This is a genomic window from Hydrogenophaga laconesensis (assembly GCF_031457235.1).
GTDB lineage: Bacteria > Pseudomonadota > Gammaproteobacteria > Burkholderiales > Burkholderiaceae_C > Hydrogenophaga > Hydrogenophaga laconesensis.
The window spans coordinates 165,902-279,963 of record NZ_JAVDWE010000006.1; the positions used below are offsets into that span (position 1 = coordinate 165,902).

At 65.0% G+C, this 114,062-nt stretch carries 108 protein-coding genes, 1 tRNA gene and 2 pseudogenes (2 of these 111 running past the window's edge); 55 read left to right on the top strand and 56 right to left on the bottom strand.

Annotated features, from left to right (window positions below):
* The 3 genes in view from acnB to J2X09_RS12610 are tightly spaced (at most 60 nt apart) and all read right to left on the bottom strand, a layout consistent with a single transcriptional unit that may run on beyond the window.
* Positions 1-1,496, bottom strand: partial view of a bifunctional aconitate hydratase 2/2-methylisocitrate dehydratase gene (acnB, locus tag J2X09_RS12600; RefSeq protein WP_204733752.1) — the 5' portion only. The gene continues 1,105 nt to the left of window position 1, outside the view; 1,496 of the gene's 2,601 nt are visible here — the first part of the coding sequence; its start codon is at positions 1,494-1,496; its stop codon lies beyond the left edge, outside the window.
* A 60-nt stretch (positions 1,497-1,556) separates the two neighbouring features.
* On the bottom strand, positions 1,557-2,558 hold the full coding sequence (locus J2X09_RS12605) for an HpcH/HpaI aldolase/citrate lyase family protein (RefSeq protein ID WP_310308418.1): 1,002 nt from the start codon (positions 2,556-2,558) through the stop codon (positions 1,557-1,559).
* 18 nt (positions 2,559-2,576) lie between these two features.
* Positions 2,577-3,563, bottom strand: coding sequence for a malate dehydrogenase (locus J2X09_RS12610; RefSeq protein WP_204733751.1), 987 nt, complete (start codon positions 3,561-3,563; stop codon positions 2,577-2,579).
* Positions 3,564-3,779: 216 nt separating this feature from the next.
* Here J2X09_RS12610 and J2X09_RS12615 point away from each other — a divergent pair, with 216 nt between their 5' ends.
* The 20 genes from J2X09_RS12615 to J2X09_RS12710 all read left to right on the top strand — a co-directional run bounded on the left by J2X09_RS12615 (position 3,780) and on the right by J2X09_RS12710 (position 23,630).
* The gene (locus J2X09_RS12615) at positions 3,780-4,580 is read left to right on the top strand and encodes a GntR family transcriptional regulator (protein WP_204733750.1); all 801 of its coding nucleotides are present in this window, start codon (positions 3,780-3,782) and stop codon (positions 4,578-4,580) included.
* A gap of 153 nt (positions 4,581-4,733) precedes the next feature.
* Positions 4,734-5,165, top strand: a complete 432-nt coding sequence (gene sdhC / locus J2X09_RS12620; RefSeq protein WP_204733749.1) for a succinate dehydrogenase, cytochrome b556 subunit — start codon at positions 4,734-4,736, stop codon at positions 5,163-5,165.
* Between the two features lie 20 nt (positions 5,166-5,185).
* Positions 5,186-5,551 (top strand): succinate dehydrogenase, hydrophobic membrane anchor protein, encoded by a 366-nt coding sequence (gene sdhD, locus J2X09_RS12625; protein WP_204733748.1) that lies wholly within the window; start codon positions 5,186-5,188, stop codon positions 5,549-5,551.
* A 4-nt stretch (positions 5,552-5,555) separates the two neighbouring features.
* Positions 5,556-7,361: a succinate dehydrogenase flavoprotein subunit gene (sdhA, locus tag J2X09_RS12630; protein ID WP_204733747.1), complete on the top strand. Its 1,806-nt coding sequence runs from the start codon at positions 5,556-5,558 to the stop codon at positions 7,359-7,361.
* Between the two features lie 39 nt (positions 7,362-7,400).
* Positions 7,401-8,105 (top strand): succinate dehydrogenase iron-sulfur subunit, encoded by a 705-nt coding sequence (locus J2X09_RS12635; protein ID WP_204733746.1) that lies wholly within the window; start codon positions 7,401-7,403, stop codon positions 8,103-8,105.
* A gap of 18 nt (positions 8,106-8,123) precedes the next feature.
* Positions 8,124-8,435, top strand: a complete 312-nt coding sequence (locus tag J2X09_RS12640; RefSeq protein WP_204733745.1) for an FAD assembly factor SdhE — start codon at positions 8,124-8,126, stop codon at positions 8,433-8,435.
* Positions 8,432-9,742: a citrate synthase gene (locus J2X09_RS12645; RefSeq protein WP_204733744.1), complete on the top strand. Its 1,311-nt coding sequence runs from the start codon at positions 8,432-8,434 to the stop codon at positions 9,740-9,742. The genes J2X09_RS12640 and J2X09_RS12645 overlap by 4 nt, the downstream gene beginning before the upstream one ends.
* Positions 9,743-9,899: 157 nt before the next feature.
* A complete protein-coding gene (locus J2X09_RS12650) occupies positions 9,900-10,826 on the top strand; it encodes a LysR family transcriptional regulator (RefSeq protein WP_204733743.1) in 927 nt (308 codons plus the stop codon).
* Positions 10,827-10,854: 28 nt separating this feature from the next.
* Positions 10,855-12,276: a 3-isopropylmalate dehydratase large subunit gene (gene leuC / locus J2X09_RS12655; RefSeq protein ID WP_204733742.1), complete on the top strand. Its 1,422-nt coding sequence runs from the start codon at positions 10,855-10,857 to the stop codon at positions 12,274-12,276.
* Between the two features lie 31 nt (positions 12,277-12,307).
* Complete coding sequence (locus tag J2X09_RS12660) at positions 12,308-12,469, top strand: entericidin EcnAB (protein ID WP_204733741.1); 162 nt, start codon at positions 12,308-12,310, stop codon at positions 12,467-12,469.
* 15 nt (positions 12,470-12,484) lie between these two features.
* A complete protein-coding gene (gene leuD / locus J2X09_RS12665) occupies positions 12,485-13,141 on the top strand; it encodes a 3-isopropylmalate dehydratase small subunit (RefSeq protein WP_204733740.1) in 657 nt (218 codons plus the stop codon).
* Positions 13,142-13,207: 66 nt separating this feature from the next.
* Positions 13,208-14,296 carry a 3-isopropylmalate dehydrogenase gene (leuB, locus tag J2X09_RS12670; protein WP_204733739.1) on the top strand — a complete coding sequence of 363 codons (1,089 nt, stop codon included), beginning with the start codon at positions 13,208-13,210 and terminating at the stop codon, positions 14,294-14,296.
* Positions 14,297-14,373: 77 nt separating this feature from the next.
* Positions 14,374-15,501 (top strand): aspartate-semialdehyde dehydrogenase, encoded by a 1,128-nt coding sequence (asd, locus tag J2X09_RS12675; RefSeq protein ID WP_204733738.1) that lies wholly within the window; start codon positions 14,374-14,376, stop codon positions 15,499-15,501.
* Positions 15,502-15,728: 227 nt separating this feature from the next.
* A complete protein-coding gene (locus J2X09_RS12680; RefSeq protein WP_204733737.1) occupies positions 15,729-18,398 on the top strand; it encodes a FimV/HubP family polar landmark protein in 2,670 nt (889 codons plus the stop codon).
* 23 nt (positions 18,399-18,421) lie between these two features.
* Positions 18,422-19,234 (top strand): tRNA pseudouridine(38-40) synthase TruA, encoded by an 813-nt coding sequence (truA, locus tag J2X09_RS12685; protein WP_204733736.1) that lies wholly within the window; start codon positions 18,422-18,424, stop codon positions 19,232-19,234.
* Entirely contained in the window at positions 19,231-19,911 is a 681-nt protein-coding gene (locus J2X09_RS12690; protein WP_204733735.1) for a phosphoribosylanthranilate isomerase, read from the top strand. The genes truA and J2X09_RS12690 overlap by 4 nt, the downstream gene beginning before the upstream one ends.
* Positions 19,912-19,955: 44 nt before the next feature.
* The gene (gene trpB / locus J2X09_RS12695; RefSeq protein ID WP_204733734.1) at positions 19,956-21,224 is read left to right on the top strand and encodes a tryptophan synthase subunit beta; all 1,269 of its coding nucleotides are present in this window, start codon (positions 19,956-19,958) and stop codon (positions 21,222-21,224) included.
* The gene (gene trpA / locus J2X09_RS12700) at positions 21,221-22,030 is read left to right on the top strand and encodes a tryptophan synthase subunit alpha (RefSeq protein WP_204733733.1); all 810 of its coding nucleotides are present in this window, start codon (positions 21,221-21,223) and stop codon (positions 22,028-22,030) included. The genes trpB and trpA overlap by 4 nt, the downstream gene beginning before the upstream one ends.
* A 44-nt stretch (positions 22,031-22,074) precedes the next feature.
* Positions 22,075-22,953, top strand: a complete 879-nt coding sequence (gene accD / locus J2X09_RS12705; protein ID WP_204733732.1) for an acetyl-CoA carboxylase, carboxyltransferase subunit beta — start codon at positions 22,075-22,077, stop codon at positions 22,951-22,953.
* Positions 22,950-23,630 (top strand): LON peptidase substrate-binding domain-containing protein, encoded by a 681-nt coding sequence (locus J2X09_RS12710; protein WP_204733731.1) that lies wholly within the window; start codon positions 22,950-22,952, stop codon positions 23,628-23,630. The genes accD and J2X09_RS12710 overlap by 4 nt, the downstream gene beginning before the upstream one ends.
* A 29-nt stretch (positions 23,631-23,659) precedes the next feature.
* On the opposite strand, the gene nagZ is transcribed toward J2X09_RS12710, so the two are convergent.
* The 22 genes from nagZ to J2X09_RS12820 all read right to left on the bottom strand — a co-directional run bounded on the left by nagZ (position 23,660) and on the right by J2X09_RS12820 (position 43,376).
* The gene (gene nagZ, locus J2X09_RS12715) at positions 23,660-24,754 is read right to left on the bottom strand and encodes a beta-N-acetylhexosaminidase (protein ID WP_204733730.1); all 1,095 of its coding nucleotides are present in this window, start codon (positions 24,752-24,754) and stop codon (positions 23,660-23,662) included.
* Between the two features lie 22 nt (positions 24,755-24,776).
* On the bottom strand, positions 24,777-25,169 hold the full coding sequence (gene acpS / locus J2X09_RS12720) for a holo-ACP synthase (RefSeq protein WP_204733729.1): 393 nt from the start codon (positions 25,167-25,169) through the stop codon (positions 24,777-24,779).
* Complete coding sequence (locus J2X09_RS12725; RefSeq protein WP_204733728.1) at positions 25,166-25,939, bottom strand: pyridoxine 5'-phosphate synthase; 774 nt, start codon at positions 25,937-25,939, stop codon at positions 25,166-25,168. Before J2X09_RS12725 ends, acpS begins: the two co-directional genes overlap by 4 nt.
* On the bottom strand, positions 25,936-26,751 hold the full coding sequence (gene recO, locus J2X09_RS12730; RefSeq protein WP_204733727.1) for a DNA repair protein RecO: 816 nt from the start codon (positions 26,749-26,751) through the stop codon (positions 25,936-25,938). The genes J2X09_RS12725 and recO overlap by 4 nt, the downstream gene beginning before the upstream one ends.
* A gap of 36 nt (positions 26,752-26,787) precedes the next feature.
* A complete protein-coding gene (era, locus tag J2X09_RS12735; RefSeq protein WP_310308427.1) occupies positions 26,788-27,810 on the bottom strand; it encodes a GTPase Era in 1,023 nt (340 codons plus the stop codon).
* 3 nt (positions 27,811-27,813) lie between these two features.
* Entirely contained in the window at positions 27,814-28,536 is a 723-nt protein-coding gene (gene rnc / locus J2X09_RS12740) for a ribonuclease III (protein ID WP_204733915.1), read from the bottom strand.
* 40 nt (positions 28,537-28,576) lie between these two features.
* Positions 28,577-28,924, bottom strand: a complete 348-nt coding sequence (locus J2X09_RS12745; RefSeq protein ID WP_204733726.1) for a DUF4845 domain-containing protein — start codon at positions 28,922-28,924, stop codon at positions 28,577-28,579.
* Between the two features lie 31 nt (positions 28,925-28,955).
* Positions 28,956-29,921: a signal peptidase I gene (gene lepB, locus J2X09_RS12750; RefSeq protein WP_310308430.1), complete on the bottom strand. Its 966-nt coding sequence runs from the start codon at positions 29,919-29,921 to the stop codon at positions 28,956-28,958.
* An 11-nt stretch (positions 29,922-29,932) separates the two neighbouring features.
* Positions 29,933-31,741 (bottom strand): translation elongation factor 4, encoded by a 1,809-nt coding sequence (gene lepA / locus J2X09_RS12755; RefSeq protein ID WP_204733724.1) that lies wholly within the window; start codon positions 31,739-31,741, stop codon positions 29,933-29,935.
* Between the two features lie 512 nt (positions 31,742-32,253).
* Positions 32,254-33,753, bottom strand: coding sequence for a Do family serine endopeptidase (locus J2X09_RS12760; RefSeq protein ID WP_310308432.1), 1,500 nt, complete (start codon positions 33,751-33,753; stop codon positions 32,254-32,256).
* 116 nt (positions 33,754-33,869) lie between these two features.
* Positions 33,870-34,811 (bottom strand): MucB/RseB family sigma factor regulatory protein, encoded by a 942-nt coding sequence (locus tag J2X09_RS12765; protein WP_310308433.1) that lies wholly within the window; start codon positions 34,809-34,811, stop codon positions 33,870-33,872.
* A gap of 129 nt (positions 34,812-34,940) precedes the next feature.
* Positions 34,941-35,645, bottom strand: coding sequence for a sigma-E factor negative regulatory protein (locus tag J2X09_RS12770; RefSeq protein WP_204733722.1), 705 nt, complete (start codon positions 35,643-35,645; stop codon positions 34,941-34,943).
* Between the two features lie 66 nt (positions 35,646-35,711).
* Positions 35,712-36,353: an RNA polymerase sigma factor RpoE gene (gene rpoE / locus J2X09_RS12775; protein WP_204733721.1), complete on the bottom strand. Its 642-nt coding sequence runs from the start codon at positions 36,351-36,353 to the stop codon at positions 35,712-35,714.
* Between the two features lie 34 nt (positions 36,354-36,387).
* Entirely contained in the window at positions 36,388-36,852 is a 465-nt protein-coding gene (locus tag J2X09_RS12780; protein ID WP_204733720.1) for a hypothetical protein, read from the bottom strand.
* Between the two features lie 33 nt (positions 36,853-36,885).
* On the bottom strand, positions 36,886-38,130 hold the full coding sequence (gene fabF / locus J2X09_RS12785) for a beta-ketoacyl-ACP synthase II (RefSeq protein ID WP_204733719.1): 1,245 nt from the start codon (positions 38,128-38,130) through the stop codon (positions 36,886-36,888).
* A gap of 7 nt (positions 38,131-38,137) precedes the next feature.
* Positions 38,138-38,377 (bottom strand): acyl carrier protein, encoded by a 240-nt coding sequence (gene acpP, locus J2X09_RS12790; protein ID WP_204733718.1) that lies wholly within the window; start codon positions 38,375-38,377, stop codon positions 38,138-38,140.
* Between the two features lie 119 nt (positions 38,378-38,496).
* Positions 38,497-39,258 carry a 3-oxoacyl-ACP reductase FabG gene (fabG, locus tag J2X09_RS12795; protein WP_204733717.1) on the bottom strand — a complete coding sequence of 254 codons (762 nt, stop codon included), beginning with the start codon at positions 39,256-39,258 and terminating at the stop codon, positions 38,497-38,499.
* 17 nt (positions 39,259-39,275) lie between these two features.
* A complete protein-coding gene (gene fabD / locus J2X09_RS12800; RefSeq protein ID WP_204733716.1) occupies positions 39,276-40,226 on the bottom strand; it encodes an ACP S-malonyltransferase in 951 nt (316 codons plus the stop codon).
* Between the two features lie 37 nt (positions 40,227-40,263).
* Positions 40,264-41,241: a beta-ketoacyl-ACP synthase III gene (locus J2X09_RS12805; protein WP_204733715.1), complete on the bottom strand. Its 978-nt coding sequence runs from the start codon at positions 41,239-41,241 to the stop codon at positions 40,264-40,266.
* A gap of 13 nt (positions 41,242-41,254) precedes the next feature.
* Positions 41,255-42,316: a phosphate acyltransferase PlsX gene (gene plsX / locus J2X09_RS12810; RefSeq protein ID WP_204733714.1), complete on the bottom strand. Its 1,062-nt coding sequence runs from the start codon at positions 42,314-42,316 to the stop codon at positions 41,255-41,257.
* 133 nt (positions 42,317-42,449) lie between these two features.
* Positions 42,450-42,632 (bottom strand): 50S ribosomal protein L32, encoded by a 183-nt coding sequence (gene rpmF, locus J2X09_RS12815; protein WP_005794249.1) that lies wholly within the window; start codon positions 42,630-42,632, stop codon positions 42,450-42,452.
* A 180-nt stretch (positions 42,633-42,812) separates the two neighbouring features.
* A complete protein-coding gene (locus J2X09_RS12820) occupies positions 42,813-43,376 on the bottom strand; it encodes a YceD family protein (RefSeq protein WP_204733713.1) in 564 nt (187 codons plus the stop codon).
* A gap of 36 nt (positions 43,377-43,412) precedes the next feature.
* On the opposite strand from J2X09_RS12820, the gene J2X09_RS12825 reads away from it, so the two are divergent.
* Both J2X09_RS12825 and J2X09_RS12830 read left to right on the top strand, forming a co-directional pair.
* Complete coding sequence (locus J2X09_RS12825; protein WP_204733712.1) at positions 43,413-44,024, top strand: Maf family nucleotide pyrophosphatase; 612 nt, start codon at positions 43,413-43,415, stop codon at positions 44,022-44,024.
* 35 nt (positions 44,025-44,059) lie between these two features.
* The gene (locus J2X09_RS12830) at positions 44,060-44,821 is read left to right on the top strand and encodes an SAM-dependent methyltransferase (RefSeq protein ID WP_310308441.1); all 762 of its coding nucleotides are present in this window, start codon (positions 44,060-44,062) and stop codon (positions 44,819-44,821) included.
* A gap of 6 nt (positions 44,822-44,827) precedes the next feature.
* Here J2X09_RS12830 and galU read toward each other — a convergent pair whose 3' ends face one another.
* Positions 44,828-45,712 carry a UTP--glucose-1-phosphate uridylyltransferase GalU gene (galU, locus tag J2X09_RS12835; protein ID WP_204733710.1) on the bottom strand — a complete coding sequence of 295 codons (885 nt, stop codon included), beginning with the start codon at positions 45,710-45,712 and terminating at the stop codon, positions 44,828-44,830.
* Positions 45,713-45,843: 131 nt separating this feature from the next.
* On the opposite strand from galU, the gene J2X09_RS12840 reads away from it, so the two are divergent.
* A complete protein-coding gene (locus tag J2X09_RS12840; protein ID WP_204733709.1) occupies positions 45,844-47,283 on the top strand; it encodes a mannose-1-phosphate guanylyltransferase/mannose-6-phosphate isomerase in 1,440 nt (479 codons plus the stop codon).
* A 4-nt stretch (positions 47,284-47,287) separates the two neighbouring features.
* On the top strand, positions 47,288-48,319 hold the full coding sequence (gene galE, locus J2X09_RS12845) for a UDP-glucose 4-epimerase GalE (RefSeq protein WP_204733708.1): 1,032 nt from the start codon (positions 47,288-47,290) through the stop codon (positions 48,317-48,319).
* Positions 48,320-48,343: 24 nt separating this feature from the next.
* On the opposite strand, the gene J2X09_RS12850 is transcribed toward galE, so the two are convergent.
* The 7 genes from J2X09_RS12850 to xdhC form a co-directional block, all read right to left on the bottom strand.
* The gene (locus J2X09_RS12850; protein WP_204733707.1) at positions 48,344-49,324 is read right to left on the bottom strand and encodes a S49 family peptidase; all 981 of its coding nucleotides are present in this window, start codon (positions 49,322-49,324) and stop codon (positions 48,344-48,346) included.
* A gap of 12 nt (positions 49,325-49,336) precedes the next feature.
* Entirely contained in the window at positions 49,337-49,717 is a 381-nt protein-coding gene (locus J2X09_RS12855) for a Rieske (2Fe-2S) protein (protein WP_204733706.1), read from the bottom strand.
* 7 nt (positions 49,718-49,724) lie between these two features.
* Positions 49,725-50,384, bottom strand: coding sequence for an HAD family hydrolase (locus J2X09_RS12860; protein ID WP_204733913.1), 660 nt, complete (start codon positions 50,382-50,384; stop codon positions 49,725-49,727).
* Positions 50,385-50,388: 4 nt separating this feature from the next.
* Positions 50,389-51,231 (bottom strand): S-formylglutathione hydrolase, encoded by an 843-nt coding sequence (fghA, locus tag J2X09_RS12865; protein WP_204733705.1) that lies wholly within the window; start codon positions 51,229-51,231, stop codon positions 50,389-50,391.
* Entirely contained in the window at positions 51,231-52,337 is a 1,107-nt protein-coding gene (locus J2X09_RS12870) for an S-(hydroxymethyl)glutathione dehydrogenase/class III alcohol dehydrogenase (RefSeq protein WP_204733704.1), read from the bottom strand. The genes fghA and J2X09_RS12870 overlap by 1 nt, the downstream gene beginning before the upstream one ends.
* Positions 52,338-52,435: 98 nt before the next feature.
* The gene (locus J2X09_RS12875; RefSeq protein ID WP_204733703.1) at positions 52,436-53,632 is read right to left on the bottom strand and encodes a urate hydroxylase PuuD; all 1,197 of its coding nucleotides are present in this window, start codon (positions 53,630-53,632) and stop codon (positions 52,436-52,438) included.
* A 141-nt stretch (positions 53,633-53,773) separates the two neighbouring features.
* Entirely contained in the window at positions 53,774-54,625 is an 852-nt protein-coding gene (xdhC, locus tag J2X09_RS12880; protein ID WP_204733702.1) for a xanthine dehydrogenase accessory protein XdhC, read from the bottom strand.
* A gap of 172 nt (positions 54,626-54,797) precedes the next feature.
* On the opposite strand from xdhC, the gene J2X09_RS12885 reads away from it, so the two are divergent.
* Positions 54,798-55,358: a hypothetical protein gene (locus tag J2X09_RS12885; RefSeq protein WP_310308446.1), complete on the top strand. Its 561-nt coding sequence runs from the start codon at positions 54,798-54,800 to the stop codon at positions 55,356-55,358.
* Between the two features lie 56 nt (positions 55,359-55,414).
* Here the strand turns inward: J2X09_RS12885 and uraH are convergent, their stop codons facing one another.
* A complete protein-coding gene (gene uraH, locus J2X09_RS12890; RefSeq protein ID WP_204733701.1) occupies positions 55,415-55,768 on the bottom strand; it encodes a hydroxyisourate hydrolase in 354 nt (117 codons plus the stop codon).
* A gap of 68 nt (positions 55,769-55,836) precedes the next feature.
* On the opposite strand from uraH, the gene J2X09_RS12895 reads away from it, so the two are divergent.
* The 10 genes from J2X09_RS12895 to J2X09_RS12940 all read left to right on the top strand — a co-directional run bounded on the left by J2X09_RS12895 (position 55,837) and on the right by J2X09_RS12940 (position 68,479).
* A complete protein-coding gene (locus J2X09_RS12895) occupies positions 55,837-56,511 on the top strand; it encodes a GntR family transcriptional regulator (protein WP_204733700.1) in 675 nt (224 codons plus the stop codon).
* Positions 56,512-56,534: 23 nt separating this feature from the next.
* Positions 56,535-57,488, top strand: coding sequence for an allantoinase PuuE (gene puuE / locus J2X09_RS12900; RefSeq protein WP_204733911.1), 954 nt, complete (start codon positions 56,535-56,537; stop codon positions 57,486-57,488).
* Between the two features lie 10 nt (positions 57,489-57,498).
* Positions 57,499-59,283: a 2-oxo-4-hydroxy-4-carboxy-5-ureidoimidazoline decarboxylase gene (gene uraD / locus J2X09_RS12905; RefSeq protein WP_204733699.1), complete on the top strand. Its 1,785-nt coding sequence runs from the start codon at positions 57,499-57,501 to the stop codon at positions 59,281-59,283.
* Positions 59,284-59,288: 5 nt separating this feature from the next.
* Complete coding sequence (locus tag J2X09_RS12910) at positions 59,289-60,536, top strand: ArgE/DapE family deacylase (protein WP_204733698.1); 1,248 nt, start codon at positions 59,289-59,291, stop codon at positions 60,534-60,536.
* Positions 60,537-60,626: 90 nt separating this feature from the next.
* Positions 60,627-62,915, top strand: coding sequence for an NADP-dependent malic enzyme (locus J2X09_RS12915; protein WP_204733697.1), 2,289 nt, complete (start codon positions 60,627-60,629; stop codon positions 62,913-62,915).
* Positions 62,916-63,385: 470 nt separating this feature from the next.
* A complete protein-coding gene (locus J2X09_RS12920; RefSeq protein ID WP_204733696.1) occupies positions 63,386-64,867 on the top strand; it encodes a nucleobase:cation symporter-2 family protein in 1,482 nt (493 codons plus the stop codon).
* Between the two features lie 285 nt (positions 64,868-65,152).
* A complete protein-coding gene (locus J2X09_RS12925) occupies positions 65,153-66,187 on the top strand; it encodes an ABC transporter substrate-binding protein (RefSeq protein WP_204733695.1) in 1,035 nt (344 codons plus the stop codon).
* A gap of 75 nt (positions 66,188-66,262) precedes the next feature.
* Positions 66,263-67,099: an ABC transporter ATP-binding protein gene (locus J2X09_RS12930; RefSeq protein WP_204733694.1), complete on the top strand. Its 837-nt coding sequence runs from the start codon at positions 66,263-66,265 to the stop codon at positions 67,097-67,099.
* A gap of 19 nt (positions 67,100-67,118) precedes the next feature.
* Complete coding sequence (locus J2X09_RS12935) at positions 67,119-67,883, top strand: ABC transporter permease (RefSeq protein WP_204733693.1); 765 nt, start codon at positions 67,119-67,121, stop codon at positions 67,881-67,883.
* Between the two features lie 119 nt (positions 67,884-68,002).
* Positions 68,003-68,479: a nucleoside deaminase gene (locus J2X09_RS12940; RefSeq protein WP_204733692.1), complete on the top strand. Its 477-nt coding sequence runs from the start codon at positions 68,003-68,005 to the stop codon at positions 68,477-68,479.
* Positions 68,480-68,848: 369 nt separating this feature from the next.
* Here J2X09_RS12940 and J2X09_RS12945 read toward each other — a convergent pair whose 3' ends face one another.
* Complete coding sequence (locus J2X09_RS12945) at positions 68,849-69,868, bottom strand: aromatic ring-hydroxylating dioxygenase subunit alpha (RefSeq protein WP_204733691.1); 1,020 nt, start codon at positions 69,866-69,868, stop codon at positions 68,849-68,851.
* 277 nt (positions 69,869-70,145) lie between these two features.
* Between J2X09_RS12945 and J2X09_RS12950 the strand changes: the two genes are divergently transcribed.
* Genes J2X09_RS12950 through J2X09_RS12960 form a run of 3 tightly spaced genes read left to right on the top strand, consistent with a single transcriptional unit; the run spans position 70,146 to position 72,525 of the window.
* Positions 70,146-71,177, top strand: a complete 1,032-nt coding sequence (locus J2X09_RS12950; RefSeq protein ID WP_204733690.1) for an ABC transporter substrate-binding protein — start codon at positions 70,146-70,148, stop codon at positions 71,175-71,177.
* Positions 71,174-71,662, top strand: a complete 489-nt coding sequence (locus J2X09_RS12955) for a nucleoside deaminase (RefSeq protein WP_204733689.1) — start codon at positions 71,174-71,176, stop codon at positions 71,660-71,662. Before J2X09_RS12950 ends, J2X09_RS12955 begins: the two co-directional genes overlap by 4 nt.
* 29 nt (positions 71,663-71,691) lie before the next feature.
* A complete protein-coding gene (locus tag J2X09_RS12960) occupies positions 71,692-72,525 on the top strand; it encodes an urease accessory protein UreD (protein WP_204733688.1) in 834 nt (277 codons plus the stop codon).
* A 15-nt stretch (positions 72,526-72,540) separates the two neighbouring features.
* Here the strand turns inward: J2X09_RS12960 and J2X09_RS12965 are convergent, their stop codons facing one another.
* Positions 72,541-73,776 carry an MFS transporter gene (locus tag J2X09_RS12965; protein WP_204733687.1) on the bottom strand — a complete coding sequence of 412 codons (1,236 nt, stop codon included), beginning with the start codon at positions 73,774-73,776 and terminating at the stop codon, positions 72,541-72,543.
* Between the two features lie 124 nt (positions 73,777-73,900).
* Here J2X09_RS12965 and J2X09_RS12970 point away from each other — a divergent pair, with 124 nt between their 5' ends.
* Both J2X09_RS12970 and J2X09_RS12975 read left to right on the top strand, forming a co-directional pair.
* Complete coding sequence (locus J2X09_RS12970; protein WP_204733686.1) at positions 73,901-74,866, top strand: LysR family transcriptional regulator; 966 nt, start codon at positions 73,901-73,903, stop codon at positions 74,864-74,866.
* A gap of 82 nt (positions 74,867-74,948) precedes the next feature.
* Complete coding sequence (locus J2X09_RS12975; RefSeq protein WP_204733685.1) at positions 74,949-76,637, top strand: response regulator; 1,689 nt, start codon at positions 74,949-74,951, stop codon at positions 76,635-76,637.
* A 3-nt stretch (positions 76,638-76,640) separates the two neighbouring features.
* Here J2X09_RS12975 and J2X09_RS12980 read toward each other — a convergent pair whose 3' ends face one another.
* Positions 76,641-77,549, bottom strand: coding sequence for a LysR family transcriptional regulator (locus J2X09_RS12980; RefSeq protein WP_204733684.1), 909 nt, complete (start codon positions 77,547-77,549; stop codon positions 76,641-76,643).
* A gap of 116 nt (positions 77,550-77,665) precedes the next feature.
* Here J2X09_RS12980 and J2X09_RS12985 point away from each other — a divergent pair, with 116 nt between their 5' ends.
* From J2X09_RS12985 to J2X09_RS12995, 3 genes are all read left to right on the top strand, one after another.
* A complete protein-coding gene (locus J2X09_RS12985) occupies positions 77,666-79,831 on the top strand; it encodes a thiamine pyrophosphate-dependent enzyme (protein ID WP_204733683.1) in 2,166 nt (721 codons plus the stop codon).
* An 88-nt stretch (positions 79,832-79,919) separates the two neighbouring features.
* The gene (locus J2X09_RS12990; protein WP_204733682.1) at positions 79,920-81,536 is read left to right on the top strand and encodes an indolepyruvate oxidoreductase subunit beta family protein; all 1,617 of its coding nucleotides are present in this window, start codon (positions 79,920-79,922) and stop codon (positions 81,534-81,536) included.
* Positions 81,537-81,570: 34 nt separating this feature from the next.
* The gene (locus tag J2X09_RS12995; protein WP_204733681.1) at positions 81,571-82,557 is read left to right on the top strand and encodes a Bug family tripartite tricarboxylate transporter substrate binding protein; all 987 of its coding nucleotides are present in this window, start codon (positions 81,571-81,573) and stop codon (positions 82,555-82,557) included.
* On the opposite strand, the gene J2X09_RS13000 is transcribed toward J2X09_RS12995, so the two are convergent.
* The 7 genes from J2X09_RS13000 to urtA all read right to left on the bottom strand — a co-directional run bounded on the left by J2X09_RS13000 (position 82,544) and on the right by urtA (position 89,000).
* Entirely contained in the window at positions 82,544-82,813 is a 270-nt protein-coding gene (locus J2X09_RS13000) for a metallothionein (RefSeq protein WP_204733680.1), read from the bottom strand. The genes J2X09_RS12995 and J2X09_RS13000 overlap by 14 nt on opposite strands.
* A gap of 16 nt (positions 82,814-82,829) precedes the next feature.
* Positions 82,830-83,030 (bottom strand): hypothetical protein, encoded by a 201-nt coding sequence (locus J2X09_RS13005; protein ID WP_204733933.1) that lies wholly within the window; start codon positions 83,028-83,030, stop codon positions 82,830-82,832.
* A gap of 124 nt (positions 83,031-83,154) precedes the next feature.
* Positions 83,155-83,847 (bottom strand): urea ABC transporter ATP-binding subunit UrtE, encoded by a 693-nt coding sequence (urtE, locus tag J2X09_RS13010; protein ID WP_204733910.1) that lies wholly within the window; start codon positions 83,845-83,847, stop codon positions 83,155-83,157.
* 10 nt (positions 83,848-83,857) lie between these two features.
* Positions 83,858-84,733, bottom strand: a complete 876-nt coding sequence (urtD, locus tag J2X09_RS13015) for an urea ABC transporter ATP-binding protein UrtD (RefSeq protein WP_204733679.1) — start codon at positions 84,731-84,733, stop codon at positions 83,858-83,860.
* A complete protein-coding gene (urtC, locus tag J2X09_RS13020; protein ID WP_204733678.1) occupies positions 84,730-85,851 on the bottom strand; it encodes an urea ABC transporter permease subunit UrtC in 1,122 nt (373 codons plus the stop codon). Before urtC ends, urtD begins: the two co-directional genes overlap by 4 nt.
* Before the next feature lie 109 nt (positions 85,852-85,960).
* A complete protein-coding gene (gene urtB / locus J2X09_RS13025; RefSeq protein ID WP_310308456.1) occupies positions 85,961-87,508 on the bottom strand; it encodes an urea ABC transporter permease subunit UrtB in 1,548 nt (515 codons plus the stop codon).
* A gap of 205 nt (positions 87,509-87,713) precedes the next feature.
* On the bottom strand, positions 87,714-89,000 hold the full coding sequence (urtA, locus tag J2X09_RS13030) for an urea ABC transporter substrate-binding protein (protein WP_204733676.1): 1,287 nt from the start codon (positions 88,998-89,000) through the stop codon (positions 87,714-87,716).
* A gap of 262 nt (positions 89,001-89,262) precedes the next feature.
* Here urtA and J2X09_RS27080 point away from each other — a divergent pair.
* Positions 89,263-89,925, top strand: a pseudogene (locus J2X09_RS27080) (calcium-binding protein); the annotation flags it as partial.
* Positions 89,926-90,132: 207 nt separating this feature from the next.
* On the opposite strand, the gene J2X09_RS27085 reads toward J2X09_RS27080, so the two are convergent.
* The 4 genes from J2X09_RS27085 to J2X09_RS13050 all read right to left on the bottom strand — a co-directional run bounded on the left by J2X09_RS27085 (position 90,133) and on the right by J2X09_RS13050 (position 95,488).
* Complete coding sequence (locus J2X09_RS27085; RefSeq protein ID WP_204733909.1) at positions 90,133-90,552, bottom strand: calcium-binding protein; 420 nt, start codon at positions 90,550-90,552, stop codon at positions 90,133-90,135.
* A gap of 68 nt (positions 90,553-90,620) precedes the next feature.
* Positions 90,621-90,947: a hypothetical protein gene (locus J2X09_RS13040; RefSeq protein WP_204733675.1), complete on the bottom strand. Its 327-nt coding sequence runs from the start codon at positions 90,945-90,947 to the stop codon at positions 90,621-90,623.
* A gap of 208 nt (positions 90,948-91,155) precedes the next feature.
* Positions 91,156-92,169: a response regulator transcription factor gene (locus J2X09_RS13045; RefSeq protein ID WP_204733674.1), complete on the bottom strand. Its 1,014-nt coding sequence runs from the start codon at positions 92,167-92,169 to the stop codon at positions 91,156-91,158.
* Complete coding sequence (locus J2X09_RS13050; protein WP_204733908.1) at positions 92,153-95,488, bottom strand: hybrid sensor histidine kinase/response regulator; 3,336 nt, start codon at positions 95,486-95,488, stop codon at positions 92,153-92,155. Before J2X09_RS13050 ends, J2X09_RS13045 begins: the two co-directional genes overlap by 17 nt.
* A gap of 360 nt (positions 95,489-95,848) precedes the next feature.
* Between J2X09_RS13050 and J2X09_RS13055 the strand changes: the two genes are divergently transcribed.
* The 3 genes from J2X09_RS13055 to J2X09_RS13065 are packed head-to-tail and all read left to right on the top strand — an operon-like array spanning position 95,849 to position 97,075.
* A complete protein-coding gene (locus tag J2X09_RS13055; protein WP_204733673.1) occupies positions 95,849-96,151 on the top strand; it encodes an urease subunit gamma in 303 nt (100 codons plus the stop codon).
* Positions 96,152-96,189: 38 nt separating this feature from the next.
* Positions 96,190-96,762 (top strand): HupE/UreJ family protein, encoded by a 573-nt coding sequence (locus J2X09_RS13060; RefSeq protein WP_204733672.1) that lies wholly within the window; start codon positions 96,190-96,192, stop codon positions 96,760-96,762.
* 4 nt (positions 96,763-96,766) lie between these two features.
* Positions 96,767-97,075, top strand: a complete 309-nt coding sequence (locus J2X09_RS13065) for an urease subunit beta (RefSeq protein ID WP_204733671.1) — start codon at positions 96,767-96,769, stop codon at positions 97,073-97,075.
* A gap of 18 nt (positions 97,076-97,093) precedes the next feature.
* On the opposite strand, the gene J2X09_RS13070 is transcribed toward J2X09_RS13065, so the two are convergent.
* Positions 97,094-98,215 carry a hypothetical protein gene (locus J2X09_RS13070; RefSeq protein WP_310308462.1) on the bottom strand — a complete coding sequence of 374 codons (1,122 nt, stop codon included), beginning with the start codon at positions 98,213-98,215 and terminating at the stop codon, positions 97,094-97,096.
* Between the two features lie 271 nt (positions 98,216-98,486).
* On the opposite strand from J2X09_RS13070, the gene ureC reads away from it, so the two are divergent.
* From ureC to J2X09_RS13100, 6 genes and pseudogenes are all read left to right on the top strand, one after another.
* On the top strand, positions 98,487-100,205 hold the full coding sequence (gene ureC, locus J2X09_RS13075; RefSeq protein ID WP_204733669.1) for an urease subunit alpha: 1,719 nt from the start codon (positions 98,487-98,489) through the stop codon (positions 100,203-100,205).
* An 11-nt stretch (positions 100,206-100,216) separates the two neighbouring features.
* Positions 100,217-100,765: pseudogene (ureE, locus tag J2X09_RS13080) on the top strand (urease accessory protein UreE); the annotation flags it as partial.
* On the top strand, positions 100,713-101,456 hold the full coding sequence (locus tag J2X09_RS13085) for an urease accessory protein UreF (protein WP_374726501.1): 744 nt from the start codon (positions 100,713-100,715) through the stop codon (positions 101,454-101,456). The pseudogene ureE and the gene J2X09_RS13085, both read left to right, overlap by 53 nt.
* A 16-nt stretch (positions 101,457-101,472) precedes the next feature.
* Positions 101,473-102,156: an urease accessory protein UreG gene (ureG, locus tag J2X09_RS13090; protein WP_204733667.1), complete on the top strand. Its 684-nt coding sequence runs from the start codon at positions 101,473-101,475 to the stop codon at positions 102,154-102,156.
* Between the two features lie 40 nt (positions 102,157-102,196).
* Positions 102,197-102,284 (top strand) — tRNA-Ser (locus J2X09_RS13095).
* 327 nt (positions 102,285-102,611) lie between these two features.
* Positions 102,612-102,914 (top strand): hypothetical protein, encoded by a 303-nt coding sequence (locus tag J2X09_RS13100; RefSeq protein WP_204733666.1) that lies wholly within the window; start codon positions 102,612-102,614, stop codon positions 102,912-102,914.
* A 50-nt stretch (positions 102,915-102,964) separates the two neighbouring features.
* Here J2X09_RS13100 and J2X09_RS13105 read toward each other — a convergent pair whose 3' ends face one another.
* From J2X09_RS13105 to J2X09_RS13130, 6 genes are all read right to left on the bottom strand, one after another.
* Positions 102,965-105,244, bottom strand: a complete 2,280-nt coding sequence (locus J2X09_RS13105) for a molybdopterin guanine dinucleotide-containing S/N-oxide reductase (RefSeq protein ID WP_204733906.1) — start codon at positions 105,242-105,244, stop codon at positions 102,965-102,967.
* Between the two features lie 94 nt (positions 105,245-105,338).
* Positions 105,339-106,313, bottom strand: coding sequence for a Bug family tripartite tricarboxylate transporter substrate binding protein (locus J2X09_RS13110; RefSeq protein ID WP_204733665.1), 975 nt, complete (start codon positions 106,311-106,313; stop codon positions 105,339-105,341).
* Between the two features lie 25 nt (positions 106,314-106,338).
* Positions 106,339-107,196 (bottom strand): sulfurtransferase, encoded by an 858-nt coding sequence (locus J2X09_RS13115; RefSeq protein ID WP_204733664.1) that lies wholly within the window; start codon positions 107,194-107,196, stop codon positions 106,339-106,341.
* A gap of 38 nt (positions 107,197-107,234) precedes the next feature.
* Positions 107,235-108,230 (bottom strand): tripartite tricarboxylate transporter substrate binding protein, encoded by a 996-nt coding sequence (locus tag J2X09_RS13120; protein ID WP_204733662.1) that lies wholly within the window; start codon positions 108,228-108,230, stop codon positions 107,235-107,237.
* 61 nt (positions 108,231-108,291) lie between these two features.
* The gene (purB, locus tag J2X09_RS13125; protein ID WP_204733661.1) at positions 108,292-109,653 is read right to left on the bottom strand and encodes an adenylosuccinate lyase; all 1,362 of its coding nucleotides are present in this window, start codon (positions 109,651-109,653) and stop codon (positions 108,292-108,294) included.
* A 31-nt stretch (positions 109,654-109,684) separates the two neighbouring features.
* Entirely contained in the window at positions 109,685-111,127 is a 1,443-nt protein-coding gene (locus J2X09_RS13130) for an FAD-binding oxidoreductase (protein WP_204733660.1), read from the bottom strand.
* 199 nt (positions 111,128-111,326) lie between these two features.
* Between J2X09_RS13130 and J2X09_RS13135 the strand changes: the two genes are divergently transcribed.
* Positions 111,327-112,100 carry an IclR family transcriptional regulator gene (locus tag J2X09_RS13135; RefSeq protein ID WP_310308468.1) on the top strand — a complete coding sequence of 258 codons (774 nt, stop codon included), beginning with the start codon at positions 111,327-111,329 and terminating at the stop codon, positions 112,098-112,100.
* A gap of 12 nt (positions 112,101-112,112) precedes the next feature.
* Here the strand turns inward: J2X09_RS13135 and J2X09_RS13140 are convergent, their stop codons facing one another.
* Positions 112,113-113,483, bottom strand: coding sequence for an MmgE/PrpD family protein (locus J2X09_RS13140; protein WP_204733658.1), 1,371 nt, complete (start codon positions 113,481-113,483; stop codon positions 112,113-112,115).
* Positions 113,484-113,732: 249 nt separating this feature from the next.
* Between J2X09_RS13140 and modA the strand changes: the two genes are divergently transcribed.
* A protein-coding gene (gene modA, locus J2X09_RS13145; protein ID WP_204733656.1) for a molybdate ABC transporter substrate-binding protein crosses the window boundary here: on the top strand, positions 113,733-114,062 show its 5' portion. The gene runs 426 nt beyond the window's last position; 330 of the gene's 756 nt are visible here — the first part of the coding sequence; its start codon is at positions 113,733-113,735; the stop codon falls past the right edge of the window.

Consider the following 114,062-nt stretch of genomic DNA (forward strand, 5'->3'; position numbering starts at 1 on the left):
CCCACGGTGTCGGGCAGCAGCAGGCGGTTGAGCCACGAGTGGATCACACCATCGCCCGGGCGCAGGGCGACGCCGCCACGGTTGCTGATGAAGGCCGGCAGTTCGCGGTGTGTCTTCACGTCCACGGGCTTCGGATAGGCCGCGGTATGGCAGAACGACTGCATCACCATGTCGGCGCTGAAGCCCAGGCAGGCCAGATCCTTCAGCTCGTCGCGGGTCATCGGGCCGGTGGTGTCCTGCGAACCCACGGTGGTCATCTTGGGTTCGCAGTAGGTGCCAGGACGCACGCCGAAGCCTTCGGGCAGGCCAACGGCGCGGCCCACCATCTTCTGCGCCAGCGTGAAGCCCGCCTTGGACTCGGCAGGCGCCTGCGGCAGGCGGAACGCCGTGCTGGCGGACAGCCCCAGGAATTCACGTGCCTTGGCGGTGAGCGAACGGCCGATGATCAGGTTGATGCGGCCGCCGGCGCGCACCTCGTCGAACAGCACGTCGCTGCGCAGCTGGAACTCCGCCACGGTGGCACCGTTCTTGGTGATCTTGCCTTCGTAGGGGTGGATGTCGATCACGTCGCCCATTTCGAGCTTGCTCACGTCCACTTCGATCGGCAATGCGCCAGAGTCTTCCTGCGTGTTGAAGAAGATGGGAGCGATCTTGCCGCCCAGCGTCACGCCGCCAAAACGCTTGTTGGGCACGAAGGGGATGTCTTCGCCGGTGGCCCAGATCACGCTGTTGGTGGCGCTCTTGCGGCTGGAACCGGTGCCGACCACGTCGCCCACGTAGGCGACCAGGTGGCCCTTCTTCTTCAGGTCCTCGATGAACTGCATCGGGCCACGCTTGCCGTCTTCCTCGGGCTTGAAGGCCGCGTCCGGGCGGGTGTTCTTCAGCATGGCCAGATAGTGCAGCGGAATGTCGGGGCGGCTCCAGGCATCGGGCGCGGGCGACAGGTCGTCGGTGTTGGTCTCGCCGGGCACCTTGAACACGGTCACGGTGATGGTCTTGTCGACTTCCGGGCGGCTGGTGAACCATTCGGCGTCTGCCCAGCTCTGCATCACCTGGCGGGCCTTGAGATTGCCGGCCTTGGCCTTCTCGGCCACGTCGTTGAAAAAGTCGAACATCAGCAGCGTCTTCTTCAGACCTTCGGCGGCCACGCTGGACACTTCTTCATCGTCCAGCAATTCGATCAGCGGGTGCACGTTGTAGCCGCCCACCATGGTGCCCAGCAACTCGGTGGCCTTGGTCTTGGAGACCAGGCCGACCTTCACGTCGCCGTGTGCCACAGCCGCCAGGAAACTCGCCTTGACCTTGGCGGCGTCGTCCACGCCGGGCGGCACACGGTGCGTCAGCAGGTCCAGCAGGAAGGCCTCCTCACCCGCCGGCGGCGACTTGATCAGCTCGATCAGTTCGGCGACCTGCTTCGCCTCGAGCGGCAGCGGCGGAATGCCCAGCGCGGCGCGTTCGGCGGCATGGGCGCGGTAGTCGGTGAGAAAGGTGGACATGGGATTCTCCAGAGGGATTTGCGTGGGGTCGGAAAACAGTTGGGGACGGCGCAAGCAAGCTCAATGCCGCACGGTGGCGTCGGTGAAGTGGGCTTGCACCGCATCGGGCAAGGACAGGCCGGTCTGGTGCGCGCGCTCCAGCACCTGCCAGAAATACCGGTAGCTCGCCCGGTCGTGCAGCCGGCCGTCGAACTGCACGGGCGCCCAGTCAGCGGCCATGGCGCGCTCGATGAGGGCGGCAGCGGTGTCGACCTCGCGCGCCTGCGGCGCGAACGCCGCCAGGATGGGGCGTATCTGGTCGGGATGGATGCTCCACATGCGCGTGTAGCCCAGTTCACGGGCGGCCTTGCGGGCAGCCTGCTCCAGGGCATCCAGGTGCTTGAACTCGGTCACCACGCAGTGCGAGGGTACCTTGCCGTGCGCATGGCAGGCCGATGCGATCTCCAGCTTGGCGCGGAGCACCAGCGGGTGCGAAAACTGGCCGGCGGCGCTCATGCCGTCGGCGGGGATGGCGCCACCGTGCGCTGACACAAAGTCCATGAGGCCGAAGCTGATGCTCTGCACACGGGCGTGGGCGGCGATGTCAAACGCGCGGTGCACCGCAGCGGGCGATTCGATGAGCACGTGCAGCGGCAGCGTGCCAGCACCAGCGGCATCCAGTGCGTCGGCCGCGCGCTGCACATCCGCCACCGACTCGACCTTGGGCACCATCAGGTGGGTCAGGCGGTGGCCGGCGCGGCCGGCGATGGTGGCCACATCGGCGTCGAACGCCGCATGGTCCACCGGGTGCACGCGCACCGCCACGCGCGCGCCAGGGGCGGCGGCCAGGGCCAGTTCGGTCACCAGCACGGCATGCTCGGCCTCGCCCCCCACGGGAGCACCATCCTCGCAATCCAGTGTGGCGTCGAACACGCAGGTACCGAACTCCTCGGCCATCTCGGCCTGGAGTGCCAGGCTTTTGCGCATCCGGACCTCGACACCGCTGTAGTGGTCGCAGACCGGCAGCGCAAACGCGCCGGCCTGGGCGCCGAGCAGGATGTGACGTGGATGGAGGGTGGCCAAGGCGCGGTTACCAGCCGATTACAGGAGGTGCTTGACGCCGTCCTGCTCGCCCTTGAGCTCGTCCAGGGTCTTGTTGATGCGTTCTTGCGAGAACGCGTCGATCTCCAGGCCTTCAACGATCTTGTACTTGCCACCTTCGGTCGTGACCGGGAAACCGAAGATCACGTCCTTCGGAATGCCGTATTCGCCGTTGGAGGGCACGCCCATGGTGACCCACTGGCCATTGGAACCCAGGGCCCAGTCGCGCATGTGGTCGATGGCGGCGTTGGCCGCAGAAGCGGCGGACGACAGACCACGCGCTTCGATGATGGCGGCGCCGCGCTTGCCCACCGTAGGCAGGAAGGTGTCGGCATTCCAGACCTGGTCATTGATCGTGTCCTTGACGCTCTTGCCGCCGATGGTGGCGAATCGGTAGTCGGCGTACATGGTGGGCGAGTGGTTGCCCCACACGGTCAGCTTCTCGATTTCACCGACCTTGCCACCGGTCTTGGCGGCGATCTGGCTGGCGGCGCGGTTGTGGTCCAGACGCAGCATGGCGGTGAAGTTCTCGCGCGGCAGGCTGGGCGCGCTCTTCATGGCGATGTAGGCATTGGTGTTGGCGGGGTTGCCGACCACCAGCACCTTGACATTGCGGCTGGCGACCTTGTCCAGCGCCTTGCCCTGGGCGGTGAAGATCTGGGCGTTGGCGGCGAGCAGATCGGCACGCTCCATGCCGGGGCCACGAGGACGGGCACCGACCAGCAGGGCGTAGTCGGCATCCTTGAAAGCGACTTCCGGATCGCCCGTGGGAATCACGCCAGCCAGCAGCGGGAAAGCGCAGTCTTCCAGCTCCATGATCACGCCCTTCAGCGCCTTCTGGGCCTTCTCGTCCGGGATTTCCAGCAGTTGCAGGATCACGGGCTGGTCCTTGCCGAGCATTTCGCCGGAGGCAATGCGAAACAACAGGGCGTAACCGATCTGGCCAGCGGCACCGGTGACGGCAACGCGAACGGGCTTCTTGTTCATGGTGAAAACTCCGGAAAAGGACGTTGGGAGAAGATGGGAATGACGAGGCGGGCGAACCCCAGGACGACGGCGGCAAACATGTCAGGAAAACCCGCAGCTCCGGGTCCAGGTCAGCTCGCGAGTGTACCCTCGCAAACCCTGAAGCGTCAATTTGTCTTATGTCTTATATAAGATATGATTCACGTCAGGAGCACCGCATCGCGGCGCCGCAAACGCATGCCCACTTCCACCCAGAACTCTCCTGAAGCGGTGCCGGCCGACGCCGGCGCTTCGGCTGCGTTCGAGAACACCGCACCGGCGTTCAGCCCGTTGTACCAGCAGATCAAGACGCTGATCCTGCGCAGCCTGCAGGCCGGCGAGTGGAAGCCGGGCGACATGATCCCCAGCGAATTCGACCTCGCGGCACGGTTCCGTGTCAGCCAGGGCACGGTGCGCAAGGCCATCGACGCCCTCGCCACCGACAATCTGCTGGTGCGCCGCCAGGGCAAGGGGACCTTCGTGGCCACCCATGCGGAACAGCACATCCAGTACCGCTTCCTGCGCCTGCTGCCCGACACCGGCTCCCTGGAAGAACAAGGCCCGGCCGAGCGGCGCATTGTCGAATGCCGCCGCCTGCGCGCTCCGGCCGAAGTGGCCCGGCAACTGGGTCTGCGCACCGGCGATGCCGTGCTGCAGGTCAAACGCGTGCTCGCGTTCTCAGGGGCGCCCGCCATCCTGGAAGAGCTCTGGCTGCCCGGCGGCCCGTTCAAGGGACTGACGATCGAAGCGCTGTCGGATGACAAGGGCCCGATGTACGCCCTGTTCGAAACCCAGTTCGGCGTGCGCATGGTGCGCGCCGTGGAAAAGATCAAGGCGGTGAGCGCCGACGAGGACACGGCAGCCCTGCTGGGTGTGGCGCCCGGATACCCCCTGCTGAGCGTGGAGCGGCTGGCCTTTACCTACAACGATGAACCGATGGAATTGCGGCGCGGCTTCTACCGCACCGACGCCCGCCACTACCGCAATGAACTGAGCTGATACCCCCTACCCGCGACCACCTGGGCCCCGGAGCATCCGACTGTCAGCCTGCGGCATGGTGCGTTGCAATAGAATTTGACGCGCCTTGGCATTAGTTACCAACCAGTTACCAAGCCGCCACGTTCCCCTCCCCCCCGGAAGAAAGCCCCCACCATGACCGAGTTGACCAAGAAGCGGCCCGAGTTCCGCAACATCAACGCCTTCAAGGATCTCACCACCTACCGCCTGCCACCGGCCGGCTGGGTGTCGATCCTGCACCGCGCCAGCGGTGGCCTGATGTTTGTTCTCCTGCCCCTGATCGTCTGGCTGTTCGACACCTCCGTGTCGTCCGAGCTGTCCTTCGAGCGTTTCAGCTCGGCGTTCTCCGCAGGCATCGGTTTCGTGCCCGGCTGGCTGTTCAAGCTTGTGGTACTGGCCATCATCTGGGCCTACCTGCACCACCTCATCGCCGGCGTCCGCCACCTTTATATGGACGCCTGCCACGCCGTGAGCAAGGAATTCGGCAAGACGTCCGCCATCGTGACGCTGGTCCTGAGCATCGGCCTGACGCTGGTGCTGGGCGCCAAGCTGTTCGGTTTGTACTGATTGCGACGAGGAAACTGACCATGTCCGTCAATTACGGTTCCAAGCGCGTCGTCACCGGCGCCCACTACGGCCTGCGCGACTGGCTCGCCCAGCGCATCACCGCGGCCCTCATGGCCCTCTTCACACTCATCGTGCTGCTGCAGGTGCTGTTCACCAGCGGCCCCATCGGCTACGAGAGCTGGGCCGGCATCTTCGCAAAACAATGGATGAAGGCGCTGACCTTCGCCGTCTTCCTGGCGCTGGCCTACCACGTCTGGGTCGGCATGCGCGACATCTGGATGGACTACGTCAAGCCCGCCGGCATCCGCCTCGTGCTGCACGTTTTCACCATCGTCTGGCTCCTCGCCTGCCTGGGCTGGGCCGTTCAAGTTCTCTGGAGGCTCTGAAGCCATGACCGCATCCGCATCCCTTCCCAAGCGTCAGTTCGACGTGGTCATCGTCGGCGCCGGTGGCTCCGGCATGCGCGCCTCGCTGCAGCTCGCGCGCGCCGGCCTCAAGGTGGCCGTGCTCTCCAAGGTGTTCCCCACCCGCTCGCACACCGTGGCTGCGCAAGGCGGCATCGGTGCCTCGCTCGGCAACATGAACGAGGACAACTGGCACTACCACTTCTACGACACCATCAAGGGTTCCGACTGGCTGGGTGACCAGGACGCCATCGAGTTCATGTGCCGTGAAGCGCCCAAGGTCGTCTACGAACTCGAGCACTTCGGCATGCCGTTCGACCGCAACCCCGACGGCACGATCTACCAGCGCCCCTTCGGCGGCCACACCGCCAACTACGGCGAAAAGCCGGTGCAGCGCGCCTGCGCCGCGGCCGACCGAACCGGTCACGCCATGCTGCACACGCTGTACCAGCAGAACGTGCAGGCCCGCACCACCTTCTTCGTCGAATGGATGGCACTGGACCTGATCCGCGACGCCAGCGGCGACGTTCTCGGCGTGACCGCGCTGGAAATGGAAACCGGCGAAACCTACATCCTCGAGGCCAAGACCACCCTGCTGGCCACCGGCGGTGCGGGCCGCATCTTCGCGGCATCCACCAACGCCTTCATCAACACCGGCGACGGCCTGGGCATGGCGGCACGTGCCGGCATTCCACTGCAGGACATGGAGTTCTGGCAGTTCCATCCCACTGGCGTGGCTGGCGCAGGCGTGCTGCTGACCGAAGGCTGCCGTGGTGAAGGCGCGATCCTGCTCAACAGCGAAGGCGAGCGTTTCATGGAGCGCTATGCGCCCACCCTGAAAGACCTGGCGCCACGCGACTTCGTGAGCCGCTGCATGGACCAGGAAATCAAGGAGGGCCGCGGCTGCGGCCCCAACAAGGACTACGTGCTGCTCAAGCTCGACCACCTCGGCGCGGAGACCATTCACAAGCGCCTGCCGTCGGTGTACGAGATCGGTGTGAACTTCGCCAACGTGGACATCACGCGCGAGCCGATTCCGGTCGTGCCCACCATCCACTACCAGATGGGCGGTATCCCGACCAACATCCACGGCCAGGTGGTCACCCCCGACGGTCAGGGCAACCAGAAGGTGGTCAACGGCCTGTACGCCGTGGGCGAATGTTCCTGTGTGAGCGTGCACGGTGCCAACCGCCTGGGCACCAACTCGCTGCTCGATCTGCTGGTGTTTGGCCGTGCCGCCGGCAACCACATCGTGCAGTACAACGAAAAGAACAGGAACCTCAAACCCCTGCCTGCCGACGCCGCCGACAAGACGCTCGCCCGTCTGGCGCGCCTGGACAACTCCACCGGCGGGGAATACGCGCAGGACGTCGCCAACGACCTGCGCGCCGCCATGCAGCAGCATGCCGGCGTGTTCCGCACCCAGGCCAGCATGGACGAAGGCGTCGCCAAGATCAACGCCATGCGCGAGCGCGTGAAGAACATCGCGCTCAAGGACAAGTCCAAGGTGTTCAATACGGCGCGCATCGAAGCGCTGGAAGTCGAGAACCTCATGGAATGCGCCCAGGCGACGATGACCTCGGCCGCTGCCCGCCGCGAGTGCCGTGGCGCGCACACGGTGAACGACTATGAGCGCCCGGCCGACGACGCGCAGTTCCCGTTGGGCCGCAACGACGCCGAATGGATGAAACACACGCTGTGGGACAGCGCGACCAACACGCTGTCATACAAGCCCGTCAACCTCAAACCCCTGACCGTGGAGTCGGTGCCGCCGAAGGTCCGTACCTTCTGAGCCCCCTCGCACGCACCCCACGACGCACGGAGAAGAACCATGGCAAAACGCACCTTCAAGATCTACCGCTACGACCCGGAAAAGGACGCCAAGCCCTACATGCAGACCATCGAGGTCGAGCTCGACGGGCATGAGCGCATGCTGCTCGACGCGCTGATGAAGCTCAAGGCGGTCGATCCCTCCATCTCGTTCCGCCGCTCCTGCCGCGAAGGCGTCTGCGGCTCGGACGCGATGAACATCAACGGCAAGAACGGTCTGGCCTGCCTGACCAACATGAACACGCTCAAGGGCGACATCGTGCTCAAGCCGCTGCCTGGCCTGCCGGTCGTGCGCGACCTGATCGTGGACATGACGCTGTTCTTCAAGCAGTACAACAGCATCAAGCCCTACCTGATCAACGAAACCATCGCGCCCGAAAAGGAACGCCTGCAGAGCCCGGAGGAGCGCGAAGAGCTCAACGGGCTGTACGAGTGCATTCTTTGCGCGAGCTGCTCCACCAGCTGCCCGAGCTTCTGGTGGAATCCGGACAAGTTCGTCGGCCCTGCCGGCCTGCTGCAGGCCTACCGCTTCATTGCCGACAGCCGCGATCAGGCCACCAGCGAGCGCCTGGACAATCTGGAAGACCCCTATCGCCTGTTCCGCTGCCACACCATCATGAACTGCGTGGATGTCTGCCCCAAGGGGCTGAACCCCACGAAGGCCATTGGCAAGATCAAGGAAATGATGGTGCTGCGCTCGGTCTGAGCAAACACCCCGAACACCATGACCGACACCGCCCTGCAGGACACTTTGCTGGACGAACGCGCGCTGAGCAAGCTGCGCTGGCGGTGCCGTCGTGGCTTGCTCGAGAACGATCTGTTCATCGAGCGATTCTTTGCCAGGCACGAATCTGGCTTGACCGTGCGCCATGCCGAGGCGCTTGGAGCGTTGATGGACCTGTCCGACAACGACCTGCTGGATCTGCTGCTCGGCCGAAAGCCCCTTCAGGGCGATCTTGAACGTGCGGACGTGACGCAAGTGCTTGCACTGCTGCGCGACCTGCGCCCTCTCCCATCATCCGAGGAACCTGCATGAAACTCGTAGACAACAAAGCCACCCTGTCGTTTTCCAACGGCGGCCCCAGTGTCGACCTACCGGTGTACGCCGGCAGCATCGGCCCGGACGTGATCGACATCCGCAAGCTCTACGCGCAGACCGGCATGTTCACCTACGACCCCGGCTTCCTGTCCACGGCCTCGTGCCAGTCGGCCATCACCTATATCGATGGCGACAAGGGCGAGCTGCTGTACCGCGGTTACCCCATCGAGCAACTCGCCACGCAGTGCGACTACCTCGACACCTGCTACCTGCTGCTCAACGGCGAACTGCCGAACGAGGCGCAGCGCGGCGACTTCCACAAGCTCGTGACCAACCACACCATGGTGAACGAGCAGATGCAGTTCTTCCTGCGCGGCTTCCGCCGTGATGCACACCCCATGGCCGTGCTGACCGGTCTGGTTGGCGGCCTGTCGGCCTTCTATCACGACAGCACGGACATCAACAATCCGAAGCACCGCGAGATCGCCGCCATCCGCCTGATCGCCAAGATGCCCACGCTGGTCGCCATGGCCTACAAGTACGGCATCGGCCAGCCCTACATGTACCCGAAGAACGACCTCAGCTACTCGGGCAACTTCCTGCGCATGATGTTCGGCACGCCCTGCGAGGAGTACCAGGTCAACCCGGTGCTCGAACGCGCGCTGGACCGCATCTTCATCCTGCACGCCGACCACGAGCAGAACGCCTCCACCTCGACCGTGCGTCTGTGCGGTTCGTCGGGCACCAACCCGTTCGCCGCGATTGCCGCTGGCGTGGCCTGCCTGTGGGGCCCGGCCCACGGCGGCGCCAACGAAGCCTGCCTGAACATGCTGGAAGACATCCAGCGCCAGGGCGGCGTGTCCAAGGTCGGTGAGTTCATGGAGAAGGTCAAGGACAAGAACTCCGGCGTCAAGCTGATGGGTTTCGGCCACCGCGTGTACAAGAACTACGACCCGCGCGCCAAGCTCATGCAGGAAACGTGCAACGAGGTGCTGCAGGAGCTGGGCCTGGAGAACGATCCCCTGTTCAAGCTCGCCAAGGAGCTGGAAAAGATCGCCCTGGAAGACGAGTACTTCGTTTCGCGCAAGCTGTACCCCAACGTGGACTTCTACTCCGGCATCGTGCAGCGCGCCATCGGCATCCCGGTGAACCTGTTCACCGGCATCTTCGCGCTGGCCCGTACCGTGGGCTGGATCGCCCAGCTCAACGAGATGATCAGCGATCCCGAGTACAAGATCGGCCGCCCGCGCCAGCTCTTCACCGGCTCGCCGCGCCGTGACGTCAAGCCGATCACCAGCCGCTGAGCCTTCTTCGGCCAGAAAGCCCGCCCCAGGCGGGCTTTTTTTTCGCCCACTGCCAGCGTATTGCGGCACCTAAGACATCGCATTTCAAGATGCCAAAAATCAAAAACAAGGAGGAAAATGCGCACATGGCTTCTTGAAATGAGAAGCCACACGCCACATGCTTTCCGAACGCAACTTCGCCCGTCAGATCGATCTCACCTCACTGCAGCTGTTTGTGGCGGTGTGTGAGTCGGGCAGCATCGGCCGAGCAGCAGAGCGCGAGTTCATTGCGGCCTCGGCCATCAGCAAGCGCCTGTCGGATCTCGAGAACACGCTGGGCACGCCCTTGCTGAACCGGCACGCGCGGGGCGTGCGACTCACGCCCGCTGGCGAAGGTCTTCTGCACCACGCCCGCGCGGTGCTGTTCGGGCTGGAGAAGATGCAGGTCGAACTGGCAGAGTACGCCGATGGCGTGCGGGGCCATGTGCGGGTGCATGCCAGCATTTCCGCGATCGTCCAGTTCCTCCCGGAAGACCTGGGCGCATTCGCCCGCAGCCATCCGCAAATCAAGATCGACCTGGAAGAACACCTGAGCCCGGAAGTTCTGCGGGCCGTGAAGGAGGGTGCAACCGACCTGGGACTGTGCAACGGCGCCACGGGAACCGGCGGCCTGCAGAGCCGGCCTTACCGGCGCGACCGCCTGGTGCTGGTGGTACCGCGCGGACATGCCTTGGCGGGTGGCGAGCCCATCGCATTCGAGGCTGCCCTGCCCTACGACCACGTGGGCCTGCACGCCAACAGCTCCATCCACCTGGCCACGCACCAGGCCGCCACCGAGGCAGGTACGGCAGTGCGCGTGCGCATCCGCGTCACCGGTCTGGACGCCATGTGCCGCATGATCGCCAACGGCCTGGGGGTCGGGGTGATGCCCGAACGGGCCTTCCACCTGCTGAGCACCGACGACTCGCTCCTTGCAGCACCCCTGACCGATGCATGGGCTCAGCGCCAGCTCGTGCTGGTGGCGCGCGACTTCTCCAGCCTGCCCACGGCGGCACGCCTTCTTGTCGAGCACCTGGCGGCCACAGATTCACCCCAGTCGACCTAAAATCCATCCTCCACGAAAAGCCAAAGCCATGCCACGCACGCTCTACGACAAGATCTGGGACGAACACGTTGTCCATACCGAGGAGGACGGCACGTCCGTGCTCTACATTGACCGCCACCTGGTCCACGAAGTCACCAGCCCGCAGGCCTTCGAAGGTCTGCGCCAGGCTGGGCGCAAGGTCTGGCGTGTGAGCTCGGTGGTGGCCACGGCCGACCACAACACCCCCACCAGCGGCTGGGAACTCGGGTACGACGGCATCACCGATCCGATCAGCAAGGAACAGATCACCACGCTGGACAGCAACATCGCGGAATTTGGTGCCGCCGCCTTTTTCCCGTTCATGTCCAAGCGCCAGGGCATCGTGCATGTGATCGGCCCGGAGAACGGCGCCACGCTGCCGGGCATGACCGTGGTGTGCGGCGACAGCCACACGTCCACCCATGGCGCGTTCGGCGCCCTGGCCCATGGCATCGGCACCAGCGAGGTGGAGCACGTGCTTGCCACCCAGACCTTGCTTGCGAAAAAGGCCAAGAACATGCTGGTGCGTGTGGAAGGCCAGCTCGCCAAGGGCTGCACGGCCAAGGACATCGTGCTGGCCATCATCGGCAAGATCGGCACCGCAGGTGGCACGGGTTACACCATCGAATTCGGCGGCTCCGCGATCCGTGCGCTGAGCATGGAAGGCCGCATGACGGTGTGCAACATGGCCATCGAAGGCGGCGCTCGCGCGGGCCTGGTGGCGGTGGACGACAAGACCATTGACTACGTGAAAGGCCGGCCCCTTTCGCCCACGGGAGTGGAGTGGGACCAGGCCGTGGCCTACTGGAAAACGCTGCACTCCGACGCCGACGCGAAATTCGACGCCGTGGTCGAACTCGATGCCACACAGATCGTGCCGCAGGTCACCTGGGGCACTTCGCCTGAAATGGTGCTGGGCATCGATGGCACGGTCCCCGACCCCGACCGGGAGAAGGATGCCAACAAGCGGGGTGCCATCGAACGCGCCCTCACCTACATGGACCTGTCGCCGGGCAAACCCCTCAATGACATCTTCATCGATAAGGTCTTCATCGGCTCCTGCACCAACAGCCGCATCGAAGACATGCGGGAAGCTGCGGCCGTGGTGAAGAAGCTGGGGCAGAAGGTGGCCAGAAACGTCAAGCTGGCGCTGGTGGTACCGGGCTCCGGCCTCGTCAAGGCCCAGGCCGAGCGCGAAGGCCTGCACGAAATCTTCAAGGCAGCGGGCTTCGAATGGCGCGAGCCCGGCTGCTCCATGTGCCTGGCCATGAACGCCGACCGGCTCGAACCTGGCGAGCGCTGCGCCTCGACCAGCAACCGCAACTTCGAAGGCCGCCAGGGCGCTGGTGGGCGCACACACCTCGTTTCCCCCGCCATGGCCGCTGCGGCGGCCGTGCACGGCCACTTCGTGGACGTGCGCACCTTCGCTTGACCCCCAACCGAAACCACCTCAGGAGACTCACATGAAACGCATTGCCGTCATTGCTGCCGCCTTCGCCCTCTCGCTGACGCTGGCTGCCTGCAACACCTGGTCCGGTGTCAAGCAGGACGCCAAGGAAGTGGGACAGGCCGCTGGCAAGGGCATCGAAAGAGCTGGCGAAAAAGTCCAGGAAGTCGCCAAGTAAAAGACGCCCACCAACATGCAGAAATTCACCCTCCACAAGGGCCTCGTGGCCCCGATGGACCGCGAGAACGTCGACACCGACGCGATCATTCCCAAGCAGTTCCTCAAGTCGATCCGCAAGACCGGCTTCGGGCCCAATCTGTTCGACGAGTGGCGCTACCTCGACAAGGGCGAGCCGGGGCAAGACCCGGCCAGCCGCAAGCCCAACCCCGACTTCGTGCTCAACCAGCCGCGCTACGCCGGCGCGTCGGTGCTGCTGGCGCGCAAGAACTTCGGCTGCGGCTCCAGCCGCGAACACGCGCCCTGGGCCATCGATCAGTACGGCTTCCGCGCGATCATTGCGCCGAGCTACGCCGACATCTTCTTCAACAACTGCTTCAAGAATGGCCTGCTGCCGATCCAGTTGTCCGAAGAACAGGTGGCACAGCTGTTCGACGAGGTCGCAGCCTTCCCTGGTTACCAGCTCACCATCGATCTGGAACGTCAGGTGGTCGTCAAGCCGCAGGGAGAGGAAATTCCCTTTGACGTGCAGGCGTTCCGCAAATACTGCCTGCTCAATGGTCTGGACGATATCGGCCTCACCTTGCGCTACAAGGACAAGATCGCCGCGTTCGAAGCCGAGCGCATGGCAACCAAGCCCTGGCTGGCGCACACGATGACGGCCAACGCCTGAACGCCCCCTCGCCTTTCCTGAGTCCCCCCGTATCGCATTGCGCCCGGGGTACCCACCGCACATCACATGAAAATCGCAGTTCTTCCAGGTGACGGTATCGGCACCGAAATCGTCGCCGAAGCCGTCCGCGTTCTCCAGGCGCTCGAGTTGCCCATCGAAATGGAATCCGCCCTCGTCGGTGGCGCAGCTTACGAGGCCCATGGCCATCCACTGCCAGAATCCACGTTGAAGCTGGCCATGGACGCGGATGCGGTGCTGTTCGGCGCCGTGGGCGACTGGAAGTACGACAAGCTGGATCGCCCCCTGCGGCCGGAACAGGCAATCCTCGGCCTGCGCAAGCACCTCGGACTGTTCGCCAACTTTCGCCCGGCCATCTGCTATCCCGAACTGGTGGGCGCCTCCAGCCTCAAACCCGAACTCATCGCCGGGCTGGATATCCTCATCATCCGCGAGCTGACCGGTGACATCTACTTCGGCCAGCCTCGCGGCCGGCGCACCGCCACCGACGGGCACTTCCCCGGCGCGGAAGAAGCCTTCGACACCATGCGTTACAGCAAGCCCGAGATCGAGCGCATTGCGCACGTGGCGTTCCAGGCCGCGCGCAAACGCAACAAGAAGGTGACCAGTGTCGACAAGGCCAACGTCCTGGAAACCTTCCAGTTCTGGAAAGACGTCGTCACCGAAGTGCACGCCCAGTACCCGGACGTGGAACTCGAGCACATGTATGTGGACAACGCGGCCATGCAACTGGTGCGCGCACCCAAGAAATTCGACGTGGTGGTCACCGGCAACATGTTCGGTGACATCCTCTCCGACGAGGCGTCCATGCTCACCGGTTCGATCGGTATGCTGCCCTCGGCATCCCTGAACACGAAGAACCAGGGCTTGTACGAACCCAGCCACGGCAGCGCGCCGGACATCGCGGGCAAGAACCTGGCCAATCCTCTGGCTACAATACTGTCCGCTGCCATGATGCTCAGATTCACTTTCAACCAGACCGAAGCCGCCGACCGCATTGAACGTGCGGTCAGCAGCGTGCTTGCGTCCGGTCTGCGCACCACGGACATCTGGTCTGAGGGCACGACCAAGGTGAGCACCCGCGGCATGGGCGATGCCGTCGTGGCCGCCATCACCAAAACCATTACCAAGGGCTGATACAGCTCCGGTTCGTCACGCCCCTTCCCGGCCAGACGAGCCGGGGCAAAACGGTTTTTTAACTGAAGGGCGTTGACATGAAACTCGTAGGACTTGTTGGCTGGCGCGGCATGGTTGGGTCCGTGCTGATGGACCGCATGGTCGCGGAAAGCGACTTCGACCTGATCGAACCCCTGTTTTTCTCCACCTCGAACGCGGGCGGCAAGGCCCCTGCCATGGCGAAAAACGAAACCGTGCTGCAGGATGCACACGACATCGAAGCGCTCAAGCGCTGCGACATCGTGATCACCGCACAGGGCGGCGACTACACCAGCGAGGTCTATCCCAAGCTGCGCGCGGCCGGATGGAACGGCCACTGGATCGACGCTGCGTCCACCTTGCGCATGGACAAGAAGGCGGTCATCGTCCTGGACCCGGTGAACCTGCCTGTCATCCAGAACGCGCTGGCCCATGGCGGCAAGGACTGGATCGGCGGCAACTGCACCGTGAGCTGCATGCTCATGGGTGTGGGCGCGTTGTACAAGGCCGGGCTCGTCGAATGGATGAGCACGCAGACCTACCAGGCCGCATCCGGCGGCGGTGCGCAACACATGCGCGAACTGCTCACGCAGTACGGCACGCTCAATGCGGAAGTGAAGTCCCTGCTGGACGACCCCAAGAGCGCCATCCTGGAAATCGACCGCAAGGTTATTGCCAGGCAACGCTCTCTCACCGGCGCCGAGACCGCCAACTTCGGCGTTCCCCTGGGCGGCTCGCTCATCCCCTGGATCGACAAGGATCTGGGCAACGGCATGTCCAAGGAAGAGTGGAAGGGCATGGCCGAGACCAACAAGATCCTGGGCATGGGCGAAGGCTTCAACAGCGCCGCCATTCCCGTGGACGGCTTCTGTGTGCGGGTGGGCGCCATGCGCTGCCACAGCCAGGCGCTCACCTTCAAGCTCAAGAAGGACGTGCCGCTGGCCGATATCGAAGGCATGATCGCGGCGGACAACGCCTGGGTGAAAGTGGTGCCCAACACGCGCGAGGCAACCATTCAGGATCTGACGCCAGTGGCGGTGACGGGCACCATGACAATCCCGGTGGGCCGCATTCGCAAGCTGGCCATGGGTCCCGAATACCTGGGTGCGTTCACCATTGGCGACCAGTTGCTCTGGGGCGCAGCCGAACCACTGCGTCGCATGCTTCGCATCCTGCTGGAAGCCTGAGCACCATCGGTGCGTGTATCAGGGACGTGTATGTGAAGGGTCGCTCACGTTGCGCCACTGCAACGCGGGCGTCCGCCCAGTAACGGGAGATGACCGGTGAAGAAACTCAAGCGGATTCTCAGCTTGTCACTGTAATGCGTTGATGTTAAGGTCAATTCTCGGTTTTTTACGTCGAGGTCAAAGTGCCATCCAACTCCCGCTACACGCCATCCCAACAGAGCCGCCAAGTGCAACAAAGTGCTGGTTTACGCGGCCTCGCCCGGCTGCATGCGGTCGCTGCGGCAGCGTTGCTGTGCGCGAGCCTGGCCCATCACCCGGATGCGCAGGCCCTGGCACTTGGTCGTGTGGTGGTGCAGTCTGCTCTCGGTGAGCCCCTGCGGGCGGAAATCGATGTGCCCGATATCAATGCCGAGGAAGCGGCCAGCCTGCGTGTGGGCCTGGCATCAGGTGATACCTTCCGTGCTGCCGGGGTGGATGTCAACCCTGTGCTGGCCAACCTGCAGATCAGCCTGCAGCGACGCCCTGATGGCCGTGCGTACCTGCGCCTGACGAGTTCGCGTCCCGTCACCGAACCCTTTGTCGACCTCATCGTCGAGGCCAACTGGTCATCCGGACGCGTGGTCCGCGACTACACCCTGCTCTTCGATCCACCCAATCTTCGCGCCGCCGCACCTCAACCGGCACCAGTTGCTCCCGGCGTCAGTGCCCCGGCCCCGTCCGCGCAGGCACCACGTCCGGCACCTGCACCCAGCGCCGTGCAGCCCCAAGTCCAACCGCCCCGTGCCGTGGCGCCCGCCCCGAGCCCGGTGGCGCCGCCGACACCAGCAGCCCCAGCTCCGGCCCCGAGCGCAGCAGGCGGTGGGCAGGTGCGTGTGCAGTCGGGCGATACAGCTGGCGCCATTGCCGCCGCCAACAAACCCGCCAACGTATCGTTGGACCAGATGCTCGTGGCCATGCTGCGGCAGAACCCGAACGCCTTCATTTCTGGCAATGTCAACCGCATGCGTTCCGGCGTGGTGCTCGACTTGCCCAGCGCCGCAGAAGCCAGCGCCATTCCGCAGAGTGAGGCCCGCCAGACCATCACGGCCCAGAGCCGGGATTTCAACGAATTCCGACGCCGTCTTGCAGGCAGCGCTCCCGAAGCCGGCGTTGCTGCAGCGGATCGGCAAGCCGCCGGTCAGGTGCAGACAGAAGTCAAGGACGCCAAGCCTGCAGCGCCCGCCGCCGACAAGCTGACCTTGTCGAAGGAGGGCGCACCGGGTCAGGCGGCCAACGAAGAGCGAATTGCCAAAGAGCGCCAGGCGCAGGAATCCTCCTCGCGCGTGGCCGAGCTCTCCAGAAACATCGAAGAACTGTCAAAACTGGGTTCTGGCAGCGCACCGGCACCCGCCGCGCCAGCACCTGCTCCCGCAGCCCCGGCCGCGCCCGCTGCAACCACGCCCGCACCCAGCGTGACCGTGCCCACGGCCCCGGCCCCGACGGAAGCGGCGCCCGCTCCTGCCGCGCCAGCAGCAGAAGCCCCCGCACCGGCACCGGCCCCGGCCGAACCGCCTGCAGCCGAGGCGCCGGCCTCGACGACGCCTGCACCGGTCAAGCCACCGCTGCCGGTGCCCACCCCGCTGCCGGATGAGCCCTCGTTCTTCGACCAATTGCGCGACAACCCGCTGCTGATGCCTTTGGCCGGCGGATTGCTGGCGCTCCTGGCAGGCTTTGGGCTCTACCGCATGCGCCAACGCAAGAACGGCTCGAACGTCGACAGCTCTTTCCTGGAAAGCCGCCTGCAGCCGGATTCGTTCTTCGGTTCCAGTGGTGGACAGCGGATCGACACCGCAGAATCCGTGGCCTCTGGCTCGTCCATGGTGTATTCACCCAGCCAGCTGGACGCTGCGGGCGACGTGGACCCTGTGGCAGAAGCCGACGTCTACCTGGCCTACGGTCGCGACTTGCAGGCCGAGGAAATCCTCAAGGAAGCCATGCGCAGCACCCCGACGCGCGTGGCCATCCACAACAAGCTGCTGGAAATCTACGCCAAGCGACGCGATGCGCGTGCGTTCGAAGTGGTCGCGACCGAAGCTTACGGCCTGACACAAGGCCAGGGCCCGGAGTGGGAGCATGCCTGCGAACTCGGGAAGGAACTGGATCCGTCCAACCCCTTGTACCAACCCGGTGGCGCCCCCGCCATCAAGGTGGCAGCCACCGCCGGCATCGCTGGCGCGGGCCTGAACACCATGCCTTTCGGTGCCAGCACCCTGACAGAAACGGGCAAATCGGGCGCAGCATCTGGCATGGGCGACCTAGACCTGGATCTTGACTTCTCGCTCGACGAACCCGCCAACGTGCCCTCTCCGGCTTCCGCACACGTTGCGCCCGAAGCCGAGATGTCCAGCCTGGACGACCTCAAGAGCACCGACGAACTGACCCGTGCGCCTGCCGATGAGAAGGAAGGCGCACCGTCCTCGATGTCAATGGACTTCGACCTCGACTTCCCCTCCGGCCCGGCGCCACTGCAGGAACACACGCCTGAGCCGATGCCGACCATGGATCTCACGCCGCCGCCGAGCGTCGACGCACTGGCTTTCGATGACGGCCCCATCATCGGCCTGGACACACCTGCCGACGAGAGCCGGCAGGACCCTGCCCCCGCCGCCCCCGAGATGATGTCGTTCGACCTGAACAACATCAACCTGGATCTGAACACGCCCCCCGTGGAAGACGAGTCCACGTCCGCAGGCCGCCTCACGGAAGAAAACCCGCTGGAGACCAAGCTGTCCCTGGCGGAAGAATTCCGCGCCATTGGCGACTTCGAAGGAGCGCGTTCGCTGGCGGAGGAGGTGCTTGCCGAAGCGTCCGGCACGCTCAAGGCCAAGGCCGGCACGTTCCTGGCCGATCTGGCCTGACGCGCCGCGCCCGGCCCGCCCCTTTGCCCCCTCTCACGGAGCCCAGCCGCACCCGCGTCGCGCTGGGCGTGAGCTACAACGGCCGCGCCTACGATGGCTGGCAGAGCCAGCCGGGAGGCCGCACGGTACAGGACCATCTGGAGCGCGCGCTGACGCAATTCAGCGCCCAGGACCCGGTGAAAACGCTGTGCGCCGGCCGCACCGACGCCGGCGTGCACGGCCTCATGCAGGTGGTTCATTTCGACACGCCACTCGAACGCGCGGAAAACGCCTGGGTGCGCGGCACCAACAGTTTTCTGCCCGACAACATTGCAGTTCAGTGGGCCCGGCACGTACCCGGCAGCTTTCATGCCCGCGCCAGCGCGCGCTCAAGGCGCTACGCCTATGTGCTGCTCGAGTCGCCCGTCCGGCCCAGCGTGGATGCCGGACAGGTGGGATGGGTCTTCAGGCCGCTGGCGCTCGAACCCATGGTCCAGGCGGCACAGGCTCTGGTCGGTGAACACGACTTCACCTCTTTCCGCGCTGCACAATGCCAGGCCCATTCGCCCGTCAAGCACCTGATGCGCGTGGACATCGCTCGTCGAGGAGACTACTGGCGTTTTGAGTTCGAGGCCTCGGCGTTCCTGCATCACATGATCCGCAACATCATGGGCTGTCTGATCGCGATCGGTGCAGGCAACCGCCCTGCGGCCTGGATGACCGAGGTGCTGCAGGCCCGCAGCCGTGACGCCGCAGCCCCCACCTTTTCCCCTGACGGTCTGTACTTTCTCGGGCCGGTCTACGATGCGACCTTTGGCCTGCCAGAGCGCACGCCCGCCTTCGACTGGTTGCCATGACCCCTCTTCACCGCACGCGCATCAAGATCTGCGGCCTCACCCGCGAGGTCGATGTGGACGCGGCCGTCCATACAGGGGCCGATGCCGTGGGCTTCGTCCTGTATGAAAAGAGTCCGCGCCATGTCACGGCACAACGGGCTGGCGAACTGGCGCGCCGACTGCCACCCTTTGTCACCCCGGTGCTCTTGTTCGTCAACGCAGGCCTCGACCAGATACGGACCGCCTGCGACGCAGTGCCCCAGGCACTTCTGCAGTTCCATGGCGATGAAACCGATGCCGAATGCCAGGCCGCGCGTCGGCCCTACCTGCGCGCGGCGCGCATTCCGACGGGCCCTGCCGCAGCGGGCTTCGATCTCCTAAAATACGCCACGGAACACGCTGCCGCCCAGGCCATCCTGCTCGACGCCCTGGTCGACGGTTACGGCGGCGGCGGTCAATCCTTCGACTGGACAGCATTCCCTTGGTCACATCCACTTCTAAACGCCAGCTCTCGCCTCGTTTTGTCTGGTGGACTCACGCCTGCAAACGTGACCGATGGCATCACGCGCGTGCGGCCCTGGGCCGTTGACGTGAGCTCGGGGGTCGAAGCCGCCAAAGGCATCAAGGACCCCGACAAGATGCTCGCCTTCGTGGCCGCTGTACGGGCGGCCGATGCGCAGAACTCCCGCTCGAGCTGACCCCGGTTTGCCTGGGTCAGGCGGGCCATCCCACCGGAAACACCATGCAGACCTATCAGCAACCCGACGCCCGAGGCCATTTCGGCATCTACGGCGGCAGCTTCGTGAGCGAGACGCTCACGCACGCGATCAACGAACTCAAGGCAGCGTACGCCAGGTACCAGCGCGACCCAGAATTCCTGGCCGAATTCAAGAGCGAACTGGCCCACTTCGTCGGCCGGCCCAGTCCGGTGTACCACGCCGCGCGCATGAGCCGCGAGGCGGGCGGCGCGCAGATCTTCCTGAAGCGGGAAGACCTCAACCACACCGGCGCACACAAGGTGAACAACACCATCGGCCAGGCCATGCTGGCCCGCCGCATGGGCAAGCCGCGCGTCATTGCAGAAACGGGTGCTGGCCAGCACGGCGTGGCCACGGCGACCATCTGCGCACGCTATGGCCTGGAATGCGTGGTGTACATGGGCAGCGAAGACGTGAAGCGTCAGAGCCCGAACGTCTACCGCATGAAGCTGCTCGGTGCCACGGTGGTGCCGGTGGAATCGGGCAGCAAGACGCTGAAGGACGCCCTGAATGAAGCCATGCGCGACTGGGTTGCCAATGTGGACAACACCTTCTACATCATCGGCACTGTGGCGGGCCCTCACCCGTACCCCATGATGGTGCGGGACTTCCAGAGCGTGATCGGCGAGGAATGCATCGTGCAGGTCCCTGAGATGCTGGCGACTGCCGGCTGCAAAGGCGAACAACCGGATGCGGTGATCGCCTGCGTGGGCGGCGGCAGCAATGCCATGGGCATCTTCCATCCCTACATCCCTTACGAGAACACACGGCTCATTGGCGTGGAGGCGGCCGGGGAAGGCCTGGAAAGCGGCAAACATTCCGCCTCCCTGCAGAAAGGCAGCCCGGGCGTGCTGCACGGCAACCGCACCTATGTGCTGCAGGACGACAACGGCCAGGTGACCGAAACCCACAGCATCAGCGCCGGGCTGGATTACCCCGGAGTGGGCCCCGAGCACGCCTTCCTGAAGGACATCGGCCGCGCCGAGTACGTGGGCATCACGGACACTGAGGCACTCCAGGCCTTCCATCTGCTGTGCCGCACCGAGGGCATCATTCCCGCGCTGGAGTCGAGCCACGCAGTGGCATACGCCCTCAAGCTCGCCCGCACCATGAAGCTGGAACAATCCATCCTGGTCAACCTGTCTGGCCGTGGCGACAAGGACATCGGTACCGTGGCCGACCTGTCTGGCGTGGACTTTTATGACAGACCTTCCATGCGCGGGCATACCGTGAAGGGGGGGGCTTCCCAATGAGCCGCATCGAAAAAACCCTGTCCCGGCTCAAGGCGGGGAATCGCAAAGCCTTGATCCCCTATGTCACGGCGGGCTTTCCGTTCGCCGACATCACGCCGGACCTGATGCACGGCATGGCCGAAGCCGGCGCCGACATCATCGAGCTCGGCGTGCCTTTCTCTGACCCCTCCGCCGACGGCCCGGTCATCCAGAAGGCAGGCGATCGCGCGCTCGCACTGGGTATCGGCATGACGCAGGTGTTGGCGATGGTGCGCAGCTTCCGCGAACGCAATGACACCACGCCGGTGGTGCTCATGGGCTATGCCAACCCGGTGGAGCGCTACGACCAGAAGCACGGGGCAGGTGCCTTCGTGCGCGACGCCAGTGCCGCAGGCGTGGACGGCGTGCTGATCGTCGACTACCCGCCCGAGGAATGCGAGGAGTTCGCCGCTTCACTCCGCGAACACGGGATGGACCTGATCTTCCTGCTCGCCCCCACCTCCACCGACGAGCGCATGGCGCAGGTGGCACGGGTGGCCAGCGGTTATGTGTACTACGTGTCGCTCAAGGGCGTCACCGGCGCGGGCACGCTGGACGTGGGCCAGGTCGAGGCCATGCTGCCGCGCATCCGCTCGCATGTGAGCGTGCCGGTGGGCGTGGGTTTCGGCATCCGCGATGCCGAAACCGCTCGCGCCATCGGCCAGTCCGCCGACGCGGTCGTGATCGGCAGCAAGATCATCCAGCTTCTGGAGAACGAGCCGCACGAGAAAGTGGTGGCGGTGGCCATCCAGTTCCTTCGCACCATCCGGAAAGCACTCGACGCATAATTCACGGTGGCGCCCGCCCTGGTGCCGCCGCACGGAGAAACACCATGTCCTGGCTAGAAAAACTGCTTCCCCCCAAGATCACTCCCACCGACCCAACGGAGCGCCGCAGCGTGCCCGAAGGCCTGTGGATCAAGTGCCCAAGCTGCGAAGCGGTGCTCTACAAGAACGATCTGGAAAAGAATCAGAACGTCTGCCCGCATTGCAGCCACCACCACCGCATCGGCGCGCGCGCGCGCCTCAATGCGTTCCTGGACGCCGAAGGCCGCTACGAGATCGCGCAGGAAGTGCTGCCAGTCGATGCGCTGAAATTCAAGGACAGCCGCAAGTACCCTGAACGCCTCAAGGACGCGCTGGAAACCACCGGCGAGACCGATGCACTCGTTGTCATGGGCGGGGCGGTGCACGGCCTCAGCGTGGTCGTCGCCTGTTTCGAATTCGACTTCATGGGCGGTTCCATGGGCTCGGTGGTCGGCGAGCGCTTCGTGCGCGGCGTCGAAGAAGCCATCGCACAGAAGGTGCCTTTCGTCTGCTTCACGGCGACCGGTGGCGCCCGCATGCAGGAAGGCCTGCTCTCGCTCATGCAGATGGCCAAGACCAATGCCGCACTGACCCGTCTGGCCAAGAAGGGCCTGCCCTACATCAGCGTGCTGACCGACCCGACCATGGGGGGTGTCAGTGCCGGCTTCGCTTTCGTGGGGGACGTGGTGATCGCCGAACCCAAGGCGCTGATCGGCTTTGCCGGTCCGCGGGTGATCGAGAACACCGTCCGTGTGAAGCTGCCCGAGGGCTTCCAGCGCGCCGAGTTCCTGCAAACCAAGGGTGCGGTGGACTTCATCTGCGACCGCCGTGAACTGCGTGCATCGGTGGCCAACACGCTGGCCATGCTGCAACGCCAGAGCGCCGATGCGGTGGTCGACGATTGAGTTCCACGCCTGGGGCTGAGGCGCTCACACTCTCACAGCTCCCGCTGTTCCCGCTTCAAACGGTTCTGTACCCAGGGGGTTGGCTCCCTTTGCGCATCTTCGAGGTGCGTTACCTTGACATGATTGGCCGCTGCCACAGGACCGGCGCGCCCTTCGGAGTGGTCTGCCTGAGCGAGGGCAGTGAGGTGCGGCGCGCTGACCCTAATGCCCCACCGGGCGGCGATGGCTTCGCGAAAGAGGTGTTTCATCCTGTGGGCACCCTGGCACAGATCGAAAGCCTGGGGAGACCCCAGCCCGGCCTGATGATGATTCAGTGCAAAGGCCTGCAGCGGTTCCATGTGCAGCGTCGCAACCAGTTGCCTCTTGGCCTGTGGGTGGCGGACGTGCAACTGGACGAACCCGAGGCGGTCGTACCGGTACCGGAGCACCTGGCCCACACCCGTGACCGTTTGCAGCGCCTGCTGCAGAACCTGCAGGAGCGCGACGCGCGCAGCCTGGAGCAGCTGCCGTTGCGACCACCGTACCAATGGGACGACAGCGGCTGGGTGGCGAACCGCTGGGCCGAATTGTTGCCAGCACCGGCCGAACTCAAACAGCGCCTCATGGTGCTCGACAGCCCGCTGCTGCGGCTGGAGCTGGTCTCGGACCTGCTCGAGAAACTCGGCCTCGACCGCTGAGGTGCTTTCTGGCAGGGCGTTCGCCGTGGTCAGCCTGGGAGCAGAGACAACGCGAGCATGTAGCGCTCATTGACCATCAATGCCGCCCATTCCGGCGCTGGCGCGCGCGGTAACAACGCTAGGCGTCGCTCTTCACTGGCAGCACTGGGTGTCCAGCGCCCTTCCAGTACGGCCCGGGACAGCGAGTCGATCGCCTCATCGATCGGCGCCCCTCCCGCCACCACCGACTGGTTGCAGAGCAAGACCATGTCACCGCCCGCGTCCAGCGAAGCCAGCGCGGCATCGGTAAAGCTGACCTCACGCCCCTCGATCTGGCGCGCCGCCGCCATGCTGAGATCGTCGCTGAAGATCGCACCCGTGAAACCGAGGCGGTGCCGAAGAATGTCTTGCAACCAATAGGCCGAGAAACCGGCCGGGCGCTTGTCCACCCTGGAATAGATGACATGAGCAGGCATCACTGCCTGGAGGCTGGCTGAAAGCCAGCCATAGGGGGCTGCATCATCGGCGAGAATGGTTTTCAGGCTTCGGTGGTCCACCGGAATCGCCAGATGCGAATCGGCCTTGACGAAGCCATGGCCCGGAAAATGTTTGCCGCAATGGGCCATGCCGCTCTGCGACAGGCCGTGCATCACCGCCTGCGCGAGCACGGTCACCATGCGCGGGTCGCGCCCGAAAGCGCGATCTCCGATCACGGAGCTCTCCCCATGATCGAGGTCCAGCACCGGTGCGAAAGTAAGGTCCACGCCGCAGGCACGCAGCTCAGCGCCCAGCACAAAACCCGCGGCGGTCGCCGCGTTCATGGCCCGCAATGCCGCCGCACCGTCTGCGTCGCCGGCTCTGGAACCGCGCAGCCACATCTCGCCCAACGCGGCCATGGGTGGCACGTGCGTGAAACCGTCCGTGCGGAAACGCTGCACACGGCCACCTTCGTGGTCCACCGCGACGAGCAAGTCCTGCCGGACTGCCTTGATCTGCCGGCACAGCGCAGTGAGTTGTCCACGGTCGTTCCAGTTGCGTCCGAACAGGATCACGCCACCCACCAACGGATGCGCCAGGCGTTGGCGATCCAGGGTAGTGAGGCTGTGTCCGGCCACGTCGATGATGAGAGGTGCGTGTGAATGCATGGGGTCGTTCTGAAGACGTCGCTCAGTCGCGCTCCACCACCACGAAACTGGCGGCGTAGTCGGATTCGTCGGTCACGGTGACATGGGCACGCAATCCTTGCGACTCGAACCAGGTTTTGAGTTCACCGTGCAACACGATGACGGGCTGACCGCTGGGCAGGTTGCCTATCTCGCAGCCTCGCCAGGTCATCGGCATGCGCATGCCCAGGCCGATCGCCTTGGAGAAAGCTTCCTTGGCCGAAAAACGGGTGGCAAGGAACCGCATGCCGCGCTGAGGCCAGCGCGCGCTGCGCTTTTGCCAGACGACAATCTCGGCATCGCTCAGCACCTTGCGCACGAAACGCTCGCCCTGGCGCTCCAGCACGGCTTCGATGCGCCGGATGTCGCAGATGTCGGTTCCGATGCCGTAGATCATGAAGCGAAGGCGTCGTTGATGCAGCGGTTGTAGTCGGCAATCGTCGCGCTGTAACCGAGCTCCAGCGCGTCTGCAATCAGGGCATGACCAATGGAAACCTCCGCCACGCCCGGCACGGTGCGCACGAAAGCCGTGAGATTCTCCCGATTGAGATCGTGCCCCGCGTTGACCCCCAGGCCGGCGTCCAGTGCGGCCTGTGCAGCCGCCTTGAATCGCTGCAGCTGCTCATCACGCCGGGAGGTGTGCCACGCGGCGGCGTAGGGCTCGGTATAGAGCTCGACCCGATCCGCCCCCACGGCCCTGGCGGCGGCCATCTGAGCCGGATCGGCATCCATGAACAGGCTCACACGCACGCCCAGCTCGCGGGCCTGCGCAATGACAGGACGCAGGCGGTCGGCATCGGCGGGAAAACTCCATCCGTGGTCGCTGGTGAATTGCCCCTCACTGTCGGGCACGAAGGTGACTTGCTGTGGCCGCAGTTCACGCACGAAACCCATGAGGTTGTGGAACGGGTTGCCTTCGATGTTGAACTCGCAGTCAGGCCATGCCTTGAGCAGCGCCGCGAGGTCGTGCACATCGTGCGCCCGAATGTGGCGTTCATCTGGTCGGGGGTGCACCGTGATGCCATGTGCACCGGCCTCGAGGCACAGCGTTGCAGCCCTCGTGACCGAAGGAATGCCCAGATGCCGCGTGTTGCGCACCAGAGCCACCTTGTTGAGATTCACCGACAGGGCGGTCCTGGAAAGCGGGGAGCGGGAGGCCTCGGTCATGATTCGGTCGCGGCAGGAAGATTGTCTGAAGGGACTGCATCACCACCCACAGGCCTTGGCGGCCGCGTCATGGCTTGCACGTCGAGCATCAACTGGCGGGTCTTGAACACGCGCACGCCGCAATGGTAGTGCAGCAGGTTGCGCAAAGGCACACGCACCGCTTGCAGGCAGGCCGCGCAGGCACGCAGGGTCGGAATAAAGGGTGCAGGCTCATCCATCGCGGCCTGGAGATCCAGCCACTGTTCGCCCGTGAGCGCATGCGGATCGTCCACCCCTGAAGGGGCCAGGCCGCTCTCCGGCACCAGCACATATCGGCGCTGTGGATGGAGTTCGGCCAGCGTGTTGCTCTCCTGGCCGAGGTCGGGCAGGAGGCCCACGTCGCGCAGCAGCAGCAGCTCGAACGCGCGCAGGATGAGCGGCTGCGCATCACCTCTTTCCGCGAGCAGTTGCACGGCCGCAGCGTAGTGGCCGAACAGCCGCTCGTGAGGGTCATCGCGGGCCAGCAGACGCATGAGCAGTTCGTTGAGGTAGCTGCCCGACATCAGCGCATCGCCAGTGGGCATGACGTGCCCTCCCTGCCAGTGTGCGGCCTTGAGCGTACGCACCTCCGCATCACCGCTCCAGGACACGAGCAGAGGCTGCAAAGGCAACAGCACAGGGCGAAACTGGGAAGTGGGTCGCTTCACCCCCTTGGCCACCATGGCAATGCGGCCATGGCGGCGTGTGAAGACCTCCAGCACCAGACTCGTCTCGCTCCAGTCGTAACGGTGCAGGACGAAGGCGGGTTCGTCAGAGAAACGTTTCAGGGCCATGCCATCCGGCCTTGCCGACGTGGGGGTGGGGCGGGCTTATTCGTAGCCGAACGATCGCACGCGTGCGTCGTCGTCCGCCCAGCCCGAGCGCACCTTCACCCAGAGCTCCAAGAACACCTTGCAGTCCCAGAGCTTCTCCAGCTCCTGGCGTGCCTCGGTGCCGATGCGCTTGAGCTTTTCACCCTTTTCACCGATCACCATGCCCTTGTGCCCCTCGCGTTCGACCACGATCGTGGCGGCAATGCGCCTGAGCGCGCCTTCCTCCTCGAACTTGTCGATGACCACAGTGGACGTGTACGGCAGCTCGTCGCCCGTCAGCCGGAACAGCTTTTCGCGCACCATTTCACTGGCCATGAAGCGCTCGCTGCGGTCCGTCAGATCATCCGGGTCGTGCATCCAGGGTTGCTGGGGCAGGTACTTCTCGCAGATCGCGAAGAGACGCTGGATGTCCCTGGGTGCCTTGGCCGACATCGGCACGAACTCGGCGAAGGGGTGGCGCTCCTGCATGGAGCGCAGCCACGGTGCGAGATCACCCCGGCGGTGCACCAGATCGAACTTGTTGGCGACCAGCATGACGGGCACCTTGGGCGGCAAGGCCGACAACGCTTTGGCATCGGCCAGATTGAAACGGCCTGCCTCGACCACGAAAAGAATGAGGTCGACATCGTTGACCGCTCCCAGCACGGTCTTGTTCAAGGCCCGGTTGAGCGCGTTGCCATGACGGGTCTGGAAACCTGGCGTGTCCACGAAGACGAACTGCGTCGGCCCAACGGTGCGGATGCCCGTGATGCGGTGGCGTGTCGTCTGCGCCTTGCGCGAGGTGATGCTCACCTTCTGTCCCACAAGCGCATTGAGCAAGGTGGACTTGCCGACATTGGGCTTGCCGATGATGGCAACAAACCCGCACCGCTGTGCCGAAGGGTCCACCTCGATGTCCGCCGATGGACGAGCAGGAGCGTCCGGAGCGCCGGGAGCAGGCGCCGTGTCCTTGCCCAGCACCTTGGCCAGCATGGCGTCCAGGTCGGGGTTGGCAGGAGACTGGGCAGAAGGGTCTGGCATGAATCAGGAGGACTGGGGGGTGCGGGGCACCACCGATGGAGAAGCCGGATTTCCGGGGGTCAGATGTTGCAGCATGGCGGCGGCGGCGGCTTGCTCACCGGCCCGCCGCGATGCACCGATACCCCGTTCGCTGTGCCCCGTCTCCATGACGGTGCATTCCACATCGAAGGTCTGCTTGTGTGCCTCACCCAGGGTGGCCACCACCCGGTAGGACGGCAGCTTCATTTTGCGCGCCTGCAGCCACTCCTGCAATTCGGTCTTCGGATCCTTGCCCATGGCACTCATCTGCGCGTTGAGTTCGATGCCACTGAACAGCCGCTGGACCAGAGCGGCAGCCACCTCGAAACCCGCGTCGAGATAGACGGCACCGATCACAGCCTCCAGCGCGTCGGCCAGGATGGAGGGCCGCTTGTGTCCTCCGGAACGCTTTTCACCGTCGCCCAGGCGCAAGCAATTGGAAAGACCCAGTTCGCCGGCAATGCGGAACAAGGTGTCCTGCTTGACCAGATTGGCCCGCACGCGCGACAGATCCCCCTCGGGCAGCTGATTGAGCTTCTCGAACAGCAGGCCGGAAATGGCGAGGCTGAGCACGGAATCACCCAGAAACTCCAGCCGCTCGTTGTGGTCGGACGTGAAGCTGCGATGCGTCAACGCACGCTCCAGCAGGCGCGGGTTGGCGAACGGATGCTGAAGGCGCTTCTGAAGCGCGAGCAATTCGGGGCTCAATGGCACCAGCGCCCGCCAGGGCGCCGCCCGTCTATGGCAGTCACTTGGAACGGCCTTCGTACTTCATGACCAGAAAGGCCGGTCCGACCAGATGAATTTCGCGCGGATAAGCAAACGACACCACCACGCGATCACCCGTCTTGCCCACCGTGAGGTCCTTGCCGGAGATGCTGGTGATGTCGTCAATCTGCGCGGCCTTGTCGAAGATGCTTCGGACTTCCGCAACCGTGCTGCCTGCGGCCGCCTTGTCGACGGCCTTCTGCACGGCAAGAAACTCAACATATGTTGGGGCCACCTGCGCCAGGATGACGCCTGTGTACGCCAGCAGGATGCCCACGATCAGCAAGCCCACGAAAGTCAGGCCCCGTTGTTGTCGCTTCAGCTTCATCTGTTCATCCCCTTGAAACCAAACTGCTGAATCACTCGAACGACCCGATGCGGCCGAGATCCCCGAAGTTCATCCAGACAAAAAAGGCCTTGCCCACGATATTCGCCTCGGGCACGAAGCCCCAATAGCGCGAATCCAGGGAGTTGTCGCGATTGTCACCCATCATGAAATAGTGACCTTCAGGCACCTTGCAGGTCACACCTTCGACGGTGTAGCGGCAAGCATTGCTGAAGGGGAACTCCGTGGTGCCCTGGATGAATGCAGGGCGGTCATCGTCGTTGAGGGTGTTATAGCTTCGCGCGTCCAGGGTTTCGCGGAACTGGCGCGCGTAACGCATGGTCTCGCTGTCGAAGAATTCGGGCTGTGCCACGCGTGGCACCGGCTTGCCGTTCACGGTGATCTGCTTGTTCAGGTAGGCGACCTCGTCGCCCGGCACCCCGATCACTCGCTTGATGTAATCCAGACTGGGTTGCGGCGGATAGCGGAACACCATCACATCGCCGCGCTGCGGCTTGTGATTCTCGAAGAGCATGGTGTTGAACACGGGCATCCGCACTCCATAGTGGAATTTGTTGACCAGTATGAGATCACCCACCCGCAATGTGGGGATCATGGAGCCAGACGGTATCTTGAAGGGCTCGAACAGAAAGGAGCGCAGCACAAAGACAGCAAGAATCACCGGAAACAGGCCGGCGGTCCAATCCAGCCACCAGGGCTGGGCCAGCAGTTTCTGGCGCGCGTTCTCCACATCGCCCTCGATGTGCGTGAACCCCTGCTTGAGCAAGGCTTCTTTGCGGACGTTGTGTTCATCCAGCAACTGCTGTGCAGCGCGGCGGCGGCGCGGCAGGAAAACGAGCTTTTCGATCACCCAGTAAATGCCCGTCACTACCGTGGCCAGCATCAGCAGGACAGCGAAATTGCCCTCCACCACACCGGTGTACCAGGCGCCCGCGTACGCAGCGAACGCCGCCAGGATCACCGCAGTGATCGTTCCCATGATCGCCTGCATCAGTCTTGCACCTGCAAAATGGCGAGAAAAGCCTCCTGGGGCACTTCAACGGAACCGATCTGTTTCATGCGCTTCTTGCCTGCTTTCTGTTTTTCGAGGAGTTTGCGTTTGCGCGTGATGTCACCGCCGTAGCATTTTGCCAGCACGTTCTTGCGCAGCGCTTTGATGGTTTCCCGGGCGATCACGTTACCGCCGATGGCCGCCTGAATGGCGACGTCGAACATCTGGCGGCTGATGATCTCACGCATCTTGGCTGCAACCGCCCGGCCCCGGTACTGTGCCTGGGTGCGGTGCACGATGATGGACAAGGCGTCCACCTTCTCGCCGTTGAGCAGGATGTCCACCTTCACCACATCGGACGCCCGGTACTCCTTGAATTCATAGTCCATGGATGCATAGCCACGGCTGACCGATTTCAGCTTGTCGAAAAAGTCCAGCACGATCTCGCCCAGCGGCATGTCATAGGTCAGCATGACCTGCTTGCCGTGGTACGCCATGTTGATCTGCAGGCCACGCTTCTGGTTGGCCAGCGTCATCACCGCCCCCACATATTCCTGGGGCATGTAAAGGTGCACCGTCACGATCGGCTCGCGAATCTCCTCGATACGCCCCTGGTCAGGCATCTTGGACGGGTTCTCGACCATGATGACCTCGCCATCGGGTTTGACCACCTGATAGACCACGCTCGGCGCGGTGGTGATGAGATCCTGGTCGAACTCGCGCTCCAGCCGCTCCTGCACGATCTCCATGTGCAGGAGCCCCAGAAAACCGCAACGGAAACCGAATCCGAGCGCCTGTGAGACTTCAGGCTCATAGTGCAACGATGCGTCGTTGAGCTTGAGCTTTTCCAGCGCGTCCCGCAAGGCATCGTACTGGTTGGCCTCGGTCGGGTACAGGCCCGCGAACACCTGGGGCTGCACCTCCTTGAAACCGGGCAACGCTTCTGCGGCCGGGCCGGCGTTGTTGGGCAGCTTCTTTTCCAGCGTGATGGTGTCACCCACCTTCGCCGCCTGCAGCTCCTTGATGCCGGCGATGATGTAGCCCACCTCGCCAGCTTCCAGCGACTCGCGCGCTTCGTTGGCGGGCGTGAAGACACCCAGGTTGTCGGCGTTGTAGACGGTGTTGGTCGCCATCATCTTGATGCGCTCGCCCTTGAGCAGACGTCCATCGACCACACGCACCAGCATCACGACCCCCACATAGGCGTCGTACCAGCTGTCGACAATCATGGCCCGCAAGGGCGCGTCGGGCTGCCCCTTGGGCGAGGGGATTCGCGCGACCACCGCTTCGAGAATGTCTTCGACCCCCATGCCTGTCTTCGCCGAGCAGGGGATGGCATCGGTGGCATCGATACCGATCACGTCCTCGATTTCGCGTTTGGCGTTGTCGGGATCAGCGTTGGGCAGATCCATCTTGTTCAGCACGGGCACCACTTCCACGCCCAGATCCAGCGCGGTGTAGCAATTGGCCACGGTCTGGGCCTCCACGCCCTGGCTGGCATCCACCACCAGCAACGCGCCTTCGCATGCGGACAGCGATCGGGAAACCTCGTAGGAGAAGTCGACATGCCCCGGGGTATCGATCAGATTGAGGTTGTAGACCTGCCCGTCGCGCGCCTTGTAGCGGAGCGCCGCCGTCTGCGCCTTGATGGTGATGCCGCGCTCTTTCTCGATGTCCATGGAGTCGAGCACCTGCTCGCTCATCTCACGGTCAGACAATCCCCCGCACAAGGAAATGATGCGATCAGCGAGGGTGGACTTGCCATGGTCGATGTGCGCGATGATCGAAAAATTGCGGATGTGTTTCATCAGGAAAAGCGGCTCGGCACGAGAGGAACACCGCAGGTTCGGACAGGAACGTGCGGCCATAAAAAAGGGCGCGTCAGCTGCTGACGCGCCCGTAACCAACAATCAATGGCAACTGCGATAGTTGGGGTTTCATTGTAGGCAAAAAGCCCGGAATGCACACCTCCGAACCTGCGTCGTCACCCTGTTGCAGCGCAGCAACGTCAAAGTTATTCACAGATAATCCACAGAAAAATGCGGGCAACATGTGCACCGTCTGTGGATGACATGGGGGCTTCTCGTGCCACTTCCACATCGTGGATCGAGGTGGCGCATGAACACGGGAATCTGTTCAGAATAGGTGCCATTTTAGCGAATTCCGTCATGAGACATCCAAAGATTGTGAGCATTCACTAACAATTCATCACTCAAGAAATATCCGCACTGTGGAAAACCCGGTGTGGTGAATCGGCCACCCCAAAAAATAACCCCCAATCCCAATCGGGACAGGGGGTTATTGACACACGGACCCGAAGTCAGCGCGAGGCGCGGATCACCGCATACTGGGCCCATTCACCACGCCGGAACAGGACATTGATGGGGCGGGCTTTCTCCACCTTGGCCAGCGCGGCCTCAACATCCTTCACGCTGGCAATCTCGCTGTTGGCGATCGCCACGATGACATCCCCTTCGCGCAACCCGGCCCGCGCAGCGGCGCCGTCGGCGGACGCGATACGCACACCCCCCTTGAGATTGAGTTCCTTCTTGTCCGCCGCCGTCAGCTCGGTCAGGCTCAGGCCAAGTGCCTGCAGGGCATTGCTGGACTGGGGCTTGGTGGGCTCGGGTGTCGCCGCCTTGGCCTCCGTGCGCTCGGGCTCCAGTTCGGCCACGATGACGGAAAGCTCCCGTTGACTGCCTCGTCGGAAGACCGTCATGCTGCTCTTGCTGCCGGGCTTGGTATTGCCAACCAGTCTCGGAAGGTCTACCGACTTGTCGATGTCCTTGCCATCGAATTTCAGGATGATGTCGCCCGGCTCGACGCCCGCCTTGGCCGCGGGAGAGTTGGGTTCGACGCCACGCACCAAGGCGCCCTTGGACTGGCCCAATCCGATGGATTCAGCGACGTCCTTGCTGACCTGATCGATCTGGACACCGATACGACCTCGCGTCACACGCCCACTGGTCCGCAATTGATCGGACACGCGCACCGCTTCATCGATCGGGATGGCAAACGAGATGCCCTGGAAACCGCCGGAGCGCGAGTAGATCTGGCTGTTGATACCCACCACCTCGCCACGCATGTTGATCAGTGGGCCACCTGAATTTCCGGGGTTGATCGCCACGTCCGTCTGGATGAAAGGCAGAAAGTCACCCGTGTCGCGCTGCTTGGCACTCACGATGCCCGCGGTCACCGAGTTTTCCAGTCCAAATGGAGAACCGATGGCCATCACCCACTCACCCACGCGCAGGCGGTTGATGTCACCGATCTTGACGGCCGTCAGGCCCGTGGCCTCGATTTTCACCACCGCCACATCGGTGCGTTTGTCAGCACCCACGATCTTGGCCTTGAACTCGCGCTTGTCCGGCAGGGTGACGATCACCTCATCAGCACCTTCGACGACGTGCGCGTTCGTCATGATGAGACCGTCTGCGCTCAGGATGAACCCTGATCCGACACCACGAGGCTGCGCCTCCTCGGAGGGCGCACGCTCCTGGCGTGGCCCGCGCGGGTTCATACCGGGAGGAATGGGAATACCGAAGCGGCGGAAAAACTCCAGCATCTGCTCATCCGGTGCCGAGCCACCCGAGCTGTCCCTGCTGGCGCGCTCCATCGTGCGGATGTTCACCACCGAAGGCCCGACCTGATCAACCAAGTCGGTGAAGTCGGGCAGACCACGAACGCTGGCGGCAGGAGGAACGGTCGGGACGCTGGTCTGGGCGCCCGCGGGCATCGAAAGGACAAAACCGGTCACCGCCAGTGCGGTCGCTGTCAAAAGGCCAGCCAGCGGCGCTTTCGCGTCAGGAATGTGCGTCATGAAAATCCTTTACAGGTACGCAAAACGAAATGACAACCGAAAAAGAAGCATGTGGTAGGAAACCCCCCCGAACTGTGCTACGCAGGGAACGACGCGCGGCCACAGCGGCCCCGCATTTAACGCGTTCTCTCCAACGCCATCGCGAATCTGCGCAGCGTGGCAGCAGGCACTTCACCCACCACGGTGAGCCAGTGTTCGCCCACGCGTCGATTGACTGAATTCGTGGCACCCAACGCGGCTGACGACTCCTGAACGTGGCGCTGCGCGTCGAACGGTTCGACGAAGAGTGACACCGAGGCCAAGCCATCAGAGAACACCCATTGCATGGACGTTTGTCCAGTACCACCAGAGGCCTCGCGGGTATGGCAGCTCATGGCCGCGAAGCCCGGCACAGGCTCCTTCAAACGCCAGCCCTCTGCTTCAGCGGTGGTCTTCTTGAGCGTGGGCTTGTAAACCTCATAGCCCCGTGTGTCCTTCATCAGCTTGTGCAACTTGTCCATGCTGACGGGGGCATCGAGCTGCAACTCGGAGAACGCCACCTGCTCCACCACTGCGCCCTGCTCGCCCAACGTCTGCAGCTTGACCACGAGGCCCGTCTGTCGCTCCGACCAGATACGGTAGCCAAAGCGCAATTCGTCCTTGGGAAGAATCTCAACCATGTCCGACAGGTGGCCCGCCACGCGCTGCACACCCACTTCCCGGGCGCTGTAGAACTGGGGAATCAGGTTGCTGGGCGTGCGCAACAACTCGGGGAACATACCCAGCGAATCGCGCTTCTCCACGAAAGCCGTTTTGGCCTCCGGCACGAAGGTGATGACTTCCTTGTTCCGCCGGATGGTCGTCCTGGGCGCACCGGTCAGGGTGTCGACCCGCTCCATCTGCTGCGAACCATCGCAGACATGCCAGATTTTCGAAGCCGACATGGCGCTTCCGGCAGAAACCACGAGAGTCCCGATGTAAGAGCGCTGGTTCGAGGCTTCGTGCATGCGGGTCAGCCATTCGTTGACGCTGCGCGTGGTCGACGAAGGCAACGCATTCTGACCATACACGGGCGCCATCAGACCAGACGCCAGCGCCACAAGCGCCGCAGCACTCCAGTGGCGGACACCATGGCGTCCACGCAGTCGCGAGCGAGGATTGCTCGCGGCACTTGGGGAAGGCGAAAGCGGGACGAGCGTCATGGTGCGTCAGCGTCCCGCGGCATCGTAAGTGGCATTCCGGATGAAGCCGGTGGGCATCTGCAAGGCAGACATGCTGCCGTTCTGCCGGTGTTCAGCCAGCAATTCTTCCAGGCGGGCATCGCGGATCAACGTCCCTTGCCCGGTATTCACCACCACGGCAGTTGAGGGTGTCGTGACCTGGGCCGCAACACGCTCTGCCGCCTCAGGCGCCGTCGGCACGGCCGCCAGCTGAGGACCCGACGTCCCGCCCGCAGCCGGGGGGACTCCACTCAACACCGTCCAACTCACCGCCATGACCGCGGCCAGGGAGGCAACGCCGGCCACCAGCTTCCAGCGGAAGGTGGCGTCATTGGCGGCAGTGCCTCGCACCAAGGCTACAGGTTGGACCGGCTCATGGGGATGGCGAACGCCAGGCATGGGTTGGACAATGGGTGCGGCCTCCAACCGAAGGCGTTCGCGCACATCCGCCAGAAAGTCGCAGGGCGCACGGGTTGAAATGACGCCACTGTGACCCCGCAGCACGTCGCCGATCACATGGTAGGCATGCCAGCTTCCCAGCAACTCCTCTCGACCCTCGTCTGAGGACAGCAGATCTGCCAACTGCGCGGTACCGATCTCACCATCCACCAAGGAAGACACACATTGCTCAGAAGCAATGATGGCGGCCGTTTCCTGAGATTTGGCGTTCAAACTGACTTGTGCGGCATTCATGATGAATTTCCTGACTTCCCAATTCGTGGGCCATAGGACCGCCGTCTCGGCGGCGCCCTGCCTCTCCTACCAGCGTTTGCCTGTCTGGCGCTCCAGCATCGGCTTGATGCGCCCCGAAATGGCCTCTCGCGCCCGAAAAATCCGGGAACGCACCGTGCCGATCGGGCATTCCAGCGCCGTGGCAATTTCTTCGTAGCTCATGCCCTCGATCTCTCGCAGGGTGATCGCCATGCGCAACTCTTCGGGCAACGCATCCATGGCGGCGTTGACCGCCTCGGCGATTTCCTTGCTGGCCAGCACCGCTTCGGGCGTTTCGGTGTCAGCCACTCCCGAATTTAGTTCACGTTCGGGGGCGGAAGTTTCATCGTCCTCGCCCGATTTCATCTGGGACTGGAAGACCAGCGGATCGCGCTTGAGTTCCATCAACTGCTTTTTGGCCGTGTTGACCGCAATCCGGTACAGCCAGGTGTAGAACTGGGCATCCCCGCGAAACTGGGCCAGAGCACGGTAGGCACGGATAAAGGTTTCCTGGGCGATGTCCTGAACCAGGTCGGCGTCTCGCACCATCCGCCCAATCAGGCGCTCCACACGCCGCTGGTATTTGACGACCAGCATCTCGAATGCCCGCTGCTCGCCCGCAAGCGTGCGCTGCACCAGCATGACGTCACTGTCAGGCGGCGGCGGAGCGGTGTGATCTTCGGGATTCATGCGCGCGGAAATATAACCCAGGGTACCAGACGCATCAGCGGCTTCCTGCCGTCAGCGCACGCCTCAGCATCATCCATTGCGCAGGATCTCTGGCCCGCTCGACCCAGACCCAGCGCGCGAGGGCGTCGGCATTGTGCAAACGCAGCAATGCCACGACTTGAAGATCCAGCACCCACTCCACCCTGCGCAGCACAGCGCCGTCGGGACAGGCCGCGCTGTACCAGTGCCAGCTTCCCATGGACACATCGTCCCCGCACATGCCTGGACCATTCCATTTCAGTTGGCCAACCGGAGCGCGGCGCCATGTCCAGGTGGCAAAGCATGCCCACGCCGTCCACAGCAGGGCGCCGGCAAAGCCGGGCCGCAAACCGTACTGCCATCCGTTGAACCACCACCAAGCGCCCAACGCGCAGCCCCCAAGCAACGCGAGCGCGGCAAATATCACCCCGTACCAAATGCAACGCCCCACCGGAAAAACGACCGATGGGGCGCTGTGCATGCGAAGTCTTGACAGAGGGCGTGATCAGAGCGTTCAGGCGCGCTTGAAAACCAACGTGCCGTTGGTCCCGCCGAAGCCGAAGTTGTTTTTCAGGGCCACGTTGATCTTTGCGTCCCGCGCCGTATTGGCGCAGTAGTCCAGATCGCACTCCGGATCCTGATTGAAGATGTTGATGGTCGGCGGCACCTTTTGATGGTGGAGAGCCAGAACGGTGAACACCGACTCGATACCGCCCGCGCCGCCGAGCAGGTGTCCCGTCATCGACTTGCTGGAACTCACCACCATGTTCCGCGCATGGTCCCCCAGTGCGGCTTTGATGGCGTTGCTTTCATTGATATCGCCGAGCGGAGTGGACGTGCCATGGGCATTCAGATAATCCACCTGATCGGGATTGACGCCCGCATTGCGCAACGCACTCAACATCGCACGGCGTGGTCCATCCATGTTGGGTGCCGTCATGTGCCCGGCGTCGGCACTCATCCCAAACCCCCCGAGCTCGGCATAGATCTTTGCACCGCGCGCTTTCGCGTGCTCATACTCTTCGAGCACCATCACGCCAGCGCCTTCACCCAGGACGAAACCGTCCCGGTCCTTGTCCCAGGGACGCGAGGCGGTCTTGGGATCGTCGTTGCGTGTGGACAGCGCTCGCATCGCGGCAAAGCCACCGATACCCAGCGGAGACACGGTGGCTTCAGCGCCCCCGGCGATCATCACATCTGCATCGCCGTACTCGATCATGCGGCCAGCCTCACCAATGCAATGCAGGCCGGTGGTACAGGCCGTGACGATGGCAATGTTCGGCCCCTTGAAGCCGTACTTCATCGACACGTGCCCCGAAATCATGTTGATGATCGAGGCAGGCACGAAGAATGGCGTGATCCGTCGCGGGCCGCGATTGAGCAATTCGGTGTGCGTTTCCTCGATCAGCGGCAGACCGCCGATGCCCGAGCCGATCACACAGCCAATGCGCGTCGCTTGTTCGTCGCCCAAATGCTCCCCGGTAGGCAAGCCGGAGTCTGCCACCGCTTGCATCGAGGCAGCCACGCCGTAATGAATGAAGGTATCCATCGTCCGCGCTTCCTTGGCGGTGATGTACTCCTCCAGATTGAACCCCTTGACCTCCCCTGCGAACTTGCAGGCGAAGTTCGACGCGTCGAACTTCGTGATGAAGTCAATGCCGGATTGACCTGCCAGGAGGTTGGCCCAGGAATCGGCCACCGTGTTACCCACGGGGCTGACGCAACCCAGGCCGGTCACAACGACTCGGCGACGGCTCATCTGTGCTTCAGGCCTTCTGGTGGGCCAGGGCGTAATCGATGGCCTTCTGGACCGTGGTGATCTTCTCGGCTTCTTCGTCGGGAATTTCGATACCGAACTCGTCTTCCAGAGCCATCACCAGTTCAACCGTGTCCAGCGAATCGGCACCCAGGTCTGCCACGAAAGCCTTTTCATTCGTGACCTGCCCCTCTTCCACACCGAGTTGTTCGGCAATGATTTTCTTAACACGTGCTTCGATATCGCTCATAGGTCCCTCTAAGGGTGGTTGAATTACAGACCGCCATTTTAGCCGCGCCGAAGATATCACCCCGGATGGCCCGCCGGGCGGCGGCACGGCGCAAAAGAAGAATGAATGCCCGTTCAGGCTCAGGACATGAACATCCCGCCGTTGACGTGCAACTCCTGCCCGGTGACATACGCAGCCTGGGGACTCGAGAGATAGGCCACCGCATGCGCGATGTCGGCTGGCTTGCCGAGATGGCCGAGAGGAATCTGTCCCAGCAGCGCCTTCTGCTGTTCCTCCGGCAAGGCCGCCGTCATATCGGTTTCGATGAAGCCGGGGGCGACACAGTTCACCGTGATGTTGCGGCTCCCCAGTTCCCGCGCCAGCGCACGCGTCATGCCCGCCACGCCAGCTTTCGCAGCCGCGTAGTTGGCCTGCCCGGCATTGCCCGACGCGCCAACGACACTGGTGATGCTGACGATTCGGCCGTAGCGTTGCTTCATCATGGGGCGGATGACCGCGCGGCTCATGCGGAAAACCGCTTTGAGGTTGGTGTCCAGCACGGCGTCCCAGTCCTCATCCTTGAGACGCATGGCGAGCATGTCGCGCGTGATGCCGGCGTTGTTTACCAGCACCTGCAAACCGCCATGCGCCTTGACGATTTCATCGATCAAGGCTTCTGCAGCGGAAGCGTCGTTCACATCCAGCCGGGCACCGCGGCAGCCACCGGCTGCGCCCGGTACAGCAGCCAGAGTAGACCCTATGCGCGCGGCACCGTCATCGCTGGTCGCCGTGCCAATCACGATCAGGCCGCGCGCGGCCAGCTCCAGCGCAATGGCCGCACCGATGCCTCGAGAGGCACCGGTTACCAAGGCCACCTGGCCTGCAAACTTGATTTCAGACATGAATGGATTCTCCAGGGTCAGGCCAACAGGGCCTTCACCTCAGCAAGGGTGGCGGGATCGAACAGTGCACCCGCATTCAGCGAAGGGTCCACACGTTTGACCATGGCGGTCAACACCTTGCGGGGACCACATTCGATCACGGTATCGAGGCCTCGAGCCTTGATGGCTTCCACGCACTCGACCCATCGCACCGGCCCGAAAGCCTGCCGGTACAGCGCATCACGAATCCGATCAGGATCGGATTCGACCGTCACATCGATGTTGTTGATCACAGGGATCTGCGGTGATCCCAAGGAGGTAGCGGCCAGCTTTTCCTTCAAACGTTCGGCAGCAGGTCTCATCAGACTGGAGTGGAACGGGGCAGACACTGGTAGAGGCAAAGTGCGCTTGGCTCCCTGCGCCTTGAGCACTTCACAGGCCTTCTCGACAGCCGCCTTGCTGCCCGCGATCACGGTCTGTGCGGGATCGTTGAAGTTCACGGCCTCGACCACCTCGGCGCTGCCTGGCCCGAAACTGGTCTGGGCTTCGATACAACCGGCGACCACGCCAGCGGCATTCAAGCCCAACACGGCCGCCATCGCACCCGTGCCCACCGGCACGGCTTCCTGCATGGCCTGTGCACGGAAGCGCACCAGAGGAGCAGCCTGGGCCAGCGTCAGCACCCCAGAAGCAACCAGTGCGGAATACTCCCCCAGCGAATGACCCGCCACCACAGCAGGCAAGGCACCGCCTTCGGCGCGCCACACGCGCCAGGCGGCGACACCCGCGACCAGCATCACAGGCTGGGTGTTCACGGTCATGGCCAGCACGTCGGCCGGCCCTTCGTGAATCAGTTTCCCCAGATCCTCCCCCATGGCATCCGACGCTTCCTGAAGCGTTTCCCGGACGGCAGCATGCTCACCCCAGGCATCGAGCATTCCCACGGCCTGGGAGCCCTGTCCGGGGAATACAAAAGCAAAGTTTTTCATCGCAATAGCAGTTCAGGCTGAGTGACGCAGGTGTCACTCAGAAATCCAGCAGAACGGAACCCCAGGTGAATCCGCCACCAACGCCTTCCAGCATCAATGTGTCACCCCTCTTGACGTGGCCTTGGCGCACCGCATGGTCGAGCGCCAGAGGAATGGATGCGGCCGAGGTATTGCCATGCTGGTCGACAGTGACCACGACCTTCTCCGGCGGCAATTTCAACTTCCGCGCCGTGCTCTGCATGATCCGGATGTTGGCCTGATGCGGAATGAGCCAATCGATATCGTCGGTGGTCCTGCCAGCCTTGGCCAGCGTGGCGCGCGCCGTCTCCTCCAGCACACCCACTGCCAGCTTGAAGACTGCCTGTCCATCCATCTTGAGCAAGGGGTCACCAAGGATCTGTCCACCCGAGACGTGGCCAGGCACGCAAAGAATGCCCGTATGCTTACCGTCTGCATGGATATCAGTGGCGAGAATGCCGGGCGACTCCGAAGCCTCCAGCACCACCGCACCAGCGCCGTCGCCAAACAACACACAGGTGGTGCGATCGTTGAAGTCCAGCAACCTGCTGAAAATCTCCGCACCGACCACGAGCGCCTTGCTTGCAGTTCCGGAGCGGATCATGGCATCCGCCACCGTCAGCGCATAGATAAAACCCGTGCAAACGGCCTGCACATCGAATGCCGGGCTACCGGCAATGCCCAGTTTGTGCTGCAGTATGGTCGCCGTCGAAGGGAACACCATGTCTGGCGTGGACGTGGCGACAATGATCAGGTCGATCTCGGTGGGTTGCACATGGGCGGCCTTCATAGCCTCGCGACAGGCCTGGGCAGCAAGGTCACTGGCGTACACCCCCTCGCCCACAAAATGCCGCGCCCGGATTCCGGTGCGCTCCACGATCCACTCGTCGCTGGTCTCCACCCCACGTGGCGCCAGCATCGCCACCATGTCGGCGTTGGTCAGGCGTTGGGGTGGAAGGCAACTCCCAGTGCCAGCGATGCGGGCGTAGCTTGTCATGCGGATGGATCGATCAGAAAGTCGAGATGCTCTTGAGTTCGCTGGCCACAGGCTCTGGTGCTATCAGAGGCCTGGCATGGGCAATGCGCTCCCGCACGTTGTCCAGCAATTTGTTGTGGGCCGCATCATAAGCCCGGTTCAACGCCTGTTCGAACGCGAACGCATCGGCCGAGCCATGGCTCTTGAACACAAGCCCCCGAAGCCCCAGCAGGGCTGCGCCATTGTAGCGACGGTGATCAACCCGATTTTTGAATGATTTTAGAACCGGATAAGCGACAATTGCCGCAATTTTACGGAAAATGCTCTTCGAAAACTCTTCCCGGATAAAACCACTAATCATCGAGGCAAGGCCTTCACTCGCCTTGAGGGCCACGTTCCCGACAAACCCGTCACAGACCACGATGTCGGTGGTTCCCTTGAAAACATCATCACCTTCAATATTGCCGAAGAAGTTCAAATCACCGGATGTCGATGCATTTCGAAGCAAGATACCCGCTTTTTTGATGACTTCGCTGCCCTTGATGACCTCCTCCCCGACATTGAGCAAGCCAACGCTAGGCTCCTGCCTGCCCGTGGCGGCCGCCACCAGAGCCGAGCCCATTACGGCGAACTGCAAAAGATGCTCGGCAGAACAATCCACGTTCGCACCAAGGTCAAGCACCGTGGTGGCACCTCCGCGTGCATTGGGCATCTGGGTGGCGATGGCGGGGCGATCAATACCGTCCATGGTCTTCAACACGTACCGGGCAATGGCCATCAGGGCCCCGGTATTGCCTGCCGATACCGCCGCTTGTGCGACGCCATCCTTCACCTGGTTGATGGCCACCCGCATCGAAGAGTCCTTCTTGCGACGCAACGCCACCTCGACCGGATCGTCCATGGTGACAACCTCGCTGGCCGGCACCAACTTACAGCGCGGATTGCCCAGCAACTGCGGCCAGGCACCCAACGCATCAGGTTGCCCAACCAGCAGCAACTGCGCTTGCGGATGAGCCTCCAGAAAGGCGAGGCTGGCCGGCATGGTGACATCCGGTCCGACATCTCCCCCCATGCAATCGACGGCGACGGTGATCATGAAAACACCCCGGGTCGGGCGCTTTTAACGCCCCAAGAATGAAAAAAGCCCGCATGCAGCATGCGGGCCCGGGTCTCAATGGCCGCCAAGCCCCTGCCCGCAATTTCGCGGCAGGGCCTGTGGCGACCCGCCATCAGGCTTCGGACTTGTTTTTCAGGACTTGGCGCCCACGGTAAAAACCGTTGGGGCTGATGTGGTGGCGTAGATGGGTTTCGCCAGTGGTCGGCTCCACGGCAATGCCGGGAACGTTCAACGCGTTGTGCGAACGGTGCATGCCGCGCTTGGAGGGAGACTTTTTGTTTTGCTGAACAGCCATGGTGGGCTCCTGAAATCGGTAGGGTCAAACGGGGTGGCAAAAACGGAGCCTCGCTCCGTCCAACCGGTTGCGCGCCTGACCCGGGCACATCGACGTGCAAATGGATACCAGCGCAAAGCCAAGCATTATAGCCCGAAGGCGCAGTTGCCGCCAGTGGCGTGCCCATGGCGCTCCCTTGCCTCACTTTTTCAGCTTGGCCAACGCAGCAAACGGGTTTCTCGGGGGTGGCGCATCCTGGTCGCCCCCATCAGCGGACGCCGACAAACCCGCGAGAACCGAGGCGGGGCACACCTCATGCATGGGCACCAGCGGCAACTCCATCAGCAGCTCGTCTTCCAGCACATCCAGCAGGTTGGGCCGGGGCTCGAGCGCCAGCAGGTCTTCCTCGCAACCGTCGTCCTGCGCCTCCGCCGTGGCTTCGTCTGCGACAAAACGGAACCAGCGATCCACCACCAGTGGCGTCGCGACCGGGGCCAGACAGCGCTGACAAGTCAGTGACACCAATGCATCGGCCTCGAGTTGCAGCCAGACATCGGGTGGTCCACCCGATGTCGAGGCTCGCATTTCGCCCCGAGCTTTCCAGCGAACGGGCGGAAGCTCCCCCGATCCATCGGGGTGAATGTCTGCGCCGAGACGTACGAATCCGGAGAGCGGCACTTCGCCGCTGATGCTATCGCCTGCCTGGGCAAAGGCTTTCATGTCCAGCCGCCTGGGATTCCAGGCCGTCTTGGGGGTGTCTTTCATGCGGGCAGTGTAAAAGAATACAGGGAAAATGCGCTCATGACGTCCGCCCCCCCATCCTCCCAAGCCGAATCCAGAGCCCTCATCCTGGGATCAACTTCACGCTACCGCCGCGAACTGGTTTCGCGCCTGGGCCTGCCATTCGAGGCCATCGCACCAGACGTGGACGAAACGCCCCAGCCCGGTGAGAAACCGGCCGACCTTGCGCTGCGCCTTGCCATCGCAAAGGCCCGCGACGTGGCGCGGCGTCATCCTCAGGCCGTGGTGATCGGCAGTGATCAGGTCGCCGATCTGGCAGGAGAGCCGCTCGGCAAGCCGGGCACCCACGAACGCGCCGTGGCCCAGCTGAGGCGGATGCGTGGCCAGACGGTTGTGTTTCAGACCGCGCTGGCGGTGGTGTGTGCATCCACAGGGTTCGAACAAAGCGACATCGCCGCCGTTCGCGTGGTCTTCCGTGACCTCAGCGACGAGGAGATCGAGCACTACCTTCGCAGCGAACAGCCCTACGACTGCGCGGGCAGTGCCAAGAGCGAAGGCCTGGGTATTGCGCTGCTGGAGCGCATCGACAACGACGATCCGACGGCCCTTGTCGGTCTTCCACTGATTCGCACCTGTCGGATGATCCGTGCCGCAGGAGTTCGCGTACTGTGAGTGCTCATTCTTCACCGCGCGGCACTCTGTTCCTGGTGCCCACCCCACTGGACTTCGGCATTCAGGATGCCACGCCAGTGTCCCCCTCCACCTGGCTGCCCGCCGAAACACTGGAGGTGGCCAGCCGCGTTACTCACTGGATCACCGAGAACGCGAAGAGCACCCGCGCCTTCCTCAAGCGGGTCGACGCGGTGGCCAGCCTGGCCGCACCATTGCAGTCGCAACAGATCGTTGAATTGCCACGTTCCGCGCACAAGAAGGGCGATCATGCCCCGCAGGCCGGAGGGGACGCTCAAGCTCGCGCGTTGCTCGAACCCGCCCTGCTCGGAAGCGACATGGGTTTGGTCAGCGAAGCCGGCATGCCCGCCATTGCCGACCCAGGGAGCTCCATCGTCCGGGCAGCGCACGCCCAGAACATCCGCGTCGTACCGCTCACGGGCCCGATCTCGCTGATGCTCGCACTGGCCGCCAGCGGGCTCAACGGGCAGAGCTTTGCTTTTGTCGGCTATGTGCCACAAGAAGCCAGCGAACGCGCCAGGCGCCTGAAAGAGCTGGAAGCGCTGGCACTGAAGACCGGGCAGACGCAGATCGTCATTGAGACCCCTTACAGAAACACCGCATTGCTACAGGCACTCCTGCACGCCCTGCATCCGCACACACGTCTGGCAGTGTGCGGCGCACTGACCTTGCCGCAGCAGGTATGCCGCAGCGCGGTGGTCAGCGAATGGAAACGCAGTCCGAACCTGGCGAATGACGTTCCCTTGGACGCGCCCTGCGTTTTCCTGCTGGGCCGATAGCCGCAATCAGACGCCGAGGCGCTTGAGGTGGGCTCGCACCGAGCCGCTGAGTTCGATATTGGCCAGCGCCAGATCGATGGTGGCCTCCAGGAAGCCTTCCTTGCTACCGCAGTCGTAGCGCTTGCCGTCATAGCGGAAGGCCTGCACCTTTTCCTTGCCGATCAGTGCTGCAATGCCATCGGTCAGCTGGATCTCACCACCGGCGCCTCGGGGCTGCTGGCGAATGCTTTCAAACACCGCTGGCGTCAGGATGTAGCGGCCTGCCACGGCGAGCGTGGACGGTGCCACTTCGGGTGCGGGCTTCTCCACCATCGCAAAAACCTCGGCCAGCGCCGACCCAGCACCATGCACGTCGACCACACCGTAGCGGCGGGTTTCCTCGCGCGGAACATCCTGCACAGCCAGCACCGTGCCCGGGCTGGACTCATAGGCTTGCACCATCTGCTGCAACACGGTGGCACCGCCCCGGACCTGGTCCTTGCCCATCATCAGGTCGTCGGCAAGCAGAACAGCAAAGGGCTCGTTGCCCACCAGACGCTCCGCACAGAGCACGGCGTGGCCCAGACCCAGCGCGCGAGGCTGCCGCACATAGACGCAATCCATGTCGTCGGGCTTGATGGAGTGCACCAACTCCAGCAAGGCAGACTTGCCAGCAGCCTGCAACTCCATCTCCAGCTCGTACGCCGTGTCGAAATGGTCTTCGATCGCGCGCTTGTGCCGCCCGGTCACGAAGATCATCTCGCGGATACCAGCCGCATAGGCTTCTTCCACCGCGTACTGCATCAGTGGTTTGTCCACCACGGGCAGCATTTCTTTCGGGATCGCCTTGGTGGCAGGCAGGAATCGGGTGCCCAGGCCACCCACGGGGAATACGGCTTTGCGGATCGTCATCTTGACTTGTACTCGCTCGTTCGTGAAGAAAGACTCAACATGGTAACGGCAGCCGCGCCGACGTCCACCAAATGACTAAACTACAACAGCGTCTGGCGGGCAATTTCCACACCTCAACCCATTTACTTCGCATGAGCATCACACCCGTCATCCTTTGCGGCGGCTCCGGCACCCGGCTGTGGCCCCTGAGCCGCCAGAGTTTCCCCAAGCAATTTGTCCCACTGGTGGGCGACAAGAGCCTGCTGCAACTGACTCTGGACCGACTGGCCTGGTGCGACAACCCCGTGATCTGCGTGGCCTCGGAGGATCACCGCTTCCTTGTGGCCGACGCCATCGAAGCTGAAAATGTGCCTGGGCAGGTTCTGCTGGAGCCGGCGGCGCGCAACACCGCAGCCGCCATGGCCCTGGCTGCGCTGCTTGCTCGCGCAGTCAATGATGCAGACCCATTGCTGCTGTTCTGCCCTTCCGATCACCACATCCCAGACACCAAGGCTTTTGCCGAAACCATTCGGCAGGGTGTCCCGGCAGCGGAGGCGGGCGCCATCGTCACATTCGGCGTCATGCCGAGCTTCCCCAGCAGCGCCTATGGCTACATACAACAAGGCGATGAACGAAGCGATGGCAGCCGCAAAGTGGCCCGCTTCATCGAGAAGCCCCTTCCGGCCGCGGCCCAGGCCCTGCTGCTGCAAGGCAACGTGCTATGGAACGCGGGCATCTTCCTGAGCCGGGCGAGCACGCTGCTCGCCGCGCTTGCGCAGCACGCACCCGACATCCTTCAAGCGTGCGAGAAGGCCATGGCCCAGCCTCGGCAGGACAAGGTCAACCGCATCCATTTCGTTCGCCCGGAAGCAGAACCCTTCCTCGCCTGTCGCTCCCAGAGCATCGACTACGCCGTCATGGAGCCCCATGACAATGTGACAGTGGTCCCCTTCAAAGGGCTGTGGAGTGATGTCGGCAGCTGGAACGCCGTTGCCGAACTCGGCGCGGCAGACGGCGAGGGCAACCGCGTCACCGGCCAAGGGCATGCCCTGAAAGCCCGCAACACCTTCATCCACGCACCGGACCGCACCGTCGTGGCGCTGGGCACCCAGGACCTGCTCATCATCGACACGCCGGACGCCTTGCTGGTGGCCCATCGAGACCAGGCCGAGCAGGTGAAGGACGTGGTCAGCCACCTGGCGCAGTGCAAGGTGCCGCAGGCTGCCATGCATCGCCGTGTGGCACGCCCCTGGGGCTGGTACGACAGTGTCGATATGGGAGAACGCTTCCAGGTCAAACGCATCGGTGTGAAGCCAGGCGCTTCACTGAGCCTGCAGAAGCACCACCACCGTGCCGAGCACTGGATCATCGTCAAGGGCACGGCCGAGGTGACGCGTGGACAGGAGGTGTACCTGCTGTCGGAAAACCAGTCCACCTACATCCCGATCGGCGAGGTGCACAGGTTGCACAACCCCGGCAAGATGACGCTGGAGATGATCGAAGTGCAATCAGGAAGCTACCTCGGAGAGGACGACATCGTCCGGCTGGAGGACATCTACGGCCGACAACCTGCTCCCGCCGACAGGAAGTGACCCGATGAAGATCTTGTTGACCGGCGGTGCCGGCTACATCGGCAGCCACACGGCCGTGGCTCTCGTGGAGGCGGGCTTCGAACCCGTGGTGCTCGACAACTTCGCCAACAGCCAGCCCTTGGTGCTGGACCGCCTGGCGCGCATCACGGGCCAGCCCCTGACGCTGGAGCAAGGTGACGTGCTGGACACGGCATGGCTCGAAGGCGTGCTGCGCCGCCATCGTCCCGCCGGTGTCGTCCACTTTGCCGGGGACAAGGCGGTCGGCGAAAGCGTGGCTCAGCCACTGAAGTACTTCCACAACAACATTGGTGGCGCAGTCAGCTTGCTGCGTGCCATGGAGACCCTGCACGCCGAGGACGGGTCCATCGCGCCCACGCTGGTGTTCTCCAGCAGCGCGACGGTGTACGGCGATCCGGCCACGGTCCCGATCACCGAGGACTTCCCGCGCAGCCACACCAACCCGTACGGCCACACCAAGCTGGTCATCGAGGACATGCTCACGGCGCTGTGTACCGCCCGCCCGGCCTGGCGCGTGGGCATCTTGCGCTACTTCAATCCCGTGGGCGCCCATCCCAGCGGCCTGATTGGCGAGGACCCGACAGGCATTCCCAACAACCTGATGCCCTACGTGGCGCAGGTGGCCGTGGGCCAGCGTGAACACCTGAATGTGTATGGCAATGACTACCCGACGCCTGACGGCACCGGCGTGCGCGACTACATCCACGTGCAGGATCTGGCAGCAGGCCACGTTGCGGCCATCAAGGCCTTGCTGGCCCGGGGCGAGAGCTTCACGGTGAACCTGGGCACCGGCAGCGGGCACAGTGTGCTGGATGTGGTGCGCGCCTTCGAGAAAGCCAGCGGCCGGAAGGTGCCTTACCAGATCGCCCCTCGCCGCGCAGGCGACGTGGCGCAGTGCTGGGCCGACCCCGCCATGGCATTGCGCCTGCTGGGATGGCAGGCCAGATACACGCTGGACGACATGTGCGCCGATACCTGGCGCTGGCAGAGCAGCAACCCGCGAGGCTACAGGGGCTGAGGCGGCCCTGCCGCCCCGCATCCGTCACTTCAGCTGGACACCGGCCGCACGGGCCGCGAAGAAGATGCCTTCGCCCACGCTCGCACCGAACCGCTTGGCCAGGCGAAGGCCAACGTTCTCGCGGCGCGTGTAGTCCACGATTTCTTCGGCCTTGACGATCTCGCGCGCCACATAGTCGAGGTTGCCCAACCCATCGGCCAGGCCGAGCGACACGGCCTGCTGCCCATTCCAGACCAAGCCGCTGAAGGTGTCTCCGTTCTCCTTCAAACGGTCACCACGGCCCTTTTTCACCACCTCGATGAACTGGGCATGAATTTCACCGAGCATGGCCTGGATATAGGCCCGCTGGGTTTCATCCTGCGGGCTGAAAGGATCCAGCATCGCCTTGTTGGCTCCAGCGGTGACCAGACGCCGCTCGATCCCCAGCTTGTCCATCAGCCCGGTGAAACCGAAGCCGTCCATCAACACACCGATGCTGCCCACCAGACTCGCCTTGTCCACATAGATATCGTCCGCGGCTGCGGCGATGTAGTAGGCGGCTGAAGCGCAGGTCTCCTCCACCACCGCGTAGACCTTCTTGTCGTGAAGACCTTTGAGCCGCGTGATCTCGTCGTTGATGATGCCGGCCTGCACCGGGCTGCCGCCGGGGGAGTTGATCAGCAACACCACAGCCTGCGCACCCTCGTCCTCGAACGCCGAGCGCAGCGAAGCCACCACGTATTCCGCGCTGGCCTCCGCACCACTGGCGATCTCTCCCTTGATATCCACCACGGCGGTGTGCGGAGTGCTCACCGCGGTGCTGGTGTTGTTGGTATAGACCAGCCAGACGATGGCACCGAACACGATCAGCCAGAGAAACCGGCTGAACATCTTCCAGCGGCGCGCGGCCTGCTGCTCCCGGATGGTGGCAAAGACCAGTTTTTCCAGCGTGGCACGCTCCCAGGCCACCCCTTGCGAGCGGTCGCTGGAACCATTGAGGGAAGGGCCGGGAAAGTCGTCGTTCATGATCGGAAGCTCTCAGAATTCAAGGGGTTTGAGGTGGTATTGTGACCGCCAGTGAACCACCCCGTCTTGCTCGACGAGTTCGATCTTGACCAGACCGCCTCGGCACGGCCCACCCCGGCAGTCGCCGGTATCGGGCTCGTACACCGCGCCATGGGTGGCGCACAGCAGCCAGCGGCCGCTGTCGTCAAAGAACCGGTCGGGCTGCCAGTCCATTTCCATCGCCACATGGGTGCAGCGGTTCAGGTAGGCGTGGGGCTGCCCCTGGTAGCGGATCGCAAAGGCACGGCAGGTCTGGCCTGCATACACCACGTCGAAGGACACGGCACGCCCCCCATCGACCAGATCCCGGCTGTTGCAAAGCGCGTAGACCGGGTCGTCGGAGGGTATGTTCATGGCGGGCTCAGGCGTTGGTATTCAGCCAGTCGTGCAGTTCGCTCACCGAGTGCGCCACATGCAAGGGGTTGAGCACGGCAAAGGTGGATGGCTCGTGCGCACCGTAGCTCACCGCCACACTCGCGCAACCCGCGCCAACGGCCATCTGCAGATCGTGCGTGGTGTCGCCGATCATCAGTGTGCGGTTGGCCTCCACGCCGAATTCGCGCATCAGTTCGAACAGCATGCGCGGGTGCGGCTTGCTGGCGGTCTCGTCGGCGGTGCGGGAGCCATCGAACACACCTTGCAATTCCACGGAATGCAAGGCCTCGTCCAGTCCCGCCCGGCTCTTGCCTGTGGCCACGGTGAGCCAGTGATGGCGGCTCTTCAGGTCGGCCAGCATGGGCAGCACACCCTCGAACAGGGTGAGTTCGTGTTGTGCCGCCATGTAGTGATGCCGGTAGCGCTGGCCCAGCTGGGTGTATTTGCTGGCAGGCACATCCGGCGCGGCATGCGCGAGGGCCTGCATCAGCCCCATGCCGATGACATAACTCGCGGCCTCACGCGTGGGCGGCACGCCACCCACGTCGATCACGGCTGCCTGGATGCAACGGGTGATCAACGCGGTGGAATCAAACAGGGTGCCGTCCCAGTCGAAGGCAATGAGGTCGAATCGGCGGGGGCGCATGGAGTCAGGCACAGAGAGTTTGCGCATGGTGGCGCAGGTGGTCGTCAATGAAGCTGGCGATGAAGTAGTAGCCGTGGTCGTACCCCTCGTGTCGGCGCAGCGTCAGGGGCTGACCCGCCGCCGCACATGCCGCCTCGAACAGATGGGGATGCAGCTGCGCCGCCAGGAAATTGTCGGCCAGCCCCTGGTCGATCAGCAAGGGGGGCGCCTTGCTTCCGCCTTTCACGAGCTCCGTGGCATCGTGCGACGCCCAGGCCGCACGATCTGCCCCCAGATACCCACCGAAGGCCTTCTCACCCCAGGGGCACTGCGTGGGCGCGGCGATCGGTGCGAAAGCCGACACGCTCTGGTACAGCCCAGGATTCCGAAGGGCGAGCGTGAGCGCACCGTGTCCACCCATCGAGTGGCCGAACAGGCCCACGCGGTCGCCACGCGCAGGAAACCGCGCCAGCACGAGTTCGCGCAGTTCGCGCGTAATCCAGCTCTCCATGCGGAAATGCGCGGACCACGGCGACTCGGTCGCATCGAGATAGAAGCCCGCACCATGGCCGAAGTCCCAGGCGGCGCTCGCGCCTTCGATACCGGTGTCGCGCGGACTCGTATCGGGCGACACCAGCATCAAGCCCAGCTCGGCGGCCAGGCGTTGCGCGCCGGCCTTGATGGCGAAGGTCTCCTCGGTGCAGGTCAGGCCCGCCAGATAGAACAGCACCGGCACAGGACCGTGCGCGGCCTGCGGCGGCACAAACACGCCGAACTTCATCGGCAGGCCGATCTCGCCCGATGCATGACGATAGAAACCCTGCACGCCACCGAAGCAGCGGTGCTCGCTGATCGTCTCCACGGCCATCAGAACTCCACGACGGCGCGGATCGACTCGCCGCGCTTCATCAGCGCGAAGCCTTCGTTGATGTCGGCCAGCTTGAGCTTGTGGGTGATCAGGTCGTCGATGTTGATCTTGCCTTCCATGTACCAGTCGACGATCTTCGGCACATCGGTGCGGCCACGTGCACCGCCGAATGCGGAGCCTTCCCACTTGCGGCCCGTCACCAGCTGGAAGGGACGCGTGCTGATCTCGGCGCCTGCCTCGGCCACGCCGATGATGATGCTGCGGCCCCAGCCCTTGTGCGTGCACTCCAGAGCCTGGCGCATGATCTTGGTGTTGCCGATGCATTCGAAGCTGTAGTCGGCACCGCCGTCGGTCAGCTGAACGATGGCATCGACCACATTCTCGACTTCGTTGGGGTTGATGAAGTGCGTCATGCCGAACTGGCGGGCCATCTCCTGGCGTGCAGGGTTGATGTCCACACCGATGATCTTGTCGGCACCCACCATCTTCGCGCCCTGGATCACGTTCAGGCCAATCCCCCCCAGACCGAACACCACCACGTTGGCACCGGCTTCCACCTTCGCGGTGAAGAGCACGGCACCGATGCCGGTGGTGACGCCGCAGCCGATGTAGCAGACCTTGTCGAACGGCGCGTCTTCGCGGATCTTGGCCAGCGAGATCTCGGGTGCGACGGTGTAGTTGCTGAACGTGCTGGTGCCCATGTAGTGGAAGATGGGCTTGCCGTCGACGCTGAAGCGGCTGGTGCTGTCGGGCATGAGGCCCTTGCCCTGCGTGCCACGGATCAGCTGGCACAGGTTGGTCTTGCGACTCAGGCAGAACTTGCACTGGCGGCATTCGGGGGTGTAGAGCGGGATCACGTGGTCGCCCTTCTTGAGCGAGGTCACGCCCGGGCCCACGTCCACCACGATGCCAGCCCCCTCGTGACCCAGGATGGCGGGAAAGATGCCTTCGGGATCGGCACCCGACAGCGTGTAGTAATCGGTATGGCAGATGCCGGTGGCCTTGATCTCGACCAGCACTTCGCCGAACTTAGGACCCTGCAGGTCGACGGTTTCAACGGTCAGTGGTTGGCCTGCTTTCCAGGCCACGGCGGCTTGCGTCTTCATGGTGTGTCTGCTCGGAGGTTGTGAAAACGGTCACGAGGTTACCGCAGATCACAGAAGCCCTCCGGAGCGACACGACAAGACCCGAAACGCTGCGCGAATCAATCCATCTTCGCGCCACCCTTGAACCAATGCGCCACCAGCGCACGCTCTTCATCGGTCATGCCGGTGGCGTTGTTCATGGGCATGAGCTTCGTGACCACGGCCTGCTGATAGACCGTCTGCGCGTGCTGCCTGACACCCTCCGCCGTGTCCAGACGGATGTTCTTGGACTGGAGGGCTTCACCATGGCACATCACGCAGCGCTGATCCAGGATGGGTTTGATCTGCGCGAAGCTCACCGTCTCGGGCACCGCCACGGCCTGCACTGGCGCGGGCTTGAGCCAGACGATGAGCGCGAGCAGCGCCACCACACCGGCCGCGGCGTAAGGCCAGGGGTGCTTGTTGCGGCCCAGCTTGTAACCGTGGCGCATGACGAAGAACTGGCGGATGGCCGCACCCGCGAACATCATGCCGATCAGGATCAGCCAGTTGTACTCGTGCGCGTAGGTGAAGCTGTAATGGTTGCTCAGCATCGCGAAGAGCACGGGCAACGTGAAGTAGGTGTTGTGCACGCTGCGCTGCTTGCCGCGCTTGCCGTGGATCGGGTCAACCGGCCGGCCGGCTTTGAGATCGGCCACGACCGTGCGCTGGCCGGGGATGATCCAGAAGAACACGTTGGCGCTCATCGCGGTGGCGATCATCGCGCCCACCAGCAGGAAGGCCGCTCGACCCGCGAACAGCTGCGTGGCCAGCCAGGCCGCCAGGCACACCAGAACCAGCACCAGAGCCCCGACCTTGGCATCGCCGTTTTCCTTCTGCCCGAGGGTGCGGCAGATCAGGTCGTACAGCAGCCAGAACACCACCAGGAAACCCAGCGCGGTCGCGATCGCGACCGGTGCCGACCATTCGAACACCTTCGGGTCGATCAGGTAGACATTCGGGCTCCACAGGTAGGACACCAGGAACAGCGCGAAGCCCGAAAGCCAGGTGGAATAACTCTCCCAATAGAACCAGTGCAGATGATCGGGCAGTTTGGGTGGCGAGACGTTGAACTTCACCGGGTGGTAGAACCCCCCGCCGTGCACGGCCCAGAGTTCACCGCTCACACCATCCTTCTTGAGCTGCTCGTCCTCGGGAGGTGTGAGGCTGCTGTCGAGAAAGACAAAGTAGAAGGAAGAGCCAATCCAGGCGATGGCCACGATGACGTGCAGCCAGCGGAGCAGCAGGTTGGCCCAGTCGAGCAGGTAAGTTTCCATGGCACCTCAAGCAAGGTCAGTTCAGGACTTGCGACTCACCACCGCGGGCGCTCTGAGTCGTCTGAGGGCCGCGTTTGGGTGTCATGAACACCTGCTCCGCTGCGACCGGTCCGGCAAAGTGTATACACTTTTTGAGAACATTCAAGGGGGTACCGGCGTATCCGAAGTGGCCTGGCATTCAAGCAACAACTGCGCCACCACCGAGGCGGCAATGACCGCAGGGGCCTTGCCCTCGATGCCCGGAAGACCGATCGGACAGGTGACGCGGGCCAGCTCGGCATCGCTGAAGCCGCGCTGGCGCAGGCGGCGGCGAAAGGTGGCCCATTTGGTCTTGCTGCCGATCAGGCCCACGAAACCCAGATCCCCGCTCTGGCGAAGGCGCAGGAGGCAGGCCGCCACGATGTCGAGGTCTTCCGCATGCGAGAAGCTCATGACGAGCACATGGGACCGCCTCACCAGTCCACGCACCGCGTATTGCACCGGTTCGGAATACTCGGCCCGCACATTGCCCGGCAGGTCGGCCGGAAACACTTCGTCCCGACTGTCGATCCATGTCACGTCGAATGGAAGTGGTGCCAGCGCCTGCACCAGGGCGCGGCCCACATGCCCGCCACCGAACAACGCCAGGGGAGCCCGGCCCTGGGTCAGGCGTTGCCGCAATGCGTCGACGTCTGAAGCGTCGACGGACTCGAAATGCAGGACCAACGCCCCGCCGCAGCACTGGCCAAGGCTCGGTCCGAGCGTGACAGCCTGAGACCAGACGCGCGGACGCTCACCGCCATTGCGCCCCAGCGCCTCTCGCGCGTGGCGCATTGCGTCCCATTCGAGGTGGCCTCCGCCGATCGTTCCGACAGCACCGCCGGTCGCGCCTCCGAAGACCGCCATCCACGCCCCGGTTTCGCGCGGCACGGAACCCCGTGTCACGCCGACCGTCACCACCACGGCGCGCTCTGTCGCAAGACGCAGCAAAAAGGATTCAAGGTCTGAGAGCATCTGTGGCGCCGATGTCAAAAAACTTGTATGGATACGTAATCGGAATCAAGAACCCTCAGTATCGGCCGTACTGTACGCACGCCCTGTCAAAAACGCCCATAGACTTCATCCGCTTTGCCATATGGTCCACCCGAAGACCAGGGCAGCCCACCCGACCCACAGGTTCCGCCACATGAGAGACATTGTTCCCGCCCCCCGTCCCGCCCAGTGCGCGGACGTCGCCGAAGCTCCGCGCGCGCACTGGCGCTGGCTTGGCCTCTGCACCGCCGCCCTGCTGGCCGCTTGTGCCGCGCCGCTGCCCCCGCCACCGCCCCCCCCCCCACCACCTCCCCCTGCCCCCGTGCCCGCGCCGCCGCCGGTCAGCACACTCCCGACACCCGAATTCGTGTCGCTTGCGGTCTCTCCGCTGGACTATCGCAAGGATGGTGCCCGCCATATCTACGAGCGCAACAGCCACCGCATCTACAAGGGTCAGCTGCCCCCCCTCATGCATGCCGTGGGCGTGTTGCAGGTGCAGGTCGACGGCCGTGGCAATGTGCAGACCATCAACTGGATGCGGGCGCCCAGCCATGTGCCCGACGTGATGCGAGAGATCGAACGCACGGTGCGCGCCGCAGCGCCTTTCCCGGCCCCGGTCCGCATGGGAAGCGTCACCTACACCGACGTCTGGCTGTGGGACAAGAGCGGCAAATTCCAGCTCGACACCCTGACCGAAGGCCAGCGCAACAAGTGACCATGCGCTGCCTCACATGAACAAACCCGCCGGATGGCGGGTTTTTTCATGTGCGCTCAACTGCCACGGTAGGTGGAATAGCTCCACGGACTCACCAGCAGCGGCACGTGGTAGTGCTGGTCGGCGTGCGCCACACCGAAATCCAGCGCCACGCGGTTCAGGAAGTTGGGCTCAGGCAGTGGCACGCCCCTGGCTGCGAAGTACCCCTTCACATCGAATACAAGACGATAGGTGCCGGTCTTCAGATTGGTGTGGTCGTACAGCAGGCCGTCCGGGTTGCGGCCATCGCTGTTGAGGGTGAAACGCTTGACCAGCGTGGCCTGGTCGCCTTGCGTGGTATGCAGCTCCACCACCATGCCGGCCGCAGGACAGCCGTGCATCGTGTCCAGAACGTGTGTGCTCAAGCCCATGGGTCTTCCTTCCGTGTTCGATTGATGGTCGACCGAAAGTGTATACACTTTTTGTTTTTCTGGATATGATGATCCGCATGGAAACCTCCAGCACCCTGCACATCGTCGAGTCGCTCACCCGTGCCATCGTGGAGCACCGTCTGCACCCTGGCACCAAGCTGGCAGAACAGAAGCTGGCCGATCACTTCGGCGTCTCGCGCACCCTCGTGCGACAGGCCCTCTTCCAGCTGTCCCAGAACCGCCTGATACGGCTCGAGCCGGCGCGCGGCGCTTTCGTGGCCACGCCTTCCGTGCAGGAAGCGCAGCAGGTGTTCGCCGTGCGCCGCATGCTCGAGGTGGAAATGACCCGGGCCTTCGTCAAGACGGTGACGAACGCCAAGATCAAGGCGCTGCGCGAACACGTGGCCCAGGAGAAGCTCGCGGTGAGCAACGAAGATGTGGCCGGACGCACCGAACTGCTGGGCGACTTTCATGTGCGCATGGCCGAGCTCATGGGCAACCAGGTGCTCGCCGAGCTGCTGCGCGAACTCATCTCGCGCTGCGCGCTGATCACGCTCATGTACCAGAGCAACCAGGCCGCCGAGCACTCCAACGACGAACACGCCGACATCGTCAAGGCGCTCGCTGCGCGCGACGAAGAGCTGGCCGTTCGCCTCATGAACGAGCACCTGCTGCACGTCGAGGAAAACCTGACCTTCGACCGCAAGGTGCCCACCAACGACATCTCCATGGCGCTTTCATGACACCGCCTCCTTTGCGCACCTCCATGCCCCTCTACGACTCCACAGCCCCCTACCCTCGCGACCTCGCCGGCTACGGCCGCGACGTGCCCCATGCCCGCTGGCCGGGCGGCGCGCGCATTGCCGTGCAGTTCGTCCTGAACTACGAAGAGGGTGGCGAGAACAGCGTGTTGCACGGCGACGATGCCTCCGAACAGTTCCTGTCGGAAATGTTCAACCCCGCAGCCTTCCCGGAACGCCACATCAGCATGGAAGGCATCTACGAATACGGTTCGAGGGCCGGGGTGTGGCGCATCCTGCGGGAGTTCGAACGGCGCGGCCTGCCGCTGACCGTGTTTGGTGTGGCCACGGCGCTGCAGCGCAGCCCGGAGGTGACTGCCGCGTTCAAGGAACTGGGGCACGACATCGCCTGCCACGGATGGAAATGGATCCACTACCAGAACGTGGACGAAGCCACCGAACGCGCGCACATGGCGCAGGCCATGGAACTGATCGAGCGCCTCACGGGCAGCCGGCCACTGGGCTGGTACACCGGGCGCGACAGTCCGCGCACACGCCGCCTGGTGGCAGACTTCGGTGGCTTCGAATACGACAGCGACTACTACGGCGATGACCTGCCTTTCTGGATGAAGGTGCGCAAGACCGATGGCAGCGATGCGCACCAGCTCATCGTGCCTTACACGCTGGATTGCAACGACATGCGCTTCGCGCTGCCCCAGGGCTACTCGCACGCCGACCCGTTCTTCCAGTACATGAAGGACAGCTTCGACGCCCTCTACGCCGAAGGCGACCCCGCCGGCCTGGATCGGCCCAAGATGATGAGCATCGGCATGCACTGCCGCCTGCTGGGGCGCCCGGGCCGCATCACCGCCCTGCAGCGCTTCCTGGATCACATCCAGCAACACGACCACGTGTGGGTGGCGCGCCGCGTCGACATCGCGCGCCACTGGAAGACCACGCACCCCCTGTCCGCAGCCTGAGCCCGACGCCATGCCCATCACCCTGGAACAACTCAACCGCGCGACACTGGCCGAGGCCGTGCAGATGCTCGACGGTCTTTACGAACACTCGCCCTGGATCGCCGAGCAGGCGTTGGCGCAACGACCGTTCCCCTCGCTGGCCGCGCTCAAGCACGCCATGGTGAAGGTGCTGGCGGCCGCTGGCGTGGACGCGCAGCTCGCGCTGATCCGCGCCCACCCCGAGCTGGCCGGCAAGGCCATGGTGGCCCGGTCGCTCACCGCCGAATCCACCAACGAGCAGACCAAGGCCGGCCTGACGAACTGCACGCCCGAGGAATTCGCGCACATCCAGCAGCTCAATGCGCAATACAACGCCAAGTTCGGTTTTCCATTCATTCTGGCGGTGCGTGGCCCGCGCGGTGCCGGTCTGGCCAAGCGCGAGATCATCGCCACGTTCGAACGCCGGCTCAGCCACCCGGTGGACTTTGAACGCGCTGAATGCCTGCGCAACATCCATCGCATCGCCGAGATCCGGCTGAACGACAAGTTCGGTTTCGAACCGGTCACCGGCAACCGTGTGTGGGACTGGCATGAAGACCTCTCACGCCACAGCGACCCTGGCTTCGCCGAGCACGGCCAGCTCACCGTCACCTACCTGACCGACGCGCACCGCGCCTGTGCCGCGGATATCGCGGCGCGCATGCGCGAATGTGGCTTCGACGAGGTGCACATCGACGCCGTGGGCAATGTGGTGGGCCGCTACCACGCCGCCACGCCCGATGCGCCCACCCTCCTAACCGGCAGCCACTACGACACGGTGCGCAACGGCGGCAAGTACGACGGGCGACTGGGCATCTTCGTGCCCATGGCCTGCGTGCAACAACTGCACGCGGCGGGCCGCCGGCTGCCGTTCGCCTTCGAAGTGGTCGGCTTCGCCGAAGAGGAAGGTCAGCGCTACAAGGCCACCTTCCTCGGCTCTGGCGCCCTCACCGGCCACTTCAATCCGGCGTGGCTCGATCAGCTGGACGCCGACGGCGTCAGCATGCGCCAGGCCATGCAGCACGCGGCCCTGCCCGCCACACTGGAAGCGATCAACGCACTGCAGCGCGATCCGTCGCGTTACCTCGGCTTCGTGGAAGTGCACATCGAGCAGGGCCCCGTTCTGAACGAGATGGACCTGCCATTGGGCGTGGTCACCTCCATCAACGCCAGCGTCCGTTACCTGTGCGAAGCCGTCGGCATGGCCAGCCATGCTGGCACGACGCCGATGGACCGCCGGCGCGATGCCGCCAGCGCGGTGGCAGAACTGGCGCTCTATGCCGAAGAACGTGCCGCCGCCGACGGCGACTCTGTGGCCACCATCGGCATGCTGCAGGTGCCTGGCGGGTCGATCAACGTGGTGCCCGGCCGCTGCCTCTTCTCGCTGGACCTGCGTGCACCCAGCAACGCGCAGCGCGACGCGCTGGAGCGCGACATCCTCGCGAAGCTGCGTGCCATCTGCGAACGGCGCGGCATTGGCCTCAAGACCGAAGAAACCATGCGCGCCGCCGCCGCACCCAGTGCCCCTGCCTGGCAGGCGCGCTGGGAAAAAGCCGTGGAAGCCCTGGGCGTCCCCCTGCACCGCATGCCCAGCGGTGCGGGCCACGACGCCATGAAGCTGCACGAGGTCATGCCCCAGGCCATGCTGTTCGTTCGCGGCCTCAACAGCGGCATCAGCCACAACCCGCTGGAGTCGACGACCAGCGACGACATGGAGCTGTGCGTGAACGCTTTCCTGCACCTCCTTGACCAACTCGCCACCGAACACAGCCACTGAACGCCATGACCATCGAACAACAACTGGACGCCTGGATCGACAGCCATTTCGACGAAGAAGTGCGCTTCCTGCAGGAGCTCGTTCGCGTGCCCACCGACACACCGCCGGGCAACAACGCTCCCCACGCCGAACGCACCGCCGGGCTGCTCGCAGCCATGGGCCTGAACGCAGAGAAGCACGCCGTTCCCGCGGCCGAGGTGGAGGCCGCAGGCCTGCAGAGCATCACAAACCTCATCGTGCGCCGCCCCTATGGCCCTGGCCGCACCATTGCCCTGAACGCGCATGGCGACGTGGTGCCGCCGGGTGAAGGCTGGACCTTCGATCCGTATGGCGGCGAGGTGGCCGACGGCAAGATCTATGGCCGTGCCACGGCCGTGAGCAAGAGCGACATCGCCAGCTTCACCTTCGCCATCCGCGCGCTCGAATCCCTGGGCGCGAAGCTCGCGGGCGGTGTCGAACTGCACGTGACCTACGACGAGGAATACGGCGGCGAAGTCGGCCCCGACTGGCTGCTGAAGAAAGGACTCACGAAGCCCGACCTGATGATCGCCGCCGGCTTCAGCTACCAGGTGGTGGTGGCGCACAACGGCTGCCTCCAGCTCGAAGTGACGGTGCATGGCGACATGGCCCATGCCGCCATTCCCGACAGCGGCACCGACGCCCTGCAAGGCGCCACGCACATCCTCAACGCGCTCTACGCCCTCAATGCCGACTACCTCAAGGTGTCCTCGAACGTCGAGGGCATCACCCACCCCTACCTCAACGTCGGCCTGATCAGCGGCGGCACGAACACCAATGTCATCCCGGGCAAGGTGGTGCTCAAGATCGACCGCCGCATGATCCCCGAGGAAGACCCTGCCGAGGTCGAAGCCGCCTTGCGCCGCACCATCGAACAGGCCGCCGCCAGTTTCCAGCCCCCGCGCGGTGGCCGGCAGCTCAAGGTGGATGTGCGCCGGCTGCTGCTCGCCCGCGCCATGAAGCCGCTGCCCGGCAACCAGCCGCTGGTGCAGGCGATCCAGAAACACGGCCAGGCCGTGTTCGGCGAAGCCATCCCTGCCGTGGGCACGCCCCTCTACACCGATGTGCGTCTCTATGTCGAGCGCGGCATCCCTGGCGTGATCTACGGTGCCGGCCCGCGCACCGTGCGCGAATCGAACGCCAAGCGCGCCGACGAGCACCTGGAGCTCGACGATCTCAAGCGTGCCACCAAGGTGATCGCGCGCACGCTGTTCGATCTGCTGCAGCCCGCCTGATTCGCTCCTGAAACGCCGCCCTGGCACCCCCATTGGCGGTTCGCTGCGTGACACAATGGGCGCGCATTTCACACGCCTTCTGGAGACACCATGACCCCCGCTGAACAAGCCCTGCGCGATGCCGCGTTCGAGTACCACCGCACGCCCTCGCGCGGCAAGATCGCCGTCACCCCCACCAAGCCCTTGTCCAACCAGCGCGACCTGTCGCTGGCCTACTCCCCCGGCGTGGCGTATCCCTGCCTGGCCATCGAGTCCGATCCCGCCACAGCCGCCGAATACACCTCGCGCGGCAACCTTGTCGGCGTGATCACCAACGGCACCGCGGTGCTCGGCCTGGGCGACATCGGCCCGCTGGCGGCCAAGCCGGTGATGGAAGGCAAGGGTTGCCTGTTCAAGAAGTTCGCCGGCATCGACGTGTTCGACATCGAACTGGACGAGAAGGACCCGGACAAGCTGGTCGAGATCATCGCGGCGCTCGAGCCCACGCTGGGCGGCATCAACCTCGAGGACATCAAGGCGCCCGAGTGCTTCTACATCGAGAAGAAGCTGCGCGAGCGCATGGGCATTCCCGTGTTCCACGACGACCAGCATGGCACCGCCATCATCTCGGCCGCCGCGCTGCTCAACGGCCTGGAGCTCGTGGGCAAGGACATCGGCGCGGTCAAGCTCGCGGTGAGCGGCGCGGGTGCCGCGGCCATCGCCTGCCTGGACGTGATGGTGGGCCTGGGCGTCAAGCGCGAGAACATCTACGTGTGCGACTCCAAGGGTGTGGTCCACGAAGGCCGCGCAGGCGGCTACGACGAATCCAAGGCGCGCTATGCGCAGAAGACCGACAAGCGCACGCTGGCCGACGCGGTCGACGGTGCCGACGTGTTCCTCGGCTGCTCGGCCGCGGGCGTGCTCACCGCGGAGATGATGAAGACCATGGGCCCCAAGCCCATCGTGCTCGCGCTGGCCAACCCCGAGCCCGAGATCCGGCCCGAGCTGGCGAAGGCCGTGCGGCCTGACGTCATCATCGCCACCGGCCGCAGCGACTACCCGAACCAGGTCAACAACGTCCTGTGCTTTCCCTACATCTTCCGCGGCGCGCTCGACTGCGGCGCCACGCGCATCACCGATGAAATGAAGCTGGCCTGCGTGCGCCAGATCGCCGACCTGGTGAAAAGCGAAACCAGCGAGGAAGTGGCCAACGCCTACGCCGGCCAGGAATTGAGCTTCGGCCCGGACTACATCATTCCCAAGCCGTTCGACTCGCGCCTGATCCTGCGCATTGCCCCCGCTGTGGCACAAGCCGCTGCCGATTCCGGTGTGGCCACGCGCCCGATTGCCGACATGGACGCCTACCGGCAGCAACTGGGCCGCTTCGTCTATCAGACGGGCATCCTGATGCAGCCGGTTTTCAACGCGGCCAAGGCGCTGCCCAAGAAGGCCCGCGTGGCCTACGCCGACGGCGAGGACGAGCGTGCGCTGCGTGCCGCGCAGATGGCCATCGACGACCAGATCGCGGTGCCGATCCTGATCGGGCGCCCGGCCGTGATCGAGGCACGCATCGCCAAGGCCGGCCTGCGCATGAAGCTCGGTCAGGACGTGCAGAACGTCAACCCGGAAGACGATCCGCGCTTCCGCCAGTACTGGGAGCATTACCACCAGATCATGGGCCGCCAGGGCGCCACGCCCGAGGTGGCAAAGGCAGCAGTACGGCGCTCCAACACCATCATCGGCTCGCTCATGCTGTCGCTCGGCGATGCGGACGCGCTGATCTGCGGTCTGGTGGGTGGCTACATGACGCACCTCGAGCGCATCGATCACGTGCTGGGCCGCCGCAAGGATGCCGGCCTGTACGCGGCGGTGAACGCACTCATGACGGACCGTGGCCCGGTGTTCATCGCTGACACGTACGTCAACGAAACCCCGAGTGCCGAGGAGCTGGCCGAGATCGCCTGGATGGCGGCGCAGGAGGTGCAGCGTTTCGGGTTGCCGCCCAAGGTGGCCTTCCTGTCGCATTCCAGTTTCGGCTCGAGCAAGCGCCCGTCGGCTCGCAAGATGGCGCAGGCGCGCGACCTGTTCGTGGCGGCCCACCCCGAGATCGAGTGCGACGGCGAGCTGCATGGCGACGCGGCGCTGCAACCGGAGATCCGTTCGGTTTACCTGGCGGACTCCACGCTCACCGGCTCGGCCAACCTGCTGATCTGCCCGAACCTGGACGCCGCGAACATCCTCTACAACGTGATGAAGACGACCGCCAGCGGCGGGGTCACGGTCGGCCCGGTGCTCATGGGCTCGGCGGGCACGGTGCACATCCTCACGCCCGCAGCCACGGTGCGACGGGTGCTGAACATGACGGCTTTGGCTGCTGCCAGTGGTGGTGCGCTGGATTGAGGTGTCTGATTGGCTTCAAGGAAAGGACGCTCCGGCGTCCTTTTTTTCGCCTGTACCTCGCAGGTTCATGAGGGTGGGCGCTCTGTTGCGCGAATGTCCCCCGGCGGCGGGAGGCCGCCTCCTCCTTTATTTCGCTACACAGAGCGCCCACCCTCATGAACCCAACCCACACCTCAGCGTGCCCCAAGTTCGATCGCCAATGAGGTCGTCGGTGACGAGAGGGCGCAGCGCAGCGAAATAAAAGGAGGAGAGGCGGCGAAGCCGACTCGGGGGACATTCGCGGAGCCGCGCCCCCTCGGCGCCGACGACCGGAGCAACGCCAAAGAAACCACCAACAGACCACCGGTGAAACACCTACACCGCCGGTCAGGACACCGGGTTTTCCCTAGGTATTCCCCATCATGCAGTACACATAATCTGTATACAGTTTTGCATGCATTGAAGGCCAGACCATGCCGCAAGGAACCCCCATGACCCCCTCCGTCCATCCCGTTGATGAAGTCCTGCCCACCGGCAAACTCACGGCACTCGGCCTGCAACACGTGCTCGTGATGTACGCCGGCGCGGTCGCCGTGCCGCTCATCGTGGGACGCGCGCTCAAACTCAGTCCGGAACAGGTCGCCATGCTCATCTCGGCCGACCTCTTCTGCTGCGGACTCGTCACCCTCATCCAGGCACTCGGTGCCACGCAATGGTTCGGCATCAAGCTGCCCGTGATGATGGGCGTCACCTTCGCGTCCGTGGCGCCCATGGTGGCCATGGCCAACAGCAACCCCGGCATCCAGGGCGCAGGCCTGATCTTCGGCTCCATCATCGGTGCGGGCATCGTCTCCATCCTCATCGCGCCCATCGTCAGCCGCATGCTGCGCTTCTTCCCTCCCGTGGTCACCGGCACCATCATCGCGGTCATCGGCATCAGCCTCATGCGCGTGGGCATCAACTGGATATTCGGCAATCCGGTCGGCCCCACCACGCCGTCCATTCCCAGCCCCGAACACCTGGCCTGGCTGCACACGGTGAACGAAGCCACGGCCAAGGGTTTGGTGCCCGAAATCCCGAAAGGCCTGGCCATCGTGGGCGGTGTGCCCAACCCCGCCTATGCGCAACCCGCACACATCGGCATCGCCGCCATCGTGCTCGCGGCCATCCTGCTGATCGCCAAATACGCACGCGGCTTCATCGCCAACATCTCGGTGCTGCTGGGCATCGTCGTCGGGGCCATCATCGCGGCAGCCACCGGCCTCATGACCTTCGAGAAGGTGGGCCACGCCGGCTGGTTCGATCTGGTGCTGCCCTTCGAGATCGCCATGCCGATCTTCGACCCCATCCTCATTCTCACGATGAGCCTGGTGATGATCGTCGTGATGATCGAATCCACCGGCATGTTCCTCGCGCTGGGCGACATGACCGACCGCAGGATCGACCAGAAGGCACTCACCGCAGGCCTGCGCACCGATGGCCTGGGCACGCTGATCGGCGGCATCTTCAACACATTCCCCTACACCAGCTTCTCGCAGAACGTCGGCCTGGTCGGCGTCACCGGCGTCAAGAGCCGCTTCGTCTGCGTCGCCGGCGGCGTCATCCTCATCGTGCTGGGCCTGCTGCCCAAGATGGCCGCGCTGGTGGAGTCCCTGCCCACCTTCGTGCTCGGTGGCGCCGGGCTGGTGATGTTCGGCATGGTGGCCGCCACCGGCATCCGCATCCTGGCGGGTGTGGACTACAAGGGCAACCGCAACAACCTCTTCATCGTGGCGGTATCGATCGGCTTCGGCATGATCCCGCTGGTCGCGCCCAACTTCAAGCAGTGGATGCCGCACGCCATCCACCCCCTGATCGAGTCGGGCATCCTGCTGGCGTCCATCAGCGCCGTGGCACTCAACCTGTACTTCAACGGCAGCCGCGGCGACAACACCGCTGCCATCGAAGCGGCCAAGCATGCCGAGGCGCACTGAAAGGGAGCGCTCCGCTTCGTGATACAGGCCCCGCAAGGGGCCTTTTTCTTGCCACCCGCACTCCCCGACATGGTGCAAGCCCCGATGTGGTGCGCACCATTCAGGGTTAGTCTCGATGACGTCCAGAGGGCAGTCCACAAGAATCTGTATACAAATTCTGTGCTCAAAAGGCGCCCCGGGCACCTTTTCGACGCGCGCACGCCGCTGGCACCTTTATTGCTGATACCCAGGCATTGCCGGGGTGACCTGAGCAAGCCCCGAAAACCCGACCACCAAGGAGAATCCATGAACAAGCGCCACTTCATCAAGACCACCGCGGCCCTGGCCGCCACCGTCGCGTTCTGCGGCGGCGCGCTGGCGCAAACGCCGATCAAGTTCCAGCTCGACTGGCGCTTCGAAGGTCCTGCCGCGCTGTTCCTGCAGTCCGCCGCCAAGGGCTATTACAAGGCCGCCGGTCTGGACGTGACCATCGACGCCGGCAACGGCTCGGGCGGTACTGTCACACGCGTGGCCTCGGGCACGTACGACATGGGCTTTGCCGACCTGGCCGCGCTGATGGAGTTCCATGCCAACAACCCCGACGCACCCAACAAGCCCGTGGCCGTGATGATGGTCTACAACAACACGCCGGCAGCGGTGCTCGCGCTCAAGAAGAGCGGCATTACCAAGCCAGCCGACCTCAACGGCAAGAAACTCGGTGCGCCGGTGTTCGATGCCGGGCGCAAGGCCTACCCGATCTTCCAGAAGGCCAACAACATCACCACCGCAAACTGGACCTCGATGGATCCGCCCCTGCGCGAAACCATGCTGGTGCGCGGCGACATCGACGCCATCACGGGCTTCTCGTTCACCTCGCTGCTCAACCTGGAAGCCCGTGGCGTGAAGACCGAGGACGTGGTCATCATGTCCTACCCCGACTACGGCGTGAAGCTGTACGGCAACGTGATCATCGCCTCGCCCAAGCTGATCAAGGAAAACCCGGCTGCCGTGAAGGCGTTCCTCTCCTCCTTCGCCAAGGGTGCGAAGGAAGTGATGGCCAACCCGGCCGCCGCCATCGAAACCGTGAAGGCCCGCGACGGCATCATCAACGTCCCGCTGGAAACCCGCCGCCTGGCGCTCGCCATCGACTCCGTCGTGGCCAGCCCCGATGCGCGCAAGGAAGGCTTCGGCCAGGTCAATCCGGGCCGCCTGAGTCTGATGGCCTCGCAGGTGTCTGACGCCTATGGCACCAAGACGCGCATCGACCCGGCCGCCGTGTGGAACGGCACCATGCTGCCGTCCGCTGCAGAACTCAACGTTCTGCCGCCCGCCAAGAAGTAAGCCAGCGACAACGCCGGCCTCCGGCACGGGCCAGCTTCCCCACGGCGGCTGGCCTTTTTTTCAGGAAGAGCATCCATGCAAGCAAGCAGCACAGGCGACGACACGGCCTTCGTCGACTTCGACAAGGTCTGGCTGGCCTACAACGACGAATTGCTCGCCAAGAATGTCTTCGCCGTCGAAGACATCAACCTCAAGGTCAAGCGCGGTGAATTCATTGCCATCGTCGGCCCGTCGGGTTGCGGCAAGTCCACCTTCATGAAGCTCACCACGGGCCTGAAGATGCCCAGCATGGGCAAGATCCGGATCGACGGTCAACCCGTCACCGGCCCGCTCAAGATTTCGGGCATGGCGTTCCAGGCACCGTCGCTGCTGCCCTGGCGTACCACGCTGGACAACGTGCTGCTGCCCCTTGAGATCGTCGAACCCTACCGCAGCCAGTTCAAGGACCGGCGCAAGGAGTACGAAGAGCGCGCCAGGAAGCTGCTGGCCAGTGTCGGGCTCGGAGGCATGGAGAACAAGTTCCCGTGGGAACTCTCTGGCGGCATGCAGCAGCGCGCCAGCATCTGCCGCGCGCTGATCCACGAGCCCAAGATGCTGCTGCTCGACGAGCCCTTCGGTGCACTGGACGCGTTCACGCGCGAGGAGCTCTGGTGCACCTTGCGCGACCTCTGGGAGGCGCAGCGCTTCAACGTCATCCTGGTCACTCACGATCTGCGCGAATCGGTCTTCCTGGCCGACACGGTGTACTGCATGAGCCGCAGTCCTGGCCGCTTCGTGGTGCAACGTGAGATTCCGATCCCGCGCACGCGCGACCTCGAGGTGACCTACACCAAGGATTTCACCGACATCGTGCACGAGCTGCGCGGCCACATCGGCGCCATGCGCAAGGCTGGCGCGGTGATCAACCAGTAAGACAGCGGAGCTCCACGACATGAACAACAAACACCTCGAACGCTGGTCACCACTGATCCTGCTGGTGGCCATCGTCGTCTTCTGGGAAATCGTCATCCGTGCCTTCGGCATCTCGGAGTTCATCTTCCCCAGTCCGTCGCGCATCTGGGAACAGACGATGGAGCACAAGACCACCATCCTCGGCCACGCCTGGCGCACCTTCTGGGTGACCATGGCCGGCTTTGGCATCGCCATCGTGGTCGGCGTCCTGCTGGGTTTCCTGATCGGCAGTTCGCGCCTCGCCTACGCCGCTGTCTATCCGCTGATGACGGCGTTCAACGCCCTGCCCAAGGCAGCCTTCGTTCCGATCCTGGTGGTGTGGTTCGGCATCGGCGTCGGCCCGGCCATCCTCACGGCTTTCCTGATCTCCTTCTTCCCCATCATGGTGAACATCGCCACTGGCCTGGCCACTCTGGAGCCGGAGCTCGAGGATGTGCTGCGCGTGCTGGGCGCCAAGCGCTGGGACGTGCTGACCAAGGTGGGCCTGCCACGTTCCATGCCCTACTTCTTCGGCTCGCTCAAGGTCGCGATCACGCTGGCCTTCGTGGGCACCACGGTGTCGGAGATGACCGCATCGAACGAGGGCATTGGCTACCTGCTGATCTCCGCAGGCTCGTCGATGCAGATGGGCCTGGCCTTCAGCGGCCTGCTGGTGGTGGGCGCCATGGCCATGGCCATGTACGAGCTGTTCAGCTACATCGAGAAGCACACCACCGGCTGGGCGCATCGCGGTAGCCAGGCCTGATCCCCTGCGCGCCGGACGGCACTTCTCCCTGGAAGGGGGACGACACCTGAGGCCCGGCTAAGCCGGTTCCTCGGTGTCTCTGCCGCCCCCCTTCACTCCGACTGCATGGGCTTTCAAACATGAACCAGGATCAAGTTGTGCAACATCTGAGGCATGCCAACGATGTCGCACGGCGTGCCGCCGGCATGGGCCGTCACCCGTTTGGTGCCCTGCTGGTGGCACCCGACGGCGAGACGGTTCTGGCCGAGCAGGGCAACATCGACACGGTGAACCACGCCGAGTCCACGCTGGCGCGCACGGCGGCGGACAACTGGCCCGGCGAGTACCTGGCGCGCTGCACGCTGGTGACCACCTTCGAGCCCTGCGCCATGTGCACCGGCACGCTCTATTGGGCCAACATAGGGCGCGTGGTGTACGGCGCGAGCGAAGAGGCTTTGCTCGCGCTCACCGGCAACCATGAAGAGAACCCGACCCTGTCGCTGCCCTGCCGAGAGGTGCTGGCGCGAGGGCAGAAAGCCATCGATGTGATCGGGCCCGTGCCGGAACTGGAAGCCGAGATGCTGGAGCCGCACCGGGGGTTCTGGGCTTCTCGCTGAAGGCTTCTCGCTGAAGGCTTCTCGCTGAAGGCTTCTCGCTGAAGGCTTCTCGCTGAAGGCTTCTCGCCGGTGGCTCCGGTCATCGGCGACCGGGAGCCGGCTCCGCGACTGTCCCCCGAGTCGGCTTCGCCGGTCCTCCTCCTTTTATGTCGCTGCGCCAGCCCCCGATCACCGATGACCTCGTTGGCACTCGGTCTGTTCACATGCCGACTGCATCTCTGGCGCGTGGGTGGGCGGCGCTCTGCGCAGCGGCATAAAAGGAGGAGGACCGGCGAAGCCGGTCCGGGGGACAGCCGCGGAGCAGAGCGCCGCCCACCCACGCGCCCGCGAGGTGCAGGCACTCAAACGCCAGGCCACGCACTCCACGCATCAACGATGCACTTCGACTTCTCCAGCAGCAGACAACAAAGCCATCAACTTGCGGCGAATGAGAATGCCCGGCCTATCCGAGTCCATCGAATATTCGACGCCGCGCCGCCGCAGATCCACCACCGCGTCGGCATCGGTGGACTCAAGGATGTCCTTGTCCTCCCGTGTGATCTCGTCGTCGAAATCGATCAGCATCTGCGCCGGGCAATCTTCCTCGGTATCGTTGCGGAACAGCCACTGGCACAACTGCATGCGCCCATCGTCGATCGGCGTGAACGCGTTGATGATCACGTGCCGCACGCCGCCGGGGTACTCGATATCGAGCCGGCGCGAAAAGGGCTGGTAGTACGCGTTGCGCATGTGGCGCTGCGTGATCGGATCCTTCACACCGCTGATGCGCTGGAATTTTTCCGGGTTCACCGCGTCGATCACCGTCTCGGCGTAGAAGCCGCTCTCGTTCTCCACCAGTTCGTACTTGCTCGGTGCCGGCGATGCCGCCACACCGAACGTGGCACGGTGCACGAAGCTGAAATGCGAGTTGTCGAACGAGTTCTCCAGCGCACGCACCGGACTGGTGTTCCAGGTCTCGTAGAACTGGAAGATCGTGCGCCAGCCGTCCGCCTCGAACTCGGGCAGCAAGGGAATGTCGGCCACCGGCTCCTCCAGGGCCACCCAGGCATAGCCGTAGCGCGCCTGGCAGTGGTAGGCCGGCGTGCCGTAGTCCTTGGGAATCTCGCGCTCGGGTGGGTACTGCGGAATGTTGATCACGCGGCCATGGCGGTTGTAGACCCAGCCGTGGTAGCCGCACTGGATATTGCCGTTCTTGCACCATCCCTTGCTGAGCTTGGCCGTGCGGTGGCAGCAACGGTCCTTCAGCGCGGCGGGCTCGCCGTGCTCGTCCAGGAACAGGACGATGTTCTCGCCCAGCAAGGTGAAAGGCTTGGGGCCGTCGGCCAGCATCGTCAGCGGCATGACGGCGTGCCAGTAACGGCGGAAGACGGGCTGTTGGGTGACCAGCATGAAGGCGCTCCAGATAGAAATGGCTTGAGGGTTCTCAAGAGCAATTTCCTGCCCCACTGCTGCGGGGTTGAACGCTTCTACTCTGGCGGGGAATGCTAGCAAAACACAGGCCACTGTTCCAGTGCACCGGGTTGGCACGGCTCGTGCATGCCTGGGTAGCGCAGAGTAGAAGCGTTCAGCGGGTCCCACGCACCCGCCCGGAAATTGCTCTTGTACGTCCCCGTGGCCACCTGGTCCAACGGGGTTGCAACAAGTCCCACGCACCGGAGCATTCCCCATGCAACGCCGTCATTTCATCGCTACTTCTGCCGCCACCGTTTCGGCCCTTGCCGCCCCCACCGTGTGGAGCCAGGCCACCCCGAAACTCACCCCCGTCAAGTTCACGCTGGACTTCCGCATCACCGGCCAGACATCGCCCTTCTTTCTTGCGCTGAGCAAGGGCTACTACAAGGATGAAGGTCTGGATGTGAGCATCGACGTCGGGGCGGGTTCGGTGGCCTCCATCACCCGCATTGCCAGTGGCGTCTACCAGATGGGTCTGGGCGACATCAGCTCGCTGATCGAATTCCAGGCGGCCCAGACAGGCACACCGCTGGTGCAGGCCGTGTACCAGTACTACAACCGCGCACCATTCGCGATCATCGGCCGCAAGGACCGCGGCATCACCACCGACTTCCGCAGCCTCGAAGGCAAGAAGATCGCCGCCGCCGCCGTCGAGTCCACCCGCCGCGCATGGCCGATGGTGGCGCGCAAGCTGCGCGTGAAGGACGACCTGTTCCAGTGGTCCACCACCGACTTCGCCTCGCGCGACAACGTGGTGGTGCGCGGCGACGTGGATGGCGCCACCTACTTCCATGACTCCGCGGTCTCGCTCTTCGCGCGCATGAAGCTCGACGACCTCTCGATCCTGGAATACACCAGCGCTGGCGTGAACCTCTATGGCAACGCCATCCTTGCCAGCAACGGCATCATCACGCAGAACCCTGGCGCCGTGGCCGGCTTCCTGCGCGCCACCAACCGCGCCATCCAGGAAAGCATGGCCGACCCCGCCGCCGCCATCGCCGCCACACGTCTTCGCGAACCCATCCTGAACGAAGCGGTGGAGCTCGAACGCTGGCGCATCACGCAGCGCTACATTGCGGCGCAAGACACGCGCAGCCATGGCCTGGGCGACGTGTTCAAGCGCACGCTGGAGCAGCAGGTGGACGAGGTCGTCGAGGTGTTCGGTCTCAAGTCCCGTCCAGGCGTGGAAGGCGTGTTCAACCGTGCGATGCTGCCCACCGCCAACAGCCGCGCGCTCAAGGCATGAGCAGCCCGTTCAGCGAACGCGACGGCACCTACCTCCGCCAGGCCATCGGCTGGTCGCGCGTGGCGCGCGAACGCGGCAACCGCCCCTTCGGGGCGGTGGTGGTGGCCGACGATGGCCGCGTGCTGGCCGAGGCCTGGTGCAACACCGGCGAAACCGGCGACTGCACCGGCCACGCCGAAACCAATGCCGTGCGCCAGCTCAGTCCGGTGGTGGACCGCGAGACACTGTCGCGCGCCACGCTGTATTCGTCGGCCGAGCCCTGCGTGATGTGCGCGGGCGCGATCTTCTGGAGCAACATTGGCCGCGTGGTGTTCGGCATTGACGCGGTGGCACTGCGCGTGTTCCGGGGCGAACGTGCCGAGCAACGCGATGCCGAGCTTTCGTGCCGCGACGTCTTCGCGGCTTCACCGCATCCCATCGAATGCATCGGCCCCGTGCTGGTGGACGAAGCGAGCGAACCGCATCGCGGGTTCTGGAAGGCATGAATCCCTTCCGGGCGCCGTAAACTCCCCGCATGCCCTGGCACGCCCAACTCGACCTGAACTACCGCCAAGACGATGCAGGACGCACCGTGCTGCAGCACGCCCACACCGGGCCGCTGCGCATCCTCAAGAGCCTGTATACGGAAGGCCATGGCATCTGCCACAACGTCATCGTGCACCCGCCGGGCGGGCTGGTGGGAGGCGATGTGCTGGACGTGCGTGTGCACACCGGTAGCGGCTCGCACGGGCTGCTCTCCACCCCGGGCGCCACGCGCTTCTACCGCTCGGAAGGCGCGCCCACCGAACAACAGGTGCGGCTCACGCTGGAGCCCGGTGCACGCCTCGAATGGCTGCCGCTCGAGTCCATTGCCTACCCCGGCTGCATCGCCAGCAACACGCTGCACGCCACGCTGGCCGAAGGCGCCGAGATGATCGGATGGGATGTGTGCGCACTCGGCCTGCCCACGGCCGGCCAGCCTTTTGAACGAGGCTCCCTTACCCAGCACCTGGAGATCCCGGGCCTGTGGCTGGAGCGCGCCCATATCGATGCGGCCGATACCCGGCTGCTCGAATCGCCGCTGGGTCTTGCAGGCCAACGCTGCCTGGGCACGCTGTGGCTCGCCAGCGGCAGCCCTCTCCCGCGCGAGCGGCGTGAGCACCTGATGGAGACCGTGCGCGCACGGCTGGAGGGCGATTCGCGCGACGTGCAGGTGGGGGCCACATCACCCAACCCGCAACTGCTGGTGCTGCGTGGCGTGGCGCCCCTGGTGGAACCCCTGATGGCGCTGTTCCAGCGCGTCTGGGCCGGGTTGCGCACCGAAGCCTGGGGCCTGTCCGCCGTGCCACCGCGCATCTGGCGCGTCTGACGGCCGCTCCCGCGATCAGCAGGTTGCCGCCCGGGCCTTCTTGCCTTCGCTCGCCGAGGCACCCCGGGTCGGCGACCAGACAACCAGCACCAAAGCCAGCAACGCGAGCACCGCGCCGCCGTACATCACGGCCGCATAGCCCATGCCCGCACTCAACACGGCGGCGCCCATCGCGGCTCCGATCGCATTGCCCAGGTTGAACGCCCCGATGTTGACGGACGATGCCAGGCCCGGCGCACCGACCGCTGCGCGCATCACGCGCATCTGAATCGGCGGCACCAGGGCGAAGGCCGCCGCCGACCACACGAACAGCGCGATCGCAGCACCCACGCTCGTGCCCGCCAGGAACGGGAACGCGGCGAGGCTGACGGCCTCGAGCAACAGGAAGGCCATGACCGTCTTCTCGATCGAGCGGTCGGCGAGCTTGCCCCCGAGGGAATTGCCCACTGTGAAGCCCACCCCGGTGAGCGCCAGCATCGCGGTGATGAACATCGGGGACGCCTCGGTGAACAGCTTCAACGCCGGGTTGATGTAGGTGTAGAGCGCGAACATGGCCCCCGAACTGAGCACCGTCGTGAGCAAGCCCTGCACAACCAGCGGCCGGGTCAGCACCCTGAGTTCCGCCCTGATGTCGGGTGCGGTGCCCTTGCTGCCGGCCGGCAGCGCGAATCGCAGCGCAACGATCGCCGCCAGGCCCAGCGCCGCAATCGCCGCGAACGATTCGCGCCAGCCCACCGTCTGGCTGAGCCAGGTGGCAACGGGCACGCCACCGATGTTGGCCACGGTCAGGCCCGCGAACATGAATGCCACGGCGCTCGCCTGCTTCTCGCGTGGCACCAGGCTCGCGGCCACCACCGCACCGATGCCGAAGAACGCGCCGTGGTTGAGGCTCGTGATGATCCGCGCCACCATCAGGCTGGCATAGCCCGGTGCCACGGCCGAGAGCAGGTTGCCCAGCGTGAAGATGGCCATCAGGGCCATCAGCGCCTTGCGACGCGGCCAGCGCGACAGCAGCAGCGTCATGATCGGCGCACCCGCCATGACCCCGACCGCGTAGGCCGACACCAGCAGCCCGGCGGAAGGAATCGAGACGTTCACGCCGTCCGCGATGTTGAGCAGCATGCCCATCGGGCCGAACTCGGTGGTGCCGATGCCAAACGCCCCGATGGTGAGGGCGAGCAGTGCAAGGGTGGCGTTGCGGGGGGCATCGGGCACGGATGCCGGATCGGTCGAGGATGTGTGGGCGGGCATGGTTCGGGCGTCCTGTCGGCGAAGCAAGGTCATCAGGGTTTTTACCAAGTGGTGCGATTCTGGTAGCCTTCACTTTTCCGAAAAAGACCTATATCAACAAAATACTCTTGCAAAAATCGGGAATATGAAGGCCACACTGGAAGAACTCTCGGTGTTCCTCGCGGTGGTCGATGCGGGTTCGCTGACGGCGGCGGCGGAGCATCTGGGTCAGCCGGTCTCCACGACCAGCCGGTTGCTGGCCCGGCTGGAAGAGAAGCTGGAGACCACACTGCTGCGCCGGACGACCCGCAGGCTGGACCTCACCGACGAGGGCAGCCGCTTCGCCCGCGATGCGCGCCACATCATGGAAGCCGTCCAGCTCGCGGAAGACGGTCTGATGGAGCGGCGCGGCCGGCTGTCCGGCCCCCTGCGGGTGGACGCGGCCACACCGTTCATGCTGCATGTGCTGGCCCCGCTCATGCCCGGCTTCCAGGCCCTGCACCCCGAGGTGAAGCTGGTGCTGAGCAGCAACGATGGCTTCATCGACCTGCTGGAGCACCGCGTGGACATGGCGGTGCGCATCGGCGAACTCGAAGACTCGACACTGCACAGCCGGCTGCTGGGCTGCACACGCATCCGCCTTCTCGCCAGCCCCCACTACCTGCGCCGGGCGGGTGTGCCGTCGGAAACCAGGGACCTGCTCCAACACGATCTGCTGGGGTTCACCCAGCCCGACTCGCTGAACGTGTGGCCGGTGCGGCACACGGACGGCAAGCTGCTGCGCATCGAAGCCACGATGCTCGCGGGCAGCGGCGAGACACTGCGACAGCTCGCGCTCAACGGGCAAGGTATCGCCTGCCTTTCCGATTTCATGACCGCGCGCGATGTCGCGGAGGGCCGCCTGGTGGAGGTGCTGCCCGGCGTGACAGAGCCCACCTCGCGGCCCGTGCACGCGGTGTACTACCAGCAGTCGGCCATCTCCGCGCGGATCTCGTCGATGGTGAGGTACCTGGTGGAAGCCCTGCAGGCGCCCGAACGGGAATGGGCCAGCGCCACCGCGCTGCCTTCGGGCCGCATCATGCCGCCGACCGTCCGTCCGCTGCCCGAATAGCACCGGATTCGCCCGCCAGTTCTCCCCATCGTGGTGCAGGGGGCCGGGGACAATCCTGGCATAGCCCCACCCGCGCCCGCCAATGCCTTCTGCTCCCAATCAGCTCCACGACGCCCATGCGCTCGTGATCGAGGGCAACCTGCAATCGCGCTCCATCCTCGTCTCGCAACTGCGTGAACTGGGCGTGGGCACGGTCGTTCAGTGTTCGCGCGTGGCCGAGGCGCGGCGCAAGCTGGAGATGCAGCGCTTCGATGTCGTCATCTGCGAACAGACTTTCGAGCGCGAGTCCGGCTCCGGCCAGGACCTGCTGGACGACCTGCGGCGCAACCAGCTGCTGCCGTTCCACACGGTGTTCGTGATGCTGACCGCCGAGGCCTCCTACGCCCGTGTGGCCGAAGCGGCCGAATCCGCGCTGGACGCCTACCTGCTCAAACCCCATACCGGTGCACGTCTGGCCGACCGCATCGTGCAGGCACGCATGCGCAAGCAATCGCTGCAGGACATCTTCAGTGCCATCGACGCACAGGAGTTCGAGCGCGCAGCCGGTCTGTGCCAGGCGCGGTTCGAATCGCGCGAGTCCTACTGGCTCTACGCCGCGCGCATCGGCGCCGAACTGCTGCTGCGCGGTGGACGCTTCGACGAGGCTCAGACGCTGTACCAGGCCGTCATCGAAGCCAAGACCCTACCCTGGGCCCGCCTGGGTGTGGCGCGCGCGCAGCTTGAGGGAGGCCAGCCAGCCAAGGCTGTCACCACGCTGGAGAGCCTGATCCGCGACGACGACGCCTATGCCGACGCCTACGATGTGATGGGCCGTGCGCAGTTCGAGCTGGGCAACCTGCAGAGCGCACTCTCCACCTACCAGATGGCCACGCGTCTCACGCCCTCGTCCATCAGCCGCCTGCTCAAGCACGGCATGCTGGCCTACTACTCCGGCGAGCGCGCCGAAGGCGTGGAGATGCTGGACCGCGCCACCCGGCTCGGACTGGACTCCAAGATGTTCGACGCGCAGGCGCTGGTGCTGCTGGCCTTCGCCCGGCTGGACAACAACGATTCGCGCGGGCTGCAACGCACCGTGGAGCAGCTGACCCGCCTGCGCGACCGCAGCCATCAGCCGGCGCGACCACACCGCCTGCTGGCCGTGGTGGAGAGCGTGCTGGCACTGCAGCAACAGCAGACCTCGCGCGCGGTCGAGGATGTGCGTCGCGTGGCCGACAGCATCCTCAGCCCGGATTTCGATTTCGAATCCGCCTGCAACCTGCTCGCCATCATGGGCCGGCTGGCTGCACGCTCATTGCCCATCAACGACGCGTCGGGCGTGGTCGACGCCCTGGCGCTGCGCTTCTGCACCAGCCGCGCCATGACCGAGCTGCTGGCCTGTGCCGCCAATGGCGCGGCCGACTACGCCGATCGCATCCGCGCGGGGCATGCCCAGATCCTGCGCGTGACACAGGACGCCATGACCCACAGCCTCAAGGGCGATCCCCAGACCACGGTGCAGCAACTGCTCGAAGTCGGCGAGCGCACCTGCAACGCCAAGCTGATCGAGTCGGCCCACCAGGTGCTGCAGCGCTACAGCGAGCGCATGAGTGGCTTCCCGGTGCTGAACGAACGCGTGGAAGCGCTGCGCGCGCTGTTCCGCACCAATGCCCCCATCACCCGACTGGGTGAACACACCACCGGCCAGGTACCGCCTGGCGGCGTCTCGCTGCCCACCGGTTTCAGACCACCCCAGCCCACCGAAGGCCTGCTCGACACGCTGCAGCCGGTCTGACCCTCACATCTCGCCGAACAGCTGAAGCACCTGCTCGCGAAACCAGCGGTTGTCCGGATCGCCCTCGAAACGGTGGCTCCAGTGCAGGGAGACGGTGAAGTCGCGGTCCACGAACGGCGGCTGCACCATCACGCATCCGCCCGACTCGACGAAGCCGCGCGCGATGTTGCCTGGCATCACCACGCACAGGTCGGTCGCACTCACGATCGACGGCAGCACCATGAAATGCTCGGTGGTCAGCCGCAGCCGGTCCTGCAGGCCCGTCTGCGCCAGGATGCGCAGTGTGTCGCTGTGGCTGCGCACCGCCACGAAGTCGAGTTTCTGCAGCGCGCGCAGCAAGGTGGTACCACGCAGGTGCTGCAAGCCCCGGTGCATCGGGTGGCCGGCGCGCATCAGCACCACATAGCGGTCGCGCAGCAGTTCGATGCGCTGCGTGTCCTTCACCTGGGGCAGGAAACCGAACGCGAAGTCGATCACGCCGCTGTCCAGCGCATCGGACAGGCCGTTGTGCGCCACTGGGCGGCTGGCCACGCGCACACCGGGTGAGAGGCGGTGCAGGTGCGCCATCAGCTCGGGCAGGAAACGGCCCTCACCGATGTCGCTCATGTGCAGGCGGAACAGGCGGCGCGAGCTGGCCGGGTCGAAAGCGCTCGACTCGTTGAGCGCCTGCGCCAGCGTGCCCAGCGCCTGCTGCACCGCTTCGGCCAGCACCACGGCCTTGGGGGTGGGCCGCACGCCACCGGCCGCCCGCACGAAAAGCGGGTCCTTGATCAGCAGGCGAAGCCGCGTCAGGCCATGGCTCACGGCCGGCTGGGTCAGGCCCAGCTGTTCGGCGGCACGGCTCACGCTGCCGGCGGCGTACACCTCGCTGAAGAGGCGCAACAGGTTGAGGTCGATGTCCTTGATATGCATGAAACTAATATGGCTTAGTGACTTCATTTTATTGATGAATCCTGGCCACGCACCCATACTCCCGGGAGTCGCCGCACAACACCTCCCCACGAACACGGCGCACAGGAGACGAGGCCTTGGAAGTTTCATTCGGCAAAGAGATCGAGTCTTTGCGGCTCGGTGACGGGCAGACCTTTCACGGCGAGGGCATCCTCGCCATCACCAAGGCCCTGCTGCAGTCGGGCGTGTCCTATGTGGGCGGCTACCAGGGCGCACCGGTGTCCCACCTGCTGGACGTGATGGTGCAGGCCAAACCCTACATGGACGAGCTCGGTGTCCACGTGGAGGCCTGCTCCAACGAGGCCTCGGCGGCCGCGATGCTGGGCGCCTCCATCCACTACCCACTGCGTGGCGCGGTCACCTGGAAGTCCATCGTCGGCACCAACGTGGCGGCCGACGCGCTCTCCAACCTGGCTTCGCCCGGCGTCACCGGCGGTGTGCTGGTGGTGGTGGGCGAGGACTACGGCGAGGGTGCCAGCGTGATCCAGGAACGCACGCACGCCTACGCGCTCAAGTCGAGCATGGTGCTGCTGGACCCGCGGCCCGACCTCGAACGCATGGTGCACATGGTGGAACAAGGCTTCCGCCTTTCCGAGGCGTCGAACATGCCCGCGCTCATGGAGCTGCGCATCCGCGCCTGCCATGTGCGGGGCAGCTTCACCGCGAAGGACAACCTCAAGCCTGCGCTCTCCAGGCACCACCTGATCGAGGAACCCGCCGGCTTCGACTACATGCGACTGGCGCACCCGCCCGTCACGTTCCGGCACGAGAAGCTCAAGACCGACGAGCGCATTCCGGCCGCGCGGCGCTACATCGTGGAGAACGGCCTCAACGAACACTTCGATGGCGCACACCAGGATCTGGGCCTGATCGTTCAGGGGGGTCTGTACAACACGCTGATCCGCGCATTGCAGCAGTTCGGCCTGGCCGACGCCTTCGGCCAGAGTTCCATTCCCATGCTGGTGCTCAACGTCACCTGCCCGCTGGTGCCCGAACAGCTCACGAACTTCTGCGTGGGCAAGCGTGCGGTGCTGCTGCTGGAAGAAGGCCAGCCCGAGTACATCGAGCAGGAGCTGGCGACCCTGCTGCGGCGCGGCGACATCCAGACGCCGCTGCACGGCAAGGACATGCTGCCCAGCGCGGGCGAATACACGGCCGAGGTGATGGCGAACGGGCTTGCCCGGTTCATCGGCCGCTACCTGCAGGATGCCAGCAACCAGGCCGCGACCGACGCCGCCCGCGCCTGGCTGCAGGGCAACCAGACGCGCCGCCAGGAAACCGCGCAGCAGCTGCAGGCTCCGCTGCCCGCCCGACCGCCCGGCATGTGCGTGGGCTGCCCCGAGCGACCGGTGTTCTCCGCCCTCAAGCTCGCGCAGCAGGACGTGGGACCGGTGCACATCGCGGGCGACATCGGCTGCCACGCACTGGCCACCTTCGAACCGTTCTCGTTCGGCCACTCCATCCTCGGCTACGGCATGAGCCTGGCCAGCCGCGCCGGCGTGTCGCCGGTGATGAAGCGCCGCGTGCTCTCCGTCATGGGCGACGGCGGCTTCTGGCACAACGGCCTGCTCACCGGCGTGCAATCGGCCCTGTTCAATGGCGACGACGCGGTGCTGCTGATCTTCAAGAACGGCTACACCTCGGCCACCGGCACACAGGACATCATCTCCACCCCTGACGAGGAAGCCAAGGAGTCCGCATCGAACAAGGCGCAGAGCCTGGCCCACACCAACCAGACCATCGAGACCACGCTCAAAGGCCTGGGCGTTCAATGGCTGCGCACCGTCACCACGTACGACGTCGACACGGTGCGGGCCACGCTCACAGAGGCCTTCACGACCGACTTCCAGGGCCTGAAGGTGATCGTGGCCGAAGGCGAATGCCAGCTCGAACGCCAGCGCCGCATCAAGCCCTGGATCGCCGGCCTGCTGAAGAAGGGCCAGCGGGTGGTCCGCGTGAAATACGGCGTCGACGAGGACGTCTGCAACGGGGACCACGCCTGCATCCGCCTCTCGGGCTGCCCCACGCTCACGCTGAAGGACAACCCCGACCCGCTCAAGGTCGACCCGGTGGCCACGGTCATCGACGGCTGCGTGGGCTGCGGCCTGTGCGGCGCCAACGCACACGCGGCCACGCTGTGCCCGTCGTTCTACCGCGCCGAGGTGATCCAGAACCCGCGCTGGCACGAACGCCTGGTGCATTCGCTGCGCTCCTCCATCGTTCGCATGCTGCAGCCGGTATGAAACTTCGCCCCCACGCTCATCACTTCGTGTATTCACTGCCCACCGAGGGGGCACGGCCCTCCCTTGGGGCGGCCCGGCGGGAGGTCCCATGTCTGTGACCCAACAACCCATTTCCCTGCTGCTTTGCGCCCTGGGCGGCGAAGGCGGCGGCATCCTCACCGACTGGCTGGTGGAGACCGCGCGCCACGCCGGCTACCCGGCGCAGGCCACGTCCATCCCCGGCGTGGCGCAGCGCACCGGCGCCACCACGTACTACCTGGAGGTGTTTCCGGTGCCCCTGTCCGACCTCGGTGGCCGGCGGCCGGTGTTCGGCCTCAACCCCCTGCCCGGCCGCCTGGATGCGCTGGTGTCGTCCGAACTGCTGGAAACCGGCCGCCAGATCACCAACGGCCTGGCTTCCAGCACGCACACGCTGGTGATCAGCTCCTCCGCACGCGCCCTAACCACGGGCGAGAAGATGGTGATGGGCGACGGTCGCCGCGACGACGCCGAACTGCTGGCACTGGTGAACGCGCACAGCCGCGCACGCCACGTGCTCGACATGGCCGCCCTCACGAAACAGGCTGGCACGGTGGTGAGCGCGGTGATGCTGGGTGCGATCGCGGGTAGCGGCCTGCTGCCCTTCTCACGGCGCGACTACGAGACCGTGATCGGCGACAGCGGCAACAGCGCCAAGGCCAGTCTGCGCGGCTTCGCGCTCGCGTTCGATGCGGTCAACGCCCAGCGCACACAGGCCGACTACGTGGCACAGGTGCTGGGCCATACGCCCGCACCTGCGTTGCCCACGGCAGTGCTGGCCGAAGCGCTGCGGCGCGAGTTCCCGCTGGAGGTGCACGACATCATGGCCCTCGGCCATGCGCGCGTCTGCGAATACCAGAACGCTGCCTACGGCGACCGCTACGCCGCGCGCCTGCGCCGCGTGCTGGCCGCAGAAGCCCTGGGCGATCCGCGCAACCTGCACGGCCACCGCACCACAGCGGAGATGGCGCGCTGGATCGCGCTGTGGATGGCCTTCGACGACATTGTGCTGGTGGCCGACCTCAAGAGCCGCGCCAGCCGCAGCGCGCGCGTGCGCGAAGAAACCAGGGCCGGCGAGGACGACCTGCTGCGCGTGTACGACCACTTCAAGCCCGGTGCCCCCGAGTTCGCCGCCATGCTGCCCGGGCGGCTGGCGCAGCGCGTGCTGGCCTGGGACCGCCGCCGCGTGGCTGCGGGCCGCGCGCCCTGGGCGCTGCCGCTGAAAATCGGCACCCATTCGGTGTTCGGCATGCTCGCCTTGCGCGGGCTGGCGGCCTGCAAGCGCCTGCGCCCCATGGGCAGCCGCTTCCACACCGAGCAGGCGCTGATCGACCGCTGGGTCGATGCCGTGGTACAGCTCGCCGCCATGCACGCGCCGCTGGCGCACGAAGTGGCCCTGTGCGGCCGCCTCATCAAGGGCTATGGCAGCACCAACGAACGCGGCAAGGACAACCTGCTGCACATCATCGACCACCTGGCCCTGCCCGCGCTGGCCGACCCATCCAGCGCCAACCAGCGTGCGCAGGCCGTCGCCGCGGCACGCAAGGCCGCGTTGAGCGACGAAGCCGGCAAGGCACTCGACCAGACCCTGCGTCAACACGGCGCGCCCGCGCGCCCAGTCAAGGCCCAGCCCATCCTGTGGCAGCACAACCCGCGCCTGAAGGCCCGCCCGGCTTCGCCGTCCTGACATCGACACCCCATCCACAACAAAGGAGACCTGCATGAACCGCCACACCCCCCTCGCCCGCCCCTGGCGCCTGGCCGCCGCCACGGCCCTGCTCACGCTCGGCACCGCGACCAGCGCACTCGCCCAGGCCTGGCCGGACAAGCCGCTGAAGGTCATCGTGGGTTTCCCGCCCGGCGGCGCGGCCGACCAGATCGCGCGCCTGGTGTCCACACCGCTGGCCACCGCGCTCGGCCAGCCGGTGGTGGTGGAAAACCGCGCGGGCGCCAACGGCAACATCGCGGGTGAGGCGGTGGCCAAGTCGCCCGCCGACGGCTACACCCTGCTGCTGAGTTCGGGCGGCATGGTGTCGGTCAACCCGCACCTCTCGCGCATGAGTTTCGACCCGGTGAAGGACCTCACCCCGGTGGCGTCGGCCGCGCGCGTGCTGGTGTACCTCATGGCCCGACCCACGCTCGAGGTGAAGAACGTGCAGGAGCTCATTGCGTTCGCCAAGGCCAACCCCGGCAAGCTCACCTATGGCTCGGCCGGCAACGGCAGTTCGCCACACCTCGCCGGCGAGATGCTCAAGGCACAGACCGGCATGTTCACCGTGCACGTGCCGTACCGCGGCGCGGCGCCTGCGCTGAACGACCTCATGGGTGGCCAGATCGACTACTACTTCGATCCCGGCATCGGCCTGGCGAACGCCAGGGCCGGCCGCACCAAGCTGCTCGCCGTCGGCAGCCTGAAGCGTTCCCCGCTGTTCCCCGATGTGCCCACGCTGGACGAAGTGGGCCTCAAGGGTTTCGATGCCGACACCGTGTTCGGCTTCTATGCGCCCGCCGGTACCCCGCCCGCCGTGATCACCAAGCTCAACACCGAGGTCAACAAGATCCTGAACACCGCCGCCGTGAAGGACCGCATCACCCAGCTGGGCGGCGAAGCGCTGCCGCTCACACCCGCCGAATTCGGCAAGCGCGGCATGGACGACTCGCAGCGCTTCGGTGCGATCATCCGCGAACGCAAGATCACGATCGACTGACCGGTTCTTTCGCAGGGCGCGATTCGGCCCGGTCCTTCAGGCCGGTCGCGCCCAGGTGTTCTGCACAGTGGTTGCAACAGAACATCTTGCCGTCCTTCTCCAGCCCGTGCCCGACGATGCGGGTGCCGCAGTTCTCGCAGGCCGGCGCCAGCGCGAAGATGGCGCATTCAAAGCTGTCGAAGATATGGGTCTTCGCCTCCATCGTGACTTCAAAGGACTTGTCGTAGTCGTTGCCGCAGACTTCGCACTTGGCCATGGTGTGGTTCCTCCCCTCAGGCCATCCACACGGCGATCATCGCCAGCATGAAGATCTGCAAAGCGCCCATCACGGGCAGCATGATCGGCATGTAGTGAACCACCGAGTCCAGGATGTCCTCGGCCTGTTCATCGGTGTAGACCCTCAGTTCCGGGTCCGAGTACTCCATGGGATGCTCGGCGAGGGCCTGGTCCGGAGGTGGTTGGGTGTTCGACATGGGGGCTCCTCTTGTGGATGAGGCTTCCCCGTGGCAATCGGCATTCCCGGCGATTCCCCCCTGATCAGTCACACCTTCGCCAGGCGTCCCGTCTCTTTCGGCAATTTTTTCTGTCGTGCCGTGTTCAGATCGCCACCAGCTGGCGAATGCCCCTGGCCTGCATCTCGCTGCCCGGCCCGCTGGCGATCACCTCGCCGCGCTCCATCACGATGTACTGGTCGGCCAGCGCCTCGGCGAAGTCGTAGTACTGCTCCACCAGGACGATGGCCATGTTGCCCCGGTCGGCCAGCATGCGGATCACCTTGCCGATGTCCTTGATGATGTTGGGCTGGATGCCTTCGGTGGGCTCATCCAGGATCAGCAGCTTCGGCCCGGCCGCCAGCGCGCGGGCAATGGCGAGTTGCTGCTGCTGACCGCCCGAGAGGTCGCCACCACGCCGCCCCAGCATCTGCTTGAGCACCGGAAACAGCTCGAACAGTTCGGCCGGAATCGGCGTGCTGCCCTTCTTCGTGGCCAAGCCCATGAGCAGGTTCTCGTGCACGGTGAGCCGGGCGAAGATCTCGCGGCCCTGGGGCACGAAGCCCACGCCCATTCGCGCACGCTCGTACGGTGTGGCCTTCTGGATCGCCACGCCATCGAGTTCGATGCTGCCGCTCTTGATGGGCACCAGACCCATCATGGATTTCAGCAGCGTGGTTTTGCCCACACCATTGCGGCCCAGCACCACGGTCACCTTGCCGAGCTCGGCCTGCAGGTTCACGTTGCGCAGGATGTGGCTGCCGCCGTAGTACTGGTTGACGTCCTTGACGTTGAGCAGGCTCATCTCTTCATCTCCCCAGATAGACCTCGATCACGCGCTCGTCGGCCTGCACCTGGTCGAGCGTGCCCTCGGCCAGCACGGAACCGTCGCAGAGCACCGTCACCTTTTCGGAGATGGTGCGGATGAAGCTCATGTCGTGTTCCACCACCATCAGCGAATGCTTGCCCTTGAGCGTGAGGAAGAGTTGCGCGGTGCGCTCGGTCTCTTCGTCGGTCATGCCGGCCACGGGTTCGTCGAGCAACAACAGCTTGGGGTCCTGCATCAGCAGCATGCCGATCTCCAGCCACTGCTTCTGCCCGTGGCTCAGGTTGCCCGCCTGGCGCGCGGCGCTGTCGGCCAGGTGGATGGTGTGCAGCACCTCGCCCAGGCGATCCTTCTCCTCGCCGGTCAGCGCGAACACCATCGAATGGCGCACGCGCTTGTCGGTGGCCAGCGCGAGCTCCAGGTTCTCGAACACGCTCAGGTGCTCGAACACCGTGGGCTTCTGGAACTTGCGGCCGATGCCCATGGCGGCAATCTCCGCCTCGCGGTAGCGCAGCAGGTCGATCGTGCTGCCGAAGTAGACCTGCCCCGAGTCGGGCCGGGTCTTGCCGGTGATGATGTCCATCATCGTGGTCTTTCCTGCGCCGTTGGGTCCGATGATGCAGCGCAGCTCGCCGGGTGCGATGTCCAGGCTCAGGCCGTTGATGGCCTTGAAGCCGTCGAAGCTCACGTTCACGTCTTCGAGGTACAGGATGCGACCGTGCGTGGTGTCCACCTCGCCGCTGACCACCGGGCGCGAGAAGCCCGCCTGCCGGCCGCCCGATTCCGTGGCGTTGCCTGCGGCGATGGACGCCACGCGCTCGGCGCGTTTCGCGCCTTCTTCCATCAGGTCGGGCGTCATGCCTTGCCCCCTTCCTTGGCTGGCCGCAGCTTCTTCACCAGCCCGACCACGCCGTGCGGCATGTAGAGCGTGACGATGATGAACAGCGCGCCCAGCACGTAAAGCCAGTATTCGGGAAAGGTCACGGTGAGCCAGCTCTTGGCACCGTTGACGATGAAGGCCCCGATGATCGGGCCGATCAGCGTGGCGCGCCCACCCACCGCCGCCCAGATCGCGATCTCGATGCTGTTGGCCGTGCTCATCTCGCCCGGGTTGATGATGCCGACCTGCGGTACATACAGCGCACCGGCCACACCGCACATCACCGCCGAGATGGTCCAGATGGTGAGCTTGTAGGGCAGCGGGTTGTAGCCGCAGAACATGACGCGACTTTCGGCGTCGCGCACCGCCTGCAGCACGCGGCCGAACTTGCTGCCCACCAGCCAGCGCGCGAACAGGAAGAAACCCAGCAGCGTGAGGCCGGTCAGCACGAACAGCGTCATGCGCATGTTCTGCGTGGCGATCGGCATGCCGAGGATGCGCTTGAAATCGGTGAAGCCGTTGTTGCCACCGAAACCGGTCTCGTTGCGGAAGAAGAGCAGCAGCGCGGCGAAGGTGAGCGCCTGCGTGATGATGGAAAAGTACACGCCCTTGATGCGCGAGCGGAACGCGAAGTAGCCGAACACGAAAGCCACCAGGCCCGGCACCAGCACGATCAGCAACAGCGTGGCGATGAAGCTGTCGCTCAGCGCCCAGTGCCAGGGCAGTTCCTTCCAGTCCAGGAACACCATGAAATCGGGCAATTCGCTCTTGTAGTTGCCGTCGGTGCCAATCTGGCGCATGAGGTACATGCCCATCACATAGCCGCCGAGCGCGAAGAACAGGCCGTGGCCCAGGCTCAGGATGCCGGTGTAGCCCCAGATCAGGTCCATGGCCAGCGCGCAGATGGCGTAGCACATGATCTTGCCCAGCAGGCCGACCATGTAGTCGCTGAGATGGAAGGCGCTGTCGGCCGGCACGAACAGGTTGAGCAGCGGCGCCACCGCGCAGACCACCAGCAGCGCGACGATGAAGGCGCTCCAGCCGGCACGGGTGAGCAGCGGGCCGTGCGACGGCAACGAAAGAGATGTAGAACTCATGCGCAGACATCCTTGCGAGCGAGACGGATCGTCAAGAACGCCGCGGAACCGGCTTTGCAGGGCCGCAGGCGTTGCCCCTTGAGGGGCGGAGCGAAGCGACGGGGGTAGGTCACGTTTCGCGTCCTTTCATGGCGAAGATGCCTTGCGGGCGTTTCTGGATGAAGACGATGATGAAGACCAGCACGGCGATCTTGGCGAGCACGGCGCCCGCCCAGCCTTCGATGAACTTGTTGAGCATGCCCAGGCCCAGCGCGGCATACACCGTGCCGGCAAGCTGGCCCACGCCACCCAGCACCACCACCATGAACGAGTCCACGATGTAGTTCTGGCCCAGGTCGGGGCCCACATTGCCGATCTGACTCAGTGCGCAGCCCGCGAGGCCGGCAATGCCCGATCCGAGCGCGAAGGCATAGGTGTCGATGCGCGCGGTGTTCACGCCCATGCAGGAGGCGATCGGCCGGTTCTGCGTCACGCCCCGAACGAACAGGCCCAGTCGCGTCTTGCCGATCAGCAGCGTCACGCCCAGCAGCACCGCGAGCGCGAAGCCGATGATGATGATGCGGTTCCACGGCAGGTTGAGGTTGCCCAGCAGGGTGATGCCGCCGCTCATCCACGACGGGTTTTCCACGCCCACGTTCTGCGCGCCGAACAGGCTGCGCACCGCCTGCATCAGCACCAGGCTGATGCCCCAGGTGGCCAGCAGCGTTTCCAGTGGCCGGCCGTAGAGGAAGCGGATCACCGAACGCTCCATGGCCGCGCCCACCAAAGCCGAAGCGAGGAAGGCCACCGGCATGGCCACGAGCAGGTACCAGTCGAAGAACTCCGGCAGCGACTGGCGAAAGAAGGTCTGCACCAGCCAGGTGGCATAGGCGCCGATCATGATCAGCTCGCCGTGCGCCATGTTGATCACACCCATCAGGCCGTAGGTGATGGCCAGGCCCAGCGCGGCCAGCAGCAGGATGCTGCCCAGGCTGATGCCGGTAAACGCCTGACCCAGCGCACTGCCGATCGCCAGCGTGGTGTCCAGACTGGAGAGCGAGGCCTTGAGCGCGGCCTTCACGTTCGCGTGCTCCTCCTTGTCCATCTGCGCCAGCAGCAGCGGGCGCACGATGGGTTGTTTCGCCTCGCCGAGCTTTTCGGCGGCGGACAGGCGCTGCGCCGGGTCTTCGCTCGCGAGCAGCACCGCCGCCCGCGCGAGCTCCAGGCTCTGACGCGCACGCGGGTCGAGCTCACCCGCCAGCGCCTTGTCGATCAGCGCGAGCTGGCTCGTGTCCGGCTCCTCGAAAGCGGTGCGCTGCAGCGTGAGCGCGGCCTCACGCTGTCGCGAGGGGGGTGCGCCCACCAGCTCCATGCCGGCCAGCGCGTTGTCCATCGCGCCGCGCAGGCGGTTGTTGATCATGATGTCGCCCGCGTCCTCGGGCAGCGTGGCGAGCTTCTCGCCGGTCACGGCATCGATGGAGCCATCACCGTCCACGATGAGCACGCGCTCGCCCTGCACCCGCACGGCTTCGTCGGCCATCGCCTTGATGAGCGCAGACGCCTTCTCGTCAGGCTCGGCCGCCAGTCGGTTGAGCGTGTCGATGCGGGTGTCGGTGTCGCCATCCACCAGCGCCAGCGCATCGGCAGCGGTCAGCGCGTGGGCGGCACCCAACGACATCCACAGCACCAACCCCAGCCCCAGACAACGGAGCCAAAGACTCTTCATATCAATCCCTACCCAACAAACCAGATACCAAGACGCACCAAGCACGCCACCCCCAGAGGCATCAAGGGTCCGGCCCGCCGGGCCGAGATGCCGCCCCCTCCCAGCGCCGAAGGCGCGCCAGAGAGGGGGCAAGCCGCGTCAGCGGCGCAGGGGTGAGTTACTTCTTCTCGGGCACGTTTTTCTTGCCCTTGTTTTCCGGGATGTAGTCGCTCCACGGATCGGCAACCACCGGGCCCGGCGTCTTCCACACCACGTTGAACTGGCCGTCGGCCTTCACTTCGCCGATGAACACCGGCTTGTGCAGGTGGTGGTTTTCCTTGTCCATGGTGCTGGTGAAGCCACCCGGTGCCTTGAAGGTCTGGCCGGCCATGGCGGCGATGACCTTGTCGGTATCGGTGGACTTGGCCTTGGCCACGGCCTGGGCCCACATGTTGATGCCGATGTAGGTTGCTTCCATGGGGTCGTTGGTCAGGGGTTTGTCCTTGTGGCCGGGGATGTTCTTCGCCTTGGCGTAGGCGCTCCACTTCTTCACGAACTCGGTGTTGGCCGGGCTCTTGATGCTCATGAAGTAGTTCCAGGCGGCCAGGTGGCCCACCAGCGGCTTGGTGTCCACACCGCGCAGTTCCTCTTCACCCACCGAGAAGGCCACCACGGGCACGTCCTTGGCCGAGAGGCCGGCGTTGCCCAGTTCCTTGTAGAACGGCACGTTGGAGTCGCCGTTGATGGTGGAGACCACGGCGGTCTTCTTGCCGGCGGACGAGAACTTCTTGATGTTGGCGATGATGGTCTGGTAGTCGGAGTGGCCGAAGGGGGTGTACTCCTCCATGATGTCGGCGTCGGCCACGCCCTTGCTCTTCAGGAAGGCGCGCAGGATCTTGTTGGTGGTGCGGGGGTACACGTAGTCGGTGCCCAGCAGCACCCAGCGCTTGGCCGAGCCGCCGTCCTTGCTCATCAGGTACTCCACGGCGGGAATGGCCTGCTGGTTGGGTGCGGCACCGGTGTAGAACACGTTCTTGCTGAGCTCTTCGCCTTCGTACTGCACCGGGTAGAACAGCAAGCCGTTGGCCTCTTCCACCACCGGCAGCACCGACTTGCGCGACACCGAGGTCCAGCAGCCGAAGATCACGGCAACCTTGTCCTGTGTCAGCAGTTGCTTGGTCTTCTCGGCGAACAGCGGCCAGTTGGAGGCCGGGTCCACCACCACGGGCTCGAGCTTCTTGCCCAGCACGCCGCCCTTGGCGTTGATTTCGTCGATGGCCATCAGCACCGTGTCCTTGAGCACGGTTTCCGAAATGGCCATGGTGCCGGAGAGGCTGTGCAGCACACCGACCTTGATGGTCTCCTGTGCGTGGGCGCTCAGGCCGGTGAAGCCAAGCGTGGCGACCGTGGCAGCGGCGGCCAGGGTCTTGAGGGTGAATCGGCGGGCGTTCTGAGTGTTCGACATGGTGGCGCTTCTCCTGTGTTCGAAGGGTCCCTTGAAGGGGTGTTTGGCGCCGCCGGCCTACCCTCTTCGGGCGTGGCACAGCGGACGAACTGGATGCTAGGGAAGACCCTCGGCGGCGTATGTACGCCGGGTGGCGTACGGCGGCTCGCACCCCGATTCGCCCATTTCGTTCTCACACCCGGATCACCGGGGCCCGTTTGCGCACCCGGAGTGCTTTTGAATTACATTCGCGCGCTTTTTAGAACAATCTCCGGGAGGAACCATGGCGCAGCACATCCAACTCAACATCACGAAGGCCGGCGGGACCCGTTCCACGTTCGTGGCCCGCTCAGGCACGGCCAATGTCGTGCGTGAAACCGCTGTCACGCGCATCGAGTTCCTCGACCCTGTCACCGGCAAGGCACCCACGAAGGTGAAGGCCCGGCGGGCGGGACAGGACCTGGTGCTCGAATTCGATCTGTCCGGCGAAGCCGTCACGGTCGTCCTCGAGAACTACGATGAACACCGCGGCGAGCTGGTGGGCCTCGACACCGCGGGCGACCGCGGGCTGGCCTATGTGGGCCCCGATGGCGCCACCTTCTCCAGTCTGGCGGATGGCGCTGCCGCCTCCTTCGAGCTGCCTGGCGCCGCTGGCGTGGGCGCCACCGATGGTGCGGTTCGTGTCGCGGCGGGCGTCATCGGCGCCGTGACCACCGCCGCGCTCCTGCGCCGTGTATCCGACCACGGCGAGACCGGCGTCGAGGACGTCGACAACGTCATCGTCGGCACACTCCGGGAGGACACACTGACCGGCACAGAGCGTCGCGACAGAATCTTCGCCCGCGAAAGCGACGACGCCGCCCATGGTGGCGGCGGCGATGACACGGTGCTCGGCGAAGACGGCAACGACACCATCGAAGGTGGCCTGGGCAACGACGTGCTGATCGCCGGAGCCGGCACCACCGACCACGGCGCGGCGGGAACGGTCAACGGTGCCGCCGACTGGCTCTCCTACCAGAACGCCTCCAGCGGCGTGACGGTCGACCTGTTCGGCAACGGCCGCTTTGGCACGGTCACCGGAGGCGATGGCGGCGACACCATTTACGGCTTCGAGAATGTGCTGGGCTCCAGCGGCGCCGACTCGGTCATGGTGTCAACCAGCACACCCCACGACGGCGTCATCAGCACGGGTGACGGCAACGACACCGTTCAAGGTGTCGTCACCGTTGCCGCCGTTGAGCACGTCGTTGCCGTTGCCGCCGTCGAGCAGGTCGTTGCCGTTGCCACCGTGCACGGTGTCGTCACCGTTGCCGCCTCGCACGGTGTCGTTGCCGTTGCCGCCATTGACGGCATCATTGCCATTGCCACCGTCCAGGATGTCGTCGCCATCGTCGCCGTTGAGCACGTCGTTGCCGTTGCCACCGTTCAAGGTGTCTTTGCCATTGCCTCCGTTGACCGTGTCGTTGCCATCACCCGCATCGATGCTGTCGTTGGTAGTACCACCGTTGATGGTGTCATTTCCGTTGGTGCCAGGCACAGTGCTGTCCGAAGGAGATACCGATGAAGGGGACATGGAGCGCGTGAGCTGGCTGACCGTGTAAGCCCCAATGACGCCGGCCAAAGCGGTGGCTGCGCCGTCGATCAAGCCGAACGCGGAGGCACCGTTGCAGCGCTGGTTTCCGCGACACCCGCGAGGGCCTGGTCCACGCCATTCAGCGCGACCACCTGAGCGTCCTCGCCCATGCTCACGATATCGCCGTCCACGGCGCCGGTGACCGGTTCACCCTCCTGGGCCAGCAGGTCCATCGGGTCTTTGGCCGCCCGCCTGCCCAGCCCCTTGCCCGTTCCCAGGCCCGCCGGCGGGTTGAAGATTTCCGCGCGCGGGTATGGAGCACCGCTCACGCCCCGGGTGTTCAGCACCGAGGAACCTTGTGACGTGGGGAGGCTGGGCTGGAGTTCTTTAGCCATGGCTATCTCTTTTTGAGGGTAGGGTTGGGACGGATGAAAGAGGACGAGCAACTCCTGATCGCCGACAGACCCGGGCTCGGGCTTAGGCAAAAGGAATTAACGGCGATCTTCTTAGGAAGCGGCAGGGGAAAGGCAGGCGGGCAACGCACTGCCATGGGCAAGCCACGAAATCTGCTGCCGGAGCATCCAGACGCCCCGAGGGCCGATGTCAGCCTTCGAACTGCGGATGCAGCTGGCGGATGCGGTTGATCGCCATGGCGGCCGCGGCGGTGCGTGTTTCCACACCCAGCTTGGCGTGGATACGTTCCAGATGCTTCTTCACCGTGGCCGGGCTGGCGCCCAGGATGTCGCCGATGTCGCGGTTGATCTTGCCCTTGACCACCCAGTACAGGACCTCGGCCTCCCGTGCCGTGAGCCCGAACGCCCCCGCGAGAGCGGAGAGCACGCTGCCGTCCGAGGTTTCCTGCATGACGATGAGCCAGTCACCGCCCTCGCCATTCACTTCATCGCCCACGCGCTGGTGCAGGCGGAAGGTGAGGCGGCGCGGGCCGTTTTCCAGCGCGAGGCGGGGCGGTTCGCGCTGCTCCAGCGCTTCGCTGAGATGACGCCTCAGCCATTGCAGCACGACCGGGGGCGTTGTGGGTGCTTCGGTGCCGCAATGGTGGCGCAGCAGGTCACGCGCCAGCGGCGTCTGCCACATCAGGCGGCCGTCGCGTTCGCGCACGGTGATGGTGGCGTAGCCGAAGGCGTCGAGTGCGTTGCGCGCCTGGCTGCGCTCCACCGCTCCCTGGCGTGCGTGCCGAGCGGTGCGCAGGTGAACGCCCATGCGGGCCATCACCTCTCGTGGCTTGATGGGTTTGGTCACATAGTCGGCACCGCCTGCGTCGAGCGCAGCCACCAGGTGCTCGGTCTCGGTAAGCCCCGTCATGAAGATGATGGGAATGTGCGCGGTCGCGGGCTGGGCCTTGAGCCGCCGCGCGACTTCAAAGCCGTCCAGGCCAGGCATCACGGCGTCGAGCAGCACCACGTCGGGCAAGGCCTGGGTGGCGCGGCGGATGGCGCTCTCGCCGTCGAGCGCGACGAGCACGGTGTACCCGGCGTCGTCCAGCGCATCGTGCAGTGGCGCGACATTGTCGGGCACGTCGTCCACGATCAGCACCACCAGCGCGTCAGTGAGTGGCAATGCCGTCGCGGTCGGTGGCGGCTCAACCGGATACGCCATGGTGCTGCAGCAACTGCTGCTCGATGGTTTCGAAGCGGAACTCGCGCGCCAGCGTGCGAAGGCCCTGTGCGAACGTGGCCTGTTCGGGGTGGCGCTGCACCCAGTCATCGAGCCACTGCACGATGCCCTTGTAGTAGCCCAGGCGCACCAGTTCCAGCAACGGTTCGATCTCGGCTCGCGTGGCGGGCATCGACACAGTCGGCGGCAAGGCCACCTGCGGTGTCATCGTTTCGGTGATCCATTCCAGCGACAGGCGCTGCCCCAGCCAGGCCAGCAGGTCGTCGCGCCGCACCGGTTTGACGAAGAAGTCCTGCGTGCGATGACCGAGGTCGTTGTCCAGCCCTTTGTCGAACGCATTGGCCGACACGATAGCCAGCGGCACCTCGCCCCAGCCGAAGGTCTGCAGGCGGCGCAGGGTTTCCCAGCCATCGATGCCCGGCATGGCCAGGTCCATGAAGATGGCGTGCGGCGCACCCGGATCACCCGGTTTCAGCCCTTCGAGCAAGGCAAGCGCGTCAAAACCGCTGGTGGCCAGCATGACCTCGAAACCCAACGGGCCGAGCCAGCGGGCCAGCAATTCCCGGTCAGCCTCCTCGTTGTCGACCACCAGCACACGGCGACGCGTGCCGGTGTAGCCCGCGTGCTGGAGCATGGCACTGGCCGCAGGCAGCTGAACGCCATGCAGCTCGGGCAAAAACAGGCGCACGGTGAACACCGAGCCCTCGCCGGGGGCGCTGCGCACCGTCATCTCGCCACCCATGAGATCGGTCAGCATCTTGGCAATGGTCAGCCCCAGACCGGTGCCGGTGGCGGCGCCCACGTCGCCCTGCCCCCGTGCAAAGGGTTCGAATACGCGATCCAGCTCCTGCGCGTTCATGCCGGGGCCGGTGTCGTGCACCTCGAACTGGGCCATTTCACGCGCATGCGTCACGCGCAGCCGCACCTCGCCGCTCCGGGTGAACTTCACCGCGTTGGCCAACAGGTTGATGAGAATCTGGCGCAGCCGCTTCTCGTCGGCGCGCACGGCGTCAGGCAGGCGGCTGCCGGTTTCGTAGGAGAAGCGCAGGCCCTTGGCGGCGGCCTGCAATTCGAACATGCTGGCCACTTCGCCCATCGCGTCGGCGAAAGCCATCGGCCTTACATCGAGCGCGAGCTTGCCGGACTCGATGCGCGCGATGTCCAGTGTGCCCTCGATCAGCGACAGCAGGTGCTCGCCCCCCCGGTGGATCACGCGGATGGCCTGTGCGCGGTGGGGCGCCACGCCGGTGTCCTCCTGCAGCAGCTGTGCATAACCCAGGATGCTGTTGAGCGGTGTGCGCAGTTCGTGGCTGATGGTGGAGATGTAGCGCGTCTTGGCCTGGTTGGCCTGCTCGGCGGCACGGCGCGCCTGCTGCAGGGCTTCGTCGGTGCGTTGGTGGGACTCGATCTCCTGCATGAGCAGCCGCGTCTGGCGGTTGGACTCTTCCTGCGCCACCTCTCGGCTCTTGTGCGCGAGCACCAGCCACCAGGCCACCGTCGCCGCGATCAGCAGCAGCACGGCATACACCCGCACGAAGCCCGAACGCAGTGTGGCGTCGAGCAGCGAGGTGTTGGCCGCCACACCCAGGCCATCGGCAAGGCCTTCCACCTCCTGCCGGTAGAGCAGACCGAGCACGGCCGCCAGCACGGGTGCCACGATCAGCATGAGCAAGAGGTAGTGCGCCAGCCCCGCTTCCAGGTATGGCCACACGCGGCGCGGCAGCACCCGGCGCAAGGCACCGGCCCACTGTTCCGACAGGCGTGCGTGTGGCTTGCACAGGTCGCCGCAGCGCGCGTCCAGCGTGCAGCACAGGGAGCAGATGCTGCCCTGGTACGCGGGGCATTGGGCCATGTCGGGCCCTTCGTATTCGCGTTCGCAGATCACACAGCGCTGCGCGGTGTGTGGGTGGGCGTGACGCGCAATGTAGTAGCGCCCTTTCGTCAGCCACGCAATGGCCGGCGCAGCGAGCAGCGCGGTCACCATCGCGATCAGCGCCGAGAAGGCCTGCGGTCCCGGTCCCATCAGACCCATGTGCGCCGCGATGGACAGCGCCGAGGCCAGTCCCATCGCACCCACGCCGACGGGGTTGATGTCGTAGAGGTAGGCGCGCTTGAATTCGATGCCCCTGGGCGACCAGCCCAGCGGCTTGTTGATTACCAGGTCGGCCACCACGGCCATGATCCAGGCGATGGCGATGTTGGAGTACAGGCCGAGCACCTCGCCCAGCGCCTGGAACACGTTCATCTCCATCAGCATGAAGGCGATAAGCGTGTTGAACACCACCCACACCACACGGCCCGGGTGGCTGTGGGTGATGCGCGAGAAGAAGTTGCTCCAGGCGAGCGAGCCCGCGTAGGCATTGGTGACGTTGATCTTCATCTGCGAAATCACCACGAACAGCGCCGTGGCCGCCACCGCCCAGCCGTAGTCGGTGAACACGAACTCGTAGGCCGCGAGGTACATCTGGTTCGGGTCGACCGCGCGGTCGGGCGGCACCATGTGGCTGATGGCGAGGTAGGCCAGCAGTGCGCCGCCGAGCATCTTGACCACCCCCAGCACCACCCAGCCCGGGCCACCTGCCAGCACCCCCGCCCACCAGCGCAACTCACGACCGGGCTCCCTCGCGGGCATGAAGCGCAGGTAGTCGGCCTGCTCACCCATCTGGGTGATGAGCGCAATGCCCACCGTCAAGGCCGCACCAAACAGGTGCCAATCAAATGTTGCGCCCGCACCAGATTCGCCACCATAGTGCACCACGTTGGTGAACGTCTCCGGCGCCATCCAGGCCACTGCCCCGAAAGGCACCAGCATCATCACGATCCACAGCGGCTGGGTCCACACCTGAAAGCGGCTGATGACCGAGACACCGTGTGTCACAAGCGGAATGACCACCAGCGCGCAGATGAGGTAGCCCCAGGCGGGCGGAATGTCGAGCGCCAGTTCCAGCGCGTAGGCCATCACCGCGGCTTCGAGCGCGAAGAAGATGAAAGTGAAGGAGGCGTAGATCAGCGAGGTGATGGTCGAGCCGATGTAGCCAAAGCCCGCACCGCGCGTGAGCAGGTCCATGTCCACGCCATGGCGCGCGGCGTACACGCTGATGGGCAGGCCGCCCAGGAAAATGATGAGGCCCGTGCACAGGATGGCCAGCGCCGCGTTGACGAAGCCGTACTGCACCAGCAATGTGGCGCCGACGGCCTCCAGGATCAGAAACGAGGCGGCACCGAACGCGGTGTTGGCCACCCGCCATTCGCTCCACTTGCGGAAGCGCTGGGGCGTGTACCGCAGCGCATAGTCCTCCATGGTCTCGCTGCCGACCCAGCTGTTGTAGTCGCGGCGCACCTTGATGATGCGCTGCGGCGCAGCATCATTGCCCCCACGCTCCGCCGCCGCGCGGGTCGCTGCCCCCCATGGGGGCTGATCCGGCCTGGGGGCGGCCCGGCTGCCGTCTCGCTCGCCCCCACGCTCCGCCGCCGCACGGGTCGCTGTCCCATGCGGGGGCTGGCCCTCCTCGGGGCGGCCCGGCGGCGGATCGTTGACGGGTGCGGACGCGGCTTTCACCGGCACCGTTTCGCAGCTTTCGTGCCACGCCCGGAAACGGGGCACGGGTCTTGCTGAATCCGACCAACACGAACGCCCTGGCCCCTGACGACCGCGCACACCATGGAACTCACACCCCGAGAGAAGGACAAGCTGCTCATCTTCACCGCCGCCTTGCTGGCCGAGCGGCGCAAGGCGCGCGGCCTCAAGCTGAATTACCCCGAGTCGGTCGCGCTGATCAGTGCGGCCGTGATGGAAGGCGCCCGCGACGGCAAGACCGTGGCCCAGCTCATGAGCGAGGGTCGCACCGTGCTGACCCGGGCCGACGTGATGGACGGCATCCCCGAAATGATCCCGGACATCCAGGTGGAGGCCACCTTTCCGGATGGTACGAAGCTGGTCACGGTCCATCAGCCGATAACATGAGGGCGCGACATGACCTCGAATTTCACAGGAACCACAGCATGAAATCCAGATTCCTCATCGCCCTGGCGCTCTCCGCCCTATCGTTTTCGGCTTTCGCCCATGTGGGCGAGGCGCACGACCACGGTGGCTTCCTCACGGGTTTCGTGCACCCCATCACGGGCCTCGATCACCTGGCTGCCATGCTGGCAGTGGGCGTGTGGAGCGCGATGACCACGCGCCGCCTATGGATCGCGCCCTTGTCCTTCGCGGCGCTGCTGCTCGGTGGCGCCCTGCTGGCGCAATCGGGCATCGCCTTCCCGGCCATCGAACCGATGATCGCGGCGTCCATGCTCGTCGTCGGCCTGCTGCTGGCCGCCCAGGTGAAGCTGCCGGAAGCGGCGGGCGCCGTGCTGGTCGGCGCGTTCGCGCTGTTCCATGGCGCGGCGCATGGCCAGGAGCTGGCGGATGGCTCCGCGCTGGCCGGCATGGTGGCGGGTACGGCCCTGCTGCACACAGCGGGCATTGCCATCGGCCTGGGCTTCAGGCGCGCCAATCAGTGGCTGCCGCGCCTGGCGGGTGCGGCTGTCGCGCTGATGGGCCTGAACATGGGCTGGTCCCTCATCGCGGGTTGACACCATGATCCCCGGCGAACTCCTCATCGACGAAGGCGAGCACACGCTCAACCCGGGCCGCCGCACGCTCACGCTGGTGGTGAAGAACGGTGCCGACCGGCCGATCCAGGTCGGCTCGCACTACCACTTCGCCGAAACCAACGGAGCGCTGGATTTCGACCGCGCCGCCGCGCAGGGCATGCGGCTGAACATCGCCAGCGGCACGGCCGTGCGCTTCGAACCCGGCCAGCAACGCACCGTGGAACTGGTGGACTACGCGGGTGACCGCATCGTGCGGGGCTTTCGCGGCCTGACGCAGGGCGCGCTGGCCTGACCCGGATGCGACACAGGGTCAGTAGGAAATGGTGGTGCGGGTCACCACCGGCTGGCCTGCCGCAGCCTCCACATAGAAGCCCGGCAGACCGGCCGTGCCGAAGCGCGTTGCCGGGTTGCGAACGAACTGCGAATCAGTCAGCGTGATCAGACCGGTCCGGTTCTGGCTGACAAAGAAGACCGCACTGCCCCCTTCGACAGCGGTGTTGTCGCTCACCACACTGCCGTAGACACCCAGATTGATCTCATTGCCGTCGAGGTAGATGGCCCCGCCGCTGCCACCACCCGGTGTGCCAGGCCGTTGCGGATTGGCACCATTGCCGGTGACGGTGTTGTGGCTGATCAGGCTGTTGTAGACGTTGTACGACACGCCGATGGCGCTGAGCGCGCCGCCGTTGGAGCAGGTGTTGCCCAGACCAGCGGCTCCGCCGAACGTGCTCTGCACCACGTAGACCGGCCGATCCTGGTACATGTCGAGCACGCGGACGGCGCCCCCCCCCACGTCCGGCCCCGTGGGCTCGCAGCGGTTGTTGGTGAACACGCTGTTGACGATCTTGAACTGCCCGCCACGCACGAAGATGGCCCCACCGCCACCACCTTCGGCCGTTTCGCCGATGGAGTTGCCATTGGCGAAACGGATGTTCTGTACCGTGAGCCGCGGGGTTTCCTGGTTGTCGCAGTTCGCGGTGGTCCAGACCTGGGCCGCATCGCAGGTGTTCTGGTAGAGGATGCGCCGGGCGCCACCGCCGCTCAGCGTGATGAGGCCGCCGCCATCGAGCGTCACGTCCGGCCGGTTGTTGAACACCTTGGCGGTGGCCGGCAAGGTGAGGGTCACCGGATCGGCGCCGCAGTTGAAACGGATCTTGCCGCCCTGCGCGACCGCGTTCACCACCGCCTGCCCGGTGCAACTGGCCGGTGTGCCCGTCCCGATCACGTGATCGGGCTGGCTGGTGTCGACGGCGGCACCCGCTGCCGGCACCGGCACCTGACCACTGGACGTGCCCGAGCCTGACGAACCACCTCCCGGTGTCACAGTGCCAGATCCCGTTCCACTGCCGCCGGACGACCCGCCCGATCCAGCCGACCCGGTGTCGGTGGCATCACCGCCACCACCACCACAGGCGGTCAGGGCGGTCAACACGGCAACAAGAATGGCCGTGCGTGGAAGAAGCGGCAGGCGAGACGCTGAAGAGGACATGGCGAAGGTCGATCTGGGTGGAAAACTGGCGCGCCACCGAGGGTGAAAGGTGGGCATGGCTGGCACGATCCGTGCTCGGTCTTGGTGAACCGGAAGCCAATGTAAGCGGATACCCCTTTGGGTAGTGCTTCAACATGCAACCTTGTGTGTATTCGCGATGCCCCCGGTCACGAAGCGGCCCCAGCGTGCCGACATCATCAGGACACAGACCACCATGACCACCGTATCCCGCAGCGCCTATGCCGGCATGTTCGGCCCCACCGTCGGTGACCGCCTGCGCCTGGCAGACACCGGCCTGGTGATCGAAATCGAAAAGGACTACACCCTCGCGTCCGGCGGCTATGGCGAAGAAGTGAAGTTCGGCGGCGGCAAGACCATCCGCGACGGCATGGCACAAAGCCAGCGCGCGCGCGGCGAGGGCGCGGTCGACACCGTGATGACCAACGCGGTGATCATCGATCACTGGGGCATCGTCAAGGCGGATATCGGGCTGAAGGACGGGCGCGTCGTGGCCATCGGCAAATCCGGCAACCCGGACACCCAGCCCGGTGTGGACATCGTCATCGGCCCGGGCACGGAAGTGATCAGTTGCGAAGGCAACATCGTCACGGCCGGCGGTATCGACAGCCACATCCACTTCATCTGCCCGCAGCAGGTGGACGAGGCGCTGGCCTCGGGCGTGACCACCATGCTCGGCGGCGGCACGGGCCCCGCCACCGGCACGCTGGCCACCACCAGCACACCCGGCCCGTGGCACATCGAGCGCATGCTGCAGGCCGCCGACGGACTGCCGATGAACCTGGGCTTCCTGGGCAAAGGCAACGCCAGCCTGCCCAACGCACTGCGCGAGCAGATCGACGCCGGCGTGATCGGTCTGAAGCTGCACGAGGACTGGGGCACCACGCCCTCGGCGATCGACTGCTGCCTGAGCGTGGCCGAAGAGACAGACACGCAGGTCGCGATCCACAGCGACACGCTCAACGAATCGGGTTTCGTGGAGAACACCATCGAGGCCACCAGGGGCCGCAGCCTGTGCGCGTTCCACACCGAAGGTGCGGGCGGCGGGCATGCGCCCGACATCCTGCGCGTGGTCGGTGAAGCCAACTTCCTGCCCTCCTCCACCAACCCCACGATGCCGTACACCGTCAACACGCTGGACGAACACGTGGACATGCTGATGGTGTGCCACCACCTGGATGCGGGCATCGCGGAAGACCTCGCGTTCGCCGAGAGCCGCATCCGGCGCGAGACGATCGCCGCCGAAGACATCCTGCACGACATGGGCGCCATCAGCATGATGAGCAGCGACAGCCAGGCCATGGGCCGCGTCGGTGAAGTCATCATCCGCACCTGGCAGACAGCCTGCAAGATGAAGAGCCAGCGCGGCACGCTGCCGGAAGACAGCTCGAGAAACGACAACTTCCGCGTGAAGCGCTATGTCGCCAAGTACACGATCAACCCTGCCATCGCGCACGGCGTGTCCCATATCGTGGGTTCTCTGGAGGTGGGAAAGTGGGCCGACCTCGTCGTGTGGAAGCCGGCGTTCTTTGGTGTGAAGCCCGCGCTGGTGCTCAAGGGCGGCAGCATTGCGCTGGCCGCGATGGGCGACCCCAATGCCTCCATTCCCACGCCGCAGCCCGTGCACTACCGTCCGATGTTCGGCAGCTTCGGCAGCGCCATCGCCAAAGGCAGCCTCACCTTCGTTTCGCAATCTGCGCTCGCGGCGAACGTGGGCCAGCGATACGGCCTGCAGAAGACGCTGTCGGCGGTGCAAGGCATCCGTGGCGTCACCAAGGCCCACATGATCCACAACGCGCTGCTGCCCCGGATGGAGATCGACCCACAGACCTACGCGGTGCGTGCCGATGGCCAGCTTCTCACCTGCGAACCGGCCAGCGTGCTGCCCATGGCACAACGCTACTTCCTGTTCTGATACGTTTGCGCATGCTTCAGGTTTCCAAACTCATCCCTCAGGGCCAGGGCCTGGCGAAGGCGCTGGTGCATCGCGCGCCCCAGCTCGAGCTGGATTGGGACATCCGCCAGAAAAGCCGCTTCGACGCGACCGCGTCCGACGGGCGCCATGTGGGCGTGTTCCTGCCGCGCGGCACCGTGGTGCGCGGCGGCGACGTGCTGCTCACGCAGGACGGCTCGCTGCTGCGCGCAGTGGCCGCGCCCCAGGCGGTGCTGCGCATCACCGCCCGCCCGGACTACCCGGCGCAGGACCAGGCTTTCGACCTCATGCGCGCCGCCTACCACCTGGGCAACCGCCACGTGCCCATCGAACTGCAACCCGACCACCTCAAGATCGAACCCGATCACGTGCTGGCCGAGATGCTGCGCGCCATGCACCTCACCGTGGTGGAGGTGCGAGAACCCTTTGAACCCGAAGGCGGCGCCTACGGTGCCGCGGCGGGCACCGGCCACGGACACCACCACCATCATGGCCACGACCATGCACACGGCCACCACCATGGCCACGGGCATGACCACGGCTGACCGGTCGGCCGCCAGCCTGCTGCGCATCCTCTGGCTGGCTTCGCCCGCGCTGCCGGTGGGGGGCTTCTCGTATTCCGAAGGCCTCGAGGCCGCGGTGGATGCCGGACTGGTGCGCGATGAAGCCAGCGCTGCTCTCTGGCTTGAAGACCAGTTGCACCTGAGCCTGGCGCGCAGCGATCTCGCCGTGGTCGCGCAAGCCATTCCCGCCTGGCGCCAACAGGACCTCGCCCGCATCGCAGAACTCAACCACTGGGTGCTGCAGACCCGCGAAACGCAGGAGTTCCGCCTGCAGAGCGAACAGATGGGCCGTTCGCTGCTGGAATGGGCCCGTCAGCTCGGGGAACTCGGCGCTGGCGTGTTCGAGCAACTGCAGGCCGCGCAACTCCACCCACCCACCTACCCCGTGGCCTGTGCCTGCGCCGCCGCCAACACGGACGCCAGCCTGCGCGACAGCCTGGTCGGCTACGCGTTTGGCTGGGCCGAGAACCTCGTGCAGGCCGCCATCAAGTCCGTGCCGCTGGGCCAGAGCTCGGGCCAGCGCATGCTCGCCCGCCTGGCCCTGCAGATTCCCGCCGCCGTGGACCACGCCATGGCACTCAGCGACGACACCCGTCAGGCCTTCACGCCGATGCTGGCCATCCTGTCGGCACGCCACGAAAACCAGTACTCTCGCCTCTTCCGCTCCTGACCCTGGGACTTTTTCCATGACCTCCACCGCCCTGCACCACATCCCCCGCCGCACCAAGACCCTGCCACCGCTGCGCGTCGGCATCGGCGGCCCGGTGGGCTCTGGCAAGACCACGCTGCTGGAGATGCTCTGCAAGGCCATGCGCGATCGGTACGACCTGGTCGCCATCACCAACGACATCTACACCAAGGAAGACCAGCGGCTGCTCACCGTCAGCGGTGCACTACCGGCCGAACGCATCATGGGCGTGGAGACCGGCGGCTGCCCACACACCGCGATCCGCGAAGACGCATCGATCAACCTCGAGGCGATCGACCGCATGCTGGACCAGTTCCCGGACGCCGACGTGGTGTTCATCGAAAGCGGCGGCGACAACCTGGCCGCCACCTTCAGCCCCGAGCTGAGCGACCTCACCATCTACGTGATCGACGTCGCCGCCGGCGAGAAGATTCCGCGCAAGGGCGGCCCCGGCATCACCAAGAGCGACCTCTTCGTCATCAACAAGACCGACCTGGCGCCGCACGTGGGCGCCGACCTGGAAGTGATGAAGGCCGACACCGCCCGCATGCGGCCCGACACCGCCCGCCGGCCCTGGGTGATGACCAATCTCAAGACGCTGGCCGGCGTGGAAGACGTGGTGCGCTTCATCGAGACGAGGGGCATGCTTCGCACCGAAGCCACCGAGGCCCTGACCGCCTGAGCGGCGCGCAGGCTAAAATGCCGGCCTTGCAAACGCTCCCGGAGACGTGGGTGAGCGGTTTAAACCAGCAGTCTTGAAAACTGCCGACCCGCAAGGGTCCGTGAGTTCGAATCTCACCGTCTCCGCCAGTTGACCAGAAGCCTCGGGTCACCGAGGCTTTTTTTGTGGCCGTAAAACCCCGTTGCATGCTGCAGGCTGGTCCCTTTTCTCTGCGGCGAATCCTGGACTGCCCGCTCAACGACGGCGCGCAAGAATCGGGCTGTGACACTTGATGTCGCCTGGGCCATCGCTCCGGAAATCTTCTGCGATCCATCGCTTCACGCCGGGGGCCGTACCACCCCCGACGGGGCCGCGCGTTTTCAGCATGGCATCGGGATTTGTACCCATGCCAGGCGGAGACGGGCATGGAAAGATGGAAGGCGGAGACGTTCACTCACCCTGTCACAGGAGGAGCGATGATCAAGGTCATGTACAAGGGACACCGGAGCGTGCCGATGGTCTGCTGCGACATTTGCGGCAGCTGGATCGACGACGCCGACGCGGGTGCCGCGGTCTTTCGTAAGTCGGTGGGTGAAGGCTGCATCTCCGAGGTGCTCCACACCCACAAGGGCCGCTGCCACGTCGTCGCGGAGGAGCGGCTCGGAGGCCAGGTGAAGACCGGTTGGCATGAACTGCGCCAACACCTCCAGCTTCTCGTGTTCAACACGGGCATACCGCCCGCCGCTCTTCAAAAGCTGGAGGACGGCAACGGGTTCTAGTGCGGCGCGACGGCTTCGTGCCCGAGACGAACCCGTTGCCCGCCGCGCGCTCAATTCGCTGGCGGGGGTTCGTAGGCCCGGATCGGTGGAAGCGCTTCATCGAAGCGTTCGATCTGCACCGAACACAGCTGTCCCGCACATCCTTGCGCGAGCGAGGAGGTACCGATATCGCGCGTCAGCACATTGGGGTTGCCGTGCGCGCACATCGGCCGTCCCTGGGCGTCGATCACCGGGTCGTACCAGGCCCCGGTGGGCAGCTGCACCACGTCTTCCCGCATGTCGGCACACAGGTTTGCACTGGCCAGGCAGGCGCCCACCTCGTTGAAGAGACGAATGATGTCGCCCTGTCGAATGCCACGCGCGACTGCTGCTGCGGGATGCAGGGTGCACACCTCCCGGCCCTGTCGCTTGCTGGCCTGGCTGTGGGCGCCGAAATCGAGCTGGCTGTGCAGCTTGGTGTGCGGCTGATTGGCCACCAGCCACAAGGGCCAGTCGGCATCGGGCGCATGCTTCGGTGGCAGCCACGCGGGGTGGCCGGGGCAGTCGGCATAACCGAAGCTGGCCACCGTGGGCGAGCTGATCTGGATCTTGCCGCTGGGTGTCGCCAAACGGGCGCCTTCGGGGTCGTTGCGGAAGGCGCGCAGGAGGCCTCCATCATCGTCGCGCTGGGGCAGCAGCAGTTCACCGTGTTCCCAGAAGGTCTCGAAATCCGGTGCGGGCATGCCGAGCGCTTCCAGCCCGGTGCGTGTGCGCTCGTACAGGTGGGCCAGCCACTGGCGTGTGTCGCGGCCTTCGCTGAAGGCCTGCAGCCCTCCCAGCCGCCGGGCCAGGTCGCAGAAGATGTCGTAGTCGTCGCGAGCCAGTCCGTGCGGTTCGGCAATGCGGTGCATGGCCACCATCAGCGGATCGGTGGGGGTTGCGCCGATGTCTTCGCGCTCCAGCGTCATGGTGGTGGGCAGCACGATGTCGGCATGCCGCGCGGTGGCGGTCCAGGCGATCTCGTGCACGACGAAGGTGTCCAGCGTGCGAAAGGCCTCGGCCAGCCGTTTGAGGTCCTGGTGATGGTGGAACGGGTTGCCTCCCGCCCAGTACGCCAGCCGGATGTGCGGATAGACGTGGCGGCGGCCGTTGTAGTCGAATGGTTGGCCGGGGTTGAGCAGCATGTCGCTGATGCGCGCCACCGGAATGAACGCCTTGACGCCGTTGTCGCCCTGCGGCAGGGCCGCAGCGGGCACCGCGTTGTTTCGCTTGCCATAGTGGGCGAGCGTGCCCAGGGCGTAGTTGTAGCCCCCACCGGGCAAGCCGATCTGGCCCAGCGCAGCGGCCAGCACCGCCCCCATCCACACAGGCTGTTCACCGTGTTCGGAACGTTGCAGCGAATGCGCCACCACCACGAGCACCCGCTTGCCAACCAGCGAGCGCGCCAGATCGATCAGTTGCTGTTGCGGCAGGCCACAGATGGGCGCGGCCCAGGCGCAGCTCTTGGGCACACCGTCGCTGTGGCCCATGAGGTATGCCTCGAACGCAGTCCAGCCGTCGCAATACCGGTCGATGAAGGCGCGGTCGTGCGCACCGTCGCTGACCAGCTGGTGCACGAGCGCGAGCATCAGCGCGGTGTCGGTGCCAGGCACCGCAGGCCACCAGTCGAATGCCGCCTCGTCGGGCAGATCGCTCTTCAGAGGGCTGATCGAGACGAACCGGCAGCCCCGTGCCGCCGCATCGCGCATGGATCGGCGCTCGATGTGCTGACTGATGCCACCGGAGGCCACGCGCGAGTTCTTGAGCGCCATGCCACCAAAGGCCAGCACCACGTCGGTGTGCTCGACGATCTGCTCCCAGGTGACATTGCGTCTGGCCACCTCTTCCATGGTGCCCATCACGTGCGGCAGCATGGGTCCGGAGGCCCCGGCGCTGTAGCTGTTCACCGAGCGCACATAGCCACCCAGCGTGGTGTTCAGGAACCGGTGGACCTGGCTTTGCGCGTGATGGAAACGCCCGGCGCTCGACCAGCCGTAGGACCCCCCGAAGATGGCTTCGCAGCCATGCTGCTGCTGCACGCGTTGCAGCTCCTGCGCCAGCCGATCCAGCACCTCCTCCCAGGGCATGGGCACAAAGGCATCGCGCCCGCGCCGCGGGTCGGCACCCGGTCCATCTTCTAGCCACCCCCGCCGCACCATGGGCGTGGTGACACGCGCGGGGTGGCGCAGGGCCGTACCGAAGTTGTCGATGAGCGGGTTCGGGTCAGGATCGCCGGGATGGGGGCGCACAACGAGCTCGTTGCCTCGCCAGCCCGCCGAGAACACCCCCCAATGGGCGCTGTGCGGGCGCATGGTCACATCGGGGCTGGCCTGGGCAGATGATGATGAAGGCAAGGCAGTTCCTGTGGGCGAGGCGTCAGGGATGTCTGGGAAGCGCTGGCCGGAGTCACTCGACCTTGAGGTTGCCGCGCTCCACGCCACGCTTGTAGTTGGCGATGTCTTTCAGCACGAAGTCGCGGAATGCCGCGCCGGTCAGCGACGACTCCTGCGCACCGTCGGCGCGGTACACGCGCAGTACCTCGGGCGACTGCATGGCCTGTTTCACCGACTGCGTGATCTTGTCGATGACGGGCTGCGGCGTGCCCTTCGGCGCGGCCAGGCCGTACCACTGCGTCATCACCACATCGATACCCGACTCCTTGAGCGTGGGGATGTGGGGCATCTCGGGCACACGCTTCTCGCTGCTCACCGCGAGCAGGCGCAGCTTGCCGCCATTGATGGCACCCATGAGCGGCGTGTAGGGTGCGAAAAAGCTGTCGACCAGGCCACTCATCAGGTCGGTCATCACCGGGCCCGAGCCCTTGTAGGGCACATGCAGGATGTCCAGCCCACCCTGCTGCTTGACCATCTCCATCACGATCTGGGCCGCGCCGCCGGTTCCGGTCGAAGCGTAGGTCATCTTGCCGCCCTTGGCCCTGGCCACGTAGTCCTGGATGGTCTTGATCGGGGAATCGCCGCTGACCACCAGGCCATAGGGGGTTTCCACCAGCTGGCTGATGAACACAAAGTCATCGGGCACCTTGTAGGGCAGATTGCTGCGGATCGCTGGCGCGCTGCCCACGTTGCCGCTCATGGCCAGCAGCAGGGTGTAACCGTCCGGTTTGGCCTGTGTCATCAGTTCAGCGGCAATGTTGCCGCCCGCCCCCGGCTTGTTCTCGACCACGATGGGCTTGCCGATGTGCTTGCCCAGTTCGTTGGCGATGGTGCGACCATACAAGTCACCACCCCCACCGGGTGGGAAACCGATGAGCAGTCGGATTGGCTGGTCCGGGTATTGCGCCATGGCCACCGAGGCCAGCCCGGCCAGACAGACGGCCAGCAGAGCGCGGATGCCGCGCCGTTGAGGGAAGTTCTTCTGCATGCATGTCTCCAGTCTGTATTGGCTTTCAGTTCGCTCCGGTGGCGATCGGTGCACCGGGCTGGGCACTCCACTCGCTCCATGAGCCAGGGTAGAGCGCCGCGCCGTGCAGGCCCGCCACTTCCATGGCCAGCAGGTTGTGGCAGGCGGTCACACCGGAGCCGCACTGGTTGATCAACTTCTCCGCAGGCAGGCCACCCGTGATGGCATCGAACTCCTGCCGCAGTTGAGCCGCGCTCTTGAAGCGGCCATCGGCCCTCAGGTTGTCTTTGAACAGCCGATTGCGCGCACCCGGGATGTGCCCACCGATCGGGTCCAGGGTTTCGTTCTCGCCGCGAAACCGGTCAGGTGCCCGCGCGTCGAGCACTTGGCGCTGGCGCAGATCGATGTTGGCCTTGACCTCTTCATACGACACGGTGGAGACCAGCGAAGGCTGCAGGCGGAAGCCGCCCTGCACCGCTGTCGCCGGTGCATCGGTGCTCAAGGCGTGGCCTGCGGCCGTCCAGGCGGCCATGCCACCGTCGAGCACCGCCACGGGGTGGTGCCCCACCCAGCGCAGCATCCACCACAGGCGGGCCGCGTACATGCCATTCGCGTTGTCGTAGGCGACCACCTGGGTGCCTTCGTCCAGCCCCATGGCGGCCATGGCGGCTGCGAAGGCTTCACGGCTGGGCAGTGGGTGGCGGCCGTTGCGGCCTGTCTTTTCCGCCGACAGCGTCCTGTCCAGGTTCACGTAGCGCGCACCGGGAATGTGCCCGGCGTCGTAGACACGTTGCCCGGCACCCGGGTCGGTGAGCTCGAAGCTGCAGTCCAGCACCAGCAGCGGCTGGCCCGCAGCCTGCGCGGCCGCGAGTTCGTCGACAGAGATCAATGCGTTGAAAGTCATGAATGTCCTGTGGGCGTGAGAGGTGCGGCAACCGGTGGTCACCGCGTGGAGATTTCCTTGAGCAACTCGGGTGTGAGCGCGCCCTTGTAGCGTTCGATGTCCTCAAGGATGAACTTGCGGAAAGCGGCGGTGCCCAGGTCGCGTTCCGTTGCGGCATCGCGGCGGATGGCGTCGCGCACTTCCGGTGTGGCGAGCACGCGGCTCAGGTGTTCCGACAGCTTCCTGACGACAGGCTCCGGCGTGCCTGCGGGTGCCACCAGGCCATACCACTGCGTCACAGGCACGTTCACGCCCAGCTCCTTGAAGGTGGGCACGTCGGGAATGGCGGGGTTGCGCTTGTCGCCGGTGATCGCCAGCAGGCGGATCTGTCCTTGACGGACCTGGCTGATCAGCGGCGAGGCGGTGGCAAAGAAGCTGTCGACCTGGCCACCGATCATGTCGGTGATGGCGGGCCCGGAGCCCCGGTACGGCACGTGCAGCATCTGGATGCCCGCCTCCTTCACCACCATCTCCATGCCCATGTGGGCCGCCGCGCCGGCACCCGTGGAAGCAAAGCTCAGTTTCTGCGTCCTGGCCGCGTCGAGCAGTTCACGCGCGGTCTTGAAGCGCGAGGCCTGTGCCACGAACAGGCCGTGAGGCGCTTCGAGGATCATGCCGACGTAGGCGAAATCGTCGGGCACCTTGTACGGGATGCTCTGCGGCCGGGTGGCGGGCGCCACGGCCAGGTTGCCGCTCATCGCCAGCAGCAAGGTGTACCCGTCCGGCCTGGCCTTGGCCACGAGATCGGCGGCGATATTGCCGCCTGCACCGGTGCGGTTGTCGACCACGATCGTCTGCCCCAGGCTCTTGCCCAGCTCATTGGCGATCAGGCGACCATACAGGTCACCCCCACCCCCGGGCGGAAAGCCGATCACCAGCTTGATGGGCTGATCGGGATAGGCGGCGAAGGCCGGGGCTGCGGCACCCATTCCGAGCAGGGCCAGGAAAGCCAGGGCCGCACGGCGGCGCATGGGTTTGAAGTCGGGCTTGTTCATCTGTCTGTCTCCGTGCGTCTCGTTGTGGAAGGAATCTGCTGTTTCGCAGCCTTGGGGGGAATCAGTCCTGCAGCCAGTGCCGCTGTTGGTTGACCACGCGGTCCACCGTGGCGCCACATTGGCCCAGGTACTGCAGCGGGTCGGTGAAGTCGCGGATTTCGTCGTCGGACAACAGGCTCGACAGGCCTTCGTGCTGGCGCATGGCATCGGCGAACCCGAGCCGCGACGTGATACCTCGCATGGAAGCCTCATAGATCCACTCGTGGGCCGTCTGTTTGCCCACGCGTTCGGACAACTCCAGCATCACGCGTTCGGACAGCAGGTAGCCCCGCATCTTGTCGAGATTGGCGGCCATCACGTCCGCGTTGACCTTGAGGCCTGCCAGCAGGTTCCTGGCCTGGAACAGCATGGCGCCAGCGATCAGGCAGCACTCGGGCAGGGCCTTCCATTCCATCTTCCAGGCAATGCCATCGCGCTCGCTTTCGGACACCATGCCCTCGACCATCAGCGCCGCGTTGTAGCGCAGCGGCCGCGCCAGGCCGGCCAGGTTTTCGGCGGACGTGGGGTTGCGCTTGTGCGGCATCGTGGAGGACCCGAGCTTTCCATCGGAGAAGCCTTCTTCCACTTCACCGAACTCATTGCGTTGCATGTTGAAGAGTTCGTTGCCGATCTTCGAGAGCGTGGCGCCCAGCATGGCCAGCAGGTTGGCGTATTCGGTGAACCGGTCGCGCGCCGGTGCCCAGCTGATGGCCGGTGTGCCCAGGCCCAGCTTGCTGAGCATGAGCTGCTCCAGTTCCTGCGCCTTCGCCCCCAGGGACGCCTGGCTTCCCACGGCACCGGCGAGCATGCCGACCAGCACGCGCGGCGCGGCTTGCACCAGGCGTTCATGGTGGCGACCCAGCTCATCCAGCCAGACCGCGCACTTGTGGCCGAAGGTGATGGGCAGCGCCTGCACGCCGTGGGTGCGTCCGGCCATCGGCACGTCCCGGTGGGTCACGGCCAGGCGGGCCAGTTCCTTGCCGACGGCTTTGAGGTCGCGCAGTGCAACTGCATGGAACTCCTTGAGCTGCAGGGCCACGCCGGTGTCGACCACGTCCTGGGTCGTGGCACCGTAGTGCACCCATTCCCCGTTGTCCTTGGAACAGCGGGCCTGCAGCTGCTTGAGCGCCGGCACCAGCGAATGCTTGATGCGCCGGATCTCGGCCGACATGGCAGCGATGTCGATGTTCCCGACCTGCGCCTGTTGTCCGATCTCCTGGGCGGCAGCGGCGGGGATGATGCCGAGTTCCGCCTGGGCCGCTGCCAGTGCGGCCTCGAAATCGAGCCACTTCTGGATGCGGTTCTCCTCTCCAAATATGGCGCGAAGCTCGTCGGTTCCCCAGAGATGCTGGAGAGATTGCATGTCGAACACGGAAACGGGCATGGATGTCCTTTTGGGCTGAAAAGAGAAGGATTCAGGGATTGACCAGATCGCAGGGCAGCACGCGTCCCGGGTTGAAGACGTTGCCGGGATCGATGGCCTTCTTGATGCGCGCCATCAGGTCGATCGCGACCGGCGGCTTGTACTGAAGAAACGCAGCCTGCTTGAGGCGGCCGATGCCGTGTTCAGCGGAGATGGAGCCGTTCATGGCCATGGTGATTTCGTGCACGGTGTTGTGAACCCTGTCCACGTGGCGGAGGAAGTCGCTGTCCGCCATCCCGACCGGCTTGCTCTGGTTGTAGTGCAGGTTGCCGTCCCCCACGTGACCGAAACAGACCACGCGCACGCCAGGAAGCAGGGCCTCCAGCGCCGCACCGGCTTCGGCAATGAACTCGGGGATGCGAGACACGGCGACCGAGATGTCGTGCTTGATGGACGGTCCCTCCAGCCGCTGGGCTTCTGGAATGTGCTCGCGCAAAGCCCACAGGTCACGGCCCTGCTGGACGGAGCGCGCCAGCACGGCGTCCAGCACCAGCCCCTGTTCCATGGCCATACCCAGCACATCCTCGACCGCAGGTGAAGGATCCATGCGCTCGGAGGTCTCGGACACATCGAACAGCACCGCCCAGCCACTCCCGCTGTCCAGCGGATCCCGCATGCCCGGCGTGCCGTGAGCGAGCACCTGGTCGAGTGCCTGGCGTCCGATCAGCTCGAACGCGGTGACGCGCTCACCCACGGCGGTACCGAGCAACGCAAGCAGTTCGACCGCGGCTTGCGGATCGCGCACCGCGACCCAGGCGGTGACCACCTGACGGGGCTGCGCGTACAGCTTGAAGGTGGCCGCCGTCACGATGCCCAGGGTGCCTTCACCGCCGATGAACAACTGCTTGAGGTCGTAGCCTGTGTTGTCCTTGCGCAGGGCACTCAGCGAGTCGAGCACGCGGCCATCGGCCAGCACCACCTCGAGCCCCAGCGTCAGATCGCGGGTGTTGCCGTACCTGAGCACCTGTTCGCCACCCGCGTTGGTCGACACGACACCACCGACCGTCGCACTGCCCTCCGAGGCGAGCGACAGAGGAAACAGTCGGCCGACGGAGACGGCGGCGGCCTGGGCGCTCATCACGGAGCAACCCGCCTCCAGCGTCATCGCGTTGTCCAGCGGATCCACGCGGCGAATGGCCGTCATCCGGTCAAGGCTGAGCACCACTTCACGGCGCGTGGCATCCGGCGTGGAGCCGCCCACCAGACCCGTGTTGCCGCCTTGCGGCACCACTGCCACCCGCCTGGCCGAGCAGGCCGCCACCACGCGGGACACCTCCTGCGTGGTGGCAGGACGCACCACCGCCCGCGCGGCGCCGGGAAAGTTGCGCCGCCAGTCACCCACGTAGCGCGCCGTGTCCATGTCGTCGGTCAGCACATGGCTCGACCCCACGATCGCGATCAGTTCGTCAACGAGAGGGTCTGGAAGGTTCGGCATGAAGGATCTGTGTGTGCCGTGCCGCCGTGCAGCAACGGGTTGTCTCTGGGTGGGTCAGCGGCCTGGGGCATCGACCTCTTCAGGGCCTTGCTGCCTGTCCAGTTGTAATTTCATTGAATGAACTATGATTCAATGAATGAAACTATAAGTCCGGAGGGATGGACTGTCAACAGAGATAATCCGAACGAGCGAACGCCCCATGAAGAAAGCCAAGACCACCACCGCAGCCCCCCCGACCTCGAACGGGCAGGACGACGACACCACGCCCAGGCCGCCTGCGGGCGTGCTGGAACGCGGCATTTCCATCCTGGAATGCTTTCGTGAAGACCGGCTGCGCATGTCCTTGCGCGAACTGGCCGAATGCAGCGGGCTCGACAAGGCCACGCTGCTTCGCCTGCTGGGCGTCCTGCTGCGGGCGCGCATGGTCCACCGTTTCGAAAACGGCAGCTACGCACCCGGCCCGGCGCTGCTCCACATGGGCATGCTGTACCGCAGCACCTTTGACCTGGGCACGCGCCTGCAGCCCGTGCTGCACGCGGTCATGGAACAGACGGGCGAGACCGTGGCGTTCTACATCCGAAGCGGTGACGACCGGGTGTGCCTCTACCGTGAGAACACGCTGAAAGAAGTGCGTCACCACGTCGAGGTTGGCACGCGCATCCCGTTGAAGGCGGGAGGCTCCTCGGCGCACATCCTGCTGTCCTTCACCGGCAGCGCCACGCCGCACCAGGCCGAGATCGATGCCAAGGGCTATGCGATGACGCGCGCCGAACGCGTCGACGAAATGGCGTCCGTCGCGTTGCCGGTGTTTGACGGAGATGGCACGTTCCTCGGAGCCATGGTGGTGATCGGCCTGGCCTCGCGCCACAACGTGGTGGCACAACGCAAAGCAGCGGACATCGTGCGCCGCGAACTCGCGTTGCAAGGTTTCGTCAGCGCGCCGCCCAGCAACTGGCGCCGGCCTGCCGCCTGACGCGGCCTCCGCTCAGGCCGCAAAGAGACCGGCGACGGGCTGGCAGACCTGGCCGTCGTTCGACGCGTCGCCGAACGCAGCACACCATGCGGTGAGGCGATTGGCCTGCGCATCGGTCATCGCGGGCGCGAAGGCCCGCATGCGGGCCTGCAACTGGAGCCAGTCGAACGGGTCCTCCGGATCGCCACGGCGCAATTCGCGCAACGCACTGAAACGGCGGCCGTCCTTCATGGTGACCGTCACGCGTGAAGGGCGCTTCTGCGGAAAAGCCTGCTGGAAGGACTCGTCCGTGGTCACCTGCACGCGCTCGGCCAGGGCCAGAAGCGCCGACGATTGCAGATCGGGGCTTTCCATGTCGTCGATCCCCAGCCGGCCCTTGAGCAACAACGTGGCCACCACGTAGCGCAGGCAGAACGGGGCTTCCGCCGCCTTGGTGGGCCAATGGACACCGGCGATCTTGAGGGCATGGGGAAAGATGACCACGTGCACCGACTCGATGTCCGGCACGACGGGCGCAGCCGTGTCCATGATTTCACGTGTCGCATCCAGCGGTGTGAACAGCTGCGCGCAGCAGGGCCAGGCCTTGATGGTGGCGGTATTCAGGCGCTCGGGGCCATCCAGCTCGCTGTCGAGCGCAGCCAACGGGCCGTCGCCACCCAGCAAGGCATAGAGGCCACGGCGCCCGGTCACGAACGAGCGCGCACCCGGGAAGCCCGCCTGCGCGGCCCATGCGGCCATCATGCCGTTGCGAACCGCAAAGGCGGGGTGCAGCGACTTGGATTCGTGCGCGTCGTCGTCCACCAGCTGCCACAGACCGGCCGACTGCGTGGCCGCGATGCCCATGGCGTGATGCAGCTGGGCCGAGGAGAGCCCGAGTGCGACCGCACTGGCCGCCGCTGCACCCACAGCCCCCGCCGTGGCGGTGGCATGAAAACCAGCGGCGTGCCGGGTACCCAGGGCTTCACCCACCCGCAGCGCCACCTCGTATCCCGCGACGATGGCATCGGTCACGCGGCGCAGGGACAGCGGCTGCATGGCGGCCAGCGCCAGCGCGGGCGAGATGGCCACCACCCCCGGATGCAGCATGGCAGCGCGATGGGCATCGTCAATCTCACGCAGGTGCGCAATGCCGGCATTGGCAAAACCCGCAGCCAGCGGCGACAACAGGCCACCGCCGAACACCGGGGAAGCGCCCGATCCAGCCAGGCTGATGCTGGCGAGACCGCGCAGCGCCTTCGCTCCCGGCATCTCGGTGCCAGCCCAGCCGGCCGTGAACCAGTCCAGCAGGGCCTGGGCAAGGCGGTCCCGCGTGGGCTGGACGAGCGGCCTCTGTTGCAGTGCGATCAGATGGTTGACCAGGTTGGACTCGGGGACGGTTTCCATGATTGGTTTATTAAATGAAATGTGTTTCATTATATGAACCAATCCATGACCTGCCCAACATTGGGCGCGTCATCTTTAGGAAGCTCCTGAGAAGTGGGGTTCCGGACTTCGTTATATAAACTTTGAAACAACGATATGTCAGTGACATCCCCGTAAATACCAACACCACAAAAGCGACATCGGTCAGTTCGTTATATAAACTTGAATATCTTGATATCCTCCCACCCTTCCACACCACAAGAGACGCCCGTGAAAACCCGCCTTCTCCGTACCCTGACGCTTGCTCTGGCCACCGGCCTGTCCTTCGCTTCTCACGCGGCGGACCTCACGGTCTCCGCCGCGGCCAGCCTGACCAACGCCTTCAAGGACATCGCCCCGCTGTTCGAGGCGGCCCACCCGGGCACCAAGGTGCAGCTCAATTTCGCGGCGTCGGGCGTGCTGCTGCAGCAGATTGCCAAGGGCGCACCGGCCGATGTGTTTGCCAGCGCCGACCAGGAAACCATGGACCAGGCCCAGGCACAGAACCTCGTGAAGCCCGCGCAACGCCGCGACTTCGTGTCCAACAGCCTGGTCGTGATC

Coding starts and splice junctions, on each gene's coding strand:
- leuC (WP_204733742.1), top strand. CDS start 10,855: ATGCCACGCACGCTCTACGACAAGATCTGGGACGAACACGTTGTCCAT.
- J2X09_RS12860 (WP_204733913.1), bottom strand. CDS start 50,384: ATGCGCCCCCGCCGATTCGACCTCATTGCCTTCGACTGGGACGGCACC.
- J2X09_RS12660 (WP_204733741.1), top strand. CDS start 12,308: ATGAAACGCATTGCCGTCATTGCTGCCGCCTTCGCCCTCTCGCTGACG.
- ureG (WP_204733667.1), top strand. CDS start 101,473: ATGACCTCCACCGCCCTGCACCACATCCCCCGCCGCACCAAGACCCTG.
- xdhC (WP_204733702.1), bottom strand. CDS start 54,625: ATGCTCTCAGACCTTGAATCCTTTTTGCTGCGTCTTGCGACAGAGCGC.
- J2X09_RS12870 (WP_204733704.1), bottom strand. CDS start 52,337: ATGAAGACGCAAGCCGCCGTGGCCTGGAAAGCAGGCCAACCACTGACC.
- acpP (WP_204733718.1), bottom strand. CDS start 38,377: ATGAGCGATATCGAAGCACGTGTTAAGAAAATCATTGCCGAACAACTC.
- J2X09_RS12925 (WP_204733695.1), top strand. CDS start 65,153: ATGAACAAGCGCCACTTCATCAAGACCACCGCGGCCCTGGCCGCCACC.
- J2X09_RS12805 (WP_204733715.1), bottom strand. CDS start 41,241: ATGACAAGCTACGCCCGCATCGCTGGCACTGGGAGTTGCCTTCCACCC.
- J2X09_RS13120 (WP_204733662.1), bottom strand. CDS start 108,230: ATGAACAAGCCCGACTTCAAACCCATGCGCCGCCGTGCGGCCCTGGCT.
- J2X09_RS12935 (WP_204733693.1), top strand. CDS start 67,119: ATGAACAACAAACACCTCGAACGCTGGTCACCACTGATCCTGCTGGTG.
- J2X09_RS13005 (WP_204733933.1), bottom strand. CDS start 83,030: ATGTCGAACACCCAACCACCTCCGGACCAGGCCCTCGCCGAGCATCCC.
- fabG (WP_204733717.1), bottom strand. CDS start 39,258: ATGTCTGAAATCAAGTTTGCAGGCCAGGTGGCCTTGGTAACCGGTGCC.
- J2X09_RS12760 (WP_310308432.1), bottom strand. CDS start 33,753: ATGACGCACATTCCTGACGCGAAAGCGCCGCTGGCTGGCCTTTTGACA.
- J2X09_RS13065 (WP_204733671.1), top strand. CDS start 96,767: ATGATCCCCGGCGAACTCCTCATCGACGAAGGCGAGCACACGCTCAAC.
- rpmF (WP_005794249.1), bottom strand. CDS start 42,632: ATGGCTGTTCAGCAAAACAAAAAGTCTCCCTCCAAGCGCGGCATGCAC.
- J2X09_RS12640 (WP_204733745.1), top strand. CDS start 8,124: ATGACCGACACCGCCCTGCAGGACACTTTGCTGGACGAACGCGCGCTG.
- J2X09_RS12960 (WP_204733688.1), top strand. CDS start 71,692: ATGCCCTGGCACGCCCAACTCGACCTGAACTACCGCCAAGACGATGCA.
- J2X09_RS12945 (WP_204733691.1), bottom strand. CDS start 69,868: ATGCTGGTCACCCAACAGCCCGTCTTCCGCCGTTACTGGCACGCCGTC.
- J2X09_RS12970 (WP_204733686.1), top strand. CDS start 73,901: ATGAAGGCCACACTGGAAGAACTCTCGGTGTTCCTCGCGGTGGTCGAT.
- acpS (WP_204733729.1), bottom strand. CDS start 25,169: ATGATCTACGGCATCGGAACCGACATCTGCGACATCCGGCGCATCGAA.
- uraH (WP_204733701.1), bottom strand. CDS start 55,768: ATGGGCTTGAGCACACACGTTCTGGACACGATGCACGGCTGTCCTGCG.
- J2X09_RS13115 (WP_204733664.1), bottom strand. CDS start 107,196: ATGACTTTCAACGCATTGATCTCTGTCGACGAACTCGCGGCCGCGCAG.
- J2X09_RS12690 (WP_204733735.1), top strand. CDS start 19,231: ATGACCCCTCTTCACCGCACGCGCATCAAGATCTGCGGCCTCACCCGC.
- J2X09_RS12955 (WP_204733689.1), top strand. CDS start 71,174: ATGAGCAGCCCGTTCAGCGAACGCGACGGCACCTACCTCCGCCAGGCC.
- J2X09_RS12820 (WP_204733713.1), bottom strand. CDS start 43,376: ATGAAAGACACCCCCAAGACGGCCTGGAATCCCAGGCGGCTGGACATG.
- J2X09_RS12855 (WP_204733706.1), bottom strand. CDS start 49,717: ATGAACATACCCTCCGACGACCCGGTCTACGCGCTTTGCAACAGCCGG.
- J2X09_RS12965 (WP_204733687.1), bottom strand. CDS start 73,776: ATGCCCGCCCACACATCCTCGACCGATCCGGCATCCGTGCCCGATGCC.
- J2X09_RS12980 (WP_204733684.1), bottom strand. CDS start 77,549: ATGCATATCAAGGACATCGACCTCAACCTGTTGCGCCTCTTCAGCGAG.
- era (WP_310308427.1), bottom strand. CDS start 27,810: ATGCCAGACCCTTCTGCCCAGTCTCCTGCCAACCCCGACCTGGACGCC.
- lepB (WP_310308430.1), bottom strand. CDS start 29,921: ATGGGAACGATCACTGCGGTGATCCTGGCGGCGTTCGCTGCGTACGCG.
- J2X09_RS12840 (WP_204733709.1), top strand. CDS start 45,844: ATGAGCATCACACCCGTCATCCTTTGCGGCGGCTCCGGCACCCGGCTG.
- lepA (WP_204733724.1), bottom strand. CDS start 31,741: ATGAAACACATCCGCAATTTTTCGATCATCGCGCACATCGACCATGGC.
- urtA (WP_204733676.1), bottom strand. CDS start 89,000: ATGTCGAACACTCAGAACGCCCGCCGATTCACCCTCAAGACCCTGGCC.
- J2X09_RS12920 (WP_204733696.1), top strand. CDS start 63,386: ATGACCCCCTCCGTCCATCCCGTTGATGAAGTCCTGCCCACCGGCAAA.
- sdhD (WP_204733748.1), top strand. CDS start 5,186: ATGTCCGTCAATTACGGTTCCAAGCGCGTCGTCACCGGCGCCCACTAC.
- J2X09_RS13045 (WP_204733674.1), bottom strand. CDS start 92,169: ATGGCGTATCCGGTTGAGCCGCCACCGACCGCGACGGCATTGCCACTC.
- J2X09_RS12875 (WP_204733703.1), bottom strand. CDS start 53,632: ATGGAAACTTACCTGCTCGACTGGGCCAACCTGCTGCTCCGCTGGCTG.
- leuD (WP_204733740.1), top strand. CDS start 12,485: ATGCAGAAATTCACCCTCCACAAGGGCCTCGTGGCCCCGATGGACCGC.
- galU (WP_204733710.1), bottom strand. CDS start 45,712: ATGACGATCCGCAAAGCCGTATTCCCCGTGGGTGGCCTGGGCACCCGA.
- J2X09_RS12995 (WP_204733681.1), top strand. CDS start 81,571: ATGAACCGCCACACCCCCCTCGCCCGCCCCTGGCGCCTGGCCGCCGCC.
- J2X09_RS12780 (WP_204733720.1), bottom strand. CDS start 36,852: ATGCACAGCGCCCCATCGGTCGTTTTTCCGGTGGGGCGTTGCATTTGG.
- J2X09_RS13085 (WP_374726501.1), top strand. CDS start 100,713: ATGGCCACGACCATGCACACGGCCACCACCATGGCCACGGGCATGACC.
- J2X09_RS12895 (WP_204733700.1), top strand. CDS start 55,837: ATGATCCGCATGGAAACCTCCAGCACCCTGCACATCGTCGAGTCGCTC.
- J2X09_RS12950 (WP_204733690.1), top strand. CDS start 70,146: ATGCAACGCCGTCATTTCATCGCTACTTCTGCCGCCACCGTTTCGGCC.
- J2X09_RS12930 (WP_204733694.1), top strand. CDS start 66,263: ATGCAAGCAAGCAGCACAGGCGACGACACGGCCTTCGTCGACTTCGAC.
- J2X09_RS12635 (WP_204733746.1), top strand. CDS start 7,401: ATGGCAAAACGCACCTTCAAGATCTACCGCTACGACCCGGAAAAGGAC.
- J2X09_RS12910 (WP_204733698.1), top strand. CDS start 59,289: ATGACCATCGAACAACAACTGGACGCCTGGATCGACAGCCATTTCGAC.
- purB (WP_204733661.1), bottom strand. CDS start 109,653: ATGCCCGTTTCCGTGTTCGACATGCAATCTCTCCAGCATCTCTGGGGA.
- galE (WP_204733708.1), top strand. CDS start 47,288: ATGAAGATCTTGTTGACCGGCGGTGCCGGCTACATCGGCAGCCACACG.
- J2X09_RS27085 (WP_204733909.1), bottom strand. CDS start 90,552: ATGTCCCCTTCATCGGTATCTCCTTCGGACAGCACTGTGCCTGGCACC.
- J2X09_RS13130 (WP_204733660.1), bottom strand. CDS start 111,127: ATGCCGAACCTTCCAGACCCTCTCGTTGACGAACTGATCGCGATCGTG.
- nagZ (WP_204733730.1), bottom strand. CDS start 24,754: ATGCATTCACACGCACCTCTCATCATCGACGTGGCCGGACACAGCCTC.
- uraD (WP_204733699.1), top strand. CDS start 57,499: ATGCCCATCACCCTGGAACAACTCAACCGCGCGACACTGGCCGAGGCC.
- trpB (WP_204733734.1), top strand. CDS start 19,956: ATGCAGACCTATCAGCAACCCGACGCCCGAGGCCATTTCGGCATCTAC.
- accD (WP_204733732.1), top strand. CDS start 22,075: ATGTCCTGGCTAGAAAAACTGCTTCCCCCCAAGATCACTCCCACCGAC.
- J2X09_RS13040 (WP_204733675.1), bottom strand. CDS start 90,947: ATGGCTAAAGAACTCCAGCCCAGCCTCCCCACGTCACAAGGTTCCTCG.
- urtC (WP_204733678.1), bottom strand. CDS start 85,851: ATGAGTTCTACATCTCTTTCGTTGCCGTCGCACGGCCCGCTGCTCACC.
- J2X09_RS12885 (WP_310308446.1), top strand. CDS start 54,798: ATGAGAGACATTGTTCCCGCCCCCCGTCCCGCCCAGTGCGCGGACGTC.
- asd (WP_204733738.1), top strand. CDS start 14,374: ATGAAACTCGTAGGACTTGTTGGCTGGCGCGGCATGGTTGGGTCCGTG.
- J2X09_RS12615 (WP_204733750.1), top strand. CDS start 3,780: ATGCCCACTTCCACCCAGAACTCTCCTGAAGCGGTGCCGGCCGACGCC.
- J2X09_RS13100 (WP_204733666.1), top strand. CDS start 102,612: ATGATCAAGGTCATGTACAAGGGACACCGGAGCGTGCCGATGGTCTGC.
- fabF (WP_204733719.1), bottom strand. CDS start 38,130: ATGAGCCGTCGCCGAGTCGTTGTGACCGGCCTGGGTTGCGTCAGCCCC.
- J2X09_RS13135 (WP_310308468.1), top strand. CDS start 111,327: ATGAAGAAAGCCAAGACCACCACCGCAGCCCCCCCGACCTCGAACGGG.
- J2X09_RS13105 (WP_204733906.1), bottom strand. CDS start 105,244: ATGCGCCCGCACAGCGCCCATTGGGGGGTGTTCTCGGCGGGCTGGCGA.
- ureC (WP_204733669.1), top strand. CDS start 98,487: ATGACCACCGTATCCCGCAGCGCCTATGCCGGCATGTTCGGCCCCACC.
- J2X09_RS12825 (WP_204733712.1), top strand. CDS start 43,413: ATGACGTCCGCCCCCCCATCCTCCCAAGCCGAATCCAGAGCCCTCATC.
- J2X09_RS12745 (WP_204733726.1), bottom strand. CDS start 28,924: ATGAAGCTGAAGCGACAACAACGGGGCCTGACTTTCGTGGGCTTGCTG.
- urtB (WP_310308456.1), bottom strand. CDS start 87,508: ATGTCGTTGGGTGCCGCCCACGCGCTGACCGCTGCCGATGCGCTGGCG.
- sdhC (WP_204733749.1), top strand. CDS start 4,734: ATGACCGAGTTGACCAAGAAGCGGCCCGAGTTCCGCAACATCAACGCC.
- J2X09_RS13060 (WP_204733672.1), top strand. CDS start 96,190: ATGAAATCCAGATTCCTCATCGCCCTGGCGCTCTCCGCCCTATCGTTT.
- J2X09_RS12725 (WP_204733728.1), bottom strand. CDS start 25,939: ATGACCGAGGCCTCCCGCTCCCCGCTTTCCAGGACCGCCCTGTCGGTG.
- J2X09_RS13055 (WP_204733673.1), top strand. CDS start 95,849: ATGGAACTCACACCCCGAGAGAAGGACAAGCTGCTCATCTTCACCGCC.
- trpA (WP_204733733.1), top strand. CDS start 21,221: ATGAGCCGCATCGAAAAAACCCTGTCCCGGCTCAAGGCGGGGAATCGC.
- J2X09_RS13140 (WP_204733658.1), bottom strand. CDS start 113,483: ATGGAAACCGTCCCCGAGTCCAACCTGGTCAACCATCTGATCGCACTG.
- recO (WP_204733727.1), bottom strand. CDS start 26,751: ATGGCCCTGAAACGTTTCTCTGACGAACCCGCCTTCGTCCTGCACCGT.
- J2X09_RS13050 (WP_204733908.1), bottom strand. CDS start 95,488: ATGGAGGACTATGCGCTGCGGTACACGCCCCAGCGCTTCCGCAAGTGG.
- J2X09_RS12850 (WP_204733707.1), bottom strand. CDS start 49,324: ATGAACGACGACTTTCCCGGCCCTTCCCTCAATGGTTCCAGCGACCGC.
- J2X09_RS12915 (WP_204733697.1), top strand. CDS start 60,627: ATGACCCCCGCTGAACAAGCCCTGCGCGATGCCGCGTTCGAGTACCAC.
- J2X09_RS12610 (WP_204733751.1), bottom strand. CDS start 3,563: ATGAACAAGAAGCCCGTTCGCGTTGCCGTCACCGGTGCCGCTGGCCAG.
- sdhA (WP_204733747.1), top strand. CDS start 5,556: ATGACCGCATCCGCATCCCTTCCCAAGCGTCAGTTCGACGTGGTCATC.
- J2X09_RS12650 (WP_204733743.1), top strand. CDS start 9,900: ATGCTTTCCGAACGCAACTTCGCCCGTCAGATCGATCTCACCTCACTG.
- fabD (WP_204733716.1), bottom strand. CDS start 40,226: ATGAAAAACTTTGCTTTTGTATTCCCCGGACAGGGCTCCCAGGCCGTG.
- leuB (WP_204733739.1), top strand. CDS start 13,208: ATGAAAATCGCAGTTCTTCCAGGTGACGGTATCGGCACCGAAATCGTC.
- J2X09_RS12990 (WP_204733682.1), top strand. CDS start 79,920: ATGTCTGTGACCCAACAACCCATTTCCCTGCTGCTTTGCGCCCTGGGC.
- J2X09_RS12975 (WP_204733685.1), top strand. CDS start 74,949: ATGCCTTCTGCTCCCAATCAGCTCCACGACGCCCATGCGCTCGTGATC.
- J2X09_RS12770 (WP_204733722.1), bottom strand. CDS start 35,645: ATGAATGCCGCACAAGTCAGTTTGAACGCCAAATCTCAGGAAACGGCC.
- urtD (WP_204733679.1), bottom strand. CDS start 84,733: ATGACGCCCGACCTGATGGAAGAAGGCGCGAAACGCGCCGAGCGCGTG.
- J2X09_RS13000 (WP_204733680.1), bottom strand. CDS start 82,813: ATGGCCAAGTGCGAAGTCTGCGGCAACGACTACGACAAGTCCTTTGAA.
- puuE (WP_204733911.1), top strand. CDS start 56,535: ATGCCCCTCTACGACTCCACAGCCCCCTACCCTCGCGACCTCGCCGGC.
- J2X09_RS13110 (WP_204733665.1), bottom strand. CDS start 106,313: ATGCAGAAGAACTTCCCTCAACGGCGCGGCATCCGCGCTCTGCTGGCC.
- J2X09_RS12940 (WP_204733692.1), top strand. CDS start 68,003: ATGAACCAGGATCAAGTTGTGCAACATCTGAGGCATGCCAACGATGTC.
- fghA (WP_204733705.1), bottom strand. CDS start 51,231: ATGGCCGTGGAGACGATCAGCGAGCACCGCTGCTTCGGTGGCGTGCAG.
- J2X09_RS12765 (WP_310308433.1), bottom strand. CDS start 34,811: ATGGCGCCCGTGTATGGTCAGAATGCGTTGCCTTCGTCGACCACGCGC.
- J2X09_RS12645 (WP_204733744.1), top strand. CDS start 8,432: ATGAAACTCGTAGACAACAAAGCCACCCTGTCGTTTTCCAACGGCGGC.
- plsX (WP_204733714.1), bottom strand. CDS start 42,316: ATGATCACCGTCGCCGTCGATTGCATGGGGGGAGATGTCGGACCGGAT.
- rpoE (WP_204733721.1), bottom strand. CDS start 36,353: ATGAATCCCGAAGATCACACCGCTCCGCCGCCGCCTGACAGTGACGTC.